We start from the raw sequence: 115,343 nt of genomic DNA, 5'->3' as shown, positions 1-115,343 counted from the left end.
CAAGTCTCCATGGATACGGCCAACCTTCATCCCTTTGGAGATTAATCCATCTGCAACCTCGTCTGCTTTTTTCTTTGTATTCGCAAAAACAATCCCAAGGTATGGATTGAACGCAAGCAAAGCAGAATGGACGAGTCCGATTTTATCCCTGTGTCTTGAGGGCAGCAGAAGGTGTTCAATATTTTCAGCAGTCGCTTGTTTAGGGTCGACTTGCACGAATTTAGGATTTTCCATATATTTTTTCAAAAACGGTTTAAGCTTTTCCGGAATAGTCGCGGAAAAAACAAGCATCTGGAGCTTTTCTGGCATTCTGGAGGCAAATTGGTCAATATCCTCGATGAATCCCATATCAAGCATCAAGTCTGCTTCATCGACGACAAGCATTTTTGCTGTGTGAACGAACAGCGCATTTTCCTGAACAAGATCATTAATTCTGCCTGGAGTTCCTACCACGATCTGCGGCTGCGTCTTAAGCTTTTCGATCGTTCTCTGCTTATCTGTCCCGCCAATATAACAACGCGCAGATATCTTTTCATCCTCTGGTGCATGTTCAGCGATTTTAAGTACCTCATGGTAAATCTGGTTCGCCAGCTCCCGCGTCGGCGCGGTTATAATTGCCTGCACCTCATTACGTGAAGCATCAAGCTTGTTCATGATCGGCAGTACGTACGCATGTGTTTTCCCAGTACCTGTCTGGGATTGTCCGATTGCGCTGTCACCCTTAAGGACTGTTGGAATCAGGCGCTCCTGGATTTCGGTCGGCTCATAAAAGCCAAGTTTCTGGATTGCATCTATAATGAACGGCTTCAATTCATATCGATCAAATTTTGTTTCACTCATTGAAAATCTCCTTTTTTCACCCTGCTCCCCTTTTATATCGGGGACATCAGCCTGTTCCGTAGGCTGGTCTTTTCAGGTTCATCCTGTAATTATAATAAAGATTGCAGAAAATCTCCAATCAGTACTATCTTAACCTTTCCTCCCGAAAAAACAAACCTGTTTCAGCCTAAATACCAATTTCTTAAACCATTCCTGATTAAATGCATACTCTAATAGGAGATGATTTATTTGGAAAGGAGGGATCACTATGCTACAAGGACCCCGTATGAATTCACGTGGAATGCAAAACCGCTATATGGGACCCGGCTATATGGGAAGGCCAGGAATGAATCCATACCAGATGTACCCTGGCCAGTTCGGATACGGACCTGGGATGCCGCAGGGGCAGTTTCCACAAATGGGCAGAAAACCGCAATCGAGGCAGGGTGGAGGTTTGCTGTCAAAGCTGTTGGGAAAAGGCGCAAGAAACCAAGGCACTGGAGTGGCGGGAATGCTGTCTGCAGGGAATGCTCCCGCAAGAGCGGCCACATCAGGCGGCGGAATTCTGAAAACCCTGACAGATCCAGCCGCATTGAATGGTTTTCTTAGCAACACTCAAAAGGTATTAAACACCGCCCAGCAATTTGGGCCGATGATCCAGCAATACGGTCCTCTCGTCCGCAACATTCCATCCATGTGGAAGCTCTATAAAGGGTTGAAGGACCTGCCGGATGCCGATGAGCAAAGGGAACAAGAACCTCAGGAAGACAGTGGACCAAAAAAATCCATGAAAGCCGAAGATACAGATCCAAATAAATCTGCCGCCCGTAAAAAAGCTGCAAAAAAGGCTGTGCCTAAAGGCTCATCATCTCCAAAATTATTCATTTAGCATACAAGAGTCTAATAAATCCTCCCTTCTGGAAAAGTCGCTTTTGTAATCTTTCTATAAGTTTTATATAATGAAAGAGAGAATTAGAGGTATTCGCAGGAGGATGACTCAATGAATGTAATTAAAATATCACCGCGAGGCTATTGCTACGGTGTCGTTGATGCAATGGTCATTGCACGTAATGCTGCACTGGATAAAAGCTTGCCGCGGCCTATATATATACTTGGGATGATTGTTCACAACAAACACGTCACAGATGCTTTTGAAGAAGAAGGCATCATCACTTTGGACGGCAATAACCGCAGGGAAATCCTTGAAAAGGTTGAAGGCGGTACAGTTATATTTACAGCGCACGGGATTTCCCCTGAGGTCAGGGAACTTGCGAAGAAAAAGGGACTCGTATCGATTGATGCGACATGCCCTGACGTAACCAATACTCATAACCTGATCCGTGCCAAGGAAAAAGAAGGCTTTGAAGTTATATACATTGGCAAGAAAGGCCATCCCGAGCCAGAGGGCGCTGTAGGCGTCGCACCTGGGATCGTCCATCTCGTCGAAACTGCAGCAGATGTTGAGGCGCTGGATTTGAATGCAGAAAAATTGATCGTTACCAACCAGACAACCATGAGCCAGTGGGATGTTTCTGAAATCATGCATAAGGTAAAGGAAAAGTATCCTCACGCTGAGGTGCATAAAGAAATATGCATGGCTACACAGGTTCGGCAGGAGGCTGTAGCTGAGCAGGCGAAAGAAGCCGATGTCCTGATTGTCGTCGGCGATCCAAAAAGCAATAACTCAAATCGTCTTGCCCAGGTATCTCAAGAGATTGCCGGAACAGTAGCATACCGGATTGCAGATATATCTGAATTGAACATCGACTGGATCAAGGAAGCCAACACAGTCGCTGTCACTTCCGGAGCTTCTACACCGACTCCAATAACAAAAGAAGTCATTTCGTTCATTGAACAGTTCGACCCGGAAAATGAAGCTACTTGGCTGAAAGAGAAAAAGGTACCTCTTCATAAAATCCTGCCAAAAGTTAAGAAGACTGAGGCAAACGTATAATAAGCTGAAAGCAGCCTGAATTTGATTCAGGCTGCTCAGACTGTAGACAAACTCGATGAAAATCGTGTTTGTTTACAGTCTTTTTTTTGGTTGGTGCTGGAACGGGGCTGTTGATTTCCGTTCCAGGCGCTTCGCTTTCCGCGGGGCCGGCGCTGAGCCTCCTCGTCGCCGCTGGCGCCTGCGGGGTCTCACCTGTCCGTCTGATCCCGCAGGAGTCTACGCGCCTTCCACTCCAATCAACAGGACTTACAAACTTAACGTGGAACTAAACTAAAGTCTATTTTAAAATAGATACATATAACGCTTGAGGTGGTAAAGATGCTCTCGAAAAATAATCCAATCCAACGAGATCAATTAGAGATGGTCGCTTTAGACCAGCTTGTTCCTCAGGAACATTTAGTCCGCAAGATGGAAGCAGCCCTTGATTTTTCTTTCATTTATGACTTGGTGAAAGATGTGTATTCGGAAGTAGGGCGCCCAAGCATTGACCCTGTAATTCTGGTTAAACTCCCATTCATTCAATATACCTTTGGCATCCGTTCCATGCGCCATATCTGGCAGGAGTATGTGGAAGAGGCAGACCACTTGAGGCACAAACCAGAAGTAAAACAAATCTATGCGAAGCGCAAAGAAACCATTGAGCGTGTATTCGCAGATGCAAAAGAAAAGCATGGCATGCGTTGGACAACCCTGAGGGGACTTAAAAAATTGTCGATGCAGGCGATGCTTACTTTCGCTGCCTTGAACTTGAAGAAGATGGCCAACTGGACATGGAGAAGTCCAGTAATGGCCTAAAAGTATAGCAAAGAGAGTCTATTTCTTTTGAAAAATCCGATGAAATCCAAAAAGGGGTTCGGAATGAGAGCATTCCGAACCCCTTTTGTCTACAAACTGAGCAGCCTGAATTTGATTCAGGCTGCTTTTCTTGTTTTCTTTATTCCGTGTAACGGCATCTCGTTCTGTGACCGAATCGATGCCAGCGACGCTCTTCGTTCAGATCCAGCAATTTATATAAAGGCTGTTTTCGCATAGATTGTTGTTTCGAACCGAGATTTCATCCCGTATATCTCTTGACTTCGAGCTCTTTTCGGGGAAGTACCTGAACAAGGAATGCATTTAAACTCGTAAAAATCCAAATGCGATTTTAGTAAAAGCAACAAATTTTACGAAAAGAGACTAAATAAAAGTAAACGGATCTGTCCCTATTTCAGATGGAATGAAGCGCACATCATAGTTTTTCTCTTTGCAGAGACCTTCCATTACCCAAGCGACTCCCTTTTTCATGACCTTTTCAACATTATGTCCTGGATCGATCATATTCAAGCCGGCCATCATTGCGTCATGTGCGGTGTGGTAATAAATATCACCTGTTATATACACATCGGCACCCCTGAATTTTGCCTGTGAGTAATACTTATTTCCGTCACCGCCGAGGACCGCAACCTTTTTAACCTTGGCAGTCAGGTCGCCAACGACACGAACTTTATTAACATCGAATGCTGCCTTGACATGTTTCGCAAATTCGCCAAGAGTTGTTTCTTCCACTTTTCCAATCCGGCCGAGGCCAAGCTGCTCACCGGTATTTTCAAGACTATATAGATCATAGGCAACCTCTTCGTATGGATGAGCCTTAATCATGGCCTGTATTACCCTTTTTTCTATGCTTTGAGGAAAGATAGTCTCTATCCTCACCTCATGGACTGCTTCAAGCTTTCCTTGTTTGCCGATATGAGGGTTCGTATTCTCGCCTGGGAGGAAACGCCCTTCCCCAGTTCCAGAGAATGAGCAATGACTGTAGTTACCGATTGAACCGGCGCCAGCGTTTCCCAATGCTTCTCGAAGCTGCTCTGCATTCTCCTCAGGAACGAAAACCACCAGTTTTTTCAGCTTGTCTTCAAATGTCGGGACCAAGACTTCTGCATTCTTTAAACCAAGGGCTTCCGCTAGCAGGTCATTGACTCCTCCCTTTGCGACATCAAGGTTTGTGTGGGCTGCATAGACGCCAATATCATGCTTGATCAGCTTTGCGATCATCCCGCCTCCGGGAGTGTCTGTAGTGATTTTTTGCAGCGGACGGAAGATTGGTGGATGATGGGCGATGATTAATTGGGCATTCTTCGCAATCGCCTCCTCCACTACCTCCTCTGTTACATCAAGGACAATCAGGACGTTTTGGACTGTTTGGTTCAGCGTACCAATTTGCAGCCCAACTTTATCTCCTTCCATCGCAAAAGCTTTGGGAGAAAATTGTTCAAAAAGCTGGATCACTTCATGACCATTCACTTTTTTCACTTCAGCGCCTCCTTTGCCATTTTTATCTTCTTATCAAGCTCAAGTCTCTTGGACGCCGTATCTTCATTTTGTACAGCTTCATCCAGCTGCTTTAAAATCCGCTCCCAGTTATTCATTTCGGCAGTCCATTTTTCTAAAAAGACTCCTGGTTTTACAGCTAATAAAAATGGGCCGAACAAAATTCCTTCTTCTAGGTTGTTTTGTTGATAAGGCTTTAATGGCTCTCCTTTTTCAGCAACGAGAATTTCGTAGATTTTCCCATCTTCCTTGAGAATTTCTTCCTTCACCAGTTCCCATCCATTGTCGATAAGCCAGTTCCGTACGGCAAAGCTCCCTACATTAGGCTGGAGCACAAGCCGGCTTACCCCTTCGAGCTTGGACTTTCCTTTCTCAAGTATAGTTGAAATCAGAGTCCCGCCCATTCCTGCGATCGTAATGCAATCGACTTCTCCAGGCTCAATTACTTCCAGTCCATCTCCTTTACGGACGGCTATCTTGTCATTTAGATGCTCAGACTCCACCTGCTCGAGAGCAGACTGGTATGGTCCTTCTGCGACTTCGCCAGCAATGGCCAGCGGAACGATTCCTTTCTTTACTACATTGCATGGAAGGTATGCATGGTCAGAACCGATATCCGCCAGCCTAGAACCTGGAGGGATATTATTCGCAACGGCTTCAAGCCGGTTTGATAGTTTTTCAGCATTCATTCAAGTCACCTACTAAATCATAATTTGCTTTTATAAGTATATGAAAACCAGATGCCCCTTGTCCAATCAAGCAGCAGATAAAGAACAAAAAGCGCAAGCGCCTCGTTCAGCCCCGACAAGCGCTGGAGGGCCGACCGGTGAAGTCGTTCTTTGACTTCACCTGAGCGAACCGAAATCGAAATGTGTAGCCGACTGCCCAGAAACGCAGAAACTGGAGACTCCGACAAAGAAGCGCTTTTTGCTTCTGCCGGCGGAGTTGAAGTTTCGGAGTTTCTAGGAGGCGACACTAGACAATTCGAAAAGCGGAGGCGACTGTTCAACTCCGACAAGCCGAAATCGAAATGTATAGCCGACTGCCCAGAAACGCAGAAACTGGAGACTCCACCAAAGAAGCGCTTTTTGCTTCTGCGGGGGGAGTTGAAGTTTCGGAGTTTCTAGGAGGCAACACTAGACAAGCGTCTCGAGGAGTTAGGAGCCGCAGCTAGACAAGCGACTCGAGCTGCTCAAAGCTAACGCTTATCGCAAGATACTCGAAGAAGCACTCTCGGGGATGAAAACTGGCTAAGTGCTGGAGCTGGATTAAGAAGACTGCATATAGTTATCCACAACTAAATAATTTTATAATTTCCTAAAGAAAGAATAAAGGCCCTTTGCATTTCGCAAAGAGCCTTTATTCTTACTTCAATTCTTTAGCTATCCATTCAGCCATTTGTTCTTCCTTGCCTGCAGCCATTCCAGGAGGCATTGCGCCTTTTCCGTTAGTCAAAATGTCTTTGATTTCGTCTTTGGAATACTTGCTTCCAACGCCTTTTAACGCTGGACCGGATACACCTTCATACTGGTTTCCGTGGCAGCCTGCACATGATTGCTGATAAAATTCCTCAGGATTCACTTCAGCAGTTTCTTCTGTCTTTCCGCCGCCTTCCTTTTCCTTTGCAAGATCCTTAGAATCTCCAAGGCCTTTGAAAGAAAGCAGGAACATCAAGCCGATTCCCATTACCATGATTAATACGAATGGTATAAGTGGATTGCGATTCATCATATAACCTCCTTATGTATAACATCACTTTTAAATAATAATTTCACACAGCTATTATTTTACTTGAAAAACGTTTACAGGGAAAGCAAAAAAGCAAACTTTGTCACACTTGTTCACAAATTAGACAAAAAACTCCATCGTTTGATGAAGTTTTTTTATAAGGCATATTTAGAATACCCTGTTAGCAGCCAATTAATCTGGCAATGACCATTCTTTGCACTTCTGATGTGCCTTCACCGATTTCAAGCAATTTCGCATCCCTCATATAGCGCTCTACTTCATACTCTCGCATATATCCATAACCGCCATGGATCTGTACAGCCTGGTCGGCTACTTGCATAGCTATTTCAGACGCGTATAGCTTGCACATCGAGGCCTCTTTTGAGAACGGACGTCCCTGGTCCTTCAGCCAGGCTGCCTTGTAAACCATATTGCGGGCAAGTTCAATTTTCATCGCCATATCAGCCAGTTTGAATTGTATGGCCTGGAATTTAGAAAGTGACTTCCCAAATTGTTTTCTTTCCTGCGCGTATTGAAGCGCCCTTTCATAAGCAGCCTGCGCAACACCAACGGCCATAGCTCCAATTCCAATTCTGCCGCCATCAAGGGTAATTAAGAACTGCTTGAAGCCTTCTCCTTTTTTACCTAAAAGGTTCTCAACTGGAACGCGTACATTATCCATTACTAGTTCTGTTGTATTGGATGCATTCAATCCCATTTTCTCATAGTTATCGATGACTTTAAAACCAGGTGCATCAGTCGGTACGATGATGGCGGTTATTTCCTTGATGCCATTTTGTTCTCCAGTGATGGCTGTCATAGCCAAATGGTTAGCATAGCTGGCGTTTGTGATAAAGCATTTGCTTCCATTGATGATGTATTCTCCATTTTCCTCTTTGGCAGTCGTTTGCGTGCCGCCTGCATCAGATCCGGCATTCGGTTCTGTCAATCCAAATGCACCAAGTGATTCCCCTGTGCAGATAGGTGTAAGATATCTTTGTTTTTGTTCTTCTGTACCAAATAGATTTATAGGAGCACCGCCGAGTGAGATATGTGCGGAGTAAGTAATCCCTGTAGACGCGCATGCCTTGCTTAACTCCTCGGTTACGATAGCAAAACTTACTGTGTCTGCTCCAGCCCCGCCATACTCTTCTGGAAATGGCAAGCCAAGCATACCCAGTTCACCTAGCTTTTTGAAGATTTCTGTCGGAAATTGTTTTGTCTTATCTCTTTCAATCGCGCCAGGAGCTACTTCTTCCTCCGCAAATTCTCTAATCGTCCTTTTGATCATTGATTGTTCCGATGTTAAATCAAAATTCATTTCCATCCCCCTTAAAACATTGAATACGTTTACATTTCTCATTATAAGGGTGAACAAACAATTTTCTCAACATTTAAAAACTTTTAAATATTTGATTATTATATAAATATAGTAATAAACAAGATAATTAGACCCGCGATTCCTGAAATTTTAAAGGAAACCAAATTCCATTTCATCCCTGCTGCGAGCCATAATAAACAGTTCACAGCGGTCACGAAAAAAAGGACGTATGCTTTATCAGGAAATAAGATTTCAGATGCATTCACGGTATTGAGCAATAAAACGAGTGCAGAAGCGAGTAAAGGAATTACTTCAAAAAAAGATTTTGATATTAAATACCCTGCCGTAATTAGGGAACTTATTCCAAAAATTATCATCAAGGCGGTTTGCAAAATGAGAGATAATTCAGTAAAATAAAATAAAAATATTGAAAGCGATAACAACCCCAGCATAAACAATGTCAATAATTTTGATAAAGGAAAGAATCTAGTGCTTGTTGGTTCCGCTTGCCCTGAACCGCCTTCGGTATAGAGGTTTAAAAGAAAATTACAATAGTGCTCCGGCAGCATCCGGTTTTGTTTCCAATAATTTATTTCACTTGTGATGATTTTCCTGCGCTGTTCATCCATTTAGTTGGCACGTCCTGTCTATTTGGTTATCGCTTTACGTAAAAGGTCATTTTGGTTTTGGACGAGTTAAGTCATTGTTGTTGGGATCTGGCTAAATTAAAACGTGTTTACGAAAGCCTAATAAAAAAGGAATAATTTACTTTTATTTTAAAAAGTAAATTATTCCTTGGCAATACTATTCTAAAAAGTCTTTCAAACGTTTGCTTCGGCTTGGATGTCTTAGCTTGCGAAGTGCCTTTGCTTCAATTTGTCGAATACGTTCACGCGTAACTCCAAATACCTTGCCGACTTCCTCAAGAGTTCGAGTACGTCCATCATCAAGCCCAAAACGAAGCCTTAGGACGTTCTCTTCACGGTCTGTAAGTGTATCGAGCACATCTTCAAGCTGTTCCTTCAATAGCTCATATGCTGCGTGTTCAGAAGGAGAGGTAGCATCCTGGTCTTCAATGAAATCTCCAAGATGAGAGTCATCCTCTTCACCAATCGGAGTTTCAAGTGAAACAGGCTCCTGTGCAATCTTTAAAATTTCCCGTACCTTTTCTGGTGATAAATCCATATCTTCACCGATTTCTTCAGGAGATGGTTCGCGGCCTAAATCCTGAAGAAGCTGCCTTTGTACGCGGATTAATTTGTTGATTGTTTCAACCATATGGACAGGAATCCGGATTGTTCGGGCCTGGTCAGCGATAGCACGAGTAATGGCCTGGCGAATCCACCATGTAGCATAAGTACTGAATTTGAATCCTTTTCGGTAATCGAATTTTTCCACCGCTTTAATCAAGCCCATGTTACCTTCCTGGATTAGATCGAGGAAAAGCATGCCACGGCCGACATAGCGTTTCGCGATACTTACCACGAGTCGAAGGTTCGCTTCCGCAAGTCGCCTTTTAGCCTCTTCGTCGCCTTGTTCGATTCTTTCTGCAAGATTGATTTCCTCTTCAGCAGAAAGTAAATCCACTCGGCCAATTTCCTTCAGATACATTCTTACAGGGTCGTTGATTTTGACTCCTGGAGGTACACTTAAATCATTAAGATCGAACTCTTCATCATCTTTAGAGAGCTGCTTAATATCTGGGTCTTCAGCTTCGTCGCTTTCTCCAACGAGTTCAATACCCTGCTCACCGAGGAACTCATAATATTCATCCATTTGATCGGAATCCAGCTCAAAGCTTGAAAGCCTTTCAGCAATATCATCATAAGCAAGGACGCCGGTTTTTTTTCCCAGTGCGGTTAACTGGTCTTTCACTTGTTCCACTGTCACTTCATTTTCCGTGACCTCTTTAGAACGGGCTGACTTTTCAGCCATATGTCCCCCTCCTTCCAAAAATCAAAAACAATCAGCATTGAGATTTTATAAGGTCTTGCGCAGTTGGATTATTTCCGTCGCGATTGCCGCTGCACGCAAGATGTCGTTTTGTCGTTCTGCCTGTTTTTGTTCTGCCATTTTTTCCTTTATTTTTAACATTTTTTGATAATTCAACACCTGCTTGATATAATCAGATAACTCCTGATCACTTAGTTCCTCGTTCAGAGGCATCATCTCTATATCAGCAACGACCCTTTTTAGCTTATTATCCTGAAGATAATTTAAGAACGCACTTGGATCAGGGTCATGACCTTTTTCATAGTATGCAAATAAATAAGTAATAATAGCCTGATGTTCATCAATGTTTAATGTATTTCCTTCAAGCATTTCCTGTACCTTGTAAGCAATATCAGCATTCCTCATCATATGGAAGATCAAACGTCTTTCTGCTGTATGGTAAGCGGGCTTCAGCTCTGCTTTCCGGGTGATGATCACAGGATTTTTTTCGGGCCTTGGCTGATTTTGCTTCTTTGGGCTGAATGCCTGTGACAATTGATTCTGCTGCTGGACTAGAGCATCAAGAGAAAGCGAAAACTCATTTGCCAGCTGCCTCAGATACATGTCTTTTTCAACAGCTTTATCTAGTGCGCTGATTTCTTTAAGTACTTCTTCGATATATTGAAGGCGATCTCCTTCATGTTGAAGGTTTTTCCCTCGTCGATAATATATTAATTTAAATGCCATCAAGGTGGCGCTCGAACCAATGATATCGTTTTTGAATTTTTCTTCGCCGTGCGCCTTTATGAAATCGTCTGGGTCCATACCATCCGGCATTGTTGCAACCCTGACAGCAAAGCCTGCCTTTGAAAGCATATTTGACGCCCTGAAGGCCGCTTCAATCCCCGCTTTGTCTGAATCATAACAAATCGTAACGGCTTGCACATTTCTTTTCAGCAAGACTATCTGCTCATCTGTAAGTGATGTGCCCATCGTCGCAACGCCGTTTTCAACACCGGCCCGGTTTGCTGAAATTACATCGGCAAAGCCTTCAAAAAGTACAGCTTGCTGTTGCTTCCGGATCGAAGCACGCGCAAGGTGGAAATTATATAAGACCTTGCTTTTATTAAAGATTTGCGTTTCGGGACTGTTTAAGTATTTGGGTTCTTCGCCCCCTAATGATCTCCCTGAAAACGCAATTGTATTCCCTTGATGGTCCAAAATCGGAAACATGATCCTGTCCCTGAACCGATCAAAGTAAGTACCATCTTTTTCTCTTTGTATGACTAATCCTGCTTTTTCGATCAGCTCAAGGGGAAATCCCCTTTTTTCAAGCAGTTTCGATACAAAATCCCACGAAGGCAGTGCATAGCCAATCTGGAACCTGTCAATCGATTCCATTGTGAATCCCCTGTTTAGAAGGTATTCCAGTGCTGCCTGGCCTTCCTTTGTGTTTACCAGCAAATGATGATAGAATTTACGCAATAGCTCATGCGCTTCTATTTGCTTCGAGCCCTCCGGCAGTCGCGGACTTCTGTTGACAGATGGGCCTTCCAGCTGCAATTCAACATTAGCCCTTTCGGCAAGTTTCACCGCTGCTTCCTGGAAGGACAGACCATCAATATCCATTAAAAATGAAAAGACATTGCCGCCCGCACCACAACCAAAGCAATGGTAAATCTGCTTATCAGGTGAGACTGAAAACGATGGAGAGTTTTCCCCATGAAATGGACAAAGCCCAAAATAATTCCGGCCTTGCTTTTTCAATTGGACATAATCACCAATGACATCGACTATTTCAACCGCCTGCCGGATTTCATTTACTTTTTCCTCGGCAATCCTCTCTGCCATATGCATGACCCCTGATTAGTTGTGATTCCTTGAACATATCTTAAAATTCGACAAAAGCATGCTCAATTCCTTTATAAATTTTAGCCTGTCTCTTTCGGTAAAGGGTTTTGGCCCTTTTCCATAGGATCCCTTTCTTCTTGCCATTGCAGAAAGATGCCTTAATTCGAGAGCAGTCTGCATTCCTTTTTCTTCAAATAAAGTTCCCCTTGGAGAGATGGCATAAACCCCTTTCGCAAGAAGCGTAGAAGCAAGACCAATATCTTGCGTCACTGCAAAATCACCTTTCTTAACGTGATTCATTAAATAAAGGTCTACAGCCTCCTTATAAGAATCGACGAACACCCAATTCAGTCCTTGCAGATCATTTTTCATATGGGCATATGAAGCTACAAAAACGGCTTCGATGGAAAACTCCGAAGAGATTTCGACAATTTCCTTAATAACCGGGCATGAGTCTGCATCAATAAAAAGGGTCTGACTGTTGATTTCACTAGTATTAATTCTACATCACTCCGCATTTTCCTTCTTAGGGACTATATTTTTTCTAAGGGAATTTGTCGAATTTTTTCATGGTCATTATCTTGACAACTGATAATAAATAGTTTATTCGTAATCTGTCAAGTCTAAACCTAAACAGATACATTTTTATCACAATTTTTTATTATAGTATAAGAAAGGCTTTTTTTCCATTATTTTTTCTCGGTAACCCATTAATAAATTAAAGCGGAGAAAATCGTGTTCAAAAAGAAAAGCACATACATGGAATATGTGCTAAGCGTCAAACGTTTTGTTCCGCACCATGTTAAGTATTACATTTGCCGTTTCTTCGACCGCTTTATTCGTTACATCAATGACTGGACAGCCGATTTTATCGACAATCCCATCGAAAAATTCGATTTCTTCTTTGATCCTCTCGATGTTGGCATAAATAGCCTTGTCATTCAAACCGAGGGATATCAACCGCTCACGGCGGATCTGGTTCAATTTATCTGGAGATATTCTCAATCCAAAACATTTTTCCTGCGGAACAAGGAATAGCTCTTCAGGCGGATCGACTTCAGGTACAATTGGAACATTTGCTACTTTATAACGTTTATGTGCCAGGTATTGCGATAATGGCGTCTTCGATGTTCTTGACACACCGACAAGAACGATATCAGCCTTCAGGATTCCCCTGGGATCTCGTCCATCATCATATTTAACCGCGAATTCTATCGCTTCTACCTTTTTAAAGTAATCTTCATCAAGCTTGCGGACCAGGCCTGGTTCATATAAAGGTGTTTCACCGGTAAGAACCTGGATTTTCTGCATTAGCGGACCGATAAGATCACATGCATAGATACCTTCTTTTGCAGCCGCCTCTTTCAGGTAATCACTTATTTCCGGCTTGACCAATGTATACGCGATCATTCCCCCATCCTGCTTAGCAAGAGAAACTACTTCGTCAATATGTACTTGATCTTCAACGTATGGAAATCTCTTTAACGATACATCCACATGTTCAAATTGGCTGATGGCAGCCTTCGTAACGAGCTCTGCAGTCTCGCCGACAGAGTCAGAAACCACATAAATAATTGGCATTTTATTCATTTCATAACCCACCCCTTCTATTATTCCTCTGCCAAGGCAACAAAAGCCTTCGTTATGTTTGTCTTGGTCAATCTCCCGACAAGTTCAAAACCGACATCAGTGTCTTTGATGATTGGAAGTGCGTCAATCTGTTTTTCGATCAATTCCTTGGCGGCATCTATAAGCAAATCATCACGGCGACATACAGTAATATTAGGCATCCTTGTCATAATGATATTTACAGGCAGGGTGGTCAACTCCTGTTTGCCAATACTTGCCCTCAGTAGGTCTTTTCTGGATAGAACCCCAACCAGATTGGAAGCTTTATCGACAACAAACAAAGTCCCTACATCTTCAAGAAACATAGTCACAATCGCATCATAGACAGAAACATTTTCAGGTACGACTACCGGTATGGACTGATAATCTCTTACACGAATCTTCTTTAAGTTCTCAGAAAGCAGCTGGCTTCCTGTCTTACCTGTATAAAAATATCCTACACGCGGCCTGGCGTCCAAAAAGCCTGCCATTGTCAGGATGGCAAGGTCCGGCCTCAATGTAGCCCGGGTAAGGTTTAGCTTGTCGGCAATATGTTCCCCTGTGATTGGGCCATTATCCTTCACGATTTGCAGGATCAGCTCCTGGCGCTTATTCAGTTCGATTGTCCTCACCACCTATCGGGAATATTGTCAAACTCTTTTATAAAATCATTATATACTACCGCTGGTAGATTAAATAAAAATATTATGTTCATCTGTGTATATTAATAGAACTTTTTGCATGTTTTTTTATGAGGCGTACTTCGCATTGATTGTTGTTTATGAACAAGTGCTCATCCTTTATATCTCAGGACTTATAGCTCTTTTCGAGGAGGTCTCTGAATAAGGAATGCTTTAAAACTCGTAAATATCCAAATGCTGCCGCTTGTTACTTTTGCTTATAAAAGGTTTACGAAAAGAGCCTTATATAAAGTGCCTTCCTTAGCGGGAAGGCACTTTTCCACTTATTACTACTGTATGTCACCACATAGTGATTACTTTACGACAATTTCATTGACCTTAGCCATCTTGATGATAAGAACGGCAAGGGCAGCCATCTGGTTTAGGCGATTTTCCTTGACCTCTGCGTTATCGGACATGACCATTGTATTATCAAAATAGTCATTTATCTCTGGCTTCATCGCCACGAGCAGCTGATAATACGTGACTGCATCAACTCCGCTTTCAATCTTTCTTCCAAGGTCCAAATACTTTTCATATAGCTTTTGTTCGTATTCGTTCTCGAACAATTCTGGATTAATATCACCCAAGACATCTTTTTTGCTTGCGATATTCAGCACCCTGCTTAACGATTCCATACTCTCTTTGAAACCTTCATCAGAGCTTGCAGCTTGAAGCGCATCAGCTTTTTCGGTTAATTCTGAAACGCTGCCGAGTTCACCGCCAAGTACTGCATCGTTGATATCGTAACGGATGCCTCGCTCCTGCAGCAAATGCTTGACTCGAAGCTTAAAGAATTGGATAAGTTCGTGATAAATTTCTTCGTCATTACGCTTTGAAATTCCTGCATCCGAAATCAGGCTTAATGAGAAACCTACAAGTTTTTCGATTGAAATGTCCCATCGTTTTTCAATTAACGTTTGGACAATACCTGTCGCCTGCCTTCTCAATGCATATGGATCCTGAGAGCCGCTTGGAATGATGCCAAGCGAGAAGAACGAAATAATTGTATCAAGCTTGTCAGCAATCGCTACTAAAGCACCTGCAGGCGTTCCTGGAACTGAATCGTTCGCATTTCTTGGCATATAGTGCTCATTGATTGCCGCAGCGACTTCTTGGCTTTCGCCTTTTTGCAGAGCGTATTTTTCGCCCATGATTCCTTGAAGCTCAGGAAACTCATAGACCATTTGCGAAACTAAGTCGAATTTGCTGATTTGCGCTGCCCTGTCAGCAGCTTTTGTGACATCGGCAGCAAAATCCAATCTCTCTGCTATTAGATTTACAAGCTTGCGTACCCGTTCAGCCTTTTCGGCAATCGTGCCGATTTCTTCGTGATAGACAATATTCTTGAGCTTAGCCAGTGCAGCATCAATTTGCAATTTCTGGTCTTCTTTATAGAAAAATGCAGCATCTGCCAACCTTGCTCTTAATACTTTTTCGTTACCGCGGGCTACTTTTTCAATGTGAAGATGATCGCCGTTCCTAATCGTAATGAAATGAGGAAGCAATTCTCCATCAGCAGATTTCACAGGGAAATATCGCTGGTGTTCTTTCATCGATGTAATCAGTACCTCGCTTGGGATTTCGAGGAATTCTTCTTCAAATCGGCCATATAGAGCTGTCGGATATTCTACAAGATTATTGACCTCTTCCAGAAGGTCTTCATCGACAGGGATTACCCAGCCATTCTCTTCCTCAATTTTTTCAAGCTGTGAGATGATTGCATCTTTGCGTTTTTTCGCATCCGCAACAACATACTGTCCGAGCAGCACTTCTTCGTATGCCTCTGGATTGGATAGGATCACATTATCTTCACCAAGGAATCGATGTCCCCTTGTTACATTGCCAGTCTGGACTCCAGCAATTTCAAATGGTACTACGTCGTTGCCGAACATCGCTACGAGCCACTTGATAGGCCTTACATAACGCATATCCAGATCAGCCCAGCGCATGTTTTTAGGAAAGGTCAAGCTCGTGACGATTGCTTGAAGTTCAACCAGCAGCTGGGTAATTTCCTGGCCTTTTATGAACTTGCTGATATGTGCGTATTCAACTCCATTAATCTCTTTGAAGAAGATATCATCTACTGACATTCCCTGTCCACGAGTGAAACCCATCGCCGCTTTTGACCACTCGCCGCTTTCACTAAGTGCAATTTTTTTTGCTGGTCCCTTCGCTTCTTCGACGCTGTCTTCCTGGCGTTCATCGACATTCATGACGAGAACAGCAAGCCTGCGCGGTGTTGAATACAAATGAATGCCATCAAAACCAATATTGTTATTTTTCAGCCAGTTCTCTACTTTGGAAGCAAGCTGATTAATGGTGTCAGTGATAAATCTTGCAGGCATTTCTTCCAGACCGATTTCAAGCAATAGGTTGCGTTTAGTCATTTTCCACCTGCTCCTTCCGTTTGATGATTGGGAACCCTAATTTCTCTCTTTCCTCATAGAACGTTTTCGCCACTTTTTTCGCGAGATTCCGGCAACGGGCTATGTAACCCGTCCTCTCTGTGACAGAGATTGCTCCGCGTGCATCAAGGATATTAAAAACATGTGAGCACTTAAGGACATAGTCATAGGCAGGATGGACAAGGCCTTCGTCCATCTGGCGGTGAGCTTCCTTTTCATAGATATTGAAAAGATTAAAGAGCATTTCCTGATCAGACGTTTCAAATGTATATTTAGAATGCTCGTACTCTGGCTGGCCAAAAATATCTCTCACCGTAAAACCATTGGTCCATTCAAGGTCAAATACATTCTCTTTATCCTGGATGTAGGATGCGAGTCTTTCGATACCGTAAGTGATTTCGACTGAAACTGGTTTGCAGTCAAGTCCGCCCACTTGCTGGAAGTAAGTGAATTGTGTGATTTCCATGCCATCAAGCCAGACTTCCCATCCAAGTCCAGCACAGCCCAGTGATGGGTTTTCCCAGTTATCTTCAACAAAACGAATATCATGTTCAAGCGGATCTATTCCTAACGCCTTCAAAGACTCCAAATAAATTTCCTGGATATTATCAGGAGAAGGCTTCATGATCACCTGGAATTGATGATGCTGGTAGAGCCTGTTCGGGTTTTCCCCGTAACGTCCATCTGCTGGCCTTCTGGATGGTTCGACATAGGCGACATTCCATGGCTCAGGGCCAATTGCCCTTAAGAATGTGTAAGGGCTCATAGTGCCAGCTCCCTTTTCGACATCATAGGCCTGCATGAGGATGCAGCCTTTTTCAGACCAGTGTTTTTGCAAAGTTAAAATCATATTTTGTATATTCATCTGTACACCTCCGAATTTTTTTCAGTTCTTCCTTCACTTCAAGTATTTCAAATAAAAAACTCCCGCCCCCTATGCATTTAATTAATGCATAGGGACGAGAGTTACCCGCGGTTCCACCCTATTTGCCGCTTAACGCAGCCTCTTTAAAAGGATGTTGCTCCGGAATGCCTTCGTTAACTTTCTGCAATCCGGCTCACACCAAACCCGGACTCGCTAATACAGAAGAGATTAAGTACTCTTTTCCTTCACAGCAACATATGTAATTATTTTAATTTGAATAATAGCGAAAAGAAACATCATTGTCAATAGTTACAGGCTGTCCCTGAATGAGTCCATCTGATCGAGGAATCTCCTTGTTTTTAAATAAAGGCCCGAGTATTCATCATAGTAAGCAGCAATGACCTGCTTCAGTTCAGCCTTTGTTTCTGGCTTGACGGAAATATTGCCAAGGCGGTTCAGGTCAAGCAAATAAAATAATCGAAGCAGCCTCACTGTCCCAGAAGATGTTTTAATCCTATAGGGGTCTATTCCAAAGCATCGATGGCAGACGAGACCGCCTTCCTTAATGGAAAAATCGAAGTCCCCTTCTGTACTGCCGCAATTTGTGCATCTGTCCAAAACAGGATACAGCCCCTGGACATTGAGCATCTTCATTTCGTAAATATTGGTGAGAATCTCCAGGTCGTAGCCTTCATTCATATAATTCAGCGTAGTAAGCAGCAATTCGAACAAAAACGGATTTGGTTTTCTGTCCTCGGTAACTTTATCGGTTAAATCAACGATATAGCTGGCATGCGCGGTAAGGAAAATATCCTCTCTTATCGACCGCATTGATGAAATCATTTCACCCTGCTGCAGCCCGCCTAGCCCCGTGCTTGCATGGAACAAGTACTGGCCATATGTAAAAAGCTGGGTGATGGCAGCAAGCCTGCTATTAGGCTTTTTAGCTCCCCTTGCCATCACACCAACTTTTCCAAATTCCCTGGTATATAAAGTAACAATTTTGTTTGTTTCGCCATAATCTGTCGTTCTAATGACGATGCCTTCACATTTCTGAAGCATCTGTTGTCACCATCCATTACTACCGACAATCCTATGAGATTGGAAAATCAATTTCTGCTAGCTGTTCCTCCTGATAACCGGGTATTTCTTGATCGTCTTTCTCTAATTCCTTAAAGAGAAGATATGTGTCAATGTTACCTGTTTGCGAAAACACCTTCCAGGTAAAATCCAACATCGAAAACCCCACCTTTCGTTTTTTCACTAGCAATACATGCATCCCAAATCCTTAACAATATCATAGCCTGTCAATCAGATTTTCATGTTACGAAAAAATTGTAAATCCAGTTCATGCATAATTTTCGCAAAACATTAATATGTTAATGATGGAGCATTTGCCATACAGGCTTAATACTCATCGTCCCGGAAACCAAAATCACGCAATTGCGATGCTTTATTCCTCCAGTCTTTCTGTACCTTCACCCATAATTCAAGAAAAACCTTCGATCCGAGCAGGCTCTCAATATCATGCCGTGCCCTTTTACCAATTTCCTTCAGCATGCCGCCCTGCTTCCCAATAATGATTCCTTTTTGTGAATCCCTTTCGACAATGATTGTTGCCATGACATGCACCATGTCCTTTTCAGGCTGGCGTTCCATTTTTTCAATCATTACGGCTAGAGAATGGGGTATTTCTTCCCGAGTAAGATGCAGCGCTTTTTCCCTGATCAACTCGGAAACAATGAACCTTTCAGGATGATCCGTTACCTGGTCTGCAGGATAAAACTGTGGCCCTTCAGGCATTCTTTCCTTGATTTGTTCCAGCAGCTTTTCAACGTTGTTACCTTCGAGAGCCGAAATAGGAACAATTTCAGCAAAGTTAAACTTCTCATTGTAGGATTCAATCACTTTAAACAGCTGGTCTGGATGTATTAAATCAATTTTATTAATCACTAGGAAAACCGGCGTTTTCACGTTCTGCAGTTTCTCAATGATAAATTCTTCTCCACGCCCATATCCTTCGTTCGCATTGACCATGAACAATACTAGGTCGACTTCTTTTAAAGTATTCTGAGCTACCTTCATCATGAAATCGCCAAGCCTGTGCTTTGGTTTATGAATCCCCGGAGTATCAATGAAAATCAACTGTGAATCCTCCAAAGTAAGGACACCCTGGACCTTATTGCGGGTCGTCTGCGGTTTATCGCTCATGATGGCGATTTTTTGGCCGATTACCCTGTTAAGAAAGGTTGATTTACCGACATTAGGCCTTCCAATGATTGAAATAAAGCCTGATTTGTGAGATTGATTGCCTGGATTTTTAAAATTCATATTGTAATTCCCTTCTCCACTTAATTTTACCTTATTTTTAAAGAGATTTCATCGTTTGTAGCAAAAATGAAATATAAAATTTTTAATTTTCTAAAAACACTTATTAACTACTTTTACACTGTTATGTCATTTTACTTAAGTTTTTTCCTGTTTTCAAATCGGGTGAAAGATTTGCTGGAAAAACGCAGGATTAATCTGTTTTTTTCTGTCGCTAAAACGACTGCGGGGTGAACCTCATGAGGATTATCTCGATTTGGATCTCACCAATTCCGCTGCTCCCGCTGCACATTGATATGGCGGACAAGGCGTCAATGATTTAAAAAACTGCCTTTCAAAAAGAAAAGTTGCCCCTTTTCGGACAACTAATTGACCAATGCTAAAATTCTTGGAATAAAGATGATTAAACCAATTATTACACTGATGATTGCAAATATAAGGACAGCTCCGGCAGCAATATCCTTCGCCTGCTTCGCCAGTGGATGAAATTCTTTCGTGTACATATCCACTGTACGTTCAATTGCAGTGTTCAACATTTCCAGGGCAATCATCCCGCCAATACAAAGCAGGATCGTAATCCATTCATACTTAGAAATCGAAAATACAAGACCTGCAACTAATACTAAGACAGAAATCACGATATGAATCTGCATGTTCCTTTCCCGGGCAGCAGCAGAAGCTATTCCCTGAAAGCCAAATTTGAAGGAAGATGCTACACGATGCTTCCCCCCTCTATCAGCGTCCAAGTCCATAACCATCCAGAATTTCTTTTTGTTTGTCAAACATCGTTTTTTCATCCTGTTCATTCATATGGTCATATCCCAATAGATGCAGGAACCCATGAACTGCAAGGAAGCCAAGTTCCCTCATGAAAGGGTGGTTATAGTCCTCTGCCTGCTCCCTGGCCTTAGGAACCGAAATGATGATATCTCCCAGTATGCGCGGGATTTCCTCACCGACAATTTCAAGCTCTCCTTCACCCAATTCTTCCATCGCAAAGGAAATCACATCTGTTGGCCGGTCTTTATCGCGGTATTCGCGGTTGATTTCCTGGATTCGCTCATTCGTTACGAATGTAACCGAAAGCTCACTTCCCGCCTGGACACATTCCTTTTCTGCCGCATAGTTCAACAGCTTTTCAATTTCTACAATTTCCTGCTCGGACAATTCATTTATTTCATCCAAAAAATCGATTTCTAGATTCATGCCTGCTTCACCTTCTGTTTATTCATTTCGGGATATTCGATCCTTGAGTGGAAAATCCCCTTCAGCGTCTCACAAAGGGTATCAGCCACAGTATCAAGCTCTTTTAAGGTTATATCGCATTCGCTTAATTGTCCATCCTGGAGCCTGTCGGCAATGATATTGTGGACAAGTGTCTCAATCTGTTCGTGAGTCGGATGGGCCATCGACCTTACGGCTGCTTCTACACTGTCGGCTATCCCGATGACAGCTGACTCTTTTGTTTGCGGCTTGGGGCCAGGGTAACGGAAATCCTCTTCCTTTACCTCATGTCCTGCTTGTTTCGCCTTATGGTAAAAGAATTTTAATAATGTTGTTCCGTGATGCTGCTCTGCGATATCAATGATTTCCTTCGGCATACGGTGCTTACGGAGCATTTCTGCTCCATCGGTGGCATGGGCGATAATGATATTTTTGCTCGTCAATGCAGGCAATTTATCATGCGGGTTATCCATATTGATCTGATTTTCGATAAAGAACTGCGGACGCTTCGTCTTCCCGATGTCATGATAATAGCAACCGACCCTGGCAAGCAAACCATTTGCGCCAATCGCTTCACATGCAGCTTCAGACAGGTTGGCGACCATGACGCTGTGATGGTAAGTGCCCGGTGCCTCCGTGAGAATCTTTCTTAAGAGAGGATGGTTAGGGTTTGATAGCTCAATCATCCTCAAGGTTGAGAGAATGCCAAAACCTGCTTCAAAAAATGGCAGCAAACCAATTGTCAGCACTGCTGAAGTTATTCCAGATACGAACGCAGCAATGATATAAAAGCCGTATTCCAATCCGGAGAACTGGCTGTTCCTCAGAAATAGCATTGAAAGAATGGCAATAAGATTGATCGCTGAAACAAATAAACCAGCTTGAAGTACTTTCGAGCGCCTATTTTGCTTTTGTAAAAAAAGAATCGCTGCCAGCCCGCTGATTAATATATAGATTCCTAAAGAAACATTCAGCGTTCCGGTAATGCCTTCATTAAAAATAATCGTCCCGCTAATAGCAAGGATTGCCATCTGGAATAACGCAAGGCGTTCATTGATCAAGATTTTGATGAGCATGGCACCCATTGCTGCCGGGAATATATAACCGATCTCCGAGTATTCAAATTCGTCAAACAGGCTGACCAATTTCATGAGCAGAATCGACGTGATAAAAATAAAGCTGAAAATAAGCAGGTTCTTTTGTTTTTTATCCGCACTTTCCATTTCATTGAAGATGATATAGAGCGCGAACAGGATCAAAGCAACCATCATCGCAAGACCGATAAAAGGCATATAGGAATTTTCGCTCTCCAGAAGCCCGACCAGCTGGAGCTTTTTATAAATTTCCCTGCTGATCAGCTGGCCTTCATCAACGAGGATCTGTCCTTCAAGAATCCTGACCGTCTCAACTCCATCCATAGCCTGCTGGCGTAAAAACTCTGTAGCCTCGGGGTCGTAGAATTCATTCTGGACAATAGCATAACGGCCTATTTCAATAACAGCATCCTTTAAGCTGCCGTTTAAACTCGTATATTTCAATTCTTCTTCTACTCGTTTTTTTGCATTCTCCACTTCATCAGCAGGAATCCTGTTTTTCATGACATTATTAATCGCAGTGACCGTTAAATCCTTGGCAATCAACAGCTCCTCATTAGAAGCTTGCAGCAAAGGGATGAACACTTTGTCAGCCAGGCTCTTTGTTTCACTTTCAGTCAATTTTGTTTTCAGTGTCGCTAACTTTTCCTCAATTGTTGGTTCTGATGGAGTTGCTTTGTTTTCAACTTCGGTGCCTTCAGCATCTTTTTTCTCCTGGTTCACTTTTTCTTCTGCTTCATCATTCACTTCAGAAACCGAGCCAAAGATCGATGTAATTAAATCAACCCTGTTCTGGGTATATTCCAGCTTCACGTTATAGACATCTTTAACTTGCTCAACTGCATCCCTTCGGCTCGCTTCAGTGCTTTCCTTATCCTCAATCGTAATGGGCGAACGGATGGTTTGCTCGGCCACAGAAAACAGCTCCAGATTAAGCTTTTCAGGCTTTACATTGCTGTACATTGCAGCATACATCACGATGCCGATCAGCAAAAATAATAAAACCCGAAAGATCTTTATATTCAACAAGTTCAAAATGGCGGTTAACTGGACCTGCAGCTTTTCCATTTACAGCCCTCCTATTATGGCATTATAGAGCCAGTTGAGAATTACTGGGAAATTACCTAACTTTATGTACCATCATATCAGTTTTTAACTGAACTTTCACCTCCATTTAATAATTGGTACGAACAAGCTGTCCATAACAAACCTGAAGCACTTTTTTCAATGAGAACGGACGGTAAGAAAAGCGCAAGCGCCTTGGTCAGCCCCGATAAGCGCTGGAGGGCCGACCGGTGAAGTCGTTCTTTGACTTCATTGGGCGGACCGAAATCGAAAAGTATAGGCGACTGTCCAACTCCGACAAGCGCTGGAGGGCCTGACAGTGAAGTCGTTCTTTGACTTCATTAGCAGGACCGAAATCGAAATGTATAGCCGACTGCCCAGAAACGCAGAAACTGGAGACTCCACCAAAGAAGCGCTTTTTGCTTCTGCGGGGGGAGTTGAAGTTCCGGAGTTTCTAGGAGGCGATACTAGACAAGCGTCTCGAGGAGTTAGGAGCCGCAGCTAGACAATCGACTCGAGCTGCTCAAAGCTAACGCTTCTCGCAAGATACTCGAGGAAGACCTCAGGGATGAAAACTGGCTAGGCGCTGGAGCTGGACAATTCTCGAAGTAAATTTAATGCTTTCTAATTTAGAAAAATAAGCAAAATCCGCCCTCGGGTTAGCAAGAGCGGACTGCAAGATTGTCTATTCATTTTTACCATAAGCTTCTATGATCCTGCCAACCAATGGATGACGTACTACATCTGCCTGTTCAAGATGCACAAATGAAATCCCTTTAACATCCTTTAAGATATTTTCGGCGGCAACCAGGCCTGACTTTGCTCCCTTTGGCAAATCGACCTGGGAAGTATCCCCGGTAATAACCATTTTCGAACCAAACCCAAGACGTGTCAGGAACATCTTCATTTGAGCCTGAGTAGTATTTTGCGCTTCATCCAGGATGACAAACGCTTCATCCAGCGTCCGTCCCCTCATATACGCGAGCGGGGCAATTTCAATCGTCCCTCTTTCAATCAGGCGCAGTGTGTGTTCCGTCCCTAAAATATCATGCAGTGCATCATAAAGCGGCCGCAAGTAAGGATCAACTTTTTCCTTAAGGTCACCAGGCAGAAAGCCAAGGCTCTCGCCTGCCTCTACTGCTGGTCTTGTTAAGATGATTTTCGATACAGTACCATTTTTAAGGGCAGTTACAGCCATTACAACAGCAAGGTACGTTTTACCCGTTCCCGCTGGTCCAATACCGAAAACAAGATCCCTGCTTTTAATGGCATTTATATAATGTCTTTGGCCAAGAGTCTTAACCCTGATTGATTTCCCCTTGACGTTCTTGCTGATTTCTTCGTCATACAAATCCCTGAAGTATTCGAGAGTTCCCTTCTCAGCCATCTGGATGGCGTAAACGACCTCCCTCTGGCTGATGCTGATTCCCTTTCGGATGACTGCAAGAAGGTTATTGAGGACTGCCTGTGCCATCCCAGCCTTGTCCTCTGCCCCGGAAATTCCGACAGTTTCCCCGCGCGTTACAATCGAGACACCAAGCTCCTGCTCAATCAATTTGAGGTTCAGATCGGCATTGCCGAATAACGAAATAGCTTCATTTGGATTCGCAAGTTGTATTTCCATTGTTTTTAAGTCTTCTGTCATTCTTAGTCTCCTTGGCTAATTGGTTGTCCTACTGCTATATCTTCAATGATGGTAAAATGAGTGGTTAGTTTTACTTTATCATTCTCGATTGATTGATGTAAAATTTTTTCCCCTTTAATGATAGCATTTTCAGGAAGGTGGTTTTTTATATCCTTCCTCGCCAATTCTTTTGCACTTTCAACAGCTTCTTCCCTCGAATAAATACGGGTGACTTCTTCACGTTCTCTCAATGTCTTTTTTTCCACCATCAACGGAAGCTCCCATTTAAAAAATTTAATGGGATGGTCGTTCACTTCTGTTTCGTATTCTTTGAAATCCGGGTCGCCAAATCCCCAGACAGGGAGGGTCCTTCCAGCGATTTTAAGTGAATATTTGCGTTTCTCACTGCCATTGAAAACCTGAAATGTACTCTTCAAAGGCAATTCTACCTTAGTTGAATACCACGTCTCCCCCAGTATTTCCCCAGATGCAGCCACAGTCTTCATATCGTCCTCATTCCCATATAAACCAGAAACAAGGAGCTGACCGGGCAGAACATAATCGTTCACTTTAACGACTGGCTCTCCTTTTTCAACGAATATTTTGACGATGGCCGCTTTCCTTTTTGCTATTAAATGCCTTGGACCAATTACTTCAGCCTTCTTTGGTTCACTCTTTTCTACTACTTGGAAATGATATGTGGTCCCCTTCAATTCCACTCCAATCCAGGTAAGCGCACCTATTTTATCCGTCAGTTCCCTCTGGACACTTTCAACATTGTCAATTGAGAACTGCATTTTCCCAACACTGATCCCCATCTTGTCCAATTCCTTGCGTATATGATGCTCAGTAGCAGGGTTTGCGCCTCTTATCTCTATACCCCAAACCATGTTGGAAAGAAGCATGATTAAGCCTAGAAATAAGCAAGCACCAATAAAGAAACCACTGTTTGTCCATAATTTGCTTAAAAAGAAAGGGCCACCCGCCCTCTCCAGGAACCTGATTTTACAATTACTGTCCCTTGCAGGGATCCTCAGTTTCTTTACATCCTGCAAATTGACATAAAAGGTTACGGCCTCTGATCCATGCTTTCTCACATTCCATATCGAAACGCCATTTTTGGTAAGTTGATTAAGAAATCTTTCTATCCCTTTTCCGGTCAATTTAACCTTCACGGTACCGGAAAAGATGTGAATCCATTGGTTTTTCATTGTTCTCCCCCTCGTATCAGTCGTTTATATATATCACCTGATCGATTTTTCCTTCCAGTAAAATCTCTTCGGGTAAAATCGTCTTTATGACAAAGGCCTTGCCTTTGACGAGCAGCTGTCCATGTTTGATCATCAGCCGCACTTCGCCATCTGAAAAAGCAAGCAGCCCCCGGTGATTTTCAATATATATATGGACTTGCCCAATCATCGTGATTCTAGGGAGATCCATCATGACATCTTGAGGAAGATCCATTTTTTGTGTCATCCATTTTCGTACATACTGGCCCCATTTTTTTGCCATAAAAAAAAGAACCCCCTTTCATCTCATATGTATGAGAAAAAAGAAGGTTCTAGCACCTTTTTTCACTTTATGGATAGGCATTCTTCATACAGCAATTTACAGCCTGACTGCATAATTAGACCATGCTTATTCAGGTCCTGAAGCCTGACTAATATCTCCTGCCCGGATGGTAAGGCTTTTTGGCACGTGGCTTGCCAAGTACTTCTGACCAGATTAATCCTTCAACCAGCCTTTCCCGATCAGGCTGAAAGTCTATTTCAGGTTCCTTTTCGGACCTTTGCTGCCTCATACGTCCTGTATTCTCCGTAGACATTCTGCCTCTTTCAGCAGCCCTTTGATTCTGGTTGCCCGTTTGAGACTGCTGCTTTCTTTCCTGATAGACCTTTTGGAGATCGCCCAGAACTTCGGCATCTCTCTCAGCTTTTACAGGAATAGGCTGAACCGGACGAGGACTGTTCACAGATTCCCTCCGATTATTTTGCCGGGGCTCGGGTTTTGCCCCCCTTCGCTGATCATGTCCAGTCCCAGGCTGAGTATTCCTTCGGTTATCATATCGAGGATCCTGTTTAGCTTCCGCCTGTCTCCTCATATCTGCGAGAGGACGGGACGGACGTACTGGACGCTGCTGTTGCTCCTGGACATTTCCTTTTGCTTTGTTAAAAATGCTGGAAATTACCCCGATCAGGATAAAAAGCGCTATTGGATTACTAAATAACTCAAGTAATTGTTCCATGAGGAGCCCCCCTTCCTTTTAACGGGTTCTCGCATCAGTTATTATTGTTCTCATCTTCTTTTTTTCCACTGGAAAGCTTTCCGATCGATCCTCGCATATCCGTATCGGCAGAGATATTCTGGATATTCATATAATCCATTACACCAATATTGCCTTCACGAAGTGCTTCTGCCATCGCCAGCGGAACCGTAGCTTCTGCTTCGACAACCTTCGCTCTCATTTCCTGTACGCGCGCCTTCATTTCCTGCTCCTGGGCAACAGCCATCGCGCGGCGCTCTTCAGCTTTCGCCTGGGCAATCTTCTTGTCTGCTTCAGCTTGTTCAGTTTGAAGCTCCGCACCGATATTTTTGCCGATATCAACGTCCGCAATATCGATCGATAAGATTTCGAAAGCAGTCCCGGCATCAAGACCTTTTGAAAGGACGGTTTGGGAAATCATATCAGGATTCTCCAACACTTTTTTATGATTATCTGAAGAACCGATAGTCGATACAATACCTTCGCCAACACGGGCTACGATTGTTTCTTCACCCGCACCACCGACTAGCCTGTCGATGTTAGCTCTCACCGTGATTCTCGCTTTCGCTTTTACTTCGATCCCATCCATGGCAACACCAGCAATGAAAGGTGTTTCAATCACCTTAGGATTAACGCTCATTTGCACTGCCTCTAAAACATCACGGCCGGCAAGGTCAATCGCGGCAGCACGCTCGAACGAAAGCTCAATATTGGCACGGTGCGCAGCAATCAAAGCATTTACCACCCTGTCAACGTTACCCCCGGCAAGGTAATGGCTTTCCAGTTGGTTCGTTGTTACATTCAGTCCAGCTTTATGGGCCTTGATCATCGGGTTGATGACCCTGCTTGGAATTACCCTTCTAAGTCTCATACCGATAAGGGTGAAAATACTTACCTTAACACCCGCTGCCAAAGCGGAAATCCAGAGCATTACTGGCACAAATGTCAGTAATACACCGAGAAAAATTATCGCAAGTACAACTGCGATTAAAACAAATGCTGTTCCTGCTTCAATCATTAAACTGCCTCCTCAAATATATTTTCAGGCTTTTTCACTATACATTGGCTCACCGTGAATAATCGATAAACAAAAAGTTGGAAAATAGCCTTGTTTAAACCTCTCTTACCACAATTCTTGATCCTTCAGTTTTAATGATCCTTACCTTTCTGTCCTTAGGGATAAAGCCACCCTCGCTGACTACATCGATGCGTTCGTCCTCGATAAGGATCGTACCCGAAGGACGAAGCGGAGTCAAAGTAATTCCTTCTACTCCAATCAGCTCCAGACGATTCTTATTGGATACATAGCCCTTTTCCGTACTCGTTGAATCAGTCAGTATGATACGTTTAAATAATTTCATCCTTTTTCCAAACACCCTTATCATCAAAATAGATAAAAGGACAGACGCAGTCAAGGCAATCAATAGCGATATGCCCATATGGACCACATTATCCGAAGCAATAAAAAAGCTGGCAATGATCGCTAAGAAGCCTATCGCCCCTGCTATTCCACCCGGAACGAAAAATTCCAATAGAATCAATCCAATTCCAAGGGCGAATAAAATAAGCGTTTCGAATCCGGCAAGACCAGCAACAAGATGGCCATAGAAGAACAATAACAGCGAAGTAAGCCCGGCTAATCCCGGCAAGCCAAATCCCGGAGAATATAACTCAAGCACCAGGCCCAAGCTGCCTATAGTCATCAAGATCGGAATGACAACCGGATGTGTGAGGAACCTAGCCAGTTTTTCAGCGAAGGATTCATCTACATTCCTGATTTCTGCATTCTCATACCCAAGCTTTTCAAGCAAGGCATCCAGGTTTTTCACTGTACCCTCTGAATAACCAACCTCAAGGGCCTGTTCTGCAGTTAGTGTCAGCAATTTCCCTTTACCAGCACCAAGCTCCGGCAGATCTATGCTTTCATCAGCCATCGCCTGTGCATAAACAGGATCACGGCCACTCTCGACCGCAGCGCTTTTCATAGCAGCAAACCAATAGGATTCAGCCTTCTTTCCTGCAGTATTTCCCTGCTGGTCAATGATCGCAGCCGAGCCCATCGTCGAACCTGGTACCATATATATTTCGTCTGTATTCAGAGAAATATATGCTCCTGCTGATAAGGCTTTTTTGTTTACGAAGGCGATTGTTTTCAGTTCAGTACCAGTAAACAATTTTCCGATTCCGTCTGCTGCGTCTACTGCACCGCCGGGTGTATTCACATCAAAAATGATTGCCTCAGCATTCGCCTCTTCAGCCTCTTCCACTGCTCTTTCTAAAAAGGCTAGCAAGCCTTTTTCGACCGTTTCCTCAATCGGCACCACATATACTATTTTTTCTTTTGCATCTGCAGTGTACGGATTGATCAGCCCGGCCAGCGATAAGAGGATGATCATGCTGGCAACCACTGATTTTATATTCAATTCGGCACCCCCATTCTTAAAAATCAGGCCATAGCGGTATTACGTAAAAGGATGCAAAAAGGTTTCATTATTTTCTGATTCGTTTCTATGTAAGGCTTTTTAAAACTGATCAGTTGGTTTCTGCTTCAATCGATATAGTTGCAGGATTAATATTTAGCTTCTAATACCAGCTATGTTACCGTTGAGCAAAAATCAGGCGTCTCTCGTCTTCCACGCCAATCAACAGGGCTGATAAAAATCAACATTGATAATCAACCCAGCCTTTTTAGCGTAAAACTCTCTTTCAGTATATGCTAAAAAGGCCACAAGAATATCCTGCGGCCTTCGAGCTTTTTATGAAAGGTGTTGTTGTACAAGTTTATTAACGAGAGATCCGTCTGCTTTGCCTTTTACTTTAGGCATAATGACAGCCATTACTCTACCCATATCGGCTTTCGATGCCGCGCCTGTCTCTGCGATAGCTTCCTTGACGATTGACGTCACTTCTTCTTCGCTAAGCTGCTGTGGCAAATAAACCTCGACATGTTTTAATTCATTTTGTATCTTTTCAACGAGGTCTTCACGACCTGCCTTTTCAAATTCCTGGAGGGAATCTTTGCGTTGCTTCACTTCACGAGAAAGTACAGTTAACTCTTCTTCTTCGGATAGCTCCTGCTTGCCGAACTTGATCGCTTCGTTCTGCAAGGATGCTTTAATCATCCGAATCGTTGTGAGTCTGTCCTTTTCTTTGTTCTTCATCGCTTGTTTCATATCATTATTTAAACGCTCGAGCAGGCTCAATTTGATTCCACCCTCTCTTAGAACTTGCGTTTTCTAGCAGCTTCAGACTTTTTCTTACGCTTTACACTAGGTTTTTCGTAGAATTCGCGCTTTCTAGCTTCTTGGATAGTACCTGATTTAGATACAGTACGTTTGAAGCGTCGAAGAGCATCTTCAAGCGATTCGTTTTTACGAACGACAGTTTTAGACATTCTCTTTCCCTCCCTCCGAGCACAACACACTAACACCAAAACACATGGAAACCATGTACCTTGCAATTATAATATAACAGCGGCAGGAGGTCAACTGTATTTAGCCCTTGTTTTAAATTATGTATTTTAGCCGATTATCATACTTGATTATGAATTTTTATATGCATGTCCTGCTCCCCTTTTCATACATTTAATTGAAAGGGTGAACGCAATGGTCTATCTATTGTTATTTCTATTATTCCTCGCTATTTTCATAGCCGGAATGACATTGTTGAGAAAAGGGTTGTTTCAGTTATCAGCAAGCAGGATGAAAAATTGGCTGACCATCATGACTGACACACCTATAAAAGGACTGATAGCAGGAACAGTCGTAACAGCGCTTCTGCATAGCAGCTCCGCAGTAATGGTCCTTACAATCGGATTGATTTCGGCAGGCCTGCTGAAATTCTCTCAATCAATAGGGATTATTCTTGGTTCTAATATTGGGACGACCTTCACACTTGAAATCATCACATTCAATATTGACGCATTCATTGTGCCATTGGCTGTTATCGGTGCAGTTTTGATGGTTGCCAGAAACAAGACATGGCAAAATCTTGGCGCCATTTCATTTGGGATAGCCGCCGTTTTTGCCGCGATGCGCGGCTTCACCTTCCTGGCTGATCCTGTCACAAGCCTGCCCGTCGTCGAACAAGCACTTGCCAACTTGAACGGCAGCCATTTGATCAGCATTGCTACCGGCACCATTGTCACAGCCTTGATACAATCAAGCACTGCGATGACAGGGATTATCATGGGCTTCTTGGCCGAAGGTACATTGAGAATGGATTCAGCGGTTGCCGCAATGTTAGGTGCTAATATCGGCACTTGCATCACCGCCTTGCTAGCATCGATCGGCGCCGGCAAAGAAGCGCGCCTGACCGCGTATGCGCATGTATGGCTGAACATTGCCGGTGCTGCAGCCTTTTATCCATTCATCGACCAAATAGCCGAAATTGCTCCCCTGACGGCTGCACGGCCAGAAGTCCAGCTGGCACATATCAGTGTCGTTTACAATATAATCGCTTCATTGCTCGTTCTCCCGATGGCCGAGAAATTCGGAAGGATGATTGAATTCATTCATGGGAAAGAAGAACGTAGTTAGTGGTTGAAAATCTCATTTGGACGATAAAATCGGAAATGTGGTCGATATATCTTTAAATATGGTCGATATATCTAAGTATTTGGTCGATATATCTTAAAAAGTGGTCGATATATTTTAAAAGGTGATTGAAATATTTAATTTTTCGCTGATATATTTTAAAATGCGGATAAAATACTGGCCTGACTTCTGAAAAATTTAAAAAAGAGCTGGCATTTTTGCCAGCTCTTCTAACATTCATTTACATAACAGCTTGTTCAGCAACATTCTCATCTTCCAGTACGGTGACAAATTGCCCTTCGTTGAAAGGATAGCCTGCTTTTGCAAGCTTGACCTTCACGATTTTGCCGATCATTTCTTCGTTAGCTGGGAACACAACCTTCAAGTAGTTATCTGTATATCCTACATAAAGACCGCTTTCCGGAGCATCTTTGTAGATTTCTTCCGGAATCACTTCAAGAACTTCATTCTCGAACTGGGAAGCATATTCCTTTGCTAGCTGGTCTGAAAGCTGGATCAAACGGTGGACACGTTCATTTTTGACATCTTCATCCACTTGGTCTTCCATTCTTGCAGCAGGTGTTCCTGTGCGTTTTGAATATGGGAAAACATGAAGCTCTGAGAATTGGTGCTTTTTGATAAAATTATAAGTTTCCATGAATTCTTCTTCCGTTTCTCCAGGGAAGCCAACGATGATATCTGATGTTACCGCAAGTCCTGGCAGCACTTCCTTCAAGCGGTCAAGACGCTCGCCGAAAAATTCCATCGTGTACTTCCGGCGCATTCTCTTCAATACAGTGTCAGAGCCAGATTGAAGAGGGATGTGCAAGTGGCGGACAATAATATTGGACTGGTCAATGACTTCGATGACCTCATCAGTAATCTGGCTTGCTTCAATGGAAGAAATGCGAAGACGCTTTATACCCTTAACTTGTGCCTCAAGATCTCTGAGAAGAGCAGCAAGGTTGTAATCCTTCATATCTTCGCCATAACCGCCAGTATGGATGCCTGTAAGGACGATTTCCTTATAGCCTGCATCGACAAGCTGCTGTGCCTGGCGGATAACTTCTTGCGGATCGCGCGATCTCATAAGTCCGCGTGCCCAAGGAATGATACAGAAGGTACAGAAGTTGTTGCAGCCTTCCTGGATCTTTAACGAAGCTCTCGTCCTGTCCGTAAAGGCAGGCACATCAAGTTCTTCGTAGACACGGTTCTTCATGATATTGCCTACAGCGTTGATCGGCTGGCGCTCCTGCTTGTACTGTTCAATATAATCAAGCATTTTCACGCGGTCCTGTGTTCCGACAACGATATCAACGCCAGGAATCGCCATGATTTCTGCAGGAGATGTTTGGGCGTAGCAGCCGGTAACAGAGATCACCGCATCCGGATTTTTGCGTACGGCACGGCGGATAACCTGGCGGCTCTTTTTATCACCAGTATTCGTCACTGTGCATGTATTGATTACGTAAACATCTGAAATAGCTTCAAAATCTACTCTCTCGTATCCTTGTTCCTTAAATAATTGCCAAATGGCTTCTGTTTCGTAATGGTTCACCTTACAACCTAATGTATGAAACGCAACTGTAGGCATTATTTTCACCTCAATAATTCAAAATGATAGGAAACAGCTGACAATGCATATAGCGGAGCTGTTTCCGTACGCAGAATGCGCGGCCCAAGACCACAAGCTAAAAATCCATTCTTTTTTAAAAGGTCAACTTCCTGGGAGGTCAGTCCTCCCTCGGGACCAAATACAATCAGGAGGCTGTCGCCTTTCCCCAATTTCGCGAGAGTAGAAGAAAGGACTGAAGCTTCTCCCTCCCTCGCTTCTTCCTCATAAGCAACTAGCTTATAAGTATACTCATCGCTCGCTTTAACCAACTCTTTAAAACTAATTGGCTCTTTCACTTCTGGAACCCAGCTCCGATGGGACTGTTCGGCAGCTTCCTTGGCAATCTTCTGCCACCGTTCAACCTTTTTGGCAGCTTTCTTGCTGTCCCATTTCACAATCGAGCGGGATGCAGTGAAGGGGACAAATTCATAGGCACCTAGTTCAGTACCTTTTTGGATAATCAATTCGAGCTTATCCCCTTTGGGCAGACCGCTCGCAATCACGACATGTACTGGGAGCTCCTTAGTCCCTTCCTCCCATTTTACAACGTTTGCCATAACCATTTCATCGGTAATTTCTGCAATTTGGCAAAACGCGCTTCTCCCCTGAGGCGAAACACAAATAATTTCATCCCCAGCTTTCATCCTCATAACACGTACAATGTGATGATAATCATCGCCGCTAATATTGAACTGATCCGTGCTTCCTTGTTCTTCAATAAAATAACGCTGCACCACAGCACCTGCTTTCAAATTACGCTGTTTTAAAAAGACAGAAAAAAGGGGATAAACTGTTTCCCCTTTTTTCACATTATTTCTTTTTTCCGATGATCGCAACCCAGTCTTCCATCGAAATTATTTCTTCAATGGAAAAACCAGCATTGATCATTGCATCCTTAACGACTTCTTTTTTCTGCTGGATGATGCCTGAGGTTATAAAATAACCGCCATCCTTCACGATTTTGCCAGCATCATCTGCAAAGCGGAGAATCACTTCAGCGAGAATATTCGCGACAACTATGTCAGCACCTTCAGCTACGCCATCCAATAGATTGTTCTGAGATACAGTGGCGACACCATGGACTTTGTTGAGCTTTATGTTGAGCTTTGCTACTTGGACAGCTACATCGTCTAAATCCATTGCTTCGACTTTTGCTGCACCAAGCTTTGCCGCTGCTATGCTAAGAACACCGGATCCCGTACCGACATCAACAACTCGGTCGCCTGGCTGCACTGTTCTTTCAAGCGCCTGGATACACATTACCGTTGTTGGATGGGTGCCAGTTCCAAAAGCCATACCCGGGTCAAGCTCGATGATCAATTCATCTGTGTTGACCGGAGTGTAATCCTCCCAGGTTGGCACAATTGTGAACTTCTCGGAAATTTTCACCGGATTGTAGTACTTTTTCCAGGCAGTAGCCCATTCCTCTTCATTCACTTCGCTGATTGATACTTTATTCAACCCGATATCAATATTGTAGATGATCAGGTTATTGATTGCCTCTTTTATCTCATCAACAGCCTCTCCCAGGAAGCTGTTCACAGGGAGATAGGCTTTGATAATAACGCCTTCTTCTGGGTAATCGTCTGGATTGAGTTGGTATATTTCTCCGAATTGGTCCTCTCTTTCCTTCACAAGCTCGAGCGGATCTTCAATTACTACTCCGCTTGCGCCTGCCTCGTGCAGAATATTCGAAATCGGCTCAACCGCTTCATTTGTAGTCAAAATGCTGATTTCAGACCATTTCATTTATACCAGCTCCATTCAATTAATCACCTTTGAAGGCTCGTTTTACTTTTGAGAAAAAGCTTTCTTCATGCTCACCCAGAGGCGTTTGCCCGCTTACTTCTGCAAACTCGCGCAATAGCTGCTTTTGTTTTTCTGACAGCTTTGTAGGCGTCACAATCTTTACAATCACATGCTGGTCCCCTGTACCATAACCGCGTACGTTAGGGACTCCCTTGCCCTTCAATCGGAACTTGGTTCCTGTTTGTGTGCCTGCTGGTACTTTCAGTTTGATCTTGCCATGCACTGTAGGAACTTCTACTTCGTCGCCTAAAGACGCCTGGACAAATGTGATTGGCATTTCACAATAGATATCGTCGCCATCACGCTCAAAGAATTCATGAGACCTGATATGGAAAACAATATAAAGATCTCCCGGAGGTCCGCCGTTAATTCCAGCTTCCCCTTTTCCGGCAACTCTTAATTGCTGCCCATCATCGACACCTGCAGGAATTTTCACATGGATCTTGTTGCGTCTTGTAACTTTTCCAGAACCTGAACATGTTGAACATTTTTCCTTGATTTCTTTACCAGTACCATTACAGTAATGGCAGACACGTCGATTGACGATACGGCCAAAAGGAGTATTCTGTTCAACATTTAATTGGCCGCTGCCATGGCAATGTTTACATGTATCCACTTTAGTTCCAGGTTTTGCACCTGTTCCGTCACAAGTGTCACAAGTTTCTTCACGCGGAATCTCGATATCTGTTTCCTTGCCAAATACAGCTTCCTCGAACTTCAGCGTCATCGTATATTGAAGATCAGCACCCTGTCTTGGAGCATTTGGGTCACGGCGTCTGCCGCCGCCGCCACCGCCAAAGAAGGAATTGAAAATATCCTCAAAACCGCCAAAACCGCCGCCGAAATCTCCCCCGCCAAATCCCTGGTTAGGATCGACATGGCCGAATTGATCATAATGGGCGCGCTTTTGGTCGTCGCTTAGTACCTCATATGCTTCTTTTACTTCTTTAAACTTTTCATCTGCTCCCGGATCTTTATTGATGTCCGGATGGAATTGCTTAGAAAGCTTGCGGTAAGCCTTCTTTAATTCATCCTTCGTAGCCGATTTACTGACTCCGAGGACTTCATAGTAATCCCGTTTGCTCATGATTACCACTCCCGAATCTTTTCACATAAAGATAATTCTAACATTCCCGTACATTCATACGCAATATTTAAAACATCTGGATATGCGGTATTTTGTCTTACAAACAAAAAGTCAAAGCCAAGTATGACCTGACTTTGACTTTTTGGTGTTATGACGGATTATTTATCGTCATTTACTTCTTCAAATTCTGCGTCAACGACGTTATCATCTTTAGCAGTTCCTTCTTGTCCTGCAGCGCCTTGCTGTGCCTGTTGCTGCTTAGCAGCTTCTTCATACAGCTTAACGCTCAAGTTTGTTACGATTTCCTGCAATGCATCTTTCTTAGTGCGGATATCTTCAATTTCGTTCTTTTCAATTGCCGCCTTCAGCTCATCTTTCGCTTCGGTTGCTTTCTTGACTTCTTCTTCATCCACTTTGCCTTCAAGATCCTTCAGAGTCTTTTCAGCAGTGAATACTAGCTGGTCAGCTTCATTGCGAAGTTCCACTTCTTCTTTAAGCTTCTTGTCCGCTTCGGCATTTTCCTCAGCTTCTCTAACCATGCGTTCGATTTCGTCGTCAGAAAGGCCAGTAGATGACTTGATTGTAATCTGCTGTTCCTTGTTAGTGCCAAGATCCTTAGCGCGAACGTTAACAATACCGTTCTTATCGATGTCAAAAGTAACTTCGATTTGCGGAATTCCGCGTGGAGCCGGCGGGATGTCAGTCAATTGGAAACGGCCAAGAGTCTTATTAGCAGCAGCCATTGGACGCTCACCTTGAAGGACATGGATATCAACTGCAGTCTGGCTGTCTGCTGCAGTAGAGAACACTTGCGATTTAGATGTCGGAATTGTTGTGTTGCGGTCGATCAGCTTTGTGAATACACCGCCCATTGTTTCGATACCAAGTGAAAGCGGAGTAACGTCAAGCAAGACAACGTCCTTAACATCTCCAGAAATTACGCCGCCCTGGATTGCAGCACCCATGGCAACTACTTCATCAGGATTTACCCCTCTATGAGGCTCTTTACCCGTTTCCTTCTTGATTGCTTCCTGAACAGCCGGGATACGAGTAGATCCGCCAACAAGGATTACTTTATCCAATTCAGATGGGCTTAAGCCTGCATCTTTAAGAGCCTGGCGAGTTGGCCCCATAGTACGCTCTACCAATCCTGCAGATAATTCCTCAAACTTAGCGCGTGTCATGTTCACTTCAAGGTGAAGCGGACCTGCTTCCCCAGCTGTGATGAACGGAAGGGAAATCTGCGTAGAAGTTACTCCAGATAAATCCTTCTTCGCTTTTTCAGCAGCATCCTTCAAGCGCTGAAGAGCCATCTTATCCTTAGCAAGGTCGATGCCGTTTTCTTTTTTAAATTGTTCTACTAAATAGTCAATGATCACTTGGTCAAAGTCATCACCGCCAAGACGGTTGTCACCAGCAGTAGCTTTAACTTCGAATACGCCATCGCCAAGCTCGAGGATGGAAACGTCGAATGTACCGCCGCCAAGGTCATAAACCAGGATTGTTTGGTCTTCATCCATTTTGTCAAGACCGTAAGCAAGTGCAGCTGCTGTTGGCTCGTTGATGATACGCTCAACTTCTAGTCCTGCAATTTTACCTGCATCCTTAGTTGCCTGGCGCTCAGCATCGTTGAAGTATGCTGGAACCGTGATTACTGCCTTTGTAACTGGTTCGCCAAGATAATCTTCTGCATAAGACTTCAAGTATTGCAGAATAACAGCCGATAATTCTTGAGGAGAATATTCTTTTCCTTCAGCCTCTACCTTATGGTCCGTACCCATATGACGCTTGATAGAGATGATTGTATTAGGGTTAGTGATTGCCTGGCGTTTAGCCACCTCACCAACCTGGCGCTCGCCATTCTTGAATGCAATTACCGAAGGAGTTGTTCTGTTTCCTTCTGGATTTGGAATTACCTTTGGTTCGCCGCCTTCAAGTACGGCAACACATGAGTTGGTTGTTCCTAAGTCAATACCGATGATTTTGCTCATAATTAATTTACCTCCTGGCTTATTTATGTAGACTCTTTTCTAAAACTTTGTGCTTTCTCAAGCAAAAGTTAAAACCGGCCTGGGTTTTTGCGAGTATAAATCCAATCTTTATTCAGAAGTCTCCTCGAAAAGAGCCCTGTAACCACTGTTATTGGTTCACTTTCACCATTGCTGGACGAATGATACGGTCCTTTAGCATATAGCCTCTTTGGAACTCCTCAACAACAATGTTTGGACCGTAGTTTTCATCTTCAGCTTGCATAACTGCCTGGTGAAGATGCGGGTCAAATTCTTTGCCAACCGCTTCAATGACTTCTACGCCCTCATTTTTCAGAGCATCAAGCAGGCTGCGGTATACCATATCCACGCCCTGCATCAGGGATTTTGCCTGTTCATTATCCACTTCCATCTTCATGGCTCGCTCAAAATTGTCGATAGCCGGAAGCAGGTCAGTGATGATGCTTTGTGCTCTATATTTAGCGCTCGCCTCAAGTTCAATTCTTGAACGGCGGCGGAAGTTATCAAAGTCAGCCTGCAGGCGCAAGTAACGGTTATCAGCTTCCTCGAGTTTCGCTTCCAATTCAGTGATTTTCTGTTGTGTTGGATCTTGTTCTTGCATATCTGCGATTTGTTCAGAAGCTTCGTTTTCGGCAAAAACTTCTTCAACCGTTCCTTCTTCCATCTGGCTGTTCAATTCTTGCTCAATGTTTTTTTCTTCTGTCACGTTAACTCACCTCCCTAAAATAATGACTGCAGCGTATATCATTCAATCACCACAGTTTTCCAGGGTAGTTCCTGGATGTTATATTTCAATGAAGTATTTCAGACTCCATAGAAAGCTGTACCCACATTGATTGTTGCTTTCGTACGATCGTTAATCCCGTATTTTCTTGCCTTAGAGTCTTATGCAGGGGTAACTGATCCAAGATGGCATCAATAAGATTATAAAAGTAACAAAGTTTACGCAAAGAGCCAATAGAAAACACATGACAATTCGGGATGGAACAGGTTGTTCCACCCTTAATCAATATTTCCATGCCTATTTGTTTTGATACAACTCCGTCAGCACCTTTGAAAGGTCTGTACTGATCAATTGAAGCAGGCTGATAACACGGGAATATTCCATCCTCGTTGGGCCTAAAACTGCGATTGTTCCCAGTTTTTCCGCACCCATCGAGTAGGTGGCTGTAATAAGACTGCAATTTTCCATCGCTGAGTTATCATTTTCAGTGCCGATTTTTATGTTGATACCAGCAGGATTTTTCCTGATCAGCTGATAAAGACCATCCTCTTGCTCAATCATGTTCATCAGTCTGCGGATTTTGTCCACATCATTGAACTCCGGCTGACTGAGGATATTTGTCTTGCCGCCGAAAAACACCTTTTCATGCGAAGGCAGATTAAGTGTGTCCGCAATCGAATTAAGGAGCGTATCATAGCTGCTAATATGCTGGCGCAATAACACAGCAATCTCCTTATAAAGCTTGGAATTCAGATTTGTAAGCGGAACTCCAGCCAAGCGTTCATTGAGGATATTGACCATTTTCTCCACATCGGATGGATCTACACTTGTCGGGAAATGGAACATCCTGTTTTCCACATGCCCAGTATCCGTAACGATTATGGCAATCGCAGTATCCTTATTCAACGGTACTATCTGGAGTTTTTTCAATCTGTTATCCTTCACTGCCGGCCCCAAGACAATTGAAGTATAATTGGTCATTTCAGAAAGGATCTTGGCTGATTTCTGAACGATTTTTTCAAGTTCGTAAATCCTTTCAGCAAAAAGGGACTTGATAGCAGCCATGTCTGAATGATTCAATTTTTGCGGCAGAAGAAGATTATCGACATAGTAACGGTATCCTTTTTCAGAAGGAATCCTTCCTGAAGAAGTGTGCGTTTTTTCAATGAAACCCAAGTCTTCCAAATCTGCCATTTCATTTCGGATTGTCGCCGAACTGAAAGTAATTTCCTCTTTTTTCGACAAGCTCCGTGAACCTATCGGCTGAGCTGAACGAATAAAGTCATCAACAATCACCTGCAATATAAGCACCTGACGATCTGTTAACAACATCATCACCTCTGTTAGCACTCTATAAGAACGAGTGCTAATTCTAAAAATAATTTATCAATAAAAGCTGAGGATGTCAACGATTTGATACCCCAATAAATGATTGAAAAACTTCATTTCCAAGCAAACGTCCTTGCCGGGTTAAAAAGATTCTTCCTTCATCTGTTTTCAGCAGGCCTTTTGAAGTCCATTCCCTAATTTGGTCTCTATATAATTCGATAGGGTTTTCATTGAATTTTTCCTGAAAATGTCGAATAGAAACACCTTCTGTCTTCCTGAGTCCGAGGAACATTTCCTCTTCTGTTTTTTCTTCAATAGTTACCCTATGCGCGTCCATGATCGGAAGCTCCCCTTTGGACAATGGTTCCATATACTTCTTCAGCGGCCCATAGTTGGATTGCCTGATGCCATTCACATAGCCGTGCGCACCGGCACCGAATCCATAGTATTCTTCATTATTCCAGTATGTGATATTATGCCTGCTTTCATATCCCGGGACAGCAAAGTTGCTTATTTCATATTGGTGCAACCCATGCAGTTCCATTTGCTCCATAAGCGTTTCATACATTTCCGCTTCGGCATCCTCGCCAGGGATTGGCAGCTTGCCTTTTTGCATTAAATTATAAAAAACTGTTTTTGGTTCGATGATCAGTGAATAGCCTGAATAATGCACAAGACCTAAAGAGAGGGCTGTTTGGATCGATTCGATGAAATCCTGCTTTGTCTGGCCTGGGAGACTGTAAATTAAATCGATGCTGATATTTTCAAAACCAACCGCTTTTGCTGCCTCAATCGACGCAAATACATCTTTAGCGCAATGCGTCCTGCCGATTCTTTCAAGCAGCTCATCATTAAAGGTTTGAACACCAAAGCTGAGACGGTTGACTCCGGCATTTTTCAGGATGGCGAGCTTTTCTTTTGACAGGTCTCCTGGATTCGCTTCGAAAGTATACTCGGTTTTGCTGTCAAAGTTAAGCTGCTTTTGGATTCTTTGAACTAATTTTTCTAACTGATTTTCATTCAAGGCGGTCGGGGTCCCGCCGCCGACAAATATCGTATCGAGAACATCACGATCATCTTTCACGATTAATTCCATTTCTTTTCCAAGTGCCTCCAGGTACTCATCAACAGGCTGTCCTTTCATGAAAACTTTATTGAAATCGCAATAATGGCAAATATGATGACAGAACGGTATATGGATATAAGCTGCTTTCATGTATGAATCACTTCCTATTTGGCTTTCCAGCCGGGATTTAAATTGTTTTTGAAAATAGATGATCCAACTGCATTTTAAAATGCCTATTAAAAAGAGGCCAGAAACGCTCGCGATACACAAGCACATCCAGCCTCCCCTGCTATATTATTTCTTTGGTTTTGTATCGTCCATTTTCAGTACCGCCATGAAGGCTTCCTGCGGAACTTCAACAGAACCGACCTGCTTCATCCGCTTCTTACCTTCTTTTTGTTTATCCAATAGCTTCCGCTTACGGGAGATATCCCCGCCGTAACATTTTGCCAATACGTTTTTACGCATCGCCTTAATAGTTGAGCGAGCGACAATCTTTTGGCCGATAGCCGCCTGGATTGGCACTTCGAACTGCTGGCGAGGGATTAGGTCCTTCAATTTTTCAACGATGACCTTTCCTCTTTCATAGGCAAAATCATTATGGACGATAAAGCTTAAGGCATCGACTTTTTCAGCGTTCAATAATATGTCCATTTTCACAAGCTTCGACGGCTTGTATCCGATCAACTCGTAATCGAATGAAGCATAGCCTTTCGTGCTCGACTTTAGCTGGTCAAAGAAGTCATAAACGATTTCGGATAGTGGAATTTCATAAATGATGCTGACACGAGTTTCATCCATATATTGCATATCGATGAAGATTCCGCGCTTTTCCTGGCAAAGCTCCATGATCGCTCCGACATAATCATTCGGTGCCATCATTGTCGCTTTTACATATGGCTCTTCAACACGGTTTATTTTTTGCGGGTCAGGCATGTTTGACGGGTTGTCGACTTTTATTTCTGTTCCGTCCGTCATGATGACATCGTAAATAACACTTGGCGCAGTCGTGATCAAATCAATTTTGAATTCACGCTCGATACGCTCCTGGATGATTTCCATGTGCAGAAGACCAAGGAATCCACAGCGGAAACCGAAGCCTAACGCCTGGGAAGTTTCTGGCTCGAATTGCAATGCTGAGTCGTTCAGCTCAAGTTTTTCCAGGGCTTCACGCAAATCATTGAATTTCGCTGAATCGATTGGATACAGACCGCAATATACCATAGGGTTCAAGCGGCGATATCCAGGAAGCGGTTCAACCGCGCCGTTTTTCGCATTCGTGATGGTATCACCGACACGTGTATCGCCGACGTTTTTGATAGCTGCTGTCAGGAAACCTACGTCGCCGACGGTCAATTCATCCGAAGGAGTCGCTTTCGGAGTGAAAACTCCTACTTCTGTCACTTCAAATTCCTTGCCTGTCGCCATCATCCTTACTTTATCCCCAACTTTTACCGTTCCATCTACCACACGGATATAAGCTACTACACCGCGATAGGCATCATATAAAGAGTCGAAAATCAAAGCTTTTAAAGGTGCTTCTGGATCACCTTCTGGTGCCGGCACCTTTGCTACGATTTGCTCAAGGATATCCTCAATCCCAATACCCGCTTTTGCAGACGCAAGAACAGCTTCGGAGGCATCAAGGCCGATTACCTCTTCGATTTCATTCCTGACACGCTCAGGGTCTGCACTAGGCAAGTCAATTTTATTAATAACCGGAACTATTTCCAGGTCATTGTCGATTGCCAAGTAAACGTTCGCCAATGTCTGCGCTTCTATTCCCTGTGCGGCATCAACTACGAGCACTGCCCCTTCACAGGCAGCCAGGCTCCGCGAAACCTCATAAGTGAAGTCGACGTGTCCTGGAGTATCAATCAAATGGAAAGTATAGATTTCTCCATCTTTCGCTTTATATTTCAATTGTACTGAATTCAATTTAATCGTAATTCCGCGTTCACGCTCAAGATCCATAGAATCCAGCAGCTGGTCCTTCATTTCACGGGCAGTCAATGCATTAGTCTTTTCAAGGATCCGGTCCGCCAAGGTAGACTTACCATGGTCGATATGGGCGATGATCGAAAAATTCCGTATTTTACTTTGTCTATTAAGTCTATCTTCTCTGTTCATTGCGTTCACTCCTACTATACTCGCGCATGTACACTATTGTTGATTATATCAGCAGGAATATCAAGATTCAATAAATAAAAGAAGAAGTGTCACAGATGGTCCATTGAGCAAAGCTGTGCCATTGCCTCGAAATGTTCACAGAAAATTGGGAAATCGTTATGTAAAATGAAATTAAGAAAATTAGGTTAAACTCCTTTATCCCAAAACGAAAAACAGCGGGCCAAGCCCGCTGCCACTTACTTCCCTGTGATCAATTTTACTGTTTTTTCCACGACAAGCGAGACTCCGTCAGCGAGTTGCTTTCCAAGTGATGAAAATAAATTGAAAGCTTTCATTTCCTCTAGTTTTTTCCGCTTTTGTTCAAGGTCATGGCTGGAGACATCGTTGCCCAATATCGCGCTTTTGTAGGAACCGTCTTCATCTTCTTTTATCATGAAAGCACTTTTGAATTCCGGGTCATCATAGCCCTTCATTTTATGGATGCCTTCGTTTGCCTGCTGCATCCCGAACAATACGGATATGAACATTAAGGCAGCAAGCATGAAGCTTTTAAGCATGAACATTTTCATCTCGATCACCTTGCCAAAATTTATTTCTTGTCAGGAGGCTGCTGGGCCGGGGCTCCTACTTGTTCTGCCTGCCAGTAAAATTCACTGAATACATCTGCTAGAGCATCCGCGGACCTGTTCAATTCTTCAAAGGTATTATCCACACCGCCGAACTCTATTAACAAAGCGTTTTGCGATAAATCCTGATTAAATTTACCATTGGTAGATGCACCTTTTTTCTCTATGACTCCCCTGCTCAATCCCTTGCCGTATTTTTCATCAAGGAGATTGTGCAATTCTTTTGCGAGCGCAAGGTTCTTCTCATAATTGGCGTTCTCCCCGCCGATGACAAAGGCCAGCTTCGCGTACGATTTGCCGTTTAATTGAATCGTCGTTTTATCTTTTCTGTATCCGTCTCGATGAATATCGATGAAATATTGCAGATTCCGGTCTCCTGCCATTGCAGCTTCTACAACAGGCCGTGATTCCTGGTAGGCCTTACCGAAACCTAAGCCTTTCTTATTTAAATTTGCCATTACGTCCGTTTTGTCTACAGTTGTCCCTATGCCGCGCTTCTCAAGGCTTGATTTCAGATGGTCACCAATTTTAGTTACGTTCACCTGTGAGTGGTATGCTTTATTAGGGTCATTTACTCCTTTTAAATACGGCAAGTATGATTCCCTTGTGTGCGTAAAATAGATATAAACAGCTTTCCGGTCTCCAGTAGATAATGGTGGTGCCGCTGCACTCCCTTCAGGCGATGCCGGGAGTTTATCAGTGTTTTGGAGTGCAGCATCTTGCTCTGCCTTCAACACCTCAATAGGAGGGGCGGATTCCATTGGCATATTTGTATAATTGGTCCCTTCGCCAGCAACAAGAATTTTGCCATCAAACAGCGAGAATCCTGGAAGCTCCCTCCCCAGTAAACTTCTGGGATCATCCAGATTGATATTAGTAGAGAGTTTGAACATCACGTTTGTCAGCTTCGGTGCTTCATGGCCTTTTGGAAGTGCCTGCAGAAACTGATGGTTTTCCCATCCCATCAATGTGAACAACAGCTGGCCATTTAAATTCGTTGCTGCCTGATTGACCGAATCGGAAGAAATTCTATATTCAGGACGCAGCGAAGTCATGACTCCGCTTATAGAAAATATCCCAATGAGAAAGAACACAAATGCTAGTGCGGCTTTTACTAAATGAGTCCCTTGGACAGCTACAATTATTCCAGGTCGTTTACTAAATCTCATTGTTTCACCTCTCTGTGCAAGTCTAGTAAATGTTATGACTTTGCTAGAGAAGATAGAACCAAGAATCCATACGTAACGATATTGAAATAATTGTTAATGTGTATACATACCGGCATTATCCTGGTCAACGCTAGAATGGAGCGCGGAATTGAGGCCGCTGGCAATCAAATTCGCCATATCCTCTATGAAAACATCCACTTCCTTAGGCGTTACCATCAAGTTATGTCCCAATGGCGATAACACCTCGTAAATAAGTTTACGCTTCTCTTCATCCTCAAGTGTTCCTACCATTCCAAGGAATGTTTGTCGGTGCTGAGTTTCTGGGAGGTCTTCTTCCGTAAGTTTTTTTCTTTTCCCGAAACTCATTCCCGCTGGAACGAGAGATCTTGAAGGTTTATCTCCTTCCCTCAATTCCTTGCCAAAATGTTTAAGGATGAAATCAATCGTATCACTTGTGATCGATACAGCATCGACGACGGTAGGTACGCCAATCGCTATTACCGGAATCCCGAGCGTTTCCTTGCTTAATTCTTTTCGCTTATTTCCTACTCCCGATCCTGGATGAATTCCAGTATCGGAGATTTGGATCGTAGCATTGACTCTTTCGATCGACCGTGAAGCGAGCGCGTCAATGGCAATGACAAAGTCAGGCTTCGTTTTTTCTACCACACCAAAAATGATATCGGATGTTTCAATCCCGGTGAGGCCCATAACCCCTGGGGAAAGCGCGCTAACGGGACGGTACCCTTCATCAACATTCTCTGGCTGAAGCTCGAACAGGTGCCGAGTGACAAGCAAATTTTCACAGACAAGTGGACCGAGAGCATCAGGAGTAACATTCCAATTCCCCAAACCTACAACAAGGCAGGAAGCGTCCTCTTTAATACCAGCCTGTTTTAAAAAATGGGCAAACTCCGAGGCAAATACCTTTTCTACTTTTCCCTGCAATTCAGTGTCCTGATTACGTATGCCGACAACTTCAATCGTCAAATATTGGCCCTGCTTTTTGCCGAGGTTCTTTTCACCTTCGCCCGTCACTTCCACGAGAGATATCTTTATGTCATTTTCTTCTTTTTCTTTTATGATAACGCCTTCAATGTGGGAGAGATTTTCCTGTGAATGGACTGTCGCAGCCTGGTCTGCCAGCACCATTTCCCTTGCTTCGACAGCCAGGTCAGTCCTGATCGAATACATGCTCAAGTCTACAGATTCCTTCATTCTCGCATTCCTCCAAGTACAGTTTGGCTGGTAAACAGCATACTATTGCCTATCTTTTCCTTTTACATAAAAAAACATTCACGTTACACTAGACTTAAATTAGCGCAGAGTATTGCATTATTAACCCCTGTTTGATAAAATATCATTTGTTCTTAATAAATAAGAAATGTACTGGAAATGTCGAGTTCCATAAAATCTCGATGCTTTTTTAGGAGGTGAACGGAATGCCAAACATTAAATCTGCAATCAAACGCGTAAAAACTAGTGAATTGAGCAAAGCTCAAAACATTACTGTAAAATCTTCTATGCGTACAGCAGTTAAAAAAGCAGAAGCAGCAATCGTGAACAACGATACTGAAGCAAAAGTTTCTTTCGCAGAAGCAGCTAGCAAGCTTGACAAAGCAGCAGCTAAAGGTCTTATCCACAAAAACGCAGCTTCCCGCAAAAAAGCCCGTTTAATGAAAAAATTAAACGCTAATGGCTAATTTTAAATGCTAAATGCAAATAAAAAAACGACCTTCACCGGTCGTTTTTTTATTTGTTCTCTATTTATTTCCTTCCATTTATCTGAAAAAGGATCATTTCAATTAGCATCTCTTTTTTCATGCCGCCAGTTTTCATCTGATAATCCGCTTCTGCCAGAAGCTTTATGATCCTTGTCAATTCTTCATCAGAAAATGCCCCTGCCTGTCCAGCGGCCAGCTTTACCCTGAATGGGTGAATTTTCAACGTTGCCGCAATCTGCTGCTGACCGTATCCTTTGCGTGCCAATTCCTTAACCTGATAAATCAGCCTGAATTGACCCGTAATAACTGCAAGGATTTTAATCGGTTCTTCATTCTGTTTTAAAAGATCATAATAAATCCTTAATGCTGCTTCAACATTCCGGTGGACCACCTTGTCTACGAGGGAGAATATATTTTGTTCTAGCGATCTCGCTGTCAGCCTGTCAACGATGTCCTTGTTGATTGGCTGATTCTCTCCTGCATATAGCGCAAGTTTATCTATTTCCGAGGTAAGCATAAATAAATTCGTTCCTGCTAGTGATAATAACAATTCAATTGCATCATTTTCGATAATCGCACCATTTGAAGCTGCCCGCTCTTTTACCCAGGAGATTAATTCCTGCTCTGATAGCTTCTTTGCTTCAACGATTGTCGCTTTCCTCTTTAGTTCTTTCGTGACTTTCTTTCGTTCATCCAGCTTTTCATAAGGCGCGGAAAAAACGACAATTGAATACGGTGCAGGCTGTGAAAGGTACTCCTCTAGCTTTGCGAGGTTATGTTCGACCTTACCCTTAGACTTCTCTGAAGTCAGGAAGGCAGGGTTCTGCAGGATGACCAACCTCTTTTCTCCCATGAAAGGAAAGGTTTCTGCGTCTTCCAAGGCTGCTTCTATTGGCGTTTCTTCGAGATCGTAAACTGATAAGTTAAAATCTTTTTCCTCTTCATCCAAAACATGTTCTATTAACAGCTGCTTCGTTTCATTTATAAGAAAAGCTTCTGTTCCAAATAATAAATAAACAAGGTCAACCTGTTTTTTGCTGATTTTTTTCCAAATGTCCAATACCAATGTCTTCCGCTCCGTTCAATCAGTTTTGCCATATACCTATCGTAAAGAAGCTTGGACATTTTGACAAGCATTCTAAGGGAATTGGCCGCGCCTTCCCGGACCAATTCCCCTATTTATATTGAACGCTGTCATATAAGGCCTAGGATACTCATATGACAGCGGTGCATCTTAGTAAGATTATTTTAGCCCCAAACGGGAAAAGTATTTGTGACAACTCTTGTCAAATTAGCAAGAGCATAACAATTGAAATGGCCTGCAGAACAATACTGGATTTTTTATTTTGAATCGCTTATACTATTAAGGAAATAGGGGGGATTCACTGTGAATCAATTCGAAGAGAATGTCCAAAGCAATCGCAATGACGCTGTTGACTCAGGTGTTGGATTCATCGTTTCTTTTGGATTCTTTGCAACAATGTTCATTATTGCGACAGTCGTGCAGATAATCGGGAGTTAATCACGGCTACATAGGATAACGTTACGGAGACTGCATAAATAATGCAGTCTCTTTTCATGTTGCGATAATCGGGGGAGAAACCTGGCTGCTTCTTGCTATATCCTATGGAATCTGGGTGAAAAATGTTCCTAGATTGCCTTTAAATCTGTAAATCACTGCCCCATTTACATCGGTTCTAAATGTTCGTGTTCCTTGGGAATCAAGCCTTTCGATCACTTCCTTCCCGGGGTGGCCATACCTATTTTTTTCCCCAACAGAAATGACCGCATACTCTGGATTAATGCTTTCAATAAAAGGCTGCGAACTTGAATATTTACTGCCATGGTGGCCAACTTTCAGGACATCGATGTCCATTTTGCTGTAATTTTCCAGAAAATCTTTTTCACCTTCATGGCCCAAGTCCCCCGTAAAAAGCCACTTCTTTCCGCCGATATCCGCAAAAAGGACAATCGACCTTTCATTTCGATCTCCGTCCTTCCCCACACCCACAGGGTTTAGCATGATGAATTCTCCTCCCGGTGTTTTCCATGCCGTTCCCGAACCACCAAAATATATATCTACACCCTCCTCAGATGCCCGTTTGATGATATCTTTTTCAAGTCCGGACCTATCTGTCTCTCTTGGCAATATCAGCTGTTTGACCCTGATTTCATCGAAAAGGGCGGCAGCACCAGCAATATGGTCTGCATCCCCATGGGTCAGTATCAGCTTATCCAAAGTGCCTATACCTTCACTTTTCAATAATGGCAAAACAATGTTCTTCCCTGGATCGTATTCTTCCCTTCTTTGCTTCCAGTCCCCACTCTCAAATGTGAATACGCCACCTGTATCAATAAGGTAGTTCCCTTTATTGAACGGCATTATGATCAAAATGCTTTCTCCCTGGCCGACATCAAGGAATATCACTTTTCCGTAAGGGTTTATAACTGGAAAAAGGATTTGGATAAACAGCGGAATCAGGGGAATCAGGAAGATCCATACCTGCGGCTTCAACTTGCTGACAAGAGAACTTTCCCATAAGAAAAAAAACAGAGGTATCAGTATTATTTGCAGTAACAATATTAGTTTCCACGGCTTTCCGATGATGAGGGTTGAACCAGGGACCTCCGCAAGTATTGTTGCCGTATTGTTTATCTGGTGGACAATACCTTCGAGGATATTCAGATAATTGACCGGAAGGGTGCCAAACAGCGAAAAAACAAGGTAGGTGACCAGCAACAGCGGAAGCAAAAGGAGCGAAAATAGAGGTACAAAAAGAAGATTGGCGATAATTGATATTACAGAAACTTCATAAAAGGAATTAATGATAACTGGAAGGCTCGAGAGCTGGGCTATAAAAGAAGCTGCAGCCGTTTGTTTGATGTATGTTGTAAAGACTGTAAGTATTTTAGGAGCGGAAATTACAAGGGAAAAGCTTACTGAAAAAGAAAGCTGAAATCCTATGTCATATATTAAGTTAGGCTCAAGGAAGGTTAATATCATAAAAGCAATCGAAATGGCGTCAAGCGGACTAAGCCTCAAGTTGAAACGGCGGGCACCAATCAATATCATCAGCATGGCTGCAGCCCTCAACACAGGCGGTGCTAACCCTGATACAACTGCATAAACTGGCAGGAAAGCCAGAAGTATGAATTCGGTATTTTCCTTTGTAATTCCGATTCTAAGGCAAGTAAAATACACCATACCTGCAAGGAGTCCGACATGCAAACCTGAAATCGCCAATAGGTGCACTACCCCAATTTTCTGGTAAGACCGTTCTGTTTCTGGATTAAAAAGATCTCTTTCGCCGAATAACAGCGCTGCCGCAAGTGCCGCGGTTTCCTGCGGGAAATTATTATTGATTGAAGTAATTTCTTTTTGTCTAAAGCTTTTTAACGCTGTTATAAATCCGCGTGACCGGCTTTGGCATTTTTCTGCATTAAGATGGTCAACATTGAGGATCCACGTTATTTGCTTTCGATTCAAAAAGAGTTGGTAGTCGAAGGCATTGGGATTACGCGCTGGGGAGGGTTTCTCGAGTGTTCCGGAAGCCTGGCATGCGATTCCGGTTGTAAGCAGTGGTTTAAGGAGCTTTTTTTCCTTCTCTGTCTTGATTCTGTATCTGACCACAACCTCTTCATTCATGGGAATTGAGACCGCATAAGCAGAAAGCAAATTCCCATCAAATCGGATGTCATTTTCAAATAAAATTAGAAAGTCTTTTTCCTTACCGGCAAAGTGGGTGTCAAAAGTCATCTTTTCATAATAGCCCGATGCAAAGTATATCACATAGCACCCAAACAAAAGGAATACCATTAGCACATGGAATTTTTTATACTTTAGTAAAAAGAGGATTGCCAGCAATAACAATCCTCCATAAATCACATGGCTTTCCAGGACGCTAAGCAAACCCAATAATGATAAGGCCGCAAAGTATATCAATCGTCCTTTGATGTTTACAGGTCGATCAGACAAAATGTCCATTATCCAAACTCTTTTCTTGATATCAGTTATTTTGACAAATGAACAACTTCTACATCTCTTAAGAAAGTATCATTATACTTGTTAGGATAGGCGCTGCGATAAACAATTCTTGCTATGCCAGATTGTGCGAGCGTCTTTGAACACTTCTCACATGGTTCATGAGTGACAAACGCTGTAGCGCCCTTTAATAATCCTCTGTCAGCATGGAGGACAGCATTTTCTTCGGCGTGCAGCGTCCGGATGCATCTTCCTTGCTCATTGATCAGGCAGCCGACATCCTCACAGTGGTCATGGCCGTGTATTGAACCATTATAACCAGTTGATAAAATATGCTTATCCTTTACGATGACGCACCCTACATGCAGTCTAGGGCAAGTTGAGCGTGTCCCGACCTCATCTGCGATATCCAAAAAATACTCATCCCAGCTTTTTCTTCCCATGCTGATCTCCCCCTTCAAAAGCTTCAAAATGTCCAGCGGTTCTTGCAACCCTAAACCTTGTCCCATATAAATAATTTTAATGCTAAATTCAAAAGAGTTCAAATTGAATACAGTTACTTTACCGAAATAAGCTCCTTCAATTTTTCAAAGGTTTTATCGCCAATTCCGCTGATCAACTTTAAATCTTCAATTGATTTATAGGGTCCGTTTGTTTCGCGGTGTTCAATGATTGCTTCGGCTTTAGACGGTCCTATCCCAGGCAATGTTTCGAGCTCACTGGCTTCGGCAGTATTGAGGTTAACTGTTGTTTTTCCTGATGTCGGCTGTTCTGCCTGGACATGTATTGCTGACTCAACCTGCTCGCCTATTCTTGGTACATATATAACCATTTCATCTTTTACATGCATAGCGAAATTGATGGTTGCCGCATCAGCATCCTTTGCAAGTCCTCCTGCCAGTTCAATCAGGTCAATGACCCTGCTGCCATCTTGAAACTCGTATACTCCCGGATTCACCACAGCTCCTTTTATATCTGCCATGATGATGAGAGATTCTTCTGCTCGTTCAGGAATGTCCTTGTTTTCCGCCTCTTCCCCTTCATCCAAAGCAACAACCTCCTCATGCTGTTCTGTAAGATCATTCTCAGAACCATAGGATGAATATACAAAAACCAATGAAGCGGCAATACCAGCTAGGAGATAAAATTTATGTTCCTTGATCCATTCCATGTCTGGTCAACACCTTTCTAAAATGTCATAATCTAAAATTTATAATCATATGGATATAGGAGAATAAATGTATGAAGGAGGGAAGGGTTATGAAAATAGGGATTATTGGCACAGGGAATATGGGGAGAATTCTCGCCGAAGCTCTCATTGATGGGAATGCCGTTTCCCCTTCTTCAATGACGATCACAAATAGAACATTAGCAAAAGCATTAGATATTCAAAAAATATATCCAAGCTTAGCAATTGGACAGAATGCCATTGATGTGGCTGAAAACTCTGATGCCATTTTCATTTGCGTGAAGCCTCATAATATGTTGGAGCTGGTTGAACAGATCAAGCCTGCCCTTAGCAAGGATAAATGCATCATTTCAATCACAAGTCCGATCAGCGTCGAACAACTTGAACGAAAAGTGGACTGTTCAGTCATACGGATTATACCAAGCATCACCAACAGGGCTCTTGCGGGTGTTTCGCTTTTTACGTATGGGACTCGTTGCAGTGCTGAATGGAAAAATGCTCTTAACGCCCTTTTCAAGAAGGTATCTGTACCAGTAGAAATAGAGGAGAATATTACTAGGGTGGCATCTGATATCGTTAGCTGCGGACCTGCGTTCTTCAGCCACCTTGTCCAAAGCTTTATATCAGCAGCTGTAAAAGAAACGGAAATAGACCAGGAAACTGCCACGGTGTTAGCCAGTGAAATGTTGATTGGTTTAGGAGAGCTTTTAAGCAAAAATCATTATACATTGCCTACATTACAGGAAAAGGTTTGCGTCAAGGGCGGGATTACCGGGGAAGGAATCAAGGTTTTAGATAGTGAAACCGGTGATATGTTCGAAAAGATTTTTCAGGCCACACATAAAAAATTTGAAGAGGAACTTGGAAAGGTCCAGGAACAATTCGGCAATTAAATAAGTTCTCCATTTTATCAGAAAATCCTTCCAAGCAATTGTGACAATTTATTAACAATAAAATAGAGGCTCCCAATCTATTTGGGAGCCTCTTACATTTATGGTTTTATCATGGCGTAAAAAATTCTCTCTGCAGACGGCTCAGGAGCATTCATTGAAAAGTCTCCGGAAATCTCAATTCTCTTGAAGCCTGTCTGTTCAATCAGTTGCTTATAAGTCTCTTCAGGATATGTACGCTGAAAATGCAGTTCGTCTATCCTGTCATACTTTCCAGATGATTCATCGAGAACAAAGAATGTCAGCTCGTGTTCGACGCTGTGAGGCGCTTCTCCACTAAAACTGTTCCAAATATAGGTGATTTCATCGTCATCCCAAGTAAAGGTTGCATCAGCAAAAATATGATCCATTTTATAGACCGAATGGACATCGAACAGGAACAAGCCACCCTTTTTTAAGAGACGGTACACTCCTTCGAATGTTTGCTTGACTGCCTCTTCATTCTCAAGATAATTCAGTGAATCACAAAAAATGCCGATGATGTCAAATTCCCCTAAATCATCAAGTCTGGTCATGTCCTGCTCGAAAAATAGGATTGGCAAAGAAAGGCCATCAGCCTTCACTTTCGCAACGGAGAGCATATCCGTGGATAAGTCCGCGCCGGTAACATCGAATCCTTTTTGGGCAAACCTAACAGAAAGCTCTCCGGTTCCACATGCCAAGTCAAGCAGCTTATTGCCGTCTATTTGAAACTTCTTTCGGTATTCCTCAACAATCGTTACCCATTGATCGTAAGGTACATCCTGCATGAGCTGGTCATACAAGTATGCGAATCTTTCGTAAGACATTAATTGAGCTCACTCTGCACGTTTTCGAGTGGAGCATCTCCCCATAAGCGTTCGAGATTATAATAGCTTCTTTCTTCTTTGTGGAAGACATGGACAACTACGTCTCCAATGTCGATCAATACCCAGCGTGCTTCGTCAAAGCCTTCCATTCTCTTCAGTTCGTAGCCTTGCTCAAGTGCTTTTTCCCTGATTTCACGGGCAATAGCCTGTACCTGTTTATCAGAATTACCGTGGCAGATCACGAAATAATCAGCAATCAAGGATATACCTTTCATATTCAAAACCAAAATATCTTCTGCTCTTTTATCATCAGCTGCTTTTACCGCTGTCATCAATAACTCGCGTTCGCTCATCTAATCATCCTCCTGAATTTTTTACGATACTGTTGTATGCATTGAATGTATCTGGAAAGACCGGCTGGTTCTTCTTCAATAAAAATTGGATTGTGTTTTTCATGGATTGGATCAATGCATTATCCAGATCCTCTTCCGCTATCGCCCTGACTTGATCGACACCAGGAAAATGGCGGCCCGGCTCAATATAATCAGCCAGATAAACAATCTTATCAAGCAGCGTCATGCCTATCCTGCCTGAGGTGTGGTACCTAATCGCATCCAAGACAACCGGGTCCGTAATCCCTGCTTCTTTTTCGACAAGGAAGGCACCAACAGGGGCATGCCAGAGTTCACTATTGTACTCGAGCAAAATTGACGGCATTCTTTGCTCAACAATGATCTGCTTCATTTCATCTTTTGGCCTGAATTTAGCATAATCATGGAAAATGGCGGCCAGTTCGGCCTTTTTGACATCGGCTCCGTAACGATCAGCGAGTTTTATGGCCGTCTCCATTACGCCGATGGTATGCAGATATCGATGTTCTGTAAGCTGGGGCTTCACTAGCTGAAGTGCTTGATCACGATTCATATAAACCATGCTCCTCAATATATTCCCTTACAGGTTCAGGCAGCAAATAACGTATGCTTGTATCTGCCTTTACTCTCTCTCTGATCATGCTGGAGGAGATATCCATTTGTGGTGTCGCTGCATAAAGGATATTATATGGTGATTCATCCTTGAATGATGGCCTGCTTACACCGACAAATTTGACCATTTCAAGCAATTCATCTATTTGGTGCCATTTTGGCAAATACTCAACCATGTCTCCACCGATGATGAAGTAAAAATCATGTTCTTTATACATATCTTTTAATATTCTCATCGTTTCATACGTATATGATGGACCGCTCCTGTCAAGCTCTGCCCTCTCAACCCTGAAAAATGGGTTATCACTTATGGCGAGCTCGAGCATCGCCAGCCGGTCAGAATTGCTTATTGGCTCGGTTACACTTTTATGCGGCGGCACCTGGTTAGGCATGAACCAAACCTCATCAAGTCCGTATGCATGGAAAACTTCATTCGCAATCACTAAATGTCCGGTATGCGGCGGATTAAAGGTTCCGCCCAGTATGCCAACTTTTTTCAAATAGGCACCTCCCAGTTATTTACCTTGGAAGAACTAATTGCTTATTTTCACGTGACTCTTTGTATAGGACGATGGTATTTCCAATAACCTGAACTAGTTCAGCTTTCGCGCCGCGGGACAATTGTTCTGCAACTGTGTCCCTGTCATCCTCACAGTTCTGAAGGATGCTTACCTTGATCAATTCTCTCGCCTCGAGTACTTCCTCGATTTGTTTGACCATATTATCATTTACCCCGCCTTTGCCAACTTGAAAAATCGGATTAAGATGATGGGCTTTCGATCTTAAAAAACGTTTTTGCTTGCCTGTTAACATGTGTATCCTCCTAAATGTCTTAAAACATTGGCTTTCATTTTTTCTGTATCAGGAAAAATGCCTGTCCATTTTTCAAAGGCCAGTGCTCCCTGATACACAAACATCTCAATTCCATTTTGCGTTGATGCTCCTTTAACAGAAGCTTCTTTTAACAATTTTGTTTGGAGCGGATTATATATTATATCACTTACAAAAGAATGTTGCGCTATGTTATTTGTAGATAATGGCACCGAATCAATGTCAGGATGCATGCCTATCGATGTTGTTTGGACTAGCAGCTGGTAATTTCCCAGATTTCTTTCAGCTGAATCATAATCAAGTACCTTTGAATCAACCTTGTATGGACAGGCATTGACAAGTTCCTCAGCCTTGTTCGGTGTGCGATTGCAAATATCGATATGTTTGAATCCAGCTTTCGCCATCGAAAAATAAATGGCCCTGGCAGCACCGCCTGCCCCAATAATCAAAGCTGACCTCGATAAAAGATCAGCAGCATGGGATTCAAGCCCCTTTACAAAACCAGGGCCATCAGTATTATAGCCTATAAACAGGCCACCTTCATTTTTGACTGTATTGACTGCTCCGATTGCTTCTGCCAGAGGATCGATTCCATCAAGATACGGAATAATTTCCGTTTTGTGAGGGATTGTCACATTGAAGCCGCTTGCTCCCAATGCCTTCAATCCTTTTACAGCTGACTCAAGATCATCATTCGATACATGGAATGGCAGATAGCTGGCATCGATTCCATGCAGTTGGAACAAGTCATTGTGCATGGCAGGAGACATTGAATGGGCGATTGGATCGCCGATAACACCGAACATTTTTTTCATTTCAATCTCCCGCCCTTTCTTTGTAATTGTAATTATTAAATTAAATTAATGACCTTCTTAACAATACATGTACCCCTTTTGGGACATGGGCCGCAATCTTTGCACCTGCTTCATTTACAGTAACCCATCCAAGCCCTGAGAAAACAATATCTGTCTTTGCTTCTTTAATCGTAAACTCATGGCGGATAAGCTCCGGAAATTCATCCATTTGTTCGCGCCGCGGCGGCGTCAGCAATTCACCGGCATGGTTTTGGTAAAGCTCGTCGGCGTTCTCCAGCTTTGTTCTATGAATGTTGATTTCGTTGGGCAAATAGCAGGGAAACGACCTTCTGCCACCAGAAATATAATCAAAGCGTGCCAGTCCGCCGAAAAATAATGTCTGGCTTTCATTAAGCTGATAAACCTTTGGCTTTATCTCTTTTTTGGGGGTGATGTATTTTAAATCGCGTTTATCAACATAGTGCGCCATCTGATGATGATTGATGATCCCTGGGGTATCGACAATCGCTTTTCCATCAGCAAGTGGAATTTCAATCATGTCCAGGGTTGTCCCAGGGAAATGTGAAGTTGTGATAACATCTCCTTCTCCGGTCACTTCTTTGATGATTCTATTGATAAAAGTAGATTTCCCTACGTTTGTACAGCCAACAATATAGACATCTTTGCCATTGCGGTATTCATCAATAGCAGCAGCAGCTTCTTTTATATTCATACCTCTAGAGGCACTGACAAGGAATACATCAATCGGATTCAGTCCAAGTTCGCGGGATTCCTTTTTCATCCACTCGATCAGCTTCCGATGCTTTACGGATTTAGGCACAAGATCCGCCTTGTTTCCGATAAGCATTACTGGATTGTTTCCGGCAAACCGGTGGATACCCGGAAGCCAGCTGCCGTTAAAGTCAAAGATGTCAACGATCTTGACAATCAGAGCATCCGTCTTGCCCAACTCATTCAATATTTTCAAGAAATCATCATCTGTAAGACTTACATCTTGAATCTCATTATAGTTTTTCAATCGGAAGCATCTCTGGCAGACAACGACCTCTTTTTCCAATGAAGAAGGCGGGGCATAGCCCAGCTGTTCCGGATTCTCCGTCTGTATTTTCACTCCACAGCCTGTGCAGACAAATTGTTCACTCAATGCTTTAGTCCTCCCAATTCAGCTTGCCTTGTTTCCTGAACCAATTAAGAATTCTTCTTTCAACTTTTCGGTTGAACCTTGTTACAAATCCGTCGGTCTGTGCAACCGGAACAACAAGAATTGTATGGAATCCTCCTCTATTCCCGCCAAGTACGTCAGTGAGCAGCTGATCACCGATCACAACCGTTTCTTCCTTTCGGAGGCCCATTTGTTTTGCTGCTTTATGGAAAGCTCGGCTCATCGGCTTCCTTGCTTGGAATATAAAAGGTATTTGAAGGGGATCTGAAAAAGATCTAACCCTTTTCTCATTATTATTTGAAACAATCGTTACAAGTATTTCATTCTTCCTCATATTATCAAACCATTCGATGAGCTTTGGAGTCGCATAGGGACGGTCCCATTCTACAAGCGTGTTGTCAAGGTCCGTGATAATGCCTTTCACGCCTTTTTCCTTTAAGCTTTCCGGCTGGATATCAAATATACTTTTCACATGCTGGTCAGGCAAAAAATTGTTTAGCAATTTCATTACACCTCATTAATTAAGTCCTATCATACCGTTAACATCATACCCAATTTTAACCTCGTATTCAAAGCAAACATTTAAATAGAGGAAAATTTACAGAGAATTGGCTCACAGGGGTCGACAAATCTACATAAAAATCATCTGGATTCGAGTAATTTTTAAAATATTATAAAAAAACACAAAAAACTTTTCGACAAAATCCAACGTTTTCCATATCTGTGGATAACCTTATACACAAAATACACATTGATTCTATTACTTTTTTCCCATTTATAAACAAATTAATCACAGGTTATCCACGGGTAATTGTGGATAATTAGAACAGTTGTTCTTGCAGTTTTGTTCTGATAGAGTAGGGGTAGAACAAATTAACTAACAATTATATGCAATATACAACTGGTTTAGAAGTATCCTTTTTGGGGGTGAATGACTGGAATGCGTAAGCTATCGGATGAACTATTGATTGAGTCTTATTTTAAGGCAAGAGAATTAAATTTAAGCTATGAATTTATTCGATTGATTGAAACGGAAATCCACCGGCGGTCATTATCTAACCGAATTAAAGTTTCCTCCTAACAGCCCCTGAAAAGGGCTTTTTTTTTGGTTTTCAACTTCAACAGGAAAGTGATAGACCAGCCGTCTATCGGTTGCAATCAAAAGAAGTGCCGTCCTATAGGATGCTCTATACGCTGGGATAATTTGCTGAATGACCTCGCTAATAGCTCCTTGGGTTACGGTTTCTCTATGCTGAACTTAATAAAATCTCTTATTATCAGTAAAGGCACAGATTTAGTCTGTGCCCCAAAATCATCACCCTTGTCCCCTTAATGTCCCTATCCTTTCCCCATATTTTACGTGGTAAGGCGCTGTGATCTCTGGGAGAAGGCTGAAGGAATCTTTTTCAAAAAGCATGACGATCGTGGAACCGAACGTGAAATAAGCCATTTGCTCACCCTTTTGAAGCGTGTCACCATCATGGGTAGTTTCAATGGAATTAACGAACATCGCTCCGACTTTAACCACAGCAGCCAATCCGGTTTTATGCCTGATTTCGGTAATTTTCCGATAGTTTTTTGATAGTGGGTATTTTCCATATTTTAATCCTGTTTTATTGACTGGATATGACTTCATTCCAAGTGACCATTGATTTTCCACCTTACCTGATAATGGGCTGTGAATGCGGTGATAATGGCTCGGGCTCAGGTAAAAAATCATATATGTTCCCTGTTCATACCGTGCCATAGCTTCATCATTGCCCAGCATTTCGGCGATTGAATAGACTTTCCCCTTCACGTTGATGGTCCGATCGGCTTCGATATCCCCGATATCTTCAATAACAGCATCAACAGGACTTACTACAGAGTCAGCGTCTTGATCAATCTTCCTGGACCCTTCCTTAAGAGTCCTGATAAAGAACTCATGGAGGCTCGGATAGTCATCGATTGGCCGCTCCATTTCTTCCTGGTTGATTTTATATGTTTTTGCGAACGAAGGGACAATCCATTTGCTTTTATCCGATTTTGCGAACCTTTGCAAAATAACTGAGGACCATCTTCCATTCGTCAATTCTATGAGCAGTCTATAAATACTTTGAATCAATGTTACTACCTCCGGTTTTTAAAGAATATTGTCTGCGGATAATGATTTTTCCCCTTGCAATTTTCAAGAAATGAAATCAATTCAGTAATCTAGAAGCCACAAATTTATAGGCTATGAAGAAATTGATGTTGATTTCCGCTCGCGGCGCCACATTCAACATATTTACGAAATTACAGCGCCTTTTGAATGAGCAATTTTTAAAGAGTCTAAAAGATATCTTTACGAAAAAGCATAAACATCTTAGAATTATATATTATTATATAATAACCTAAGGTGCTAGTTCCCTTTCCCCATGAAGAGGAGTGAGATCCATGTTCATACAAGATGTACTTGACACAACAGTCAAGAAGTTAAAGTCCCAGACAGCCAATGTCCTGACGCTGGCCAACCTTTCATTGGGTGGTTTTGCTATTATTGTCGGCATGAACGGCAATTTGAACCTTAGCCTGCTGCTGATTTTCATTGCCGCACTGGCAGACCGTTTTGATGGCATGGTTGCCAGAAAGTTCAATATTGAATCCGAATTGGGTAAGCAATTGGATTCCATGAGTGATATTATATCATTTGGCGTGGCACCTGCACTATTAATATATCAGGGAATATTATCGGAATTCGGTGCACCTGGCGCATTCTTTATCGTTTTTTATATCGGCTGCGGAGCGTTCCGTCTGGCAAGGTTCAATATTTCAGAGAGCAACGGATACTTTACAGGCCTGCCAATTACAGCTGCAGGTGTCCTGGCAACATTAAGTTTCCTGGCTATCCCCTTCTTACCGCCGCAAACCTTCTTATTTATTATGATTGTCCTCAGCTTTTTAATGGTCAGTCCATTCAGACTAAAGAAAGTATGATAAAAACCCAGCCGAAGCCGGCTGGGTTTTTGCTTGCATATCGTTTATACAGTTTTTTCAACTGGATGCCATTTATCTATTCAGTTAAAGCTAAAAATTCTTCTACATCTTCTACGCACATACGCACGGCTTTTTCCCAGAAGTCTCTCTTTGTCAGATCGACATTCAAATGTTTTTGAGCCAGTTCTTCCACTGTCATGGAAGCGGAGTCTTTCAGCAGGGCAATATATTTTTCTTCATAGCCTTGCCCTTCTTCTTGCGCCATGGCGTAGATGCCAAGTGAGAATAAATAACCAAATGTATATGGGAAGTTATAGAACGGCACCCCGGTAATGTAAAAATGCAGCTTGGAAGCCCAGAATAACGGATGGTATTCCTCAAGCGCCCCGCCGTATGCTTCCGTTTGAGCGTCCTTCATTAATTCATTTAGTGTTTCCGCATTGACTAACCCTTGCTTCCGTTTTTCATAGAATTTCGTCTCAAACAAGAATCTGGCATGGATGTTCATCAACAGTGCCACAGACCGCTGGATTTTGTCCTCTAACAGACTAAGTTTCTCTTCTTTTGATTTCGAGTTTTTCAGCGAAGCATCAGAAACAATCATTTCAGCGAATGTCGACGCCGTTTCAGCAACGTTCATTGCATAATTGCGGTTCAGCAAGTGCAGGTCCCGCATTGCATACGTGTGGAAACCATGTCCAAGCTCGTGGGCAAGGGTAGACACATTGGACGGCGTGCCAGAGTATGTCATGAAGATACGTGATTGGCTGCTTTCAGGAAAAAACGTATGGAATCCGCCTGGCGCCTTTCCAGGACGATCCTCAGCTTCGATCCATTTGTTTTCAAACGCCATTTTTGCGAAGTCAGCCATTTCCTTGCCAAATTGTCCAAAATTATCAACGATAAAATCGGCTCCTTGCTGATAGGACATTTTTGATTCGGCGGTGCCGATTGGCGCATCAAGGTCGAACCAGCTGAGCTTTTCGAGTCCAAGCAGCTTTGCTTTCCGGTTAAGGAACTGTACAAACGGTTCCTTGTTTTCAGAAATGACCTGCCACATTGCATCAAGTGTTTCTTTTTGCATCCGGTTAATATCGAGAGGCTCTTTTAACACATCTTCCCAGCCGCGAAGCTTATAAACATTCAATCTGAAGCCTGCAAGATGGTTGAGAGTCTTTGAGTAGAAATCTTCCTTCTCTCCCCAGGCTTTCTCCCATTCTGTGAATATTTCCTTCCTGACATTACGGTCAGCATCAGAAAGCTTATTGGCAGCCTGCCCGACCGATAAGCTTCCTTCTTTATAATTTATTTTCGTGCTGCTGACGAGAAGGTCGTACATTTGTCCCCACCCGTGATAGCCATCCACGCTTAATGCGTTGATTGCCGACTCTTCCTGTTCAGAAAGCCTTTCAGCAGCCCTCTCGCGGCGTTCAGTCAGTACAAAACGCAACTCATTTAAAAGACCTGACTGAAGAAGCTCATCCCATACCTCTGTTGAAAATCCTGCAAGCTTTTGGTCAAAAACAGTCAGCGCGGTCTGGAGCGAGGCACTCAATTCTGTTACAGCCGCCCTTAATTGTCCAGCTTTTTTATCCTCAGTATCCTGCGCCTGCAAACAGCTGACAAAAGCACCAGCTTGTCTAACCTTCTTGGCTGCTCCGTCAAACATTTCGACCAGGCTTGCAAGGCGGTTCCCCTCACTTACTTGATCGTTAGGATTCCAGTTCCCAACTTCTTTTTTAAAACTAGAAATTGCTTCTTGTGCTGATTGAAGATGGGAGGCGAATTCAGGAGACTCACTTCCCCCCTGAAAGAACACTTCCAGATCCCAAACTTCTGAGTATCTTTTCGTCATTATGTATTTCCCCCTTTTCTATATTGTTTTATTATAATGTTATTTTTCTAAAATTTCTATTTTTTCAAAAGGGGTTAAACAAAAGCTTTAAATGTTATTTTATAAAGCCAGGCGTCTCCCAGCGAAAAAGGCTTATCCAGAATGTCTGGCATAAGCCTTTTTCCTACTTATGAATTAAAGTACCACCATCCGCCAAAGATGAGAACGATTATGAGCAGGATTATGAACAGCGCAAACCATGCACCATTTCCGCCATAGTATCCTGGGTATCCACCATAAGGTCCTGGATATGGTGGACAGCATCCGTAAGGCATACTTTCACACTCCTTTTCTGTATCCTATTATCAGAATATGGGATTCTGTCCATTTTGGATTGGGCACTCAGCGATTTTCCTGAAAAGGAAAACAAAAACATCAAAATATATAAATGCACAGTTTTTTCAAACTTATAGTGTAAGATTGATTTAATTACTTTGAATGTAAGGAGTTTTTATTATGGCTAATATTTTGCTAGTGGATGATGAAACACGGATGCTGGAGCTGCTAACGTTGTACCTGGCTCCGTTAGGTTATAAGTGCATTGCGAAAACTTCCGCACATGATGCGATCAGCTTTCTTGAGGAAAAACACGCTGATCTTGTTTTGCTCGACGTCATGATGCCAGAGATGGATGGATGGGAAGCATGCCGGGAAATACGCAAGCACTGGGATATCCCTATCATCATGCTTACTGCGAGAAGTGAAAAGCCTGATATCGTGAAGGGTTTGAAAATCGGGGCAGATGATTATGTCACCAAACCTTTTGATGAAGGCGAATTAATTGCCAGAATCGAGGCTGTTCTTAGGAGAAATTCCGGGAAAAGCCACCTCCTCTCCTTCAATGGCCTGAATCTTAATATGGACTCATATGAATTGCAATATAATAGGACATCAATTCCACTTACACCGAAGGAATTTTCGCTCCTGAATCTTTTCCTGCAAAACCGTAATAAGGTGTACACAAGAGAACACTTGATTTCATCCATTTGGGGTTACGGTGTCGCCACAGAAGACCGGACTATTGACTCGCATGTGCGGAATTTAAGGGATAAATTGCGCAAGGCAGGATTTGCTGCGGATGATTACTTGATCACCGTATGGGGTGTAGGATATAAATGGCTTGATAAAGCAGAACGTTGAAATAAAAATGTTTCAATCATATTCCTCTGGTTAAAAAGAAATAATAGGGACGTTACTTTCAAAAAGGAGGAATATGAATGGAAAAGTTGTATGAACGACTGGGCGGACAGGATGCGATCACAAAGGTAGTCGATGTTTTTTATGAAAAGGTATTGGCTGACGAAACAGTTAGTCACTTCTTTACAGAAACAGACATGGAAAAGCAGCGTCGTCACCAGTCCCTTTTTATAAGCTGGGCATTAGGAGGTCCTAATCAGTATTCAGGCAAAAGCATGGAGCTTGCCCATAAAGGGATGAACTTGAATGATGAGCACTTCGGCGCAATTGCAAACCATCTTGCTGCAAGCTTGAGGGAGTTTAATGTATCAGACGAAGATATCAATCAAGTACTTGAGAAGCTAACAACAATGAAAAATGACATTTTGTATAAGTAGTAACAAAAAGCGCAAGCGCCTTGTGCAGCCCCGACAAGCGCTGGAGGGTTCATTGGGCGGACCGAAGCGACTCGAGGGGCTAGGCGCTGGAGCTGGATTAAGAATACTACATGTAGATCCTCAACTAAACAATTTTATAATTCATGATTAAAAGGAGAGGATTATCCTCTCCTTTCCTATTTATTCAACTGTTTTGGAAGGTTTTGAAGGAAGGATATCAATAAAGTCATTCCTTCTCTGGTTTCCTTTTGTGTCACTGCCTTCATTAACTGCATGGATGACAGAGGTTCTTTTCCTTTTGTGTCCTCTTGAGCATTGTAGAATGCAGTTAGCATGCCTTCCACAAGATCTATGGCACCAAGCTGTACGAATGAATCCGCAAGTTCCACACCTTTGATCGCTTTTTCAGCCATATCAGTAACCATCGGGCCAGTCATTGCGCCTTTCATTGCCGCAGCCATGTCAGCCAGCTGCATCAATGACTTAAGCACTCCGGTTTCTTCCATGCGTTTTACTTTCATTAAAGTGCGCTCAAGGTTTTCAGCCACTTCAGGAAGAACCTTCAATAAAGAAAGGGTTTCAGGCTGAAGAAAATCATCAGCCATCTCAATCATCTTAACGCCGGTTTCCGCGATTGTTGAAACCATTTCACCCGTAACAGCATTCATGGCTGCATCTGTAAAGCCGACGAGTTTATGTTGTTCAGTATTTTGTGCTTGAGGTGTTTCTGTAGCCATCTCAACCACCCCTTCTATAAAATCCCTTTGGCATTTAACCAGTAAAGTTCATTGTATACTGCTTTGAACCAGTGCAGCAGGTCAGAAGTCTCTGCAGGCTGCGGAGGGTTGTTGTAATCAAATGTAATCATGCTGGCATCTTCTAAGCTGTTTTCCAGGAAGCACGCCACCTTGCCATTGTACACGGCTGTTTCAGGACGGCCTGTCAATCTGCTGATGATGTTCGCCACAAGTGATTCAGATTGATAGTGTGCTGTTGAACCAGCTTTGCTGATTGGAAGGTTGGTTGCGTCCCCTATTACATACACGTCATCCTGGCCAATCATCTTCAACGTTGTGCGATTTGTAGGAATGAAGCCAGATTCGTCGCCAATGCCGGAATCGATTACTGCTTTTGCTCCAGTATGAGCCGGAATCGTGATCAGCATGTCGTATTCGTGTTCTGCTCCGTCCATCGTAATGGCCACTTTACGCTTAGGGTCGACTTCCTCAAGGTTGAAGAACGTTTCGTATTTGATATCTCTCTTATCAAATTGCGGCTGTCCCCATTCAGCAACTGGCACTAGTGAGTGGATGCGGCCAATTGGGTACGCGTACTTGATTTCGATATCTTTGCGTCTGCCATTCTTGCGGTAATAGTCATCAAGCATCAATGCAAGCTCAAGCGGAGCAGCTGGACATTTATGAGGAACATCAATTGTGATCAGGATTTTGCCCTTTTCCATTGCTGCAAGGTCAGTGCGAAGGCGTTCTGCACCTTCAAGCGTATAGAAGTTATGAGCGCCTTCCCTTAAACCTGGAACGCTGTCAAAGTCAGGGTGAGAGCCAGTAGCAACCACAAGATAATCATACTGGTATTGTTTTTTACCCTTTACAGTCTTCTTCTCGACGTCGATTTTTTCGACATCGTCATAAACAAGATTCACATGTCTGTGTACAAGCGTTTCCTGTTTTCTGATGAAATGCTCGGATGGCTTCTCATTGAATGCAATGAATAAGTACCCAGGCTGATAAATATGCTTTTCTGTATTTGAAATCAAAGTGATTTCGACTTCACGCTTTTTAATATCTTCTCCTAGTTGGCGGGCAAGCCTGTTCGCTACCATTGTACCAGCACTGCCGGCGCCAAGAACCACGATTCTCTTTGTCATTTGATCCACACCTCTTTACTCGATTCGTTGTTGAAGGCTTTTTTTATTTTTCAGGCTGGAATTATTTCGCTTTTCTAACCGCGATTTTGAATTCATCGCCTTCATTTTCTAAGTAAGCAATTTCGTGGCCCATTTTGTTAACCCATTCAGGAATATCCACTGCAGATCCTTTGTCAGTAGAAAGAACTTCTACTACATCTCCGACCTTTGCTGTTTTGATTCCTTTAACCAATTCCATTAGCGGTCCAGGGCAATATGCTCCTCTAGCATCGATTGATTTAGTTACTTGTACTTCACTCATGATTTTTTCCTCCAGTATAGTTAAGTTTTATGTTAGAATAAGAAAAGATTTTTTATTTTTGCATGAAGAGGAAAAAGAATGAAAGGCCTGCACGCCGTTTCTCTTTTTCCTGCTTCAGCAGATTACATCGTAATAACTGTAGCTCCCTGAGTCATTCCCAAGAATTTTGTTACCCCAATTACGCCATCGAATACATCAATCATGTCTTCTTCATTCCAATCCATGATATCCATTGCCAATGCGCATCCGTAAATGTTCAGCTCTCCCATATCCTTGCCTTCCTGCAGCAATGAATCGAATAATGGAATTTTCTTCGCGAGCATTTCCTTGCCAATCGTTCCAGTGATGAAGTCGGCATTTTCAAAGCTGTCTTTACGGAAGGACTTCAAAGCATTCATTGTAACGAACACATTTACAGTCATGCCTGACATTGAAGCTACAGAACCTACCAATGCCCCTGCATGAAGCTTCTCAAGATCTTCAGATAATAAAATAACCGCTAAAGATGGTGCTTGCTGTTCCATAATTTATTTCCTCCTAAGAAATCGAATGATTTACCTTACACTTGAATTATACCTATACCCCTATATCTATGTCTGTTTCTTTTATGTGAACGTTTTTCATCTAAAAAGTGACAAAACAAGCCGGTTGCAGAGTTTTCTGTTGCATTTTAAATATGTTAAATTGGTTTAAATTTACAAAACAAAATATTTGGTAGGACAGACACAATATCTGCCCTCTTTTCATAGGAATTTATTATAGGCGAAAGCCTTACTAAGCGGGGGTGGAAACATGTCTGGCATTCTAACAGCGCTCGGCTATTTAGTTAAAGAAGTGATCCTTCTTGTTTCATATGTAAAAAATAACGCATTTCCTCAACCGTTATCTGCAGCTGATGAAAGAAAGTATCTAAGGTTGATGGCAAATGGCGATCCACACGCACGAAATATGCTGATTGAGCACAATCTCAGGCTGGTCGCGCATATCGTAAAAAAATTCGAAAACACCGGCGAGGATGCTGAGGATTTAATTTCGATTGGTACAATCGGCCTGATTAAGGCCATCGAAAGCTATTCAGAAGGAAAAGGGACAAAGCTTGCCACATACGCGGCCAGGTGTATAGAAAATGAGATACTCATGCACTTGCGGGCGCTGAAGAAGACTAAAAAGGACGTTTCCTTGCATGATCCAATCGGGCAAGACAAAGAAGGAAATGAAATTTCTTTGATAGACGTCCTGAAGTCAGAGTCTGAAGACGTGATTGATACTATCCAGCTCAACATGGAGCTTGAAAAAGTGAAGGAATACATCGATGTTCTGGATGAACGAGAAAAAGAGGTCATCGTTGGCCGATTCGGCCTTGATCTGAAGAAAGAAAAAACTCAGCGCGAAATCGCTAAAGAACTGGGGATCTCAAGGAGCTATGTGTCAAGGATTGAAAAAAGAGCCTTGATGAAGATGTTCCATGAGTTCTACCGTGCTGAGAAGGAGAAGAAAAAGAACAAGGGGCAATAAAAAAAGAGAAACCGGGGCCTCCCGGTTTTTTTGTATTGCGCTGTATCTCGAGTTTTCTTTTAAACTTACTGTTAAACTAATGGAAAAATAAAAAAAGGGAATCAACCTGAGCTGATTCCCTTATTACTATTCTACACTCACTTCTGCAGCTATTACCAAACCAACAGCGCCGCAGATGACTAATCCCATGACAATCATGAACATGCTCATCACCCCTTTAGCATTCACCCATGTTTACACCAAATTTATCATATAATTACGGTGCTAAAAGGGGACGGTTGTGAACATTTTGTTAACGATTGGATCTCTTTTTCCTAAATATAAGCGTTAAAAGCAAGATATGCAATGGCATAAACAGTACCTCCCTAAAACGTCGTTAGGTGGTGTCCTTCTCTACCCACAGGCTAGCCAGTCTTCTTTGAATTAAATAAATCATCATCTTTCCACCTTTCTATAGTTTAGTTATTCAAATGAATTAAAACGAGCGCAGCATTGCCTGACGGGTTTTGTTTTCTTCAACCATTTTTTCAACCATTTCATTATGGCGAATTTCTTCTAAAGACATTTGGCGTTTATTGATTGTAATCGTAAAAAACAATATGTTAAGGGTCATTATCGGTTCACCTCCTTAAATCTCCATAAAAAAGCCGCAAGGAAATCTTCCCTGCGGCATAAATGGGCATAGAAAAGCCGCAGGGCACGATTCTCCCTGCGGCCATGGATGTATTAGTTAAAAAACAGCTTAAACAATCCAGTCCGATCCGGTCGAATGCGTTTTGCAATATGAAGTTTGTGGGTTATTCCAATATCCAATCATGATCATTTCACTCGACCTCCTTCTGAATTATTTAACTCACATTGGTAAGTATATCCACTTCCATATATTTTGTAAACCCTTTTATGGCCTTTTTTTCCAAAAAAGATTTCGTCAAAAAGCAACAAGATTCTTTTCATAAACTATTATCTTACGTAAACGATAACTAAAGCAAAAAAAATAAACGTCCATCGAGGACGTTTATTTCTTCATTAATAATTCTTGGCCTTCTTCTGATTCAATCAACTGGTTGCGGTATTTTTTTGCGAATGAAAAAAATAAAATTGACACAGCAAGGAATCCGACAGATGCGCCTGTTGCAATATATATGTCTGTCATTACTTTTGTAGCTGACGGAATGATTGTACCCAGATAAAAGAAAGCACCCACTGCTAATAATACGGTAGCAAATTGCTTATAATCTACCATTTTTTCATATATATGTTTTGCATTCATTTATATCACCTATTTATTTTGTCTTAACCACAACCCTACTTTAACATATATAAACATTTATTCTGCATGTAAATTTTGGAATAAATAGAGGGTGTCCCTAAAGTACCTAGGGACACCCTTTCAATTTGAATGATAGTCTTCAGTTAATTTCCGCTCCAGGCACTCGCTTCAATTAATAAAGTTCCCCGTTAAAAAAACATAAATAGACAGGGACTATCATTAACACTATTGAAGCTTCCAGTTCTTGATCATTTCATTTACGATTTCAAATGAATTCTTAGAGGCTAATTTGGTGAATTCAAGGAAGTTTACGTCTGCTGAACCGTCAGCTTGGTCAGACATCGACCTGATGATGACAAATGGGACGCCGTTCATGCTGCAGACTTGGCCGACAGCGGCTCCTTCCATTTCTGTGCAGTAGCCCTGCAGCTCCTCATGCAGGAATTTGACTTTCTCCCGGTCTGCGATGAATTGGTCTCCCGATAATATGCGGCCGCTGACAATTTTTTTGTCTGCGACGATTTCTTTGCTGGCCGAGATGGCGAGGTCCACTAAGCGTGAATCTGCTTTAAAAACTGAAACCTCGGTATAGGGGATTTCCCCCAGTTTGAAGCCCAGTGGCCTGACATCCATGTCATGCTGCACGCAATCAGTGGAAACGACGATATCGCCAATTTTCAGCTCAGGATTAACTGCACCTGCAACACCAGTAAAGATGATATTTTCAGCTGCGAATTCATCGATAAGAATTTGTGTGCAGACGCTCGCGTTAACTTTTCCTACTCCAGATTTACAGAGTACGATGTCAAATTCATTAAAGGCTCCAACATAAAACGTTATCCCAGCTTTGCTCTTTTCTTCATAATCCTTCATAGCGTCCAGGATATGCTGGATTTCTTCATCCATGGCGCCTATTATTCCGATTCTGTTCATTACTGTTACCTCCGAGGTTTATTCTGCTAACATTCTAGATAAGCGATTAGCTTCAAAAAGTATTTTTTCTTCATCAATTGTCTTGAACTGACGATTATCGAGGATTTGTTTCCCCTGAACATAAACATCCCTGACATCTCTGCCAGATCCTGAGTATACAAGGTGTGACACAGGGTTATGCCGCGGATAATAGAAAGACTGGTTCGTCTCGACTACGATAAAGTCAGCATCCTTGCCAACCTCCAGCGACCCCGTCTTATCGCCGAGCCATACTGCAGCGGCTCCATCGATTGTTGCCATCCTTAATGCTTGCTCTGCTGATATTGCTGTTGCGTCCTGGGCGATTCCTTTATGGATCGTTGCTACAGATTTAATCTCTTCGAACAAATCCAGGTTGTTATTGGAAGCGACACTGTCTGTGCCCAGGCTAACCGTCACTCCATGCGCCAGCATTTTGCCGACGGGAGCGATTCCGCTGCCAAGCTTGAGATTGCTGATGATATTATGAGAGACACTTACATTTTTTCTTGCAAGGATTTCAATATCTGCGTCACTCAGATGGACCGCATGAGCAACGAGCGCTGGCCGGTCAAAGAAACCGAGGCTGTCCAAGTGTGCAACTGGTGTTGCACCGAAATCCTCGATATTTTTGTCTACTTCATATTTTGTTTCAGACATATGCGTATGCAAAGGAACGTTCAGTTCCACCGATTTATCAATGATTTGGGAAATGTACTCAGGAGAGCATGTATAAGGCGAATGCGGTGACAGCATCGTCGTAATCCGGCCATTCGCGGCATTATTCCAGTTTTTTGCGAACTCGGCTGCTTCCTTAAGCTTGCTTTGAAGAAGTTCCTCAGATCCAAAGCCGATCACTCCTCTGCATAGCACCCCTCTGATTCCAGCCTCGTCTACAGCCTTACCCACTATGTCCATATAATCATACATATCAACAAATGTGGTAGTTCCTGTACGGATCATTTCGAGGATTGATAAATTCGCTCCCCATTTAACATGTTCTGGTGTGTATTTTGCCTCCAGCGGCCAGATTTTGTCTTCTAGCCATGTTTGCAGATGCAAATCATCCGCATAGCCCCTTAACAATGACATCGGAGTATGTCCGTGGGTATTTACTAATCCGGGGAGGACAATATCCCCCTTGAGGTCAATCGTTTCTTCATATAAAGAGACATCGTCAGGCGTTTTACCGACATAGACAATCTTTTCATCCTCAAAACCGATTGCACCAGAATCAATCACTTCATTTTCTGCGTTACAAGTAATGATCGTGCCATTATATAATAACTTTCTTGCCATATTAATCTCTCCTATGTAAAACCCTGATTTTTCGCATGAAATGCACTATGTACTAGAATTAGAATATTGCTTTACAATTATGCCCGCCGTTTAAATTTATCAAAAAATGTTTTATTTTTATAGAGGTTTTGCTATTTTTAATTGTACAGCAAAGCTAAATCTAATTATTCATAAGGAGTGTAACTATGGAATTCCATTTTGACTTAATCGAGGATAAGGTTGAATTTTTTGAAGCGGTTGATTTAAAGACGCTTGAAAAAAAAGTCAACAAACAGATTGAAATCAATAAAGCCATCATGCTTAGTGTACATCATGTATCACATCAGATGCACATTGATGAAAAGGGACGCCTGTTTTATTCTGCAGTAGTGCACTTCAAAGCAAAAAAGTAAGGGGCCCATATCATCTGAGCCCCTGCAAAAAAATTCTATCGTTTATCGTTTTGAATCAATTCTTCAATCTTAACAGGCTTCCAGCCCTGGCCGTCTACCCACTGGATGATGACTCTGTAAGCCTGGTCGCCTCCTTTTTCGGAAACGGTGCCTCGGGCTGTATTAGGCGCTCCGCCATTTTCGTTCCACCAGACCGTCATATTGTTCTTATCTATACCTGTTGCATATGAGTACGCCAGGATCATCTCCTGCCAATCTACTGAATTCTGGTCAAAAACAGTGGCGTGTTCGCCAGATTGTGTAGTTCCTACTGGTTCCCAGTGAGGATTTTCAATCGTCTGTTTTACATTGGCATCGCTGCCGCCCTCAGTGACAACAGGCTCTCCCAATTCTTCACTGTCTTCTGATTCTTCGTCTGCATCTTCAGACTCTTCGCCAGTGGAATCATCTTCATTATTGCTATCTGCGCTTTCGTTATCCTTATCGGCAGTTCCCTTGCTGTCATCCTTATTGTCTTTTTTGCCGGAGGAGGCGGCGTTGTTATTTTCTGCTGTAACATCGCTGTTGTCCGCTGCCCCTTCGTCATTGCTGAAAAAAATGTTAAAAGATACAATGGCAATCAACAAAATAACGACAACAATCAAGCTATTTAAAATAAGGTTTGTTTTTCTGCGCTTTGCCCTCGTTCTCGTACGGGCACCCTCATTTAGGTTGTCATAATCATCATGCTTCAAGGTCTTTCCCTCCCTTATAAGGTTGTCAACATTCTACCATGACTTGAGGCAAACTTGAAGGATTTTATCTCTGTCTAATCGTTTTCGGGACCTTCATCCGATGTGCCATGATTGTAATCATAGACCGCCTTTACTATATCAGCAAACAACAAATTGATTCCGCCTTCGTCTTCAGGAACCCCAAGATTGACAGCTACGAGCGCATATTTAGGATTTTCATAAGGAAAATATCCAGCGAACCATTTATTATGCATCTGCTTATCTCCGGCATAAATACCTGTTTCAGCTGTACCCGATTTTCCGGCGACAGCATATGGCAAATCCTTGAACCATCTTCCAGTTCCGTGTTCATTCACTACAACTTCACGCAAAAGCGTCTGCAGCTTCATTGCGGTAATGGATGAGATTTTGGCTCCCTTAAGCTTTTCTTTTGGAAACTCAGTCATTTCGGTTCCATTTTGATATTGGATTGACATGACTGCCCGAACCATGTCCTTTTCACCGCCTCTGGCGATTGTAGCCATCATGTTCGCAACTGAAAGAGGAGAAACCCTTACCTCATGCTGGCCTATTCCTGATAAGGCTGAAAAATTGCGATCCTTCCTGGCATCATCAGAAAGGAATACTCGGCCTTTTTCCTCATCCTGCAGCTGCCTGAAATCTTCAAGGTGGAAGATATCCCCGGTCCAGCCTACACCGCCCGTTATCGACAGCATCTCCGCATATTTTTCCAGGATTAGCGGATCTTTATCCTGGAGTTCTTTCGCTACCTCTCCAAATGTCCGGTTGCAGCTCCTCGCAAAGCTGTCATTAAAGTTAAGCATTCCGTGATCATATTTATTATCCGGGTCGCCATTTATCTTTTTACTGCAATCAAACTTTCGATTCGGGTCATCAAGACCATTATCGATCGCAGCAGCAGCAACGACCGTCTTGAAGACTGAACCTGGTATATGCTGTTTGACCATCATATTCTCAATTCCCTGATCTTTGAAAGGATTGGCTTGATTAACGACCGGTCTTGAAACCATTGATAAAATGCTATTTGTATCAATATCGAGCAGCACGACGCCGCCTTTTTTAATATGATGCTTGTCTACCGTTTCTTCGACAATCATCTGCAGGTTCTTATCAATCGAGGTTTGCAAGTTGATAGGATAAAATGGATTTGCCGGTTCAATATATTTGACGTTGATACCAAACAGCGGCGCGCCCTCCCCATCCACATGGTATACAAGCCTTGATTTACCTTCGGCTACCAAAAATTCGTCAAAGCTTTTTTCCAGTCCGGAAAGTCCAACTAACGTCCTTGGCAGAAAATCTTTTTCGCCATACCTTGATCTCAGGATATCCTCGTTTTCTCCGATGATGCCTAGCAGCTGGGCTGCAGGTATTCTTTCAACCGCATACTTACGTTCGACTGCAAATACACCCGGGATTTCCATCTCATTAATCGTATCCATCTGGCTTTTGTTCAATGCCACAGGCTCCGGATTCCCAAAAGCGAACGGTTCTTTTGAGTCTTCCACAGCACTCTCCAAAGCATATTCTGATACACCGATGATCCTAGCTACCTTTTCAGCCTGCCAGTCCATCTTCTTTAAAAATGGAAAGAGTACCAGCACAGACGCTGTCTCGTAAGATAATGGCTCCCCTGATCGGTCAAGGAAATTTCCTCTCCCGTTGTCCACTACCATTTCCTGCGACCTCTGCTTGACGCTCGCTTCTATTAAATTTATTTCATGTTTTGAAAATGATTCTGTTTCCAGCAGCTGCAATTGTGCCAGCCTGAACATCAGCAGTCCGATGCCGGCAATGCATATGCTGATCCATACAACCATCCTTTTTTTGAGCATAAAAAACACCTCGTCAAAAGTGTTGACGAGGTGCTGCGGTTTCAAACCTATGGAAGTTTGAAATTACTTAATTGATGTGATGCGTACGCTCATTTCGCCGCCAGGAGTCTGGACGGAAACTTCATCGCCGACTTTTTTGCCCATTAAACTCTTGGCAATCGGAGAGTCATTTGAAATCTTGCCTTCAAATGGATCAGCTTCTGCACTTCCTACGATTGTATAGGATTCTTCATCACCATCAGGAAGCTCAACAAATGTCACTGTGCGGCCAAGGCTGACGGCATCTTTGCTCACTTCATCTTCCTGGATGATCTTTGCGTTGCGGATCATATTCTCAAGAGTCGTGATTCGTCCTTCCACAAAAGCTTGTTCCTCTTTTGCAGAATCGTACTCAGAGTTCTCTGAAAGGTCGCCGAAGCTGCGCGCGATTTTAATTCTCTCAACAACTTCTTTACGTTTAACCGTTTTCAACATTTCCAATTCTTGTTCCAGCTTTTCTTTTCCTGCCACTGTCATAGGAAAAACTTTTTCTATAGCCAAAATCCTTCACTCCTTCTAGTCTTCACAATTCCCCAAAATCGATTGTGTAATATTATATTATGTAACCTGAAAAATATACAGGAGCGCGTCCTTTATCAGGGCGCGCATTTTAAGAGAGTCCAAAATCGGACCATTAATTTTTACATTGGACAAATAGAAGCACTTTTTAAAGTACTTCTATGTCCGCTTTATCTATGCTATTGTGTCACAAAAATGATTTTTGTTCAAGAATTGTTTGAATTTTTGTTACCATCAGGTCGATTGCCACATGATTATGGCCGCCTTCAGGGATGATGATGTCTGCATATCGCTTTGTCGGCTCAATGAATTGGTTGTGCATCGGCCTTACAACATTCACGTACTGTTCAATGACAGAATCCATTGAACGTCCACGCTCCTTAATGTCGCGAAGCAGTCTGCGGATGATTCGCAAATCTGCATCTGTATCGACATAAAGCTTCATATCCATCAAATCGCGTAATCTTTCATCTTCCAGGATAAGGATTCCTTCAAGAATGATGACATCCTTAGGATCGACATGAATGATTTCACTAGATCTAGTATGGACCGCATAATCATAAACTGGCTTCTCAATCGGTTCATATTGAAGCAGTTTTCCGATATGCTCTATCAAAAGATCGTTGTCAAATGCCAGCGGATGGTCATAGTTTGTCTTCAAACGTTCTTCCATTGGCAAATGGCTTTGGTCTTTATAATAGTAGTCTTGCTCAATCATCAGGATAGAGTGGCCTTTAAAGCTATCAATGATCGCTTTCGTGACGCTTGTTTTACCAGAGCCGGAGCCGCCGGCTACACCAATTACAACAGGCTTGCGGTTCATCTGTTACTTCTCCTTCCGCATCATGTTATTTGGGTAGACTGGCTTGTCCATCTTGAACTTGACGATTTGCAGAGGATGGCGGGCTACATCAAGCTCGTTGCCATCTTCATCCCAGATTGTCTCAATCACATGGGTAAAGTTCTCGATTTCCGGTCCAAAGAATTCAACTTCGTCACCAGGCTTGAAATAGTTTCTTTGCTGAAGTGTAACCATCTGGTCTTCAGCATTATAATCAAGCACAAGGCCGGCAAAGTCGAAAGTCGTCTTCTTGCTATGGTTTCCAAACATTTGCTCTTTATACCCAGGAACCCCTTCAAAGAAGGCAGTTGCTGTCTCACGGTTCGCACATTTGTCCAGTTCTTCGAGCCATTCCTGCTTGATGACAAAGTTTTCAGGGTCTGCGCAGTATGCGTCGATGACCTTTCGATACACGCTGACAACTGTTGCGATATAGTGGATCGACTTCATGCGGCCTTCAATCTTAAGGCTGTCTATGCCAAGCTCAATCATCCGCGGTATTGATTCTATAAGCTTTAGGTCCTTAGGGCTCATCGCAAATGGAGAGTCGCCTTCAGCAAACAATGCGTTTTCTTCATTTCCTTCAAGAGTGTACAAATCGTAATCCCAGCGGCAAGACTGACAGCAGCCTCCGCGGTTTGAATCACGTGCTGTCATGTGGTTGCTCAACGTGCAGCGGCCTGAATAGGCAATGCACATTGCGCCGTGGATGAAGGTTTCGATCTCGATATCGACCTTCTCCTTCATTTCCTTGATTTCTTCACCACTTGTCTCACGAGCTAGAACAACACGCTCCAGGCCTTCTTCTTTCCAGAACTGTACAGCTTTCCAGTTAGAAAGGGATTGCTGCGTGCTCAGGTGGACCTCGATTTCAGGAGCGACCCTGCGGCAAGTTTCAATGATCAGCGGGTCAGCAACGATGATTCCGTGAACCCCTGCTCCCTTTAATCCAATTAAGTAATCTTCTAGTCCGTCAATGTTTTCATTGTGCGCGAAGATATTCGTTGTAACATAGATTTTCGCGCCGTAATTTTTCGCGAATTCGACGCCTTCCTTCATTTCCTCGAATGTGAAATTATCTGCGTTTGAACGCAAACCATATTCCTGGCCGCCGATAAAGACAGCATCTGCACCATAATGGACGGCAATCTTCAATTTTTCGAGATTTCCGGCTGGCGCAAGCAGTTCTGGTTTTTTCACAATAACACGTTTTCCGTCCACAATTTGTGAAATCTTGTCTGTCACTGCATTCATGACGCAACCTCCTTATATTGTAAAATACCTCTAGTAAACAGTCTCTTTAAAGAAGAATCCAGTATCCAGCGGGCGGTTAGGCGGCTGAATTGCTTCTGCTGCTGCAAGTAAGCTGTCTTTTTCTTCATCATATTGATCCGCGTCTTCAACTGCCAAATCAATCGCTTTGCGGTAAAGCTTGGTGACTTCCAAAATATATTCAGGACTTTTAAGAATCCCATCAATTTTAAAAGAATCAATGCCTGCTTCGACCAGTTCAGTAAGCTCGTCGATAATACAGATATCGTTAGGGCTCATGATATGAGTTCCGTTTTCATCTTCAAAAATAGGGTATTTGTTTTCACGCTCTTTATCGTGAAGGAACATGTTCTGTTCCTGTCTGCGGTTCTCAACTTCCAGCGCCTTGCCCTGGTATTCAAAATAATGTCCAAGAAGCGGGCGCTTTGACTGGAACATATTCATCATTCCGTGCACCTGGACTTCAATTTCGACCTCTGCGTTTTCTTTCATCTCGACAATGGCATCCATGTTAATTTCACGGGCAAGCACGGCGCGCTTTGCACCTTTTCTGCCCCAGTAATTACATGTATACCAGTTTGTGCCCGTCGTTTCTGTACTCCAATGCAGCTTTATATCCGGAGTGTGTTCCTTGGCAGCCATCAAAACAGCAGGGTCACCGAAAGTAACTCCATCTGCTTTAACTTCCTGTAGGAACTTTAAGTAATCGCCGAGCAATTCTATTTTTTCATTGTGGAACAAAGCGTTCATGGCAACATATACTTTTTTGCCTTTTGAGTGGGCCAAATCGATCGCTTTTTTTACGTCCTCACGGGTAAATTCACCAGCAAGGCGGAGTCCGAATTTCTGTTCACCGACCAAAAAAGCATCTGCTCCTGCTTCTGCCAAAGGAATAATATCGTCTACACTCGTTGGAGTTACTAATAATTCAGGTTTATTCATTCCGTTCACCTCTTCTTACTAATCGCGACACCATCGCCAATTGGCAGTATGACTGTGTCATACTCCGGGTTGGCGGCAAGCCAGCGGTTGAATTCATCTATTTTTTTCACAAGGCTGCGAATCCTTTTGCTTTCTGCTTTTTGTTCATATACTTGACCTTTGAAAAGGACATTGTCGGTAATGATCATCCCTCCAGGCGTTAAATACCTGGAATATATTTCGAAAAATCGCTTGTACTGCCCTTTGGCTGCGTCGATGAAAATCGCATCGAAAGGAGCGTGTTCTCCGACTTCATCCTCAAGCAGCAGTGCATCTCCCTTGATTTGGAGGATTTGCTCCTGCTTGTCTGCCTTTTTTATATAGTCAACAGCAAGCTCGTACCGCTCCTCATCACGTTCAAGAGTAATGATTTTAACCATTGGAAGGGCATAGGCCATCCTGAGGGCAGAATAGCCAATTGCTGTCCCCACCTCTAAGATTGCTTCAGGCTGCTGGATCCGCAGGAGTTGAAGCATTGCCTCTATCCCGGCAGGCTCCATGATCGGCACGCCGTTCTTTTGCGCGTAATCCTCCATCTCAGCAAGCAGACCGTGTCTAGGCTCAATGAGAGAATCTAAATATTCCTGCAGCTTTTCATTTAGCAAGCTGCCCTCACCTCTATTCAAAAGCTGTATTATAGCTCGTGGAAAATCTATTTATGCTCAATGTAAAATCTCCATCTGAGCATGAAAAAAATAGCGTTCACAGGATAAGAGAGACAAACCCCAGCCCGGCATTCCTCTGCCGCACTGTTTGTTAAGCCGTTTACAGCCATAACTCTTACATCTGTAATGCACGCTATCATCGATAAGCAGAAGCGCCTTTGTCAGCGCTGGATTGGCATATGAATCCAAACCCAAAAAGTCTTTTTTAATTACAAAAAACACTTGAATTATTTTACCACAATAAGAAGGGAAATGCTAATGTTTCTGCATTTCCCTATATGGATTGCTATTTTTTGCTGGTGATATGTTCATTTTTTTTACGATTATGCTCCACAAGTGTCTTAGAGAAAAGAACGTCCCCAGTCGATGTTGCGAGAAAGTACAAATCGTCTGTATCTGCAGGTGCTAAAGCCGCTTCGATCGACATTACGCCTGGGTTCGCAATCGGGCCAGGAGGAAGACCTTTATTCACATAAGTGTTATATGGATCTTCTATTTCCAGGTCTTTATACAAGACACGGTCTTTATGTTCCCCGTGTGCGTAGAGGACAGTTGGGTCCGTTTGTAATGGCATGTCGGTATCTATACGGTTATAGAAAACACTCGCAATTTTATCGCGGTCTACTTTGTCAGTTGCTTCTTCTTCAATCAGCGATGCCATTGTCATAACTTGATGTGACGTCATTTCCCTTTCTTCCATTTGGCTTTTGAATTCGCCAAGGACTTCCTTGGTTTTCGTCAGCATGACTGTCACAATTTCTTCTACAGTCGGCTTTTCAGAATAGAAAGGATATGTCGCAGGAAATAGATAGCCTTCCAGTGGATACTTCACATTTTCATTAAAGATGTCTTCTGTTAGAACATCCGGATATTTGCCCATCATTTTGGTCACGAATTCTTTGTCGTTGAGCTGCTTGAAAATTTCTTCCTGGTCCTGCTGGGTCTTTTCAGCAATGATTCCAGCGATTTGCTTCAATTGCTTGCCTTCTGGAATGGTTATTTTCATGACTACATCTTGCATAACTTTACCCGTCTTCAAGCTCGAGATTATTTCGGGAAGCGTCATCGATGGCTTCATTTTATAATCTCCGGCCATAAAACCGGCTTCATTTTTAAACTTAACATAATATTTGAAGACCCTTGCGTCTCTGATGACACCGTTATCCTCTAATATTTTCCCGATTCCTGTCGTCGAAGAACCAATTGGGATATTGACATTAATGGTTTTCTTGCTGTCCACATCTATAGGCTTTAAGGCTTCTTTAATATAATAATATCCACCCCCGCCAATAGCGCCGATAAGGAGAAGTGCCGCAATCGCAGTGATGAAAACGATTTTTCTCACAACTTTCGCTTCCTTCTGTTGTTCAATCAATTTTTGGGCAATCATTTGTTTTTTTTCTTTCTTTGAGTCATTTATATTTTTCTCGTCAGACATAAGTTCCCCTCCAGTCAACAGGGCTAATCACCTGGATATTCTCTATTTACACATCTCGAACCATTATACTATATTTTCTATTTTTATTTGCAAATAATTACGAAAAAATACTACAGCCGACAAATAATCTTATATTCCGACAAGAGAATGGGATGTGTGAATTTAATAGATGTTGGGGTTATGAGATCCATTGAGGGTTGAACGCAGAGTGGTATTCTTGAGACCCTGGACTAAGCCTGGAAAGCGGCAGAACACTGCTTGGTCGATATATTGCCATTTGTGGTCGACATAATAAAAAAAGTGGTCGATATCGATTCATAGGAGGAAAATGAAACGCGCGAGAGAGGCAATATAGTGAATCTTCATGCTTGAAGAGAACGAATTCACCTCTTTTTTAGCAAAATGGAGCGTTTTAGACCTTAATCGCGTACCTTAGGTGTAAAACATTCTTAGCAATCCAATCAAAACTCATCAAACCAAAAAAAAGACCAGGCTATTTCACCTGGTCTGATCCTATATTACTCTTCGTCTTGCTCTGCAAGGAATGTTTCAAGCATCTCTTCGATCATGTCCCATTCTTCGTCTGTTTCGATTGGCATTAATTCGCCATCCTGGTTGTCTTCAGTCGGGACGAAAGAAGAAGCGTGGATTTCGATCTCTTCATCGTCACTTTCTTCAGCGCCAAGTGGATAGTATAGTACATATGACTTACCAAATTCTTCGGAGTCAAATGTAAAAAGTACTTCGCATAATTGTTCGTTACCGTTTTCGTCTACTACTGTAATGTTGTTTTCACCGTGATCCATTAAAGTCACCTCATTTAATTTTGGCTGTTCAAATAGCCTTGTAGTATCATCATTGCTGCCATTTTATCAATGACCTTTTTGCGCTTTTTCCGGCTTACGTCTGCCTCAAGCAAAACCCGCTCGGCAGCCACGGTCGTCAAACGCTCGTCCCAGAGAATGACAGGGATGCCGAACCTCTCTTCCAATTCACGAGCAAAGAATTGGCTGGCTTCGCCGCGAGGGCCGATTGTGCCATTCATGTTCTTAGGCAAACCGACGACGACTTTGTCTACTTCGTACTCTTTTATTATTTTACCTAATTCATCGAAACCAAACACATTTTCTTCTTCGTTGATTTTCAATGTTTCAAGTCCCTGAGCAGTCCATCCCAGTTCATCGCTCAGTGCAATGCCGACTGTTTTAGAGCCGACATCAAGTCCCATCGTACGCATTTATTTCCCCTCTCGGTGGTTCCTTAAATAGGATTTAACCAGTTCCTCGATAATTTCATCCCGTTCCAGCTTGCGGATGATATTGCGGGCATCCCGATGGCGGGGAATATAAGCAGGGTCACCAGAGAGCAAATATCCGACAATCTGGTTGATCGGGTTATACCCTTTTTCCTGCAATGCTTCATAAACCTGCAGCAGGACTTCATTGGCATCATGCTCAAAAGGCTCTTCGGGAAAATTAAATCTCATCGTTTTATCAAACGAGCTCATCGAATGCACCTCACTTTTAAAAATGGCAGGCAAAATTTTCTTCAAGTTACCTTCATTCTACACTACTTTACCTTTATATCAAATTGATTTAACCCATTCTTCGGCAAATTGAAGCGCATTGTCGAGTTTTGAAGGGTCTTTTCCGCCAGCCTGTGCCATATCCGGTCGGCCGCCGCCGCCTCCGCCGCAAATCGAAGCTGCTTCCTTGATCAATTTTCCAGCCTGGTAGCCTTTCTTGATCAAGTCATCAGTCACAGCAGCAATCAGGTTCACTTTGCTGCCGTCAGTTGTGCCAAGCAGGATGACTGCCGATCCAAGCTTTTGCTTCAAATCATCAGCCATATTTCTCAGGTTGTTCATGTCAGCAGCCTGGACGCGCGCCGCAAGCAATTGGACACCATTCACTTCTTTTACCTTAGATGCAAGGCTTCCTGCTTCAATATTACCCAATTTAGCTGCAAGAGATTCATTTTCGCGCTGAAGTTGCTTGATTTCAACCAGCATTGAATCAATTCTGTTTGCAACTTCCTTAGGAGATGTCTTCAATTTCGCAGCCGCATCTTTCAGGATGCTGATCTGATCATTGAGTACTTTATAAGCCGCTTCGCCAGTTACCGCTTCAATCCTTCGTGTTCCAGCCCCAATACCGCTCTCAGACACAATCTTGAACAATCCAATCACAGATGTGTTAGGCACATGGCAGCCTCCGCAAAGTTCCAGGCTGTAATCGCCAACTTTTACAACACGGACGATATCACCATATTTTTCGCCGAACAATGCCATAGCACCCATAGCTTTAGCTTCAGCAATCGCTTTAAAGCTCGTTTCTACCTGGATGCTTCTCCAAATCTTTTCATTCACGATTGCTTCTACCTTTTCAAGCTCTTCAGCAGTTACCTGCCCAAAGTGCGAGAAGTCAAAGCGAAGTCGATCTGGTTCCACTAGTGAACCAGCCTGGTTGACATGGGTTCCAAGGATATCCTTCAACGCCTGGTGGAGAAGGTGGGTAGCAGTATGGTTTTTAATGATTCTAGCACGGTTGTCCTGATCAACTTTGGCTGTAACTTCTATGCCATTGGTAACTGTGCCCTGCTCAACAATTGCGTTGTGTAGGTTCTGCCCATTTGGAGCTTTCTTTACATCTTTGACAGATAGTTTTATTCCATTTGCAACAACCATACCCTTATCAGCGATTTGTCCGCCGCTTTCAGCATAGAATGGAGTCACATCAAGCATGAAGTGGATTTCATCACCGGCAGTTGCTTCCTCTACAAACTGGCCGTCCTTCACCAATGCAATAATCTTGCTGTTCGTTTCAAATGTATCGTAGCCGACAAACTCGCTGCTTTCCTTGATTTCACCAAGAACGCCGCCCTGAACTTGCATCGAACCGACATCCTGGCGTGCAGCCCGCGCTCTTTCACGCTGAAGCTCCATTTCTTTTTCAAAGCCCTCATGGTCAACTTTCATGCCTTCATCTTCAGCATATTCTTCTGTTAACTCGACTGGGAAGCCGTACGTGTCATAGAGGCGGAATACATCTTTCCCTTGGATCATGCTGCTTCCTGTTTCTTTCTCCTTCTTGATGAGTTCAGAAAGGATTGCAAGGCCTTCATGAAGTGTTTCATGGAAACGGTCTTCTTCATTCTTGATGACCTTCTGGATGAAGTCTGTCTTTTCTTTTACTTCTGGATAGAAATCATGCATGATCTCGCCAACAACCGGCACCAATTCAAACATGAACGGACGGTTGATATTCAGCTTTTTAGCATATCGGACAGCACGGCGCAGCAGTCTGCGGAGTACGTAACCGCGACCTTCGTTAGAAGGCAGGGCGCCGTCGCCAACAGCAAACGCTACTGTACGGATATGGTCAGCAATTACCTTGAACGCTTCGTCCTTCTCTTTGGATACTCCGTATTTCACTCCGGCAATTTCTTCGGTTGCATGGATGGTCGGCATGAAAAGGTCCGTATCAAAGTTTGTTGGAACGTCTTGGACAACGCAAGCCATCCGCTCAAGCCCCATGCCTGTATCGATGTTCTTCTTCGGCAGTGGAGTATACGTGCCATCCGGATTATGGTTGAATTCAGAGAACACCAGGTTCCAGACTTCCAGATAACGGTCATTTTCTCCGCCTGGGTATAATTCGGGATCCTCAGGATTGTCTCCGTAGGATGGCCCTCTGTCATAGAATATTTCCGTGTTTGGTCCGCTTGGCCCTTCGCCGATATCCCAGAAGTTCCCTTCAAGGCGGATGATTCGTTCTTCAGGAACACCGATTTTTTCTCGCCAGATATTGAAAGCTTCATCATCTTCAGGGTGAATCGTTACTGATAACTTTTCAGGATCAAAGCCAACCCACTTTTCATCTGTAAGAAACTCCCATGCGAATTCGATTGCTTCTACCTTGAAATAGTCACCGATAGAAAAGTTTCCAAGCATTTCGAAAAAAGTATGGTGGCGCGCTGTCTTGCCTACATTTTCAATATCGTTTGTACGGATTGACTTTTGCGCGTTGGTGATTCGCGGATTTGCTGGGATGACACGGCCGTCAAAATACTTTTTAAGCGTTGCGACACCGCTGTTAATCCATAGCAGGGACGGGTCATCATGTGGAACAAGCGAAGCGCTTGGTTCGATGGCGTGGCCCTTTTCCTTAAAAAATTCTAGATACATTTTTCTGATTTCAGAACCTGTCAGTTTCTTCATATACCTAACCTCCTAAATCAATAAAAGTAAGCATTCAGGGAATTTAGGCAACAAAAAAAGCCCTCATCCCTGGACAGGGACGAGAGCTTGCTCGCGGTACCACCCTGATTATGAACGCATAAAAATGGCGCGCCCATCTCTCAAAAACGCTTTAACGCAGCTGCTACGGCAGGTTTTGCCTGCACTCCGGAATAGCCTTCTGTTATCCTTCACCGGGAATTCTTCCAGCCGTGGAATTCCTCTCTTGACGATGGACTATAACATACTCGTTCCTTCTACATTTTGCTAATTATTATTCTATAGCCGAATTATATATAGCCGCTTTCAGTTTGTCAAACGACTTAATGAAAAATTATGACGGTTTTTCTTTTTTGCGTTCTAAAATGATATGGTCCTTTGCATGGATCAAGGCTGCCCTCAGAACAACCAATACCGGGACCGCCAGAATCAACCCGAGAATGCCGCCGATTTCCCCTCCCGCGAGCAGGGCGAACATGATCATAAGCGGATGCATGTGCAGACTTTTCCCTACAATCAATGGAGAAAGGATATTCCCCTCTAAAAATTGCAGTGAGAATACAATCGCTAATGAAATCAGCACCATTTTCACCGACATTGTCGCCGCAATTATCACAGCAGGGATTGCCCCGATGATTGGACCAAAATATGGGATGACGTTCGTGATGCCGACTATCGCGCCGAGCAGCAAAGAATACTTTATGCCAGCAATCCAGAAGAATATTGTTGATAATACGCCAATGATAAGGCAAACCAGCAGCTGCCCGCGGATATAGCTTCCCAACGACTTATCGACATCATGCAGGAACCTCGTGCCAGGCTGCCTCCATTGCCTTGGAGTAATGTACCACGCGGCTTTTTTCATTACATCAAAATCCTTCAGCATGTAAAATGCAATGAACGGAATGACCGCAATCGTAAAAATCGAATTGATGGTATCCATCAGGAATGTCATCGTACCTGCCAGTACACCGTCAAGCCATTGCTCCATCCGATTAATTCCGTCTTCAATCCTTTCGTGGATGCCCGCTGGCCATGTAGATGTCTGGTCAACGATATTATTGACCATCTGTTTATATTGCTCCGCAAAATGAGGGGCATTTTCCGCAAGGTCACGCAACTGGTGAATCAGCGCCGGTATTCCCTTATAAAATGCAAAGCCTGCTCCACCAAAGAACAGGATATAGATGATGAGGATGGAAACACCACGATGCAGCCCTCTTTGATGTAAGGCCTCAACAATTGGATGCAGCAAATATGTAATGAACGCTGCTACTGAAAAAGGGATGAGCAGCGAAAAGAGCACTTCTAATACAGGTACCCATAATGACTGCAGCTTTATGAAAATATAAATAACAATAAACAAAAGGAGAAGAAATCCAAGCCGGTAGTACCATTTCATCTGGATGTTCATTCATTCGCCCTCCTTCCTGTTTATTCTTGAAAGAAACGGAGGGGATTATACATTTTGATTGCCCGTCTCATCTTTAACATCATTTTATTGCGACAATCAAGATTATATTTCGGGAAAAATAACCTTTATTTAACGAAAACCTCTTTCTTGGAATGTAAATCAAGGTTATTTACATCGATAAAAACTTTTTATAGCGAAATTTTCTTTTTATAGCGAAATTGAACTTTTTATAGCGAAAATTTCATTTTTATAGCGAAATCAAACTTTTTATAGCGAAAATCGATTTTTTATAGCGAATTGGAAATTCTGCTCCATTTTTCCCAAATCAAAAAAATCCCCTGTATGCCCAGGGGATTCTCGTTAATTTAAAATAATGCTCTACTCATTTTCTTGCCAAGCTTTTTCATTTTCCTTCCAGACATCATATTGTTGTTGGAAGCATAATTGTAAGCTGCCATACCAGCACCCAAAGCGATTACGGAGGTTAACATTTTATTCATGTGTTTCACCTCTTCATTTTAATTTTAAATGCCGTATTGACGTTGATCCTCATCAAATAAGTCGTCAAGGGAGCTCAATGTTCCATCTTCCTCAACTTGATGGGTATGGATCAGACCTTTGTTCAGGGACAGTTCTATGAAGCAATTCCAGCAATAATATTGGTTGATGCCAATTTTGCCGATATCCTTGCTTCTGCAATTGGGACAACTTAACATAGGGACACCTCATCTCGATTTGACAGTGACGATGATGGCATCCTTCCCGATTGCAGGCGGACCAATGGTCTTGACCACACGCTTTCCATTCGTGATATCCGAAAAAAAGCCATCCGTTAATTCGTACCCTACAATCGTTCCCAATTCCTCCATAAAATATACGTCCTCCAGCAGCCCAAGCTGTTCACCATCATTCGAAAGAAGTTTTTTCCCAGCCAGGCTTTGGTTGTGTTCAAACGTATATTCAGGCTCTGTCTCCAATGGCTGCAAAGCCGTTTTGTCTTTCACCATGACTCCATCCCAGCCGAAGGATGCAACCTGGCTTACCTTGACCTGAAACGTTTTCTTGATGAACGCACCCTTTTTAACAAGTAAGCCTACTACGCTTCCATTGCTTGAAATGCTCATATCACACACTTCGCCCAGTTTCTGACCACTCGCCAATTCATAAACAGGCAGACCCTTTAAAAGTGAAAATGTCCGCAAAAGTTTGTCCCGCCTTTCCGAACAGTATTAGTTTCCACTCCCTCACAATAATTCATGTGGTGTAAGGATTTCCATTAAGAAAGAAAGTATGGTTCTGCTCAAAACTAATCTTCAAATTGTAAATTCACCATAAAAAATTGCACCTTTATTGTTAGTTTTTCAACTAACGATAAAGGTGCAATTTTCGTGCTACTTCCTTTTTTCGAGATAATATCAGCTTTCCTCCATAAAATCATAAGGAGTGCTGTTGCCCATCCCAATCATTGGGTCTGCGTTCCTGATCATTTCCAAATAATCGACTTCTTCCTGCTCCTGTCCAATTTCAGTATGAGCTGTCTTATCTTCTTCTGTCGGCAGGCTTTCACCTTGTGAAACATTCAGTTCAGGTAGCATCTGGACCAGCTTTTCGACCAGGGTCGTGTTCCGTTCCGTGTCTTCTCCACGTTCGATTCCCATTTTCAAAGCATCTTCTTCGCCAACGAGAATAAGGAATTGTTTACTTCTTGTGATCGCTGTGTATATGAGGTTCCTGCGGAGCATGCGATAATAGCTTTTCACGACCGGAAGAACAACAATCGGGAATTCGCTTCCTTGCGACTTATGTACCGAACAGCAATAAGCATGGGTGATCTGCGATAAGTCTGGCCTGTTGTAGGTTACTTCGATGCCGTCAAACGAAACGATCAGCTGGTCTTGCTTCTCGGTATTTTCTTTTGCGTAGAAAATCGCCACGACTTCACCCATATCACCATTAAAGACGTTGGCCTCTGGCTGATTGACGAGCTGCAGCACCTTATCGCCAATCCGGTACTTGATATCGCCAAATGCAAGCTCTTTTCGGGTACCGTCAACGTTAGGATTAAATAAATCCTGGAGCAATTCATTCAAGCGGTCAATTCCAGCAGGTCCGCGGTACATCGGCGCAAGCACCTGGATATTCCGCGGTGAATACCCCTTCTTCTTGGCATTGGCCACTACTTTCTCAACAACCTGCGGAATCTGGTTCGTACTGCATTTGATAAAAGAACGGTCAGGCTGCTGTTCGGAAATATCATTAGGAATAAAGCCCTTTTTAATTTGATGGGCGAGCTCGATGATGGAAGATCCTTCTGCCTGCCTGTAGATATCCGTCAACCGGACAGTCGGTACTCTGCCGGAATCGAGCAAATCCTTAAGGACCTGACCTGGCCCAACTGAAGGGAGCTGGTCTTCGTCACCAACCACAATGACTTGGATGTGATCAGGCAGCGCCTTGAATAATTGATGTGCCAGCCAGATATCAACCATTGAGGTTTCATCGATTATTAAAATCTTGCCCTCTAGCGGCTGGTCTTCGCTATGATCAAAGCTGCCGGCTCCATTCCAGCGCAGCAGCCGGTGGATGGTCACTGCTGGAAGACCTGTGGATTCGGTCATCCGCTTGGCAGCACGACCAGTAGGAGCAGCAAGCAGGAACGGATATGGCTCCTCTTTTTTATAATCTTTCGGCTCCAAAGAACAGCCGTGCAGTTCGGCATACAGCTCGACGATTCCTTTAATGACGGTCGTCTTCCCTGTACCCGGACCGCCTGTCAAAATCATCATCGGTGACATGAGCGCAGTCTGGATTGCTTCCTTTTGGCTTGGACCATATTGCACACCCAATCGATCTTCAAGATTGCCTAAAGCCAGCAAAAACTCTGATTCCGGGAACTGGTTTTCATACTCTGTCTGTTCGAGGATTCTTTTTATATTCTTAACCAGTCCTTTTTCGGAAAAATAAAGGGATGGCAAATAGACTTTTTGTTCTTCGGCAATCAGCTTTCCTTCTTCGCCCAGACTAATGATTTCTTTAGAAATATCGGTAAATTCGATCTGAATATTTTGATTGTCCTCCAGCAGCTTTTTTACATCAACCAATAAATTCTCTGCTTCCATGTAGACGTGTCCACCCTGGATGCTCGAACTTTCAAGCGTATAAAGGCAGGCCGCCTTGATGCGGTCTGGATGACTGCCGGTCAGGCCTAGCTGGCTGCCGAGTTCATCTGCCCGGCCAAAGCCGATCCCTTCAATATCCTCCACAAGTTTATAGGGATTATTCTGGATTACTTCGATTGCCTGTTCCTTATAGACCTGATAGATTTTCATAGACAGCTGGGGTCCAAAACCATATTGGTTCAAAGCAACCATCACCTGTTCCAGCCCCTGATGCTCCATCAATGTGTCGTATAGTTCCTTCGCTTTTTCAGGAGCGAGCTTCGGAATCTGGTCAAGTACGGATGGGTTTTCAATGATTCTCGTAATCGCCTTTTCTCCCAGTGTATCGACGATTTTTTCGGCCGTCTTTTTTCCGATTCCCTTGAAAAGGTCGCTCGATAAATAGCTGACGATTCCCTGCTTCGACTGAGGCAGGTCCTTTCGGAAGTGCGTGGCCTGAAACTGCGTCCCAAACTTTGGGTGGTCCTTAACTTCCCCGAAGAAAATATAAGTTTCCTGTTCATGAATCCGAGGGAAATACCCTGTTATAACTGCTTCTTTATCTTCATACTGCTCATTGGTATCCTCTACCCTGATCCTCAGAACTGTATAAAGATTTTGTTCATTATGAAAAATCGTGACGAGATGCTTTCCTTTCATGAACTTTCCCTGCTCGGAAAACAAATCAAGCGAGTCTTGCTTTTCCAAAGTATTTTCCCCCTTTCCGTGAATTTCGCCTATATTATTGGAGGTCTTGTCCCTCAATCAATTTTTTGCCGTGCCCGGCCAGCAAATGGTCAGGCTGAATTTCCAAGGCGCGGTTGAACATTTCAAGCGCTTTTTCGCCATCTTCTTTGAACCCGTATGCAACGCCGAGATTATAAAGGGCATCAGCATGCTGAGAGTCAAGAGTAACCGCCTGCTCGAGGCTGATCACTGCTTCATCGATAAAACCTTCCCTGGCAAGGCAAAGCCCATATTGGAAATGCGCTTCAGCATCATTTTCAAGAAGCTCAGTACTCCTTTGCAAATAAGGGAGAGCAAGCCTGCTATTGCCCATCTGAGCAAGGCTCATTCCAAGCATGAAAAAGTTATCTCCTGTTTCGAGCCCTTTTTTCATTGCAAGCTCGAACATATTTTTTGCTTCCTCAAAATTTTGCTCATCATAATATAGGCCGCCTTTGCTGTAATAGGCTGCAGTTGCGTTCTCATCGAGGCTTATCGCCTTATTGTAAAAATTCAATGCTCTTTCGATATCGCCCACTGCTGTAAGGACGTTGCCAAAATTTATGTATGCCACAGGATCAGCTGGGTGGGCTTCAATCGCTTCCATGAAAGCCTGAGCCGCTTCTTCCCATTTACCTTCCTTCATAAACTCAATGCCTGTCTGGTTTTTATCCAAATTAAACACTCCAATCTCCATGCAAGTATATCATATCTAATTCAATTGAATAATCCCCGGCGAATCAAGCCCGCCGGGGATTTAATATGGATTAGCCGACATATGTCAGTTTGCTTCCATCCTTGAATATCTCGTCAATCGTGCCGCCTCCGAGACATTCTTCACCGTCATAAAAAACGACAGCTTGTCCAGGAGTTACAGCTCTTATCGGCTCTTTGAACTTAACCTTTGCGGTGCCATCTTCCTGCAGCTCTACAGTCACAGCATTGTCCGGCTGGCGGTAGCGGAACTTGGCCGTACATTCGAAGGTCTGAGGCTTTGGCCGGTCAGAAACGAAGCTGATATTCACAGCCGTAATGCTGTCAGAATAGAGAAGCTCGTTATGGAAGCTTTGTTCTACAAGCAATACATTGCGTTCCAGGTCCTTGCCGACAACAAACCATGGTTCACCTGAGCCACCAATACCTAGTCCCTGGCGCTGGCCAATCGTGTAATACATCAGTCCGTCATGCTTGCCTTTTACCTCGCCGCTCATCGTCTCCATGTTGCCTGGCTGGGCTGGCAAGTAGTTCCCAAGGAATTCCTTGAAGTTTCTTTCGCCAATGAAACAGATTCCAGTGCTGTCTTTCTTGGTTGCCGTAGCAAGATTGGCTTCCATAGCAAGCTCCCTTACCCGCGCTTTTTCAAGATTCCCGATTGGGAACAGCACTTTTTCAAGCTGGCTTTGGTCCAGCTGGTTCAAGAAATAAGTCTGATCCTTATTTTCATCCAGCCCGCGAAGCATCTTGCGCTCTCCATCGCGGTCTTCCACCCGTGCATAATGGCCTGTCGCCAGATAGTCAGCGCCAAGATTCAGCGCGTGCTCAAGGAAAGCCTTGAATTTGATTTCCTTGTTGCACATGACATCAGGGTTTGGAGTCCTTCCTGCTCTATATTCATCGAGGAAATAAGTGAAAACCTTATCCCAATATTGTTTTTCAAAATTAACTGCATAATATGGAATGCCGATCTGGTTGCAGACCCGGATTACATCCTCGTAATCCTCTGTTGCCGTACAGACGCCGTTTTCATCGGTGTCATCCCAATTCTTCATGAAAATGCCAATCACTTCGTAGCCCTGTTCTTTTAAAAGCAGCGCAGCAACTGATGAGTCTACGCCTCCAGACATTCCAACCACCACTCTAGTATCCTTAGGTGATTTTACCATTATGCCTCACCTCTCTTCTCTTCCTGTTAAAACTTATTTTGCCCTGCCAGTTAACCATTTCTCGCCAGTCTCTGAACAATTTCAGCTGTTTGCTCAGCTGCTTTTTCAACCTGCTCTCTAGTATTGTTTAGACCAAAGCTGAACCGGATTGAATTTGTTAACCTTTCAGATTCTTTTCCGAACATCGCGACGAGCACATGTGAGGGATCGATCGAGCCGGCGGTGCAAGCTGAACCGCTTGAAGATGCAATTCCCGCCAAATCCAGATTCACAAGCATCGCTTCAACATTCGTGCCCGGAAAGCTTAAGTTTAAGATATGAGGCAGTGAGTTTTCAAGTAATCCGTTCAACTGGAAAGAGATTCCGCTCGTTTCGAGTTTATCGATGAAAACATTCCTGAACTCCTCATAGGCAGTGCGTTTGCTCTCAAGTTCCTTTACCGAAAGTTCGACAGCTTTCCGGAATCCGGCAATTGCTGCCACATTTTCAGTGCCAGCCCGGCGCTTCCTCTCCTGTTCCCCGCCATAAAGCTGGCGTGCAAGCTTTACTCCATCCCGGATGTAAAGGAAACCGATTCCTTTTGGACCGTTAATTTTATGCGCAGAAACGGATAAAAGATCAACCTGTAATTCATCAACATTCATTTTTTCAATCCCATAAGCTTGTACAGCATCCGTGTGGAAAACAGCTTGATGTCCGGAAAGAAGCTCGCCGATTTCACGTATTGGCTGAATGGCGCCAACCTCGTTATTACCGTACATAATTGAAACGAGAATTGTATCATCTCTTAATTCTTGTTCCAGCTCTTGCATAGAAACTAGTCCTGTTTCATCGACCGGAAGATAAGTGACCTCAAAGCCGCGCTTCTCCAGTTCTTCACAGCTGTGCAATACGGCATGGTGCTCAATTTGTGTCGAGATAATATGCCGCCCTTTTGAACGGTTATTTTCTGCATAGCCGATAATCGCCAGGTTATCCGCTTCAGTACCGCCGCTTGTAAAAATGATATTATTTGCTTTCGTCCCAATGCTCATTGCCAGCTCATGCCTGGTATCATCCAGGATTTTTCGGGCTTCCCGGCCATAATGGTGGATGCTCGATGGATTGCCAAACTCCGCTTCCATTACTTTTACCATTGAAGCCAGGACTTCTGGATGAATTGGTGTAGTTGCAGCATGGTCCAAATAGATTCTTTCCAAAATATTACCCTCTCTTCAGAAGATTTTCCTTTATGGGTTCCCGTTAAATATAAAACATATAGGCGTCAGATTCGCCAAAGTTGTCAGAATGGTTCGCGAGGTCCTCGATTGTGGTATTGTCGAGTACTTCCTTGACAGCGTCCCGGATTCTCGTCCAAAGCTCTCGCTTCGCTGGTTCTTCATCTTCAATTCCTTCAACGATGCTAATCGGTCCTTCCAAGACGCGGATGATATCCCCAGCGGATATTTTCGAAGGCAAATCTCCCAGGATGTAGCCGCCATACGCTCCCCTGATGCTTTTTACCAGTCCTGCATTTCTGAGCGGAGCGACCAACTGTTCTAAATAATGCTCGGATAAATCATTAGTCTGCGCAATGGACTTAAGGGAAATCGGGCCTTCACCATGTTTCTTGGCTAGCTCGATCATGATGGTCAGTCCATAACGGCCTTTCGTGGATATTTTCATAAAAACACCTCTATTTCATTGTTCTAAAAGAATGTCCCTGTAAAAATAACAATATGTCAGCTCACATTAAACTCATTATATTTATGCCCCATACGGCATTCTCATATTTAAATTATACCTAAATCCTCAGTCAATAGGTAGGCTTTTGACATTATAGCACAAATAGCATGTACAATGCGCAACTGCGCCGTTCATGTTATGGTATATATACGAAAAATGTAATGGAGCGATGAGTATGAACCTTAAACCTCTTGCTTTCAGGATGCGGCCCCGGACGATTGAGGAAGTGATCGGCCAGTCACACCTTGTAGCCGAAGGAAAAATAATAAATAGAATGGTAAAGGCGAAGCAGTTATCTTCAATGATTTTATATGGCCCACCAGGCATAGGAAAAACTTCTATTGCCAGCGCGATTGCCGGAAGCACGAACTTTGCGTTCAGGACACTTAATGCCGTCACCAACAATAAAAAAGATATGGAGGTCGTCGCTGCCGAAGCAAAGATGTCAGGAAAAGTCATCCTGCTTCTCGATGAAGTCCATCGCCTTGACAAAGCCAAACAGGACTTCCTGCTTCCCTACCTTGAAAACGGGATGATTGTGCTGATTGGGGCGACGACGAGCAATCCGTTTCATGCGATCAATCCGGCGATCCGCTCAAGATGCCAGATTTTCGAACTGAAGCCGCTCGAACCAAATGATATAAAAGAAGCTTTACGCAGGGCGATTGCCGATGAAGAAAGAGGCCTTGGAAACTTAAAGGTTGAGATAACCGAGGAAGCCTTGACCCATTTCGCCACGGCGTCTGGCGGCGATGTGCGCAGTTCTTTAAATGCATTGGAACTAGCCGTATTGTCTACAGCTCCAGATAAGAATGGTGTTATTAATATAAATGAGGAAACAGCCGAAGAGTGCATGCAGAAAAAAAGCCTCGCGCATGATAAAGATGGCGATGCGCATTATGATGTGCTGTCAGGCTTTCAGAAGTCAATCAGGGGCAGCGACGTCAACGCGGCTCTCCATTATCTCGGAAGATTGATTGAAGCTGGCGACCTCGTGAGCATCAACAGGCGCCTTCTTGTCATTGCCTATGAAGATATTGGACTGGCCAGCCCTCAGGCCGGGCAAAGGACACTTGCCGCGATCGAAGCAGCCGAAAGAGTCGGCTTCCCAGAAGCGAGAATCCCTCTGGCAAGTGCGGTCATTGAATTATGCCTTTCTCCAAAATCAAATTCGGCCATTGTCGCGATCGATTCAGCGCTTGCAGACATCCGTTCAGGCATCAGCGGCGAAGTCCCAGACCATTTACGGGATGCCCACTATAAAGGCGCCAAAGAGCTTGGCAGAGGTGTTGATTACCTTTATCCTCATGATTATGAAGGTGGTTGGGTCAAGCAGCAATACTTGCCTGACCGCATCAAGAATAAGGTCTATTACAAGCCGAAGAAGACAGGTAAATTCGAACAGGCATTATCGACGATATATGATAAAATTACCGGATATAAAAAATAAGCGGATTGGCCTTGTTTTAGGCCATCCGCTTATTTGTTTAATCGTTAACTCTCGTAATTTTAACATCCTTTAACAGCTCTCTTACAACATGGCTTGCCATAATAAGACCAGCTGCAGAAGGAACAAAAGCATTCGATGAAGGCGGCATTTTCGCTTTGCGGATTTCCGCATTGTCATTGCCTACCTCTTTTCGGACCTCTTCACGGATCACAATCGGGCTTTCATCAGAGAATACGACAGGTATCCCCTTTTTGACGCCTTCCTTTCGCAGACGAGTACGGATCACCTTAGCGAGTGGATCGGTATGTGTCTTGAAGATATCAGCAATCTTAAAGCGCGTTGGGTCCATCTTGTTAGCAGCACCCATGCTTGAGATCATTGGAATTCCTCGAGTAAGAGATTCTTTAATCAGGTGGATCTTATATGAAATCGTGTCTGATGCATCTACAATAAAATCAAGGTCATAACTGAAAAATTGCTCATATGTCTCTTCTGTATAGAACATTTTCAAATCAATGACCTCGCAGTCAGGATTGATGTCCTTTATCCTGTCGCGCATTACTTCTACCTTTGGCTTGCCTACTGTAGAAAGCAGGGCAATCAGCTGACGGTTAACATTTGTGATATCCACATCATCTTTATCGACAAGCACAAGCCTGCCAACTCCAGACCTCGCTAAAGCTTCTGCCGCAAATGATCCTACACCGCCAATTCCCAGAACGGCAACTGTACTATTTTTCATTATATCAAGGCCCTCTTTGCCGATGGCCAATTCATTTCTAGAAAATTGATGAAGCATTCAAACTCACTCCAAACATAATATTAATGTTAATATCTATACCCGCTTTTGAATATAACATACTCTAAGTTAATTTCAAGTATTTTTATAGGAATTAAAGTATATATGGTTTTTTTGCATGTCTTAGAATAAAATACAACATCAATAAGAGGAATGCCCGAATCAAGCAGGAAGCACCTACATAAAAAAATGCCGATAAAACCTAAGCTTTAAGTTAATTAAGTGTCCGATAGGATGAATGGAGATGAGTGATATGCTCATCGAGGCTTTTACGGATAGAAATCGAAAAAAACCAATTTTCGTCCGGTATCGGAGCAAAAAAAAACCATGCAAGCGCATGGTTTTTGATGACGTATGTAGGAAGAGTCCCAATCGTGCCGTCGTGTGGATGCCTTCGTCTTGAACCCGCTCTCAGCAGGTGGGTGCCCTGTTCCGGATTTCTGTAAGTCCTCTAGCCAGAGGCATTTACGCGGCCCGGAAACGCGGACTCCCGAAGGAAAAATGTTAGGTCAAAACTTCAGGTTAAACAACGAACACATCAGGACTCTTCATCTGTTGTAAGTATAATACCACAGCTGGAAATGAACTTCAAGGAAATGGACGCTGGATATTACTGGTCTTTTTTTACATTCAATGCTAAGTGAAGTTCATCAAGCTGGGCTTCGCTTACTTCGCCAGGTGCATCTGTCAGAAGGTCGCTAGCGCTTGCCGTTTTCGGGAACGCAATTGTATCGCGAAGATTAGACCTTCCGGCAAGAAGCATGACCATTCTGTCAAGGCCAAGGGCGATTCCGCCATGTGGTGGAGTTCCATATTCGAATGCATCAAGCAGGAAGCCAAATTGCTCGTAAGCCTGTTCTTTCGTGAATCCAAGGACTGAGAACATCTTTTCCTGGACATCTCTTTCAAAAATCCTTAAGGAACCTCCGCCAAGTTCGTAGCCATTGAGAACAAGGTCATATGCCTGTGCTTTTACATGGGCAGGATCGCTTTCAAGCAATGGCAAATCCTCGCGCACTGGCATCGTGAACGGATGGTGGGCAGCGAAATAACGGTCTGCTTCTTCATCGAATTCCAATAGCGGCCAGTCCGTAATCCAAAGGAAGTTGAATTTGCTTTGGTCAATTAGGCCAAGCTCTTTTCCAAGCTTTATTCTCAAAGCGCCAAGTGCATCAGCAACGACGCTTTTCTTGTCTGCAACGAACAGAAGAAGGTCGCCTGTCTGGACATCCAGCTTTGCTTTTAGTGCCTGTTGCTCCTCTTCAGCAAAGAACTTGGAGATTGGCCCTTTAAGCCCATCCTCTTCTGCCTTCAGCCATGCAAGACCTTTCGCTCCGTATACTGAAACGAATTCTGTAAGAGCGTCGATGTCTTTACGTGAATAATTTGCTGCTGCTCCCTTCACGTTGATCGCTTTTACCTGGCCGCCGTTTGCAACTGCAGATGCGAATACTTTGAAACCAGAATACTTGACTGTCTCGGAAAGATCGACAAGTTCCATTGCAAAACGAGTATCCGGTTTATCAGATCCGTAGCGGTTCATCGCATCATCATAACTCATGCGCGGGAATGGAACAGTCACGTCCATACCTTTCACATCCTTCATGACCTTCTGCATCATTTTTTCAGTCAGTGCGAGGATGTCCTCCTGGCTCATGAAGCTGGTTTCGATGTCGATCTGCGTGAATTCCGGCTGGCGGTCAGCTCGCAAGTCTTCATCGCGGAAACAGCGGGCAATCTGGTAATAACGTTCAAAGCCGCCGACCATCATCAGCTGCTTGAAAAGCTGTGGAGACTGCGGAAGTGCATAGAATTCACCTGGATGAACACGGCTAGGGACTAAATAGTCTCTCGCTCCTTCAGGCGTGCTCTTTGTTAAAATCGGTGTTTCAACATCGAGGAAGCCTTCTCCATCGAGGAAGTCACGGATTGCTTTTGTCACCTGGTGCCTCATCTTGAAGGTTTCAAACATTACCGGACGGCGCAGGTCCAGATAACGATACTTCAAGCGGACATCTTCGGAAACGTCCGTTTTATCAGCGATGACAAACGGTGTTGTTTTTGCCTCATTGATAATTGTAAGTTCCTCAGCCTGAACTTCAACCTTACCTGTTTTAAGGTTTTCATTTACAGTACCTTCACCGCGGGCGATGACTGTACCCTTAACGTCAAGGACGTATTCAGTACGGACCTTCTCGGCAAGCGATAGTGCTTCTGGTGAAACATCAGGATTGAAAACGATCTGTACAATACCAGTCCTGTCACGCAGGTCGATAAAAATCAGCCCGCCCAGGTCCCGGCGCTTTTGCACCCATCCTTTAAGTGTAACTTTTTCACCAATTGCCTTTTCTGTAACTTCACCGCAAAAATATGTTCTCCCAAACATCGAAACTCCCCCTCTACTTACAGATCACCCGGAATTTTTCAATAAAGCTTTCAAGTGGCAGTTCAATTTGCTCGCCGTCTGCCATCGATTTTAAGTTGATTTTATTTTCTTTTAATTCATCTTCACCTAAAACAGCTACATACTTAGCATTCATCCGGTCAGCTGCTTTGAATTGCGCTTTGATTTTACGGTCTTGATAATCACGTTCTGCTGAGAAACCGGCGGCCCTTAAATTGTGGAGCAGCCTAACAGTGTAGTCCTTGGCAGAATCACCAAGAGAAACCAAATAGCAGTCAATTCCTTCTTTTACCGGAAGTTCCACACCTTCGGCATCAAGAGCGGACAAAAGTCTTTCAATACTTAATCCAAACCCGATTCCAGGTGTTTCAGGTCCGCCAATTTCTTCGACAAGTCCGTTATAACGTCCTCCGCCGCAAAGAGTTGTAATCGCACCGAATCCCTCAGCATTGCTCATAATTTCAAACGCGGTGTGGTTATAATAATCCAGGCCGCGCACAAGGTTTGGATCAATTTCAAATTCGATGCCCAAATCAGTCAAGTACTTAGTGACTGTTGAAAAATATTGAGCGGAATCATCTGTCAAATAATCAATGATTGATGGAGCAGATTTCATGAGCTCATGTTCGCGGTCCGCTTTACAGTCCAGAATCCGCATTGGATTTTTTTCAAGACGGTTTTGGCAATCGCTGCAAAACTCACCAATACGAGGTTTAAAGTGATTCATCAGTGCATCTCTGTGCGCTTTACGGCTCTCTTTGTCTCCCAGGCTATTGACTACAAGCTTCAGCTTCTTCAAGCCAAGTTCATTGTAAAGGGACATTGCAAGTGAAATGACTTCAGCATCAATCGCCGGGTCTGCACTTCCCATCGCTTCGACTCCAAATTGGACAAATTGACGGAAACGCCCTGCCTGAGGACGTTCATATCTGAACATTGGCCCCATATAGTAAAGCTTCACAGGCTGGTTTGCATAACCAAACATTTTATTTTCTACAAAAGAACGGACAACCGCTGCAGTTCCTTCGGGACGGAGCGTAAGACTCCTGTCGCCCCTGTCTGTAAAAGTGTACATTTCTTTCTGGACGATGTCGGTCGTATCGCCTACGCCTCGCTTGAATAATTCTGTATGTTCGAAGATTGGAGTACGAATCTCCTGATATTGATATTTTCCACAAAGTTCCCTTGCTTTTGCCTCAATAAGCTGCCATTTTTCAGACTGGCCTGGCAAAATGTCCTGTGTTCCGCGTGGGATATTAATTTGATTAGACACAGTGCATCCTCCTCCATTAATCAATTCAATATGTATAAGATAAGACTTGACGCTAAGCAAGAAGCAGAGCCATTTCCAGTCTTTTTCAGCTTCTTTCCTTGACTAATCAACAAAGCCTCAGTCAGCAAAGAGAACCGTAAATAAAGAAAATGAAAATACAAAAAAGCCCCCAATCCCTTGTTTAATAACAAGGGACGAGAGCTTTGGTTCCCGTGGTGCCACCCTAATTGAAGGCGCCTGAGCGCACTTCCTCTTTAACAGTTAACGCCTGAATACGTCTTCTCCTAATGATTGCCCTAAGGCCATGTTCAGAGAAAATCCTACGGAGTGTTCATTCACCAAGTCATCATGCAGAAATGCTTTCAGCCAAGGCATTTCCTCTCTTTCCACGTGTTTCCGGGTTACTCTGCTCCATCAACGGTATGATTTCGATATAACATTTTATTTATATTATAATACGGAGTCCGTTTTGCAATGTCAAGAACATTTCACGAACGTTCAAGCTGTTTTTTCAATTTTCTTACGTCACGGAGAGACAGCCCAAATTCTGAAGCTAATTCTACTACGTGAGAGCTTTGTTCCTTTTGGATAAAATCATGGAAATCCACCCCTAATAATTGATTCTCCCCAAATGAAGCGGACATTCCTTTATCGCTGAACCGCATGGTATCACCTTCCATAGTTTGTTGCTACTATTCTTCCCAGCCTTTTGAAAATTTTTCACGATTTTTCATATAATCTTTTTCAAGGTTAAATTTCCGGCTTATTTTCCGATAAAAGATAAAAGAAACCGTGATTTTACCGGTAAATTCCGGTAAAATATTTTTAAGCGCAGGCTTAATCACCTGTTGTAATTTGCTCTATTCAACATAGTTTGTAAATCAAATCGACCTTTAACACAATCTTGAGAAAGAAAAGGGAGGGAGATCATTGCCCAAAAATAAATTGGTTCCTGTCATCCTTTGTTTGTTGCTGATTTTCGGGAACCTTCCAGCTTTAGAAACAGCAAATGCGGATAATGGAAGCCTCACGATTACAGCAACTAGCTTAAATGTCAGACAAGGGCCTGGTTTGAGCTATCCTGTTGCCGGTTCGGTAAAAAAAGGAGAAAAGTATTCGATCGTCAAGGAGGAAGGCGATTGGATCCAGATCAGCCTTGGAGGAAGCAAAAAAGGCTGGGTAGCGGAATGGTTCACTTCCAAGGATACATCGAAGCCATCCGTTTCCAAGAATTCAAACGGCACCTCAGGAAGCATCACAGCGAATGGCCTCAGAGTAAGAAAAGGTCCTGGCACCAATTATCAGGTAGTTGGATCGCTGAACAGCGGACAAGCTGTCGAGATTCTTTCCACCAATGGCAATTGGTCTGAAGTGCGCACGCCAGCAATCCATGGCTGGGTATCAAAGGAGTACATAAGATTCAGTGGCAGCAATGCCAGCAGTGCTCCTGCTGCCGGCAGCTCTAATGCTGCAAGCAAAGGAATAGTAACTGCTGATTCATTGAATGTCAGGGAAAAACCATCATTGAATGCAAACACGATAGGGCAATTAAAAAAAGGTGCAGAAGCAGCAGTCCTGTCACAGTCGAATGGCTGGGCGGAGATTTCATTCGCCGGTAAGAAAGCCTGGGTAAGTGCTCAATTTCTTAAGGTAAACGGGAATACTTCTTCAGACAGCGTGAAGCCGACAGCTCCTGCAGAGCAATATTCGGGCAAGGTGACAGCTTCCCAGCTGAATGTCCGTGACCGGAATGCCTTGGATGGCCGGGTTATCGGGTCTGTATCACAAGGACAAAGTTTTCTAATCCTGGAAGAACAAAATAATTGGGTCAAAATCGAATTTAAAACTGGGAAAACCGGCTGGGCGGCGGGCTGGTTTTTCGATAAAACAAAGAATGGACCTGCAGCAGCACCAAACCAGCCGGTTAAAAACAGCAGTGTGAAAGTGCTGCATAATGGCACGAATATCCGCAAAGGACCAAGCACCGGAACTACAGTGATTCATCGGGCAAATCAGGGAGATACCTTTAATGTTGTAAGCATTAAGAATGACTGGTATGAAATCTCTCTCCCCAATGGAGCGGTCGGCTTCGTTGCAGGCTGGATTGTCTCAATTCAGGGAAATGTTCCGCAAATCGAAAAACCCGGAGCAGAAAAGCACACTAAAAACAAGACTGTTGTCATTGATCCAGGCCATGGCGGCAGGGACAACGGGACAACAGGAGTCAGAGGTACGCTGGAAAAAACGCTGACATTAAAAACAGCCCAGCTTTTGTATGACAAACTAAGAGCTTCTGGAACGAATGTTGTCCTTACAAGGAATAACGATACTTATATTTCCCTGCCATCGAGGGTAAGCAGCTCACATTACCATAGTGCCGACGCATTCATCAGTCTTCATTATGATAGTATCAATGATAGAAGCGTAAGAGGCATGACGACGTATTATTATAATTCAAAGCAGAAGCCTCTAGGTGAACAAATCCACTCATCGGTTGTAAGCAAGACTATGCTGAAGGACCGGGGAACGCGTTTCGGTGACTACCATGTCATCAGGGAAAACAGGCAGTCAGCCATCCTTCTGGAGCTTGGCTATTTAAGCAACCCAGCTGAGGAAATGCTGGTAAGTACCCCACAGTACCAAGAAACAGTGGCCAACGGCATCTTCGAGGGCCTTGCGCGTTATTTTAAAAACTACTAATAATCATGCAAAAAGAAGGTATCCCACTGGGATACCTTCTCTCATTTTTCTCTATTTACTATCGATGATCAATGTTACCGGTCCATCATTAGTCAGCTGAACATCCATCATCGCTCCAAAAACACCGGTCTCAACCTTGACCCCTTTGTCCCTCAAAAATCCATTGAAGGCTTCATATATGGACAAAGCATGGTCAGGCTTAGCCGCATCCATGAAATTCGGCCGGCGACCCTTACGACAATCGCCATATAAAGTGAACTGTGATACGGAAAGAATCTCACCGCCCACTTCTAAGAGTGACAGATTCATTTTTCCGGCCTCATCTTCAAAGACCCTCAGATTGGCAGCCTTCTCTGCAAGGAAAGCTGCATCCTTTTCGCTGTCTTCATGCGTAACGCCCACAAGGATGACAAAACCCCTAGTAATAGCGCCGGCAACCTCACCATCTACCGTTACCTTAGCTTCTTTGCTTCTCTGTATAACTAAGCGCATGACAAATCTCCTTAACTAATGGCTGCTTTCGTAATTTCCGGACGAAAACCACAAAGTATACAAGAACCTAACTCATCATCCTTCTGACAGCATAGATGTCAGGGATTTGTTTAATCCGGTCAACAACCTTTTGCAAATGGCTGACATTGTGGATCGCGATCGACATATTGATTGTCGCCATTTTATTCTTGTCGGATTTACCGGAAACTGCTGTTATATTTGTTTTTGTTTCATTAACTGCCTGAAGTACCTCGTTAAGCAGCCCTCTTCGGTCGTATCCGCTGATTTCAATATCAACGTTATATTCTTTGCGGTCATTCAGTCCCGTTTCCCATTCAACAGGAATCAGCCTGGCCTGCGCATCTTCTGTATGAATGTTGGTGCAATCAGAACGATGTACGGACACGCCTCTGCCCTTTGTGATGAAACCGACAATATCATCGCCAGGGACTGGATTGCAGCAGCGCGAAAGTCTGATCAGCAAATTATCAATGCCGGACACCCTGACACCTGATTCCCGTTTCTTCACCGGAGAAAATGCTTTAAGTTCTGAAACAGCATTCGATATATCCTTTTCCTGCTCAAGATCACGCTTTTTGCGCAGTTTTTCAGTAAGCCTGTTCGCAACTTGGAGCGCGGTGATCCCGTTGTATCCGATTGAAGCGAATAAATCTTCTTCATTGGTAAAATTGAATTTATCTGCAACCTTTTTAAGGTTTTCTGTCGTAAGGATTTCCTTGACATCAAAATCCATGTTGCGAATCTCTTTTTCTAGAAGTTCCCTGCCTTTTTCAACATTTTCATCCTTCTGCTGTTTCTTGAAGAATTGGCGGATTTTATTTTTCGCCTGGGATGTTTGGGCAAGCTTCAGCCAGTCCTTGCTCGGTCCATAAGAGTGCTTGGAAGTGAGGATTTCGATAATATCGCCTGTCTTAAGCTGATAATCGAGCGTGACCATCTTGCCGTTGACCTTGGCACCTATTGTTTTATTCCCGATTTCCGAGTGGATCCGATAGGCAAAATCGATTGGCACCGATCCTGACGGCAATTCGATTACATCGCCTTTTGGGGTAAAAACGAAAACCATATCAGAGAAAAGATCGATCTTAAGAGATTCCATGAATTCTTCTGCATTCGCAGTATCATTCTGGAACTCAAGAATTTCCCTGAACCAGGAAAGCTTAGTCTCAAAATTCGAGGATTCGGTTGGCTTCCCTTCTTTATATGCCCAGTGGGCTGCAACCCCGAATTCTGCAATCCTGTGCATCTCATCCGTCCTGATCTGGACTTCAAGAGGATCGCCTTTCGGGCCGATTACTGTTGTATGCAGCGATTGGTACATATTTGGCTTTGGCATGGCGATATAGTCTTTAAATCGTCCAGGCATCGGCTTCCAGCATGTATGGATAATCCCGAGGATTGCATAGCAATCCTTGATGCTGTCCACAACAATCCTTACAGCAAGCAAGTCATAGATTTCGTTGAATTGTTTGTTTTGCAGAACCATTTTACGATAGATGCTGTAAATGTGTTTTGGCCTGCCGGAAATCTCTGCTTTAATGGAAACTTCAGCAAGCCTTTCCTTCACTTCATCGACGACTTCATCAAGATACTGCTCGCGTTCTGCACGTTTCTTTTTCATCAGATTGACAATACGGTAGTATTGCTGAGGATTCAAATAGCGCAATGCCGTATCTTCGAGTTCCCATTTGATCTTTGAAATACCTAGCCTATGCGCGAGCGGCGCGAAAATCTCAAGAGTCTCATTGGAAATCCTCCGCTGCTTTTCGAGCGGCAAATGCTTTAAAGTCCTCATATTATGCAGGCGGTCAGCAAGTTTGATGAGGATTACGCGGATGTCCTGGGCCATAGCAACAAACATCTTTCGGTGATTTTCTGCCTGCTGCTCTTCATGCGACTTATATTTGATTTTACCAAGCTTTGTAACGCCATCGACAAGCATTGCCACTTCATCATTGAACGCTTCTCTGATATCATCAAGCGTTACAGCGGTATCTTCAACGACATCGTGAAGAAAGCCGGCAGCTACCGTCGCTGGATCCATCTCAAGGTCTGCAAGAATCCCTGCTACCTGGATAGGATGGATGATGTACGGTTCACCAGATTTCCTGAATTGGTCGTAATGAGCCTGTCTGGCGAATTCATAAGCTTTACTTACCAATTCCACATGCTCAACATTTAAATATGATTTAGTACAGTCAATGACTTGTTCTGCGGTCATTACCTGGTCATTCGCCATAGGATCACCTAATTTTTTATTTCGTTATATTAACCCGCATTTGTTCTGCGGGAACCAAGGAAAAATCGACAAACAATCAAAAAACCTTTATAAATACAATAATTATTCTTGTAAAGGATTGTTACTATTATCAAAGAAAAAATCAAAGATGTAAAGAGAAAGGAAGATATTTTACAGCAGAAATTAAAAAAATTGTCGAAAGATATTTAATTTCATTTATTCACTATGATTTTTACAACTAAAAGAAGGAGTACATTTCAGCAGGCCAAGTATAGAGGAAACCTTCTGCAAATATAAGAAAAGCGCAAGCGCCTTGGTCAGCCCCGACAAGCGCTGGAGGGCCGACCGGTGAAGTCGTTCTTTGACTTCATTGGGCGGACCGAAATCGAAATGTGTAGCCGACTGTTCAACTCCGACAAGCGCTGGAGGGCCTGACAGTGAAGTCGTTCTTTGACTTCATTGGCAGGACTGAAGCGTCTCGAGGAGTTAGGAGGCGCAGCTAGACAAGCGACTCGAGGGGCTAGGCGCTGGAGTTGGACATTTCTCGAAGCGAAATTTATACTTCCTTATCTCATAAGAAAAGGGCACTTCGCAATGAAGCGCCCCGTCCCATTAATATTGCATCAATGTTAACAATTCGTATCCGTTAAGCTTCTCACGTCCATCGAGGTATGTCAGTTCGATCAGGAACGCAATACCAGCTACAACTCCGCCTAGTTCTTCTACTAGTTTGATCGTTGCTTCGATTGTTCCGCCGGTAGCTAGCAAATCATCTGTGATTAAGACTCTCTGTCCCGGTTTGATTGCGTCTCTGTGGATTGTCAAAACGTCGCTGCCGTATTCAAGACCGTAATTGACCTTTACTGTTTCGCGCGGAAGTTTTCCTTCCTTTCTTACTGGAGCGAAACCTACTCCAAGCGAATAAGCAACCGGGCATCCAATGATGAAGCCACGGGCTTCCGGACCGACAACAAGGTCAATTTGCTTTTCGCGAGCATAAGCCACGATTTGGTCTGTTGCATATCTATATGCCTCGCCATTATCCATTAAGGTTGTGATATCCTTAAATTTAATGCCCGGCTTTGGCCAATCGGGAACGATTGTTATGAATTGTTTCAAATCCATTGAATAATTGCCTCCTCATTTTTCACCGACTCTTGAATATATTGGTCAAACCAAGCTTTCAATTGCTCATACGATGAATAGAGCAACTCATTTTCAAGAGTAAATGCTTGCACCTTGTGCTGATATGTTTTGGATTCAGAAAGATCCCGTTTCGGGACATTTTTTTCAAGTGAAATAAACCCATTGTTTATTTTAACAAACTCTAGTTCAAAAAACACCTGTGACATGAAATCAACTGTCTCTTTTGTCCATCCTTTATGCTTAGCCAGTTCATCGCCATATCGTTTCAAGTCAAAAGATCCTCTCTTTGAGAGGAATGCATAATACCATTTGAAATGTTCCCTCGTAGGCATTGTCGTAAAGAAATCACTGTTTTCTTTATAGAAATGGACATATATTCTCCCAGGTTTTTTCCCGGAAAATAAATTTTCAAGAATTTCCTTCGTTGGCGGAAGATCCAGCAGTACAGTATATGATAAATCAATATCCAGCTTAGCTGCTTCTTCCACGGAAGGTACCAGCAGCAGAGAGTCTCCCAAAATAGCAGAAAACTTATCCTTCAATTCGGGATTGAATAGGATCCATTTTATGTTATCGCCTGATATCATTTCAGGAAGCTTTTCAATTCTTTTTAGTCCCCTGAAATCGAAAAGCTGCCACGAATTTACAGCTACATCCCTGAGGAAAATTTGTGGCTTCTTGATGTTGTTCCATTCATTGATTGACAATTCCCCGATGATCGACAGTTTGGAGCTTGGTGAAATATGGTCATGGAGATGGCCGAAACCAAATCCGATGCCATCGATCGTTGTACCCGCTTCCTCTAGGGAGAGCTTAAGATGGGACTGGTCAGCACCTATTTTCCTTAACGTTGAAATATTCGCCTCTTCGATCAGCACCCTGGGCTTCGGATTACTGACACCATACGGAGACAGCAGGCCCAGTTCAATGATAGATTCAATATCTATATCATTAATAGCTATTTTAGCATCAATATGTGATACAGGAATTAAGTCTTCCTCAGTCAGCTGCTCTTTCGCCAGCTCATTCAGCCTTGTTCTCAGTTCCTCTACATGGTCAAGCTCCAGCGTCATTCCAGCAGCCATAGGATGGCCGCCAAAATGAGGAAGGATATTTCTGCATGTAGAGAGATTTTTAAACAGGTCAAAACCAGCAATGCTTCGGGCGGACCCTTTTGCCAGACCCTTTTCTTTGTCAAAACTAAGGACGATCGCCGGGCGGTAATATTTTTCAACTAGCTTGGATGCGACAATGCCGATGACTCCGGCATTCCAGCCCTCCTTGCCGACGATAAGGACTCGATTATCTTCTACAGGATAATTCTTTTCGACTTCATCAATCGCTTCCCGGGCAATTTCTGCTACTATATTTTGGCGCTCCTTGTTTATTGAATCAATTTCCTCAGCCAGCATCATTGCTTCCTCTGGATCAGAGGTCATCATCAATTGGACAGCAGGATCTGCACTCCCCAGGCGACCGGCCGCATTTACCCTTGGTCCTATTAAAAAACCAATCGTTTCTTCATTTATTGCCGATTTTTCCGTTTTCGCGAGTTTCAGCAACGCATGTAAACCAGGCGTTTGGCTTGCCTTCATTTGCGCGATTCCGCTTAAGGCTATCAGCCTGTTCTCACCCAGGAGCGGGACTAAATCAGCGATGGTGCCTATTGCCGCAAATTCCAGCAAATGCTCAGGAAGCCTCCCAAGTAATGCATGAGCAACTTTAAGCGCCACGCCTACACCGGCGAGATCTTTAAAAGGATATACGCTGTCCTCCAGCTTCGGATGGATGATTGCGAAAGCATCAGGAAGCACCGGACCTGGTTCATGGTGATCTGTTATGATCAAATCGATGCCAAGATCCCTGGCCACATTTGCTTCATGAAGAGCTGAAATACCTGTATCGACAGTGATGATCAGCCCAATTCCGCTCTCAGCAGCCTTTCGGAAAGCTTTTTCATTTGGACCATAGCCCTCTGTGAAACGGTTTGGTATGTAGTAATCGGCATTTGCCCCAATTTCGGTCAGGGCTTTCATCATGACCGTTGTACTGCTTACACCGTCTGCATCATAATCGCCAAATACTAAAACCGGTTCCTGTGTTTCCACCGCTTTATTGATTCGCGCAACCGTTTTGTCCATATCTTTTAATAAAAACGGATCATGAAATTCGTTTTTTTGCCCAAATAAAAAATACCGGGCATCTTCCACGGTATCCAATCCGCGATTGACAAGCAGAGAAGCAGTCAGACTACTAATGTTAAGGTCCTTTGCAAGCGACTCTGTTTTCGACTGGTCAGATTTCTTTACAATCCACCTTGATTTTGGCTTTAACATACGTTCACCTCTCAGCTTTTTAATTATACAAAAGCAGAGACACGGTTTCAATGACAATGAATGTTAATATATACGGGTTAAGAAAACGCATGTGCCTTAGTCAGCACTAAAAGGTGCCTAAGGAAATCCTGATACCCGCGGGATGCGGCTTATAACCTGAGCGACTGGGAGCTATGTGCTGGAGTTTGGACAGTAATTTAAATTCCACTTACTTAGAAAGCAAAAAAAACGGCGGCATAAATGCCGCCCCCTCTAAACTCAATGCATATCCTCTATTTCGTACACTGGATCTTCTTGGAGATCTTTTTTAACAGCCAGCTGCTCCTCGAGAGCCATATTTTGCTTTTTTAATGACTTCACTTCACGCTGAAGCACAAACATCCTGAACAGTCCGACTGAGCCGACGATGATGCCGCCCATTAGAACTGAGCTTAAAATGACCAGGATCAGCGGCCATTTTGCTTCCCCGAAGAAATAGTTCACTGTTACAGGATCAACGTTAATCACAGCAAAAACTGCCACAATTAAAGCAAAGCCTATCCCCAGCAGTAATGCCCATTGGAATTTCATGTTCCTCCACTCCTCTATTTCTATTGAATGTCCACACTATCTTCGAACCTGCCATCTGCGCTGTAGGGGTTAATATGGACTAAGACGTTTTGGACGTTCTTGTTTTCCATCAGCTTCTTTTTAACACACTTTCCGATGCGATGCCCTTCTTCTACAGTCATATGCGGATCGACTGATATTTTCAAATCGATGATTACATAGTGTCCATGCTCCCTTGCGTGCAATTCATCCAATTTTTTCACTTCCGGGATGGATTGGACAACAGTCCTGAATTCTTCCGTATCTTCATCATGAAGGACATGATCCAATGTGTTGTGGATTGATTCCTTCCCCAGCTTCCAGGCCATCCTTATGACTAACAGGGCTACAAGCAGTCCTGTTACCGGATCGGCATATACCAGCCAGTCAATTCCGAACTTCCCGCCCAGAACCGCAGCGCTGATACCAATCAGTGCTGCTATGGAGGAATACACATCTGATCTATGTTCATATGCATTTACGATCAAGGCATCACTTCTTAATTCTTTACCAAGTCTGTATTTATACCTGAACATTCCCTCTTTAACAATAATTGAAACGACAACAGCCACAATTGCGATTGATTTTGGGGGCTCTATTGGCTGGAAGAAAGACTCAATTGAAGACCTTCCGATTTCTACACCTACCAGCATCAGCAATACAGCAACAATAACCGCAGCGATCGATTCTGCCTTTCCATGACCATAAGGATGGTCCTCATCAGGTGGAGCCTTGGCTGCCTTCAGTCCTATGTAAACCGCCAATGAACCAACTACATCCGACGCAGAATGGACAGCATCCGCCACAAGCGCCTTACTGTTCGCGTAAATGCCGATAGTCCATTTTAATGCTGCCAGAACGATATTCCCTATAACCCCAACCATTGCGGCGAACTCTGCTTTCTTAAATCGAACATCTTTTTCCAATGGCAATCTTCCTCCCAGAACCATGCATATTATGTATTTCTGCAACTTTACCGCCACAATTAGTCTGTCGGCATTCCTTTTATTTTATCCTAAAAATTGGTTGTTCTAACCAAAAACGAAAAAATACCACGCGGAACCGCGTGGTATTTTTTCAAAGTTATTAGTTAAACTTGTGGCTCATCTGAGTAAACTTTCTTCTCTTTGTATGTCTTAATCGTACCTTTTTTCTTAAGCTCTTTATTTTTCCATACATACCAGAGCTGTGCGGCCAGGAATACAGATGAATATGTTCCGGCAATCAAGCCAATAAGAAGTGCGAAGGAGAAATTCCAGATTGATTCACTGCCAAATAACAGCAGTCCAACTACAGTAATGACAACAGTTAAAACAGTATTGACTGAACGGGCAAGCGTCTGGCGAAGTGACGTGTTCACTACCTCCGCAATATCTTCAGGCGTCTTCAGGCGTTTCTTTTTCACCATATTTTCGCGCATCCTGTCGAAGGTTACAATTGTATCATTAATTGAATAACCGACAATGGTAAGGATCGCTGCGATAAATGTAATGTCTACCTCAAGCCTTAAAATACTGAAGACTACTATAACAAAGAAAGCATCGTGCAGCAATGCAAGAATCGCTGCGAGTGCCATATAAATTTCAAATCGGATTGTAACATAGATGATGATCCCGATTGAAGCAATTACAAGCGCAATCATTGCATTCTTAGCCAATTCTTTTCCGATAGTAGGTGACACTGTACCGATATTCGGCTCAGCTCCAAATGCGTCTTTTAGCTGCGATTTAAGCTCAGCAATTTCATCCTTGTTTAATACCCCTTTTAATCGGGCTACACCAATTTCTCCGTTATCACCAGAGATAACGATGTCATCGGTTTCAATGTCTGCCTTTTTCAGTTCTTCTTTTACTTGTTCGGCTGTCAACTTATTGTCAGACATGATTTCAATTCGAGTACCGCTGGAAAAATCAATTGCAAGATTTAGGCGGAAGACCAGCAAGACCACCAAGCCGACTCCAAGCAAAACAGCAGTAGCTGTAAAGAATTTTTTTCTGTTATGGACAAAGTCAAATCGATCGAACTTTGTCTTTAAGTCCAGAGGATCAAGACCTTCAGAAATGTCATGAACTTCCGAATTCTTAACACCGAACCACCATGGTTTGTCCTTAAATAACCCACTGTTTACCCAGAGGCTAAGGAATAAACGCGCACCGAAGACCGCAGTAATGAAGCTCCCAAGGATACTGATGATCAACATCGTTGCAAAGCCCTTGACAGAGCTTGTACCATACGCAAACAATACAACAGCTGCAAGGAGTGTTGTCAAGTTGGCATCGAAAATCGTTGACAATGATCCTTTGCTTCCCGCTTCAAAAGCGGCTTTGATATTGCGGCCAACCTTCAATTCTTCTCTAATCCGTTCATACGTAATGATATTCGCATCTACCGCCATACCGACACCAAGGATCAATGCAGCGATACCTGGAAGGGTCAATACTCCATTCATCCAATCAAAAATCAACAGGATAAGATAGATGTAAATTGATAATGTTACAATCGCAACAATACCTGGTAAGCGGTAAAGTGCAAGCATAAATACGAAAATGGCCAGAACGCCGATGATACCAGCAAAAATTGTTTCGTTTAATGCCTGTTCACCAAACTTGGCGCCTACAGATGTAGAGTATGTTTCTTCAAGATTGACCGGCAAGGACCCGGCGTTCAGCAATGATGCAAGCTGCTGAGCTTCTTCAATTGTGAAGGTTCCCGTTATTTCAACGTTCTTTTGATTTAAAACCTGGTCAACATTTGGATTTGAAAGGAATCCTGGATTTGGCTTCATCCTTTCTTCCTTATATGAATCTTTGCCTTCCTCGAAATCCAGCCAAATAACCAGCTGATTATCAGGGTACATATCACGGATTTCCTTCGTTATTTCCCCGAATTGGTCTCCGTCTTTTAAGGTTATCGAAATGCTTGGCTTGTTTTGCTGGTCAAAGCTTTGCTTTGCACCATTCTCAGCCAGGTCTCCCCCATCCATCATGACACGGTCGTTCACGTCACGGAATGTAAGATTCGCTTCGGTAGATAGAATTTCACGGGCCTTATTCTGATCCTTAACACCAGCCAGCTGTACACGGATCCGGTTTTCCCCTTCTATCTGGATATTCGGTTCACTGACTCCAAGAACATTGACCCTCCGCTCCAGCGCTTCTGCTGTACTTTTTAAAGTTTCCCGGTCAACTTTCTCTCCTTTTTTACCATTTAGTGGTGTGACTTCATAGAGAACTTCAAAACCTCCCTGAAGGTCAAGGCCAAGCTTGATATCTTTCAATATATTCTGGGTTGTTGCACCCATGGCGCTTCCAATAAGCAAAATCAGCAAAAAGAAGGCCACGATGCGGCTGCGTTTTACCATTATGTAGAAATCCTCCTTATTCTTAAGACACAAATCACGCTAACAGACAGCAAAAACATTAAGACTATTAAAAAATAAACAGTAACCAATTTATAGCATTCTAATTATGTATCAGTTTAAAAAAACTGTCAATTAAGCTTTTTCCGTTCTCCTACTCGAGAATGCTTAACTAAGAAAAAATCGGGTCCTGGTTTTTTTTGGGTGTTATTTCAGATTAGATTAAAGCTATTTAAGTAGTTCCCTGCGCTCTTCTTCGTCACCCAGCGCAAAATCTCCTAATTTGAATGCTTCGACAGTAGTAAAATTCATTACGTCGCCGATTTTGGCTGATAAAATATCCGCAACGACTTCATATACCTGAATATCTTCTTTTGGCTTCTTCCACTTTTTTTTAGTGAGATATTGCCATAAATCTTTTTCAGTCACTTTTTCATATCCGAATATTTTGAATTCTTCAACTTTGCTTTGCAACGCCGGTTTAACCTCATTGTAAAACCGTTCATACTGATGAGTTCGATCCATTCCGATGCCTCCCTGTTCTAATTTCTAGTCTTTATATGTTCTAACCTGTCATGCTTTGTCCACTTTCTTGCATATAGTTAATTGTATATGAAATATGCATTTTTGAGAAGGCAGGGAACGGAATGTCGAAGTTTTTAAAAGGAACATTTATTTTGTTGATGGCCGGGCTCGTAACCAGGGTGCTTGGTTTTATAAATCGGATCGTCATCGCCCGTTTCATTGGTGAAGAGGGTGTTGGTTTATATATGATGGCATTTCCTACGATGATGCTCGTTGTGACCATCACACAGCTGGGGCTCCCGGTTGCGATTTCTAAAAATGTTGCGGAGGCTGAAGCGAGAGGCGACTTTCCTAAAATAAAGAAAATACTTGTCGTTTCTCTGGCTACCACGATTTCCTTATCCATCATCTTTACACCAGCACTCATATTCCTTGCCCCATACCTATCTGAAACTCTTTTTACTGACCCTAGGACTCAATTGCCACTTCTGGCTATTGCGCCGATTGTTCCAATAGTGGCAGTTTCCTCAGTTCTCCGCGGATATTTCCAGGGAAGACAGAACATGAGACCTTCAGCCATTTCGCAAGTGATTGAACAACTAGTCCGAATAACCTTGATTGCTGTGCTTACAAAGACCTTCATGCCTTACGGTATTGAATACGCCGCGGCAGCTGCCATGGTTGCATCGGTAATTGGAGAATTGATTTCTCTGCTTTATTTAATGACAACCTTTAAGCTCAAGAAAAAATTCCGCCTGAGGAAAAACTTTTTTCAATACGTCCACTCAGGGAAATCGACATTTAACGAATTGATGAGCATCGCATTGCCCACTACAGGTTCCAGACTGATTGGATCGATATCCTGGTTCTTTGAACCGATTGTTGTAGCGCATAGCCTAGCAATAGCCGGAGTTGCGGCCGTGGCCGCTACAAAACAATATGGCGCCTTGACCGGTTTCGCAATGCCTCTGCTTTTGCTGCCTTCATTCATTACCTATTCCCTCTCAACCTCACTTGTCCCGGCCATAAGCGAGGCAAACTCTAAGAAAAACGTAAAGGTCATCGAACACCTTTTGCAGCAGTCTCTGCGTTTCTCGCTACTGACAGGAGGGCTGGCAGTGGTTGTATTGTATGTGCTTGCTGAACCATTGATGACCTTGATGTATGGTACTTCCAATGGGTCGCAATTTATCACCCTGATGGCTCCTTTCTTCCTGTTTTACTATTTTCAGGGGCCACTGCAGGCTGCGCTGCAGGCCCTGGACCTGGCCCGAGCTGCGATGATTAACAGCCTGATAGGAAATTTAGCAAAGACAGCCGTAATCTTTTTGCTGGCAAGCCAGCCAGCGTTTGGCATCAATGGTGTGGCCCTGGGAATGGTCATGGGTATTGTATTGATCACCCTGCTCCATTTCGCAACAATGCTGAAGGCAGTTTCTTTCACGTTCTATGTTTTGGATTATGTAAAAATGTTTTCTGTAATTGCGATTTCAGGCTTGATTGGCTTCATTCTTTGGGACAGACTTAATGAGGGATTGGCGCTGGCTGTCAGGATTCTTATAAATGCGGGGGCTATCAGCATAATTTATATATTGCTTGCTATTGTTTTAGGTTTAATCAGGAAACAGGAGCTCCGGCGAATCCGTACAGTAATTTTGTCCCTATTCAAAAAATTTGTGACGTAAAAAAACGTGGATTTCCTCCACGTTTTTTATTCGTTCATTAAATCAATATAGAATTCCCCGTTCTGGAAGCTGCAAAAGGAAATCTCCCCAGGATCTTCATATCCTTTTTTATTTAACTGGGTCAGCAGCCAAGTTCTTGTCCTGTCTATCAGTTTAAGATTATCCTCCTGGATTTCACCGTCGATGATCAAGGGCAAGGCAAGACTCCCATTTTCCTGATGATCCCCATTTTGTTTTTGAAAAATGGAAAGCGTCCCGGACGGCTCTAAAATTGCATATTCAACATCTGCGATATTGCCTACATCCTTTTCTCTTAATTGGAGCAGCAAATCATCAAAATTATATCTCTGGGCTCTCATTGCCTTCTCGTCAATTTTTCCATTATTGATAATGATTGTCGGCTTTCCATCAACGATATCCCTGAACTTTTTGCTTTTAAGAGAAAGGACTGCCAGTGTGATCTGGATAACTACCAGCACCATGATTGGGAGAAGAGTATTGATTAATGGATCTTTAGTGTTTTCTATTGCCAGAGATGCCATTTCCGCAATCATGATATACACAACTAAATCCAAAATACTTAATTCGCCGATTTCCCTTTTACCCATTAAACGGAAAATCAAGAGAATCAACAAATAAAGGAACAACGTCCTAAATAGAATGATCAAATATTCTTCCACTTTTCCCCCGCCCTTCAAACACATTCATCTATAGTCTTTTACACGGACCATAAAAAATACTTAGCGTTTTATGAAAAATTTCAAAGATACTTTACTTCATAACTGATGAAAAACTGATTCTATTTAGTCTTTTTGGTGAATATGCTTGTACTAGGCAATTCCCGGTTAGAGGGATCAGATTAGAGGGGAGAGGGGTTAATGGAATCCAAGAGTTTAGGAAAGGCCGTCCTTTTCGGCGTGATTGCAATATTCCTATTGGCAATCGTAAGCAGTTTTATATTTTCTCTTCTTTTAAAATTCACTTCCGTCCAAGAGTCTTCGCTTCAATACGTAATGACATCTATCTCATTTTTATCCATGTTTATTGGCGGCTTCATCACCGGAGGGAACGGAAAGCAGAAGGGCTGGATGATCGGTGGAGCTACAGGTCTCGTTTATTCCGTGATTATATTCCTGTTTCAGTTCCTGGGTTATGACAGTTTATTCTCCTTCGAGCAAATCATCTACCATAGCTGCTATATCA

115 protein-coding genes, 1 other RNA gene and 3 other annotated features (2 of these 119 running past the window's edge) are annotated in these 115,343 nt (G+C 43.2%); of the genes, 19 read left to right on the top strand and 97 right to left on the bottom strand.

What is annotated here, in order from left to right; translation table 11 throughout:
- Window positions 1-840, bottom strand: partial view of a DEAD/DEAH box helicase gene (locus M3204_RS06110; RefSeq protein ID WP_251479613.1) — the 5' portion only. Its footprint begins 474 nt before the window's first position; the window shows 840 of its 1,314 coding nt (coding positions 1-840); its start codon is at window positions 838-840; its stop codon lies off the left edge, out of view.
- 247 nt (window positions 841-1,087) lie between these two features.
- Between M3204_RS06110 and M3204_RS06105 the strand changes: the two genes are divergently transcribed.
- From M3204_RS06105 to M3204_RS06085, 4 genes are all read left to right on the top strand, one after another.
- Window positions 1,088-1,708: a YqfQ family protein gene (locus M3204_RS06105; protein WP_251479610.1), complete on the top strand. Its 621-nt coding sequence runs from the start codon at window positions 1,088-1,090 to the stop codon at window positions 1,706-1,708.
- A gap of 111 nt (window positions 1,709-1,819) precedes the next feature.
- Complete coding sequence (locus M3204_RS06100) at window positions 1,820-2,773, top strand: 4-hydroxy-3-methylbut-2-enyl diphosphate reductase (protein ID WP_251479608.1); 954 nt, start codon at window positions 1,820-1,822, stop codon at window positions 2,771-2,773.
- Between the two features lie 318 nt (window positions 2,774-3,091).
- The gene (locus tag M3204_RS23645; RefSeq protein ID WP_353056033.1) at window positions 3,092-3,568 is read left to right on the top strand and encodes a transposase; all 477 of its coding nucleotides are present in this window, start codon (window positions 3,092-3,094) and stop codon (window positions 3,566-3,568) included.
- Between the two features lie 63 nt (window positions 3,569-3,631).
- The gene (locus tag M3204_RS06085) at window positions 3,632-3,805 is read left to right on the top strand and encodes a hypothetical protein (RefSeq protein ID WP_251479606.1); all 174 of its coding nucleotides are present in this window, start codon (window positions 3,632-3,634) and stop codon (window positions 3,803-3,805) included.
- A 144-nt stretch (window positions 3,806-3,949) separates the two neighbouring features.
- On the opposite strand, the gene M3204_RS06080 is transcribed toward M3204_RS06085, so the two are convergent.
- The 18 genes from M3204_RS06080 to M3204_RS05995 all read right to left on the bottom strand — a co-directional run bounded on the left by M3204_RS06080 (window position 3,950) and on the right by M3204_RS05995 (window position 23,190).
- Window positions 3,950-5,065: a Nif3-like dinuclear metal center hexameric protein gene (locus M3204_RS06080; protein WP_251479604.1), complete on the bottom strand. Its 1,116-nt coding sequence runs from the start codon at window positions 5,063-5,065 to the stop codon at window positions 3,950-3,952.
- The gene (locus M3204_RS06075) at window positions 5,062-5,772 is read right to left on the bottom strand and encodes a tRNA (adenine(22)-N(1))-methyltransferase (RefSeq protein WP_251479602.1); all 711 of its coding nucleotides are present in this window, start codon (window positions 5,770-5,772) and stop codon (window positions 5,062-5,064) included. Before M3204_RS06075 ends, M3204_RS06080 begins: the two co-directional genes overlap by 4 nt.
- Window positions 5,773-6,448: 676 nt before the next feature.
- Window positions 6,449-6,811, bottom strand: a complete 363-nt coding sequence (cccA, locus tag M3204_RS06070; RefSeq protein WP_251479935.1) for a cytochrome c550 — start codon at window positions 6,809-6,811, stop codon at window positions 6,449-6,451.
- A 181-nt stretch (window positions 6,812-6,992) separates the two neighbouring features.
- A complete protein-coding gene (locus M3204_RS06065) occupies window positions 6,993-8,132 on the bottom strand; it encodes an acyl-CoA dehydrogenase (protein WP_251479599.1) in 1,140 nt (379 codons plus the stop codon).
- 98 nt (window positions 8,133-8,230) lie between these two features.
- Window positions 8,231-8,761 (bottom strand): hypothetical protein, encoded by a 531-nt coding sequence (locus tag M3204_RS06060; RefSeq protein ID WP_251479596.1) that lies wholly within the window; start codon window positions 8,759-8,761, stop codon window positions 8,231-8,233.
- A 175-nt stretch (window positions 8,762-8,936) separates the two neighbouring features.
- Window positions 8,937-10,067 (bottom strand): RNA polymerase sigma factor RpoD, encoded by a 1,131-nt coding sequence (rpoD, locus tag M3204_RS06055; protein WP_251479594.1) that lies wholly within the window; start codon window positions 10,065-10,067, stop codon window positions 8,937-8,939.
- Between the two features lie 45 nt (window positions 10,068-10,112).
- Complete coding sequence (gene dnaG / locus M3204_RS06050) at window positions 10,113-11,915, bottom strand: DNA primase (RefSeq protein WP_251479591.1); 1,803 nt, start codon at window positions 11,913-11,915, stop codon at window positions 10,113-10,115.
- A gap of 15 nt (window positions 11,916-11,930) precedes the next feature.
- On the bottom strand, window positions 11,931-12,338 hold the full coding sequence (locus M3204_RS06045; RefSeq protein ID WP_353056034.1) for a DUF188 domain-containing protein: 408 nt from the start codon (window positions 12,336-12,338) through the stop codon (window positions 11,931-11,933).
- 348 nt (window positions 12,339-12,686) lie between these two features.
- Window positions 12,687-13,505 carry a pyruvate, water dikinase regulatory protein gene (locus tag M3204_RS06040; protein WP_251479589.1) on the bottom strand — a complete coding sequence of 273 codons (819 nt, stop codon included), beginning with the start codon at window positions 13,503-13,505 and terminating at the stop codon, window positions 12,687-12,689.
- Between the two features lie 20 nt (window positions 13,506-13,525).
- Window positions 13,526-14,158 (bottom strand): helix-turn-helix transcriptional regulator, encoded by a 633-nt coding sequence (locus tag M3204_RS06035; protein WP_353056032.1) that lies wholly within the window; start codon window positions 14,156-14,158, stop codon window positions 13,526-13,528.
- 359 nt (window positions 14,159-14,517) lie between these two features.
- Window positions 14,518-16,593, bottom strand: a complete 2,076-nt coding sequence (gene glyS, locus M3204_RS06030; protein WP_251479582.1) for a glycine--tRNA ligase subunit beta — start codon at window positions 16,591-16,593, stop codon at window positions 14,518-14,520.
- The gene (gene glyQ, locus M3204_RS06025) at window positions 16,586-17,476 is read right to left on the bottom strand and encodes a glycine--tRNA ligase subunit alpha (protein WP_251479579.1); all 891 of its coding nucleotides are present in this window, start codon (window positions 17,474-17,476) and stop codon (window positions 16,586-16,588) included. Before glyQ ends, glyS begins: the two co-directional genes overlap by 8 nt.
- Before the next feature lie 87 nt (window positions 17,477-17,563).
- Window positions 17,564-17,734, bottom strand: a binding site (T-box leader).
- A 51-nt stretch (window positions 17,735-17,785) separates the two neighbouring features.
- Complete coding sequence (gene recO / locus M3204_RS06020; RefSeq protein WP_251479577.1) at window positions 17,786-18,538, bottom strand: DNA repair protein RecO; 753 nt, start codon at window positions 18,536-18,538, stop codon at window positions 17,786-17,788.
- 31 nt (window positions 18,539-18,569) lie between these two features.
- A complete protein-coding gene (locus tag M3204_RS06015; RefSeq protein WP_251479575.1) occupies window positions 18,570-18,713 on the bottom strand; it encodes a YqzL family protein in 144 nt (47 codons plus the stop codon).
- A 170-nt stretch (window positions 18,714-18,883) separates the two neighbouring features.
- Entirely contained in the window at window positions 18,884-19,807 is a 924-nt protein-coding gene (era, locus tag M3204_RS06010) for a GTPase Era (RefSeq protein ID WP_251479574.1), read from the bottom strand.
- Window positions 19,808-20,169: 362 nt separating this feature from the next.
- Window positions 20,170-20,556, bottom strand: coding sequence for a diacylglycerol kinase family protein (locus tag M3204_RS06005; protein WP_251479929.1), 387 nt, complete (start codon window positions 20,554-20,556; stop codon window positions 20,170-20,172).
- The gene (gene ybeY, locus M3204_RS06000) at window positions 20,540-21,010 is read right to left on the bottom strand and encodes an rRNA maturation RNase YbeY (RefSeq protein ID WP_251479572.1); all 471 of its coding nucleotides are present in this window, start codon (window positions 21,008-21,010) and stop codon (window positions 20,540-20,542) included. The genes M3204_RS06005 and ybeY overlap by 17 nt, the downstream gene beginning before the upstream one ends.
- Window positions 21,007-23,190, bottom strand: coding sequence for an HD family phosphohydrolase (locus M3204_RS05995; protein ID WP_251479570.1), 2,184 nt, complete (start codon window positions 23,188-23,190; stop codon window positions 21,007-21,009). The genes ybeY and M3204_RS05995 overlap by 4 nt, the downstream gene beginning before the upstream one ends.
- Before the next feature lie 316 nt (window positions 23,191-23,506).
- On the opposite strand from M3204_RS05995, the gene M3204_RS05990 reads away from it, so the two are divergent.
- Window positions 23,507-23,692: a hypothetical protein gene (locus tag M3204_RS05990; protein ID WP_251479569.1), complete on the top strand. Its 186-nt coding sequence runs from the start codon at window positions 23,507-23,509 to the stop codon at window positions 23,690-23,692.
- Between the two features lie 180 nt (window positions 23,693-23,872).
- Here the strand turns inward: M3204_RS05990 and M3204_RS05985 are convergent, their stop codons facing one another.
- From M3204_RS05985 to rpsU, 8 genes are all read right to left on the bottom strand, one after another.
- A complete protein-coding gene (locus tag M3204_RS05985) occupies window positions 23,873-24,832 on the bottom strand; it encodes a PhoH family protein (protein ID WP_251479567.1) in 960 nt (319 codons plus the stop codon).
- Window positions 24,833-24,834: 2 nt separating this feature from the next.
- Window positions 24,835-26,022, bottom strand: coding sequence for a sporulation protein YqfD (yqfD, locus tag M3204_RS05980; RefSeq protein ID WP_251479564.1), 1,188 nt, complete (start codon window positions 26,020-26,022; stop codon window positions 24,835-24,837).
- A 16-nt stretch (window positions 26,023-26,038) separates the two neighbouring features.
- Window positions 26,039-26,323 (bottom strand): sporulation protein YqfC, encoded by a 285-nt coding sequence (yqfC, locus tag M3204_RS05975; RefSeq protein ID WP_251479562.1) that lies wholly within the window; start codon window positions 26,321-26,323, stop codon window positions 26,039-26,041.
- Between the two features lie 148 nt (window positions 26,324-26,471).
- Complete coding sequence (locus tag M3204_RS05970) at window positions 26,472-27,056, bottom strand: hypothetical protein (RefSeq protein WP_251479560.1); 585 nt, start codon at window positions 27,054-27,056, stop codon at window positions 26,472-26,474.
- Between the two features lie 34 nt (window positions 27,057-27,090).
- The gene (gene floA, locus M3204_RS05965; RefSeq protein ID WP_251479559.1) at window positions 27,091-28,092 is read right to left on the bottom strand and encodes a flotillin-like protein FloA; all 1,002 of its coding nucleotides are present in this window, start codon (window positions 28,090-28,092) and stop codon (window positions 27,091-27,093) included.
- A 94-nt stretch (window positions 28,093-28,186) separates the two neighbouring features.
- Window positions 28,187-29,470 carry an NfeD family protein gene (locus M3204_RS05960; RefSeq protein ID WP_251479926.1) on the bottom strand — a complete coding sequence of 428 codons (1,284 nt, stop codon included), beginning with the start codon at window positions 29,468-29,470 and terminating at the stop codon, window positions 28,187-28,189.
- Window positions 29,471-29,830: 360 nt separating this feature from the next.
- Complete coding sequence (locus M3204_RS05955; RefSeq protein ID WP_251479558.1) at window positions 29,831-30,277, bottom strand: GatB/YqeY domain-containing protein; 447 nt, start codon at window positions 30,275-30,277, stop codon at window positions 29,831-29,833.
- 17 nt (window positions 30,278-30,294) lie between these two features.
- Window positions 30,295-30,468, bottom strand: coding sequence for a 30S ribosomal protein S21 (gene rpsU, locus M3204_RS05950; protein ID WP_015595024.1), 174 nt, complete (start codon window positions 30,466-30,468; stop codon window positions 30,295-30,297).
- A 211-nt stretch (window positions 30,469-30,679) separates the two neighbouring features.
- Here rpsU and M3204_RS05945 point away from each other — a divergent pair, with 211 nt between their 5' ends.
- Window positions 30,680-31,612, top strand: a complete 933-nt coding sequence (locus M3204_RS05945; protein ID WP_251479557.1) for a Na/Pi symporter — start codon at window positions 30,680-30,682, stop codon at window positions 31,610-31,612.
- A gap of 238 nt (window positions 31,613-31,850) precedes the next feature.
- Here M3204_RS05945 and mtaB read toward each other — a convergent pair whose 3' ends face one another.
- The 12 genes from mtaB to gpr all read right to left on the bottom strand — a co-directional run bounded on the left by mtaB (window position 31,851) and on the right by gpr (window position 46,391).
- On the bottom strand, window positions 31,851-33,203 hold the full coding sequence (gene mtaB, locus M3204_RS05940; RefSeq protein ID WP_251479556.1) for a tRNA (N(6)-L-threonylcarbamoyladenosine(37)-C(2))-methylthiotransferase MtaB: 1,353 nt from the start codon (window positions 33,201-33,203) through the stop codon (window positions 31,851-31,853).
- 5 nt (window positions 33,204-33,208) lie between these two features.
- On the bottom strand, window positions 33,209-33,958 hold the full coding sequence (locus M3204_RS05935) for a 16S rRNA (uracil(1498)-N(3))-methyltransferase (RefSeq protein WP_251479555.1): 750 nt from the start codon (window positions 33,956-33,958) through the stop codon (window positions 33,209-33,211).
- Between the two features lie 76 nt (window positions 33,959-34,034).
- Window positions 34,035-34,973 carry a 50S ribosomal protein L11 methyltransferase gene (gene prmA / locus M3204_RS05930; RefSeq protein WP_251479554.1) on the bottom strand — a complete coding sequence of 313 codons (939 nt, stop codon included), beginning with the start codon at window positions 34,971-34,973 and terminating at the stop codon, window positions 34,035-34,037.
- A 19-nt stretch (window positions 34,974-34,992) separates the two neighbouring features.
- The gene (dnaJ, locus tag M3204_RS05925) at window positions 34,993-36,120 is read right to left on the bottom strand and encodes a molecular chaperone DnaJ (protein ID WP_251479553.1); all 1,128 of its coding nucleotides are present in this window, start codon (window positions 36,118-36,120) and stop codon (window positions 34,993-34,995) included.
- Between the two features lie 158 nt (window positions 36,121-36,278).
- Window positions 36,279-38,111 (bottom strand): molecular chaperone DnaK, encoded by a 1,833-nt coding sequence (gene dnaK / locus M3204_RS05920; RefSeq protein WP_251479552.1) that lies wholly within the window; start codon window positions 38,109-38,111, stop codon window positions 36,279-36,281.
- Between the two features lie 148 nt (window positions 38,112-38,259).
- The gene (grpE, locus tag M3204_RS05915) at window positions 38,260-38,835 is read right to left on the bottom strand and encodes a nucleotide exchange factor GrpE (RefSeq protein WP_353056031.1); all 576 of its coding nucleotides are present in this window, start codon (window positions 38,833-38,835) and stop codon (window positions 38,260-38,262) included.
- 315 nt (window positions 38,836-39,150) lie between these two features.
- On the bottom strand, window positions 39,151-40,182 hold the full coding sequence (gene hrcA, locus M3204_RS05910; protein ID WP_251479920.1) for a heat-inducible transcriptional repressor HrcA: 1,032 nt from the start codon (window positions 40,180-40,182) through the stop codon (window positions 39,151-39,153).
- Between the two features lie 76 nt (window positions 40,183-40,258).
- Window positions 40,259-41,398, bottom strand: coding sequence for a radical SAM family heme chaperone HemW (hemW, locus tag M3204_RS05905; protein ID WP_251479551.1), 1,140 nt, complete (start codon window positions 41,396-41,398; stop codon window positions 40,259-40,261).
- Window positions 41,399-41,542: 144 nt separating this feature from the next.
- Entirely contained in the window at window positions 41,543-43,378 is a 1,836-nt protein-coding gene (gene lepA / locus M3204_RS05900) for a translation elongation factor 4 (RefSeq protein ID WP_251479550.1), read from the bottom strand.
- Window positions 43,379-43,614: 236 nt separating this feature from the next.
- Window positions 43,615-43,947, bottom strand: coding sequence for a YqxA family protein (locus tag M3204_RS05895; RefSeq protein WP_251479548.1), 333 nt, complete (start codon window positions 43,945-43,947; stop codon window positions 43,615-43,617).
- 20 nt (window positions 43,948-43,967) lie between these two features.
- Window positions 43,968-45,173, bottom strand: a complete 1,206-nt coding sequence (gene spoIIP, locus M3204_RS05890) for a stage II sporulation protein P (RefSeq protein ID WP_251479546.1) — start codon at window positions 45,171-45,173, stop codon at window positions 43,968-43,970.
- 93 nt (window positions 45,174-45,266) lie between these two features.
- On the bottom strand, window positions 45,267-46,391 hold the full coding sequence (gene gpr / locus M3204_RS05885) for a GPR endopeptidase (protein WP_251479544.1): 1,125 nt from the start codon (window positions 46,389-46,391) through the stop codon (window positions 45,267-45,269).
- 224 nt (window positions 46,392-46,615) lie between these two features.
- On the opposite strand from gpr, the gene rpsT reads away from it, so the two are divergent.
- Window positions 46,616-46,876, top strand: a complete 261-nt coding sequence (gene rpsT, locus M3204_RS05880; RefSeq protein WP_251479536.1) for a 30S ribosomal protein S20 — start codon at window positions 46,616-46,618, stop codon at window positions 46,874-46,876.
- Between the two features lie 64 nt (window positions 46,877-46,940).
- Here rpsT and holA read toward each other — a convergent pair whose 3' ends face one another.
- Entirely contained in the window at window positions 46,941-47,963 is a 1,023-nt protein-coding gene (holA, locus tag M3204_RS05875) for a DNA polymerase III subunit delta (RefSeq protein ID WP_251479519.1), read from the bottom strand.
- Between the two features lie 321 nt (window positions 47,964-48,284).
- Here holA and M3204_RS05870 point away from each other — a divergent pair, with 321 nt between their 5' ends.
- Window positions 48,285-48,419 carry a YqzM family protein gene (locus M3204_RS05870; RefSeq protein ID WP_251479517.1) on the top strand — a complete coding sequence of 45 codons (135 nt, stop codon included), beginning with the start codon at window positions 48,285-48,287 and terminating at the stop codon, window positions 48,417-48,419.
- Window positions 48,420-48,521: 102 nt separating this feature from the next.
- Here M3204_RS05870 and M3204_RS05865 read toward each other — a convergent pair whose 3' ends face one another.
- From M3204_RS05865 to M3204_RS05855, 3 genes are all read right to left on the bottom strand, one after another.
- Window positions 48,522-50,882: a DNA internalization-related competence protein ComEC/Rec2 gene (locus M3204_RS05865; protein ID WP_251479516.1), complete on the bottom strand. Its 2,361-nt coding sequence runs from the start codon at window positions 50,880-50,882 to the stop codon at window positions 48,522-48,524.
- A 26-nt stretch (window positions 50,883-50,908) separates the two neighbouring features.
- A complete protein-coding gene (locus M3204_RS05860; protein ID WP_251479514.1) occupies window positions 50,909-51,322 on the bottom strand; it encodes a deoxycytidylate deaminase in 414 nt (137 codons plus the stop codon).
- A gap of 113 nt (window positions 51,323-51,435) precedes the next feature.
- The gene (locus M3204_RS05855; protein ID WP_251479512.1) at window positions 51,436-52,050 is read right to left on the bottom strand and encodes a helix-hairpin-helix domain-containing protein; all 615 of its coding nucleotides are present in this window, start codon (window positions 52,048-52,050) and stop codon (window positions 51,436-51,438) included.
- Window positions 52,051-52,139: 89 nt separating this feature from the next.
- Here M3204_RS05855 and comER point away from each other — a divergent pair, with 89 nt between their 5' ends.
- On the top strand, window positions 52,140-52,961 hold the full coding sequence (comER, locus tag M3204_RS05850; protein ID WP_251479510.1) for a late competence protein ComER: 822 nt from the start codon (window positions 52,140-52,142) through the stop codon (window positions 52,959-52,961).
- A gap of 98 nt (window positions 52,962-53,059) precedes the next feature.
- Here comER and M3204_RS05845 read toward each other — a convergent pair whose 3' ends face one another.
- The 8 genes from M3204_RS05845 to M3204_RS05810 are packed head-to-tail and all read right to left on the bottom strand — an operon-like array spanning window position 53,060 to window position 58,099.
- A complete protein-coding gene (locus M3204_RS05845; protein WP_251479508.1) occupies window positions 53,060-53,806 on the bottom strand; it encodes a class I SAM-dependent DNA methyltransferase in 747 nt (248 codons plus the stop codon).
- Complete coding sequence (gene rsfS / locus M3204_RS05840; RefSeq protein ID WP_251479507.1) at window positions 53,806-54,159, bottom strand: ribosome silencing factor; 354 nt, start codon at window positions 54,157-54,159, stop codon at window positions 53,806-53,808. Before rsfS ends, M3204_RS05845 begins: the two co-directional genes overlap by 1 nt.
- A 4-nt stretch (window positions 54,160-54,163) precedes the next feature.
- On the bottom strand, window positions 54,164-54,730 hold the full coding sequence (gene yqeK, locus M3204_RS05835; RefSeq protein ID WP_251479506.1) for a bis(5'-nucleosyl)-tetraphosphatase (symmetrical) YqeK: 567 nt from the start codon (window positions 54,728-54,730) through the stop codon (window positions 54,164-54,166).
- Window positions 54,720-55,289, bottom strand: coding sequence for a nicotinate-nucleotide adenylyltransferase (locus tag M3204_RS05830; RefSeq protein ID WP_251479504.1), 570 nt, complete (start codon window positions 55,287-55,289; stop codon window positions 54,720-54,722). Before M3204_RS05830 ends, yqeK begins: the two co-directional genes overlap by 11 nt.
- A gap of 19 nt (window positions 55,290-55,308) precedes the next feature.
- Window positions 55,309-55,602 (bottom strand): ribosome assembly RNA-binding protein YhbY, encoded by a 294-nt coding sequence (yhbY, locus tag M3204_RS05825; protein WP_251479502.1) that lies wholly within the window; start codon window positions 55,600-55,602, stop codon window positions 55,309-55,311.
- A complete protein-coding gene (aroE, locus tag M3204_RS05820) occupies window positions 55,596-56,435 on the bottom strand; it encodes a shikimate dehydrogenase (protein ID WP_251479499.1) in 840 nt (279 codons plus the stop codon). Before aroE ends, yhbY begins: the two co-directional genes overlap by 7 nt.
- Window positions 56,436-56,475: 40 nt before the next feature.
- The gene (yqeH, locus tag M3204_RS05815; protein ID WP_251479497.1) at window positions 56,476-57,579 is read right to left on the bottom strand and encodes a ribosome biogenesis GTPase YqeH; all 1,104 of its coding nucleotides are present in this window, start codon (window positions 57,577-57,579) and stop codon (window positions 56,476-56,478) included.
- Window positions 57,580-57,583: 4 nt separating this feature from the next.
- Window positions 57,584-58,099 (bottom strand): YqeG family HAD IIIA-type phosphatase, encoded by a 516-nt coding sequence (locus tag M3204_RS05810; protein ID WP_251479495.1) that lies wholly within the window; start codon window positions 58,097-58,099, stop codon window positions 57,584-57,586.
- Window positions 58,100-58,537: 438 nt separating this feature from the next.
- Here M3204_RS05810 and M3204_RS05805 point away from each other — a divergent pair, with 438 nt between their 5' ends.
- Window positions 58,538-58,678 carry a sporulation histidine kinase inhibitor Sda gene (locus tag M3204_RS05805; protein ID WP_079510333.1) on the top strand — a complete coding sequence of 47 codons (141 nt, stop codon included), beginning with the start codon at window positions 58,538-58,540 and terminating at the stop codon, window positions 58,676-58,678.
- A 234-nt stretch (window positions 58,679-58,912) separates the two neighbouring features.
- On the opposite strand, the gene M3204_RS05800 is transcribed toward M3204_RS05805, so the two are convergent.
- Entirely contained in the window at window positions 58,913-59,701 is a 789-nt protein-coding gene (locus M3204_RS05800) for a phosphatidylserine decarboxylase (RefSeq protein ID WP_251479493.1), read from the bottom strand.
- Between the two features lie 311 nt (window positions 59,702-60,012).
- On the opposite strand from M3204_RS05800, the gene pssA reads away from it, so the two are divergent.
- The gene (pssA, locus tag M3204_RS05795) at window positions 60,013-60,552 is read left to right on the top strand and encodes a CDP-diacylglycerol--serine O-phosphatidyltransferase (protein ID WP_251479491.1); all 540 of its coding nucleotides are present in this window, start codon (window positions 60,013-60,015) and stop codon (window positions 60,550-60,552) included.
- A 76-nt stretch (window positions 60,553-60,628) separates the two neighbouring features.
- On the opposite strand, the gene M3204_RS05790 is transcribed toward pssA, so the two are convergent.
- Entirely contained in the window at window positions 60,629-62,410 is a 1,782-nt protein-coding gene (locus M3204_RS05790; RefSeq protein WP_435367720.1) for a M3 family oligoendopeptidase, read from the bottom strand.
- Window positions 62,411-62,574: 164 nt separating this feature from the next.
- On the bottom strand, window positions 62,575-62,721 hold the full coding sequence (locus tag M3204_RS05785) for a hypothetical protein (RefSeq protein WP_251479486.1): 147 nt from the start codon (window positions 62,719-62,721) through the stop codon (window positions 62,575-62,577).
- Between the two features lie 181 nt (window positions 62,722-62,902).
- Here M3204_RS05785 and M3204_RS05780 point away from each other — a divergent pair, with 181 nt between their 5' ends.
- Both M3204_RS05780 and M3204_RS05775 read left to right on the top strand, forming a co-directional pair.
- The gene (locus M3204_RS05780; protein WP_251479484.1) at window positions 62,903-63,586 is read left to right on the top strand and encodes a response regulator transcription factor; all 684 of its coding nucleotides are present in this window, start codon (window positions 62,903-62,905) and stop codon (window positions 63,584-63,586) included.
- A gap of 77 nt (window positions 63,587-63,663) precedes the next feature.
- On the top strand, window positions 63,664-64,020 hold the full coding sequence (locus M3204_RS05775) for a group I truncated hemoglobin (RefSeq protein ID WP_251479482.1): 357 nt from the start codon (window positions 63,664-63,666) through the stop codon (window positions 64,018-64,020).
- Window positions 64,021-64,196: 176 nt separating this feature from the next.
- Here the strand turns inward: M3204_RS05775 and M3204_RS05770 are convergent, their stop codons facing one another.
- The 4 genes from M3204_RS05770 to M3204_RS05755 form a co-directional block, all read right to left on the bottom strand.
- Complete coding sequence (locus M3204_RS05770; RefSeq protein WP_251479480.1) at window positions 64,197-64,757, bottom strand: DUF1641 domain-containing protein; 561 nt, start codon at window positions 64,755-64,757, stop codon at window positions 64,197-64,199.
- Window positions 64,758-64,771: 14 nt separating this feature from the next.
- Entirely contained in the window at window positions 64,772-65,908 is a 1,137-nt protein-coding gene (locus M3204_RS05765; RefSeq protein WP_251479478.1) for an NAD(P)/FAD-dependent oxidoreductase, read from the bottom strand.
- A gap of 61 nt (window positions 65,909-65,969) precedes the next feature.
- Complete coding sequence (locus M3204_RS05760; RefSeq protein ID WP_251479476.1) at window positions 65,970-66,209, bottom strand: sulfurtransferase TusA family protein; 240 nt, start codon at window positions 66,207-66,209, stop codon at window positions 65,970-65,972.
- Between the two features lie 122 nt (window positions 66,210-66,331).
- Complete coding sequence (locus tag M3204_RS05755; RefSeq protein ID WP_251479474.1) at window positions 66,332-66,733, bottom strand: DsrE/DsrF/DrsH-like family protein; 402 nt, start codon at window positions 66,731-66,733, stop codon at window positions 66,332-66,334.
- A gap of 268 nt (window positions 66,734-67,001) precedes the next feature.
- On the opposite strand from M3204_RS05755, the gene sigK reads away from it, so the two are divergent.
- A complete protein-coding gene (gene sigK / locus M3204_RS05750; RefSeq protein WP_251479472.1) occupies window positions 67,002-67,724 on the top strand; it encodes an RNA polymerase sporulation sigma factor SigK in 723 nt (240 codons plus the stop codon).
- Between the two features lie 475 nt (window positions 67,725-68,199).
- Here the strand turns inward: sigK and M3204_RS05745 are convergent, their stop codons facing one another.
- The 4 genes from M3204_RS05745 to M3204_RS05730 form a co-directional block, all read right to left on the bottom strand.
- Window positions 68,200-68,337 carry a YrzI family small protein gene (locus M3204_RS05745; RefSeq protein ID WP_251479470.1) on the bottom strand — a complete coding sequence of 46 codons (138 nt, stop codon included), beginning with the start codon at window positions 68,335-68,337 and terminating at the stop codon, window positions 68,200-68,202.
- A 402-nt stretch (window positions 68,338-68,739) separates the two neighbouring features.
- Window positions 68,740-68,994 carry a YrhC family protein gene (locus M3204_RS05740; protein WP_251479468.1) on the bottom strand — a complete coding sequence of 85 codons (255 nt, stop codon included), beginning with the start codon at window positions 68,992-68,994 and terminating at the stop codon, window positions 68,740-68,742.
- A 225-nt stretch (window positions 68,995-69,219) separates the two neighbouring features.
- Window positions 69,220-69,927: a 5'-methylthioadenosine/adenosylhomocysteine nucleosidase gene (locus M3204_RS05735; protein ID WP_251479466.1), complete on the bottom strand. Its 708-nt coding sequence runs from the start codon at window positions 69,925-69,927 to the stop codon at window positions 69,220-69,222.
- Window positions 69,928-69,945: 18 nt separating this feature from the next.
- Window positions 69,946-71,244: an amidohydrolase gene (locus M3204_RS05730; protein ID WP_251479464.1), complete on the bottom strand. Its 1,299-nt coding sequence runs from the start codon at window positions 71,242-71,244 to the stop codon at window positions 69,946-69,948.
- A gap of 185 nt (window positions 71,245-71,429) precedes the next feature.
- Between M3204_RS05730 and M3204_RS05725 the strand changes: the two genes are divergently transcribed.
- A complete protein-coding gene (locus M3204_RS05725) occupies window positions 71,430-71,636 on the top strand; it encodes a DUF2536 family protein (protein ID WP_251479462.1) in 207 nt (68 codons plus the stop codon).
- Window positions 71,637-71,671: 35 nt separating this feature from the next.
- Here the strand turns inward: M3204_RS05725 and M3204_RS05720 are convergent, their stop codons facing one another.
- The 21 genes from M3204_RS05720 to cymR all read right to left on the bottom strand — a co-directional run bounded on the left by M3204_RS05720 (window position 71,672) and on the right by cymR (window position 93,064).
- A complete protein-coding gene (locus M3204_RS05720; protein WP_251479460.1) occupies window positions 71,672-72,370 on the bottom strand; it encodes a YrrS family protein in 699 nt (232 codons plus the stop codon).
- Window positions 72,371-72,444: 74 nt separating this feature from the next.
- Entirely contained in the window at window positions 72,445-74,226 is a 1,782-nt protein-coding gene (locus M3204_RS05715; RefSeq protein ID WP_251479458.1) for a peptidoglycan D,D-transpeptidase FtsI family protein, read from the bottom strand.
- Window positions 74,227-74,289: 63 nt separating this feature from the next.
- Complete coding sequence (gene greA, locus M3204_RS05710) at window positions 74,290-74,766, bottom strand: transcription elongation factor GreA (protein ID WP_251479456.1); 477 nt, start codon at window positions 74,764-74,766, stop codon at window positions 74,290-74,292.
- Window positions 74,767-74,971: 205 nt separating this feature from the next.
- A complete protein-coding gene (gene udk / locus M3204_RS05705; protein WP_251479454.1) occupies window positions 74,972-75,607 on the bottom strand; it encodes a uridine kinase in 636 nt (211 codons plus the stop codon).
- Between the two features lie 3 nt (window positions 75,608-75,610).
- Entirely contained in the window at window positions 75,611-76,879 is a 1,269-nt protein-coding gene (locus tag M3204_RS05700) for a peptidase U32 family protein (protein WP_251479452.1), read from the bottom strand.
- A gap of 30 nt (window positions 76,880-76,909) precedes the next feature.
- Window positions 76,910-77,839 carry a peptidase U32 family protein gene (locus tag M3204_RS05695; protein ID WP_251479450.1) on the bottom strand — a complete coding sequence of 310 codons (930 nt, stop codon included), beginning with the start codon at window positions 77,837-77,839 and terminating at the stop codon, window positions 76,910-76,912.
- A gap of 5 nt (window positions 77,840-77,844) precedes the next feature.
- Window positions 77,845-78,483: an O-methyltransferase gene (locus tag M3204_RS05690; protein ID WP_251479448.1), complete on the bottom strand. Its 639-nt coding sequence runs from the start codon at window positions 78,481-78,483 to the stop codon at window positions 77,845-77,847.
- Between the two features lie 346 nt (window positions 78,484-78,829).
- Window positions 78,830-79,981: an endolytic transglycosylase MltG gene (gene mltG, locus M3204_RS05685; RefSeq protein WP_251479446.1), complete on the bottom strand. Its 1,152-nt coding sequence runs from the start codon at window positions 79,979-79,981 to the stop codon at window positions 78,830-78,832.
- Window positions 79,982-80,499: 518 nt separating this feature from the next.
- Window positions 80,500-80,787 carry a DUF1292 domain-containing protein gene (locus M3204_RS05680; RefSeq protein WP_251479444.1) on the bottom strand — a complete coding sequence of 96 codons (288 nt, stop codon included), beginning with the start codon at window positions 80,785-80,787 and terminating at the stop codon, window positions 80,500-80,502.
- A gap of 14 nt (window positions 80,788-80,801) precedes the next feature.
- Window positions 80,802-81,218: a Holliday junction resolvase RuvX gene (gene ruvX, locus M3204_RS05675; protein ID WP_251479442.1), complete on the bottom strand. Its 417-nt coding sequence runs from the start codon at window positions 81,216-81,218 to the stop codon at window positions 80,802-80,804.
- On the bottom strand, window positions 81,219-81,488 hold the full coding sequence (locus tag M3204_RS05670) for an IreB family regulatory phosphoprotein (protein ID WP_023627198.1): 270 nt from the start codon (window positions 81,486-81,488) through the stop codon (window positions 81,219-81,221). It lies immediately after the preceding gene.
- Window positions 81,489-81,566: 78 nt separating this feature from the next.
- Window positions 81,567-84,200, bottom strand: a complete 2,634-nt coding sequence (alaS, locus tag M3204_RS05665; RefSeq protein WP_251479440.1) for an alanine--tRNA ligase — start codon at window positions 84,198-84,200, stop codon at window positions 81,567-81,569.
- A 72-nt stretch (window positions 84,201-84,272) separates the two neighbouring features.
- Window positions 84,273-84,487, bottom strand: a binding site (T-box leader).
- A gap of 65 nt (window positions 84,488-84,552) precedes the next feature.
- Window positions 84,553-85,632, bottom strand: a complete 1,080-nt coding sequence (locus M3204_RS05660; protein WP_251479438.1) for an AI-2E family transporter — start codon at window positions 85,630-85,632, stop codon at window positions 84,553-84,555.
- A gap of 365 nt (window positions 85,633-85,997) precedes the next feature.
- A complete protein-coding gene (locus M3204_RS05655) occupies window positions 85,998-86,132 on the bottom strand; it encodes a YrzQ family protein (RefSeq protein WP_251479436.1) in 135 nt (44 codons plus the stop codon).
- Between the two features lie 24 nt (window positions 86,133-86,156).
- The gene (locus tag M3204_RS05650) at window positions 86,157-86,348 is read right to left on the bottom strand and encodes a hypothetical protein (RefSeq protein ID WP_251479433.1); all 192 of its coding nucleotides are present in this window, start codon (window positions 86,346-86,348) and stop codon (window positions 86,157-86,159) included.
- A gap of 9 nt (window positions 86,349-86,357) precedes the next feature.
- Window positions 86,358-86,834 (bottom strand): PRC-barrel domain-containing protein, encoded by a 477-nt coding sequence (locus tag M3204_RS05645; RefSeq protein ID WP_251479430.1) that lies wholly within the window; start codon window positions 86,832-86,834, stop codon window positions 86,358-86,360.
- A 213-nt stretch (window positions 86,835-87,047) separates the two neighbouring features.
- Window positions 87,048-89,498 (bottom strand): SF1B family DNA helicase RecD2, encoded by a 2,451-nt coding sequence (recD2, locus tag M3204_RS05640; RefSeq protein ID WP_251479428.1) that lies wholly within the window; start codon window positions 89,496-89,498, stop codon window positions 87,048-87,050.
- Between the two features lie 34 nt (window positions 89,499-89,532).
- Window positions 89,533-90,192 (bottom strand): tetratricopeptide repeat protein, encoded by a 660-nt coding sequence (locus M3204_RS05635; protein ID WP_251479426.1) that lies wholly within the window; start codon window positions 90,190-90,192, stop codon window positions 89,533-89,535.
- Window positions 90,193-90,283: 91 nt separating this feature from the next.
- Complete coding sequence (gene mnmA / locus M3204_RS05630) at window positions 90,284-91,399, bottom strand: tRNA 2-thiouridine(34) synthase MnmA (RefSeq protein ID WP_251479424.1); 1,116 nt, start codon at window positions 91,397-91,399, stop codon at window positions 90,284-90,286.
- Between the two features lie 50 nt (window positions 91,400-91,449).
- On the bottom strand, window positions 91,450-92,598 hold the full coding sequence (locus tag M3204_RS05625) for a cysteine desulfurase family protein (RefSeq protein WP_251479422.1): 1,149 nt from the start codon (window positions 92,596-92,598) through the stop codon (window positions 91,450-91,452).
- Window positions 92,599-92,641: 43 nt separating this feature from the next.
- Entirely contained in the window at window positions 92,642-93,064 is a 423-nt protein-coding gene (cymR, locus tag M3204_RS05620) for a cysteine metabolism transcriptional regulator CymR (protein ID WP_251479420.1), read from the bottom strand.
- A gap of 235 nt (window positions 93,065-93,299) precedes the next feature.
- Between cymR and M3204_RS05615 the strand changes: the two genes are divergently transcribed.
- Window positions 93,300-94,574 carry a replication-associated recombination protein A gene (locus M3204_RS05615; RefSeq protein WP_251479419.1) on the top strand — a complete coding sequence of 425 codons (1,275 nt, stop codon included), beginning with the start codon at window positions 93,300-93,302 and terminating at the stop codon, window positions 94,572-94,574.
- A 37-nt stretch (window positions 94,575-94,611) separates the two neighbouring features.
- Here the strand turns inward: M3204_RS05615 and M3204_RS05610 are convergent, their stop codons facing one another.
- From M3204_RS05610 to M3204_RS05590, 5 genes are all read right to left on the bottom strand, one after another.
- Window positions 94,612-95,373 (bottom strand): tRNA threonylcarbamoyladenosine dehydratase, encoded by a 762-nt coding sequence (locus M3204_RS05610; protein WP_251479417.1) that lies wholly within the window; start codon window positions 95,371-95,373, stop codon window positions 94,612-94,614.
- A 361-nt stretch (window positions 95,374-95,734) separates the two neighbouring features.
- A non-coding RNA gene (gene ssrS, locus M3204_RS05605) (6S RNA) lies at window positions 95,735-95,921 on the bottom strand.
- A gap of 62 nt (window positions 95,922-95,983) precedes the next feature.
- Window positions 95,984-97,759: an aspartate--tRNA ligase gene (aspS, locus tag M3204_RS05600; RefSeq protein ID WP_251479415.1), complete on the bottom strand. Its 1,776-nt coding sequence runs from the start codon at window positions 97,757-97,759 to the stop codon at window positions 95,984-95,986.
- 13 nt (window positions 97,760-97,772) lie between these two features.
- Window positions 97,773-99,050, bottom strand: a complete 1,278-nt coding sequence (hisS, locus tag M3204_RS05595; protein WP_251479412.1) for a histidine--tRNA ligase — start codon at window positions 99,048-99,050, stop codon at window positions 97,773-97,775.
- A gap of 187 nt (window positions 99,051-99,237) precedes the next feature.
- Window positions 99,238-99,477 (bottom strand) — a binding site (T-box leader).
- Window positions 99,478-99,538: 61 nt separating this feature from the next.
- Window positions 99,539-99,715 carry a hypothetical protein gene (locus M3204_RS05590; protein ID WP_251479410.1) on the bottom strand — a complete coding sequence of 59 codons (177 nt, stop codon included), beginning with the start codon at window positions 99,713-99,715 and terminating at the stop codon, window positions 99,539-99,541.
- Window positions 99,716-99,980: 265 nt separating this feature from the next.
- Here M3204_RS05590 and M3204_RS05585 point away from each other — a divergent pair, with 265 nt between their 5' ends.
- Window positions 99,981-101,750, top strand: coding sequence for an SH3 domain-containing protein (locus M3204_RS05585; RefSeq protein ID WP_251479408.1), 1,770 nt, complete (start codon window positions 99,981-99,983; stop codon window positions 101,748-101,750).
- Window positions 101,751-101,801: 51 nt separating this feature from the next.
- Here the strand turns inward: M3204_RS05585 and dtd are convergent, their stop codons facing one another.
- The 8 genes from dtd to M3204_RS05545 all read right to left on the bottom strand — a co-directional run bounded on the left by dtd (window position 101,802) and on the right by M3204_RS05545 (window position 112,455).
- Window positions 101,802-102,242, bottom strand: a complete 441-nt coding sequence (dtd, locus tag M3204_RS05580) for a D-aminoacyl-tRNA deacylase (RefSeq protein WP_251479405.1) — start codon at window positions 102,240-102,242, stop codon at window positions 101,802-101,804.
- Between the two features lie 67 nt (window positions 102,243-102,309).
- On the bottom strand, window positions 102,310-104,502 hold the full coding sequence (locus M3204_RS05575) for a RelA/SpoT family protein (RefSeq protein WP_251479403.1): 2,193 nt from the start codon (window positions 104,500-104,502) through the stop codon (window positions 102,310-102,312).
- 612 nt (window positions 104,503-105,114) lie between these two features.
- Entirely contained in the window at window positions 105,115-105,627 is a 513-nt protein-coding gene (locus tag M3204_RS05570) for an adenine phosphoribosyltransferase (RefSeq protein ID WP_251479401.1), read from the bottom strand.
- Window positions 105,618-107,984: a single-stranded-DNA-specific exonuclease RecJ gene (recJ, locus tag M3204_RS05565; RefSeq protein WP_251479399.1), complete on the bottom strand. Its 2,367-nt coding sequence runs from the start codon at window positions 107,982-107,984 to the stop codon at window positions 105,618-105,620. The genes M3204_RS05570 and recJ overlap by 10 nt, the downstream gene beginning before the upstream one ends.
- A 258-nt stretch (window positions 107,985-108,242) precedes the next feature.
- A complete protein-coding gene (locus M3204_RS05560; protein WP_251479397.1) occupies window positions 108,243-108,554 on the bottom strand; it encodes a LapA family protein in 312 nt (103 codons plus the stop codon).
- Between the two features lie 20 nt (window positions 108,555-108,574).
- On the bottom strand, window positions 108,575-109,498 hold the full coding sequence (locus tag M3204_RS05555; protein ID WP_251479395.1) for a cation diffusion facilitator family transporter: 924 nt from the start codon (window positions 109,496-109,498) through the stop codon (window positions 108,575-108,577).
- Window positions 109,499-109,662: 164 nt separating this feature from the next.
- A complete protein-coding gene (secDF, locus tag M3204_RS05550) occupies window positions 109,663-111,933 on the bottom strand; it encodes a protein translocase subunit SecDF (RefSeq protein ID WP_251479392.1) in 2,271 nt (756 codons plus the stop codon).
- A 225-nt stretch (window positions 111,934-112,158) separates the two neighbouring features.
- On the bottom strand, window positions 112,159-112,455 hold the full coding sequence (locus M3204_RS05545; protein ID WP_251479390.1) for a post-transcriptional regulator: 297 nt from the start codon (window positions 112,453-112,455) through the stop codon (window positions 112,159-112,161).
- A gap of 122 nt (window positions 112,456-112,577) precedes the next feature.
- On the opposite strand from M3204_RS05545, the gene spoVB reads away from it, so the two are divergent.
- The gene (gene spoVB / locus M3204_RS05540) at window positions 112,578-114,140 is read left to right on the top strand and encodes a stage V sporulation protein B (RefSeq protein WP_251479388.1); all 1,563 of its coding nucleotides are present in this window, start codon (window positions 112,578-112,580) and stop codon (window positions 114,138-114,140) included.
- A gap of 26 nt (window positions 114,141-114,166) precedes the next feature.
- Here spoVB and M3204_RS05535 read toward each other — a convergent pair whose 3' ends face one another.
- Entirely contained in the window at window positions 114,167-114,820 is a 654-nt protein-coding gene (locus M3204_RS05535) for a DUF421 domain-containing protein (RefSeq protein WP_251479386.1), read from the bottom strand.
- A 198-nt stretch (window positions 114,821-115,018) separates the two neighbouring features.
- On the opposite strand from M3204_RS05535, the gene M3204_RS05530 reads away from it, so the two are divergent.
- A protein-coding gene (locus M3204_RS05530; RefSeq protein WP_251479384.1) for a TIGR04086 family membrane protein crosses the window boundary here: on the top strand, window positions 115,019-115,343 show its 5' portion. 62 nt of this gene lie beyond the right edge of the window; 325 of the gene's 387 nt are visible here — the first part of the coding sequence; the start codon lies at window positions 115,019-115,021; the stop codon falls past the right edge of the window.

Source organism: Mesobacillus subterraneus, assembly GCF_023715485.1.
In the GTDB taxonomy this organism is placed as follows: domain Bacteria; phylum Bacillota; class Bacilli; order Bacillales; family Cytobacillaceae; genus Mesobacillus; species Mesobacillus subterraneus_B.
This window is presented reverse-complemented; position numbering and strand designations above follow the sequence as displayed.

Coding starts and splice junctions, on each gene's coding strand:
- M3204_RS06105 (WP_251479610.1), top strand. CDS start 1,088: ATGCTACAAGGACCCCGTATGAATTCACGTGGAATGCAAAACCGCTAT.
- M3204_RS06100 (WP_251479608.1), top strand. CDS start 1,820: ATGAATGTAATTAAAATATCACCGCGAGGCTATTGCTACGGTGTCGTT.
- M3204_RS23645 (WP_353056033.1), top strand. CDS start 3,092: ATGCTCTCGAAAAATAATCCAATCCAACGAGATCAATTAGAGATGGTC.
- M3204_RS06085 (WP_251479606.1), top strand. CDS start 3,632: ATGAGAGCATTCCGAACCCCTTTTGTCTACAAACTGAGCAGCCTGAAT.
- M3204_RS06075 (WP_251479602.1), bottom strand. CDS start 5,772: ATGAATGCTGAAAAACTATCAAACCGGCTTGAAGCCGTTGCGAATAAT.
- cccA (WP_251479935.1), bottom strand. CDS start 6,811: ATGAATCGCAATCCACTTATACCATTCGTATTAATCATGGTAATGGGA.
- M3204_RS06065 (WP_251479599.1), bottom strand. CDS start 8,132: ATGAATTTTGATTTAACATCGGAACAATCAATGATCAAAAGGACGATT.
- M3204_RS06060 (WP_251479596.1), bottom strand. CDS start 8,761: ATGGATGAACAGCGCAGGAAAATCATCACAAGTGAAATAAATTATTGG.
- rpoD (WP_251479594.1), bottom strand. CDS start 10,067: ATGGCTGAAAAGTCAGCCCGTTCTAAAGAGGTCACGGAAAATGAAGTG.
- dnaG (WP_251479591.1), bottom strand. CDS start 11,915: ATGGCAGAGAGGATTGCCGAGGAAAAAGTAAATGAAATCCGGCAGGCG.
- M3204_RS06040 (WP_251479589.1), bottom strand. CDS start 13,505: ATGAATAAAATGCCAATTATTTATGTGGTTTCTGACTCTGTCGGCGAG.
- glyS (WP_251479582.1), bottom strand. CDS start 16,593: ATGACTAAACGCAACCTATTGCTTGAAATCGGTCTGGAAGAAATGCCT.
- glyQ (WP_251479579.1), bottom strand. CDS start 17,476: ATGAATATACAAAATATGATTTTAACTTTGCAAAAACACTGGTCTGAA.
- recO (WP_251479577.1), bottom strand. CDS start 18,538: ATGCTTCAGAAATGTGAAGGCATCGTCATTAGAACGACAGATTATGGC.
- M3204_RS06015 (WP_251479575.1), bottom strand. CDS start 18,713: ATGTTGGATTTTACCTGGAAGGTGTTTTCGCAAACAGGTAACATTGAC.
- era (WP_251479574.1), bottom strand. CDS start 19,807: ATGAATTTTAAAAATCCAGGCAATCAATCTCACAAATCAGGCTTTATT.
- M3204_RS06005 (WP_251479929.1), bottom strand. CDS start 20,556: ATGGACTTGGACGCTGATAGAGGGGGGAAGCATCGTGTAGCATCTTCC.
- ybeY (WP_251479572.1), bottom strand. CDS start 21,010: ATGAATCTAGAAATCGATTTTTTGGATGAAATAAATGAATTGTCCGAG.
- M3204_RS05995 (WP_251479570.1), bottom strand. CDS start 23,190: ATGGAAAAGCTGCAGGTCCAGTTAACCGCCATTTTGAACTTGTTGAAT.
- M3204_RS05985 (WP_251479567.1), bottom strand. CDS start 24,832: ATGACAGAAGACTTAAAAACAATGGAAATACAACTTGCGAATCCAAAT.
- yqfD (WP_251479564.1), bottom strand. CDS start 26,022: ATGAAAAACCAATGGATTCACATCTTTTCCGGTACCGTGAAGGTTAAA.
- yqfC (WP_251479562.1), bottom strand. CDS start 26,323: ATGGCAAAAAAATGGGGCCAGTATGTACGAAAATGGATGACACAAAAA.
- M3204_RS05970 (WP_251479560.1), bottom strand. CDS start 27,056: ATGGAACAATTACTTGAGTTATTTAGTAATCCAATAGCGCTTTTTATC.
- floA (WP_251479559.1), bottom strand. CDS start 28,092: ATGATTGAAGCAGGAACAGCATTTGTTTTAATCGCAGTTGTACTTGCG.
- M3204_RS05960 (WP_251479926.1), bottom strand. CDS start 29,470: ATGATCATCCTCTTATCGCTGGCCGGGCTGATCAATCCGTACACTGCA.
- rpsU (WP_015595024.1), bottom strand. CDS start 30,468: ATGTCTAAAACTGTCGTTCGTAAAAACGAATCGCTTGAAGATGCTCTT.
- M3204_RS05945 (WP_251479557.1), top strand. CDS start 30,680: ATGGTCTATCTATTGTTATTTCTATTATTCCTCGCTATTTTCATAGCC.
- mtaB (WP_251479556.1), bottom strand. CDS start 33,203: ATGCCTACAGTTGCGTTTCATACATTAGGTTGTAAGGTGAACCATTAC.
- prmA (WP_251479554.1), bottom strand. CDS start 34,973: ATGAAATGGTCTGAAATCAGCATTTTGACTACAAATGAAGCGGTTGAG.
- dnaJ (WP_251479553.1), bottom strand. CDS start 36,120: ATGAGCAAACGGGATTACTATGAAGTCCTCGGAGTCAGTAAATCGGCT.
- dnaK (WP_251479552.1), bottom strand. CDS start 38,111: ATGAGCAAAATCATCGGTATTGACTTAGGAACAACCAACTCATGTGTT.
- hemW (WP_251479551.1), bottom strand. CDS start 41,398: ATGAAAGCAGCTTATATCCATATACCGTTCTGTCATCATATTTGCCAT.
- lepA (WP_251479550.1), bottom strand. CDS start 43,378: ATGAACAGAGAAGATAGACTTAATAGACAAAGTAAAATACGGAATTTT.
- M3204_RS05895 (WP_251479548.1), bottom strand. CDS start 43,947: ATGAAAATGTTCATGCTTAAAAGCTTCATGCTTGCTGCCTTAATGTTC.
- spoIIP (WP_251479546.1), bottom strand. CDS start 45,173: ATGAGATTTAGTAAACGACCTGGAATAATTGTAGCTGTCCAAGGGACT.
- gpr (WP_251479544.1), bottom strand. CDS start 46,391: ATGAAGGAATCTGTAGACTTGAGCATGTATTCGATCAGGACTGACCTG.
- rpsT (WP_251479536.1), top strand. CDS start 46,616: ATGCCAAACATTAAATCTGCAATCAAACGCGTAAAAACTAGTGAATTG.
- M3204_RS05865 (WP_251479516.1), bottom strand. CDS start 50,882: ATGGACATTTTGTCTGATCGACCTGTAAACATCAAAGGACGATTGATA.
- M3204_RS05860 (WP_251479514.1), bottom strand. CDS start 51,322: ATGGGAAGAAAAAGCTGGGATGAGTATTTTTTGGATATCGCAGATGAG.
- M3204_RS05855 (WP_251479512.1), bottom strand. CDS start 52,050: ATGGAATGGATCAAGGAACATAAATTTTATCTCCTAGCTGGTATTGCC.
- comER (WP_251479510.1), top strand. CDS start 52,140: ATGAAAATAGGGATTATTGGCACAGGGAATATGGGGAGAATTCTCGCC.
- M3204_RS05845 (WP_251479508.1), bottom strand. CDS start 53,806: ATGTCTTACGAAAGATTCGCATACTTGTATGACCAGCTCATGCAGGAT.
- rsfS (WP_251479507.1), bottom strand. CDS start 54,159: ATGAGCGAACGCGAGTTATTGATGACAGCGGTAAAAGCAGCTGATGAT.
- yqeK (WP_251479506.1), bottom strand. CDS start 54,730: ATGAATCGTGATCAAGCACTTCAGCTAGTGAAGCCCCAGCTTACAGAA.
- yhbY (WP_251479502.1), bottom strand. CDS start 55,602: ATGTTAACAGGCAAGCAAAAACGTTTTTTAAGATCGAAAGCCCATCAT.
- aroE (WP_251479499.1), bottom strand. CDS start 56,435: ATGAAAAAAATGTTCGGTGTTATCGGCGATCCAATCGCCCATTCAATG.
- M3204_RS05805 (WP_079510333.1), top strand. CDS start 58,538: ATGCGTAAGCTATCGGATGAACTATTGATTGAGTCTTATTTTAAGGCA.
- pssA (WP_251479491.1), top strand. CDS start 60,013: ATGTTCATACAAGATGTACTTGACACAACAGTCAAGAAGTTAAAGTCC.
- M3204_RS05785 (WP_251479486.1), bottom strand. CDS start 62,721: ATGCCTTACGGATGCTGTCCACCATATCCAGGACCTTATGGTGGATAC.
- M3204_RS05780 (WP_251479484.1), top strand. CDS start 62,903: ATGGCTAATATTTTGCTAGTGGATGATGAAACACGGATGCTGGAGCTG.
- M3204_RS05775 (WP_251479482.1), top strand. CDS start 63,664: ATGGAAAAGTTGTATGAACGACTGGGCGGACAGGATGCGATCACAAAG.
- M3204_RS05770 (WP_251479480.1), bottom strand. CDS start 64,757: ATGGCTACAGAAACACCTCAAGCACAAAATACTGAACAACATAAACTC.
- M3204_RS05765 (WP_251479478.1), bottom strand. CDS start 65,908: ATGACAAAGAGAATCGTGGTTCTTGGCGCCGGCAGTGCTGGTACAATG.
- M3204_RS05760 (WP_251479476.1), bottom strand. CDS start 66,209: ATGAGTGAAGTACAAGTAACTAAATCAATCGATGCTAGAGGAGCATAT.
- M3204_RS05755 (WP_251479474.1), bottom strand. CDS start 66,733: ATGGAACAGCAAGCACCATCTTTAGCGGTTATTTTATTATCTGAAGAT.
- sigK (WP_251479472.1), top strand. CDS start 67,002: ATGTCTGGCATTCTAACAGCGCTCGGCTATTTAGTTAAAGAAGTGATC.
- M3204_RS05745 (WP_251479470.1), bottom strand. CDS start 68,337: ATGACCCTTAACATATTGTTTTTTACGATTACAATCAATAAACGCCAA.
- M3204_RS05740 (WP_251479468.1), bottom strand. CDS start 68,994: ATGAATGCAAAACATATATATGAAAAAATGGTAGATTATAAGCAATTT.
- M3204_RS05735 (WP_251479466.1), bottom strand. CDS start 69,927: ATGAACAGAATCGGAATAATAGGCGCCATGGATGAAGAAATCCAGCAT.
- M3204_RS05730 (WP_251479464.1), bottom strand. CDS start 71,244: ATGGCAAGAAAGTTATTATATAATGGCACGATCATTACTTGTAACGCA.
- M3204_RS05725 (WP_251479462.1), top strand. CDS start 71,430: ATGGAATTCCATTTTGACTTAATCGAGGATAAGGTTGAATTTTTTGAA.
- M3204_RS05715 (WP_251479458.1), bottom strand. CDS start 74,226: ATGCTCAAAAAAAGGATGGTTGTATGGATCAGCATATGCATTGCCGGC.
- udk (WP_251479454.1), bottom strand. CDS start 75,607: ATGAACCGCAAGCCTGTTGTAATTGGTGTAGCCGGCGGCTCCGGCTCT.
- M3204_RS05700 (WP_251479452.1), bottom strand. CDS start 76,879: ATGAATGCAGTGACAGACAAGATTTCACAAATTGTGGACGGAAAACGT.
- M3204_RS05695 (WP_251479450.1), bottom strand. CDS start 77,839: ATGAATAAACCTGAATTATTAGTAACTCCAACGAGTGTAGACGATATT.
- mltG (WP_251479446.1), bottom strand. CDS start 79,981: ATGTCTGACGAGAAAAATATAAATGACTCAAAGAAAGAAAAAAAACAA.
- M3204_RS05680 (WP_251479444.1), bottom strand. CDS start 80,787: ATGGATCACGGTGAAAACAACATTACAGTAGTAGACGAAAACGGTAAC.
- ruvX (WP_251479442.1), bottom strand. CDS start 81,218: ATGCGTACGATGGGACTTGATGTCGGCTCTAAAACAGTCGGCATTGCA.
- M3204_RS05670 (WP_023627198.1), bottom strand. CDS start 81,488: ATGAGCTCGTTTGATAAAACGATGAGATTTAATTTTCCCGAAGAGCCT.
- alaS (WP_251479440.1), bottom strand. CDS start 84,200: ATGAAGAAACTGACAGGTTCTGAAATCAGAAAAATGTATCTAGAATTT.
- M3204_RS05660 (WP_251479438.1), bottom strand. CDS start 85,632: ATGAACATCCAGATGAAATGGTACTACCGGCTTGGATTTCTTCTCCTT.
- M3204_RS05655 (WP_251479436.1), bottom strand. CDS start 86,132: ATGAATAAAATGTTAACCTCCGTAATCGCTTTGGGTGCTGGTATGGCA.
- M3204_RS05650 (WP_251479433.1), bottom strand. CDS start 86,348: ATGTTAAGTTGTCCCAATTGCAGAAGCAAGGATATCGGCAAAATTGGC.
- mnmA (WP_251479424.1), bottom strand. CDS start 91,399: ATGGTAAAATCACCTAAGGATACTAGAGTGGTGGTTGGAATGTCTGGA.
- cymR (WP_251479420.1), bottom strand. CDS start 93,064: ATGAAAATATCCACGAAAGGCCGTTATGGACTGACCATCATGATCGAG.
- M3204_RS05615 (WP_251479419.1), top strand. CDS start 93,300: ATGAACCTTAAACCTCTTGCTTTCAGGATGCGGCCCCGGACGATTGAG.
- M3204_RS05610 (WP_251479417.1), bottom strand. CDS start 95,373: ATGCTTCATCAATTTTCTAGAAATGAATTGGCCATCGGCAAAGAGGGC.
- aspS (WP_251479415.1), bottom strand. CDS start 97,759: ATGTTTGGGAGAACATATTTTTGCGGTGAAGTTACAGAAAAGGCAATT.
- M3204_RS05590 (WP_251479410.1), bottom strand. CDS start 99,715: ATGCGGTTCAGCGATAAAGGAATGTCCGCTTCATTTGGGGAGAATCAA.
- dtd (WP_251479405.1), bottom strand. CDS start 102,242: ATGCGCTTAGTTATACAGAGAAGCAAAGAAGCTAAGGTAACGGTAGAT.
- M3204_RS05575 (WP_251479403.1), bottom strand. CDS start 104,502: ATGGCGAATGACCAGGTAATGACCGCAGAACAAGTCATTGACTGTACT.
- M3204_RS05570 (WP_251479401.1), bottom strand. CDS start 105,627: ATGGATTTGAAACAATTCATAACAATCGTTCCCGATTGGCCAAAGCCG.
- recJ (WP_251479399.1), bottom strand. CDS start 107,984: ATGTTAAAGCCAAAATCAAGGTGGATTGTAAAGAAATCTGACCAGTCG.
- M3204_RS05560 (WP_251479397.1), bottom strand. CDS start 108,554: ATGAAATTCCAATGGGCATTACTGCTGGGGATAGGCTTTGCTTTAATT.
- secDF (WP_251479392.1), bottom strand. CDS start 111,933: ATGGTAAAACGCAGCCGCATCGTGGCCTTCTTTTTGCTGATTTTGCTT.
- M3204_RS05545 (WP_251479390.1), bottom strand. CDS start 112,455: ATGGATCGAACTCATCAGTATGAACGGTTTTACAATGAGGTTAAACCG.
- spoVB (WP_251479388.1), top strand. CDS start 112,578: ATGTCGAAGTTTTTAAAAGGAACATTTATTTTGTTGATGGCCGGGCTC.